Consider the following 113717-nt stretch of genomic DNA (forward strand, 5'->3'; position numbering starts at 1 on the left):
CGAGGCGGAATCGGGCAAAAGGCCTGATCGAGGCGGGGGTTGAGGATCTTAGGGCGCGCTTAAGGAAGGGATCGGGGCCGGTTAATGGTGGAGACCAGTCCGCGGGTGCGGCGTCTGCGCACCCGGTGTCCCCGGCGCTCGGGCGCCCGCCCGTCCAGTTGGATCCAGATCCGCACCTCGGTCCCGCCGAGCACCGACGCCCCGATCCGTACGTCCCCGCCCGTCGACTCCGCGAGCCGGCGCACGATGTCGAGGCCGAGCCCGGTCGACCCGGCGCTGCCGGAGCCGCGCCCGCGGGCCATCGCCGCCTCGGGGTCGGGTATGCCGGGTCCGGCGTCGGAGACGAGCACGATCACCGCGTCCTCGCCGTTGTGCACGTCGACCGCGAAGGCCGTGCCCTCGGGGGTGTGCCGGAAGACATTGCCCAGCAGGGCGTCCAGGGCGGCCGCGAGGTCCGCGCGGGCCACGGGGATGCGCACCGGCCGGTCGACGCCGGCCACCCGCACCTTGCGGCCCTCGTCCTCGGCCAGCGCCGACCAGAACGCCATCCGCTCGCGGACCACCTCGGCCGCGTCGCACCCGGCGCCCGGACCGGCCGCCGCGGTCTGCGGCTTGGCCTCCCTGGCCGTGCGGATGATCGTGTCCACCTCGTGCTCCAGCTGGGCGACGGCGGCCCGGGTCTGGTCGGCGGCCGGCCCGTCACCGAGCGAGGCCGCGTTCAGCCGCAGCACGGTCAGGGGCGTACGCAGCCGGTGGGAGAGGTCGGCCGCCAGCTCCCGCTCGTTGGCGAGGAGTTGGACGACCTGGTCGGCCATCGAGTTGAACGCGACGGCGGCGAGCCGCAGTTCGTTCGGCCCCTCCTCGGGCACGCGGGCGCCCAGCTTGCCCTCCCCCAGCTCGTGCGCGCCCTCGACCAGGCGCTGCGCGGGCCGCACCATGCGGACGCCGAGCCGGTCGGCGACCGCGACCGAGCCGACGATCAGTGCCACGCCCACGGCGGCGAGCACGGCCCAGGCGGTGGCGACGCCGTTGCTGACCTCGGACTCGGGGACGTACACCTCCACGACGGCGATCTCGCCGGAGCTCAGCGCGACCGGCTGGAGCAGGGTGGATCCGCCGGACACCTCGCTGGTCGAGGCGCGGCCGAGCCGCCGCACGGTCGCGATGTCGTCGGCGGCGGCGCGCTGCCGTCCGATGTCGACGGCCGCGGACCGGCCGGCCGCCGGTATGTGCACGGCCATCCCGGCCTCCGCGCCGGCCGAGGCCACCACGCGTTCGAGCTGGTCGCGGTCGGAGGTGATGGACAGCGCCGGGGCGACCGCGGCGGCCTGCCGCTCGGCGTTGGAGAAGGCGCGGTCGCGGGCCATCTCCTTGATGACGAGTCCGAGCGGCACGGCGAAGGCGAGCACGACCATCGTGGTGACCGCCAGCGACACCTTGACCAGGGCCCACCTCATCGCGGTGGCCCCGCCGCCGGGCCGGGCGGCTCCAGCTTCACGCCGACGCCGCGCAGGGTGTGCAGATAGCGCGGGCTCGCGGCGGTCTCGCCGAGCTTGCGGCGCAGCCACGACAGGTGCACGTCGATGGTCTGGTCGTCGCCGTAGGACTGCTGCCACACCTCGGCGAGCAGCTCCTTGCGCGGTACGACGACTCCGGGCCGGGCGGCGAGGAAGGCGAGCAGGTCGAACTCGCGGCGGGTGAGGTCCAGGCGCACGCCGTCCAACTCGGCCTGGCGGCGCAGCGGATCGACGGTCAGGCCGCCGACCCGGAGCACCGAGGAGGGCGCGGCCTCGCCGCCGCCGGAGCGGGAGCGGCGCAGGACGGCGGCCATCCGGGCGGAGAGGTGCTCGACGGAGAACGGCTTGGTCAGGTAGTCGTCCGCGCCGGCGTTCAGCAGGCGGACGATCTCCGCCTCGTCGTCGCGCGCGGTGGCGATGATCACCGGCACGTCCGTGATCCCGCGCAGCATCTTCAGGGCCTCGGACCCGTCCAGGTCGGGCAGACCGAGGTCGAGGACCACCACGTCGAAACGGAAATGGGCGACCTCGCGCAGCGCCTCAAGCGCGGTGCCGACACTGCGCACGGTGTGTGCGGCGTCGGTCAGATGCCGGATGAGGGCCGAGCGTACGAACTGGTCGTCCTCGACCACGAGCACACTTGCCATGCGCCGCACCGTACGCCATGCGGGCGAGCCCGGTCCGGGCCTGTGGACAACTCCGCCCCTGTGGACGACCGGGGGCGACCGGGCCGGCGGCCGGGGCCGCGACCGGGCGACACGTGTGGGACGCGTGAGGCAGTATGGCCCGCGATGCGCAGAGGACTCGTACACGTACTGGCTTGGTCGCTCGCCACGGGCGCGGCGGTCACGCTGTCGTGGTGGGGCGTGCACACGGTGATGGCGGGCACGGCGTACGACCCGCCGCGCGCCCTGCCCATCGCGGCGGCGGCCCCGGACCCGGCGACGCCGGAGCCGAGGCCGGTGGTCTCCTCGGCGAAGAGGGCCACGCCTTCCGGACCTTCTGGGAGTGCCTCACCGGAGCCGGAGGCACCCCGGACGCCTGCCCCCTCTCGCTCACCGTCGCCGAACCCGAGCCCCTCCGCCACCTCGTCCGGGCAGATCAGGGGTTACGACACCGAGGGCGGGCGAGTGGTCTTCGACCTCGGGAAGACCTCGGCGACGCTGGTGTCGGCCACGCCGGGGGCGGGGTGGTCGATGCAGGTGTGGAAGACGGAGTCGTGGATCCGGGTGGAGTTCAGCAGGGAGGCGGACCGGGTGTCGGTGTTCTGCACCTGGCACGACAGCGCGCCGCGGGTGGAGATCGGAACCTACTGACGGTCCCGTCAGCGGAACACCGACTGCGGCGGCGCCGGTGAGGCCACCGCCACCGCGTCCGTGACCGGGGCGGCGCCGCCGGTGAAGTCGGTGAGGGGGCGGCCGTGTTCCACCCGGCCGGGATGGGGGTCCGAGGCGGCGCGGCGGGTCAGTTCGGCAACGGGGAGCGGGTGGTCGGAGGCGACCAGGACCGCGTTGCCGAAGCGTTTGCCGCGCAGCACGGTCGGGTCGGCGACCAGCGCGAGTTCGCCGAAGCGGGCGGCGGCCGTGGCGATCTGGCCGCGCAGATGGGCCAGCGGCGGACCGTCGGCGAGGTTGGCGGCGTACCAGCCACCGGGGCGCAGGGCCCGGCGGACCTCGTCGAGGAACTCCGCCGAGGTCAGGTGGGCCGGGGTGCGGGCGCCGCTGAACACGTCGGCGATGACGAGGTCGGCCCAGCCGTCGGGCACCTTGGCGAGCCCTTCGCGCGCGTCCGCCGACCGCACCCGGATCCGGGCGTTGCGGTCCAACGGCAGCTCCCGGCGGACGAGCTGGACGAGGGCGGCGTCCCGCTCGACGACCTGCTGGGTGGAGCGGGGGCGGGTGGCGGCGACGTACCGGGCCAGGGTGAGCGCGCCGCCGCCGAGGTGCACGGCCTGCAACGGGCGGCCCGCCGGGGCGACGAGGTCGATCACATGCCCGAGGCGCCGCTGGTACTCGAAGGAGAGGTGGGCCGGATCGTCCAGGTCGACGTGCGACTGCGGCGCCCCGTCGACCAGCAGCGTCCAGGCCCGCTTGCGGTCCCGGTCGGGTATGAGTTCGGCAAGCCCGCCGTCGACGGCTTCGACGACGGCCGCGGGGGCGCCGCTGGAGCGCCGGGGGTTCTTGGACCTGCCCATCCCGCCATTATGCGGAGCGGGGGCTGATCACGCCCGTGCGGCCTGTCTCACTGACAGTTGTCCGCGGCCTCGATCAGCCGCGCCGCCTCCCCCAGGGCCCGGCGCAGCACCGCGGGGTCCGTCGCGAGGTCCGCCTCACCGGGCGGCAGCAGCCAGTCCGAGCCCTCGCCGCCCTCGCCGCCCTCCCCGCGCGGCTCGGGGAGCAGCCGCAGCCCTCGCCCGTCGGTCTCCGTGCAGGTGCTCCCCGGTACGTCCCAGGCGGCCGCGGTGCCGGCCGGCACCACGAACCCGAGCGTGTCGCAGCCGCCGTCGTGGAGCACCGGCCCCACCGCGTCGACGGCACCGCGCCGCAGGATGTCGACCGCCTCCAGCCCCTGCCGCGCCGGCACGGTCACCAGATCACAGGCGACGCCCGTACAGGGGGGTGCGCTGCACTCCGGTGTCGGCGGATGTCCGGCCGTCGTCAACGGCGTGAACGATGGACGAGGATCGATGCTTCTACTGGTCTCCATCCCGGCCTCCACCACGGAACCCCTCCTCGAACGAGCGGGTCGGGAGTCGGGCGGCTCCCGGTCCATGGAGTTCAACGCGTCGGCGCGTCAACGGCTACGGAAGAAGTCCGCCGCAAAGGATGGCAGTTCATGGCAGATCGCGGATGAGATATCCGGTTTGTAGCCAAACACTGCATGGCGGGCCGGACGCAGCAGGTACGTTCTTGCCCGCCGGACCCCGGGGTAACGAAGCGAACAAACCACTCAAGTGGTTCTACTCGTTTCGTTCAACTCGCCCCGGTTCCGGCATGGTTCGACGGTTCGCACGAGAGGACCCGGCCATGGCGTCGTCAGAGCTGACCTCGTCCCAGCCCTCCAGGCCACCGCGGCCCAACTTCGCGTTCCGGCAGTTGCGCGGACAGCGCTCGCCGGCCGAGTTCGCCGCGGCGGTGCGGCGGGCCGCGCGCGAGATCGGCGAGCGGGTGAGCTGCGATGCGCGCTACGTCGGCCGGGTCGAGGCGGGCGAGATCCGTTGCCCCAACTATGCGTACGAGCGGGTGTTCCTGCACATGTTCCCCGGCCGCACGCTCGCCGATCTCGGCTTCGCGCCCCGCTCGTCCGTACGCGGGCGCCGGGCGCGCACGGCCGAGGACGCGCCCGGCGCACACCTCACGAGCCCGGCGCGCGCCGCGAATGAGACACGGGGGGCGTACGCCCCGTATGACACACCGAACCCGCACGACCCGCACGACCCCGACACCACGCACGAGTACCCCGAGGAGAGCGACGTGCTGCGTCGCGCATTCATGACCGGCGGAGGCGCCACAGTGGCCGCCGCCTCGCTGAGCCCCTTCGGGCTCGTCGCCAGCGCCTCGGCCGCGGAGCCCGCCGGCCGGCGCGCCGGGACGGGCGAGGCGCAGGCCCTGGAGGACGCCGTCCGCAGGATCCGGCTGCTGGACGACCGGCACGGGGCCGACGGCCTCTATCAGCGTGCCGCGGCACCCCTGCGCGCCGCCTACGCGCTGCTCGACGCCGGAACCCTGCGCCGTTCGGCCGGGGAGCGGCTCCAGTCCGGCGCGGGCGAACTGGCCATCTCGGTCGGCTGGCTCGCGCACGACTCGGGCCGCTTCGACGACGCCCGGTCCCACTACGCGGAGGCGCTCGCGACGGCCCGGCTGGCCGGGGACCCGGCGCTGGAGGCGCACGCCTTCTGCAACACGTCGTTCCTCGCGCGGGACGCGGGCCGGCCGCGGGAGGCGGTACGCGCCGCGCAGGCCGCGCAGCGCGCCGCGCACGCCCTGGGGTCGGCCCGGCTGATGTCGCTCCTCGCGCTGCGCGAGGCGGGCGGCTGGGCGGGGCTCGCCGACCGCGCCGGCTGCACGCAGGCACTCATGCGCGCCCAAGTCCTCTACGGGCGCGGCCGCTCCGACGCCGACCCCGAGTGGATGAGCTTCTACGGTGAGGCCGAGCTGGAGGGCCTTGAGGCGCAGTGCTGGTCGACCCTGGGCGACTGGCGACGGGCGGCGCGGCACGCGGCGCGGGCGGCCCAACTGCAGGATCCGCACTTCACCCGGAACATCGCCCTGTACACCGCGGAACTCGCCGACGACCTCGCCCGCGGCGGCCACCCGGACGAGGCGGCAGCCGCCGGAATGCGCGTCCTGGACCTCCTCGGCGAAGTCCAGTCCTCCCGCATCCAGACCATGCTGGCCGGCACGGCCCGCGTCCTCCTCCCCCACCGCCGAGCAGCAGAGGTCTCCACATTCCTCCAACGCCACGCAAGCCTGCCCAGAGCAGTATGACCAACAGCACCTCGACACCCCCCCAGCCCACCCACCGCCCACCGGCCGTTACATCCAGCCCGTCCGACGTTTGAGGACGAGGCCGTTCAGGCCGATGGGGGTGCAGGGGCGGAGCCCCGCGGGGGGTCCAGGGGCGAAGCCCCGGTGGGGTGCAGGGGCGGAGCCCCGCGGGGGTCCAGGGGGCGGAGCCCCCTGGCGGGGTCGAAGGGGCAGCGCCCCTGGGGATGGGACGGGTAGGGGCGGCGGGGGCGAGGAAAAGCCTGCACGGGCCTCAGCCCACGAGGTGCCCCAGGTCGTTCCACGACTCGATCGCCGGCTCCCCGTAGGCCCACCCCAGCACGGACAGCGACGTCGGATTCAGCCGTATCCGCGCGGCGAAGTCCAACGGCAGCCCCAACCACCGCGCCCCGATCGACCGCAGAATGTGCCCGTGGGCAAAGACCAGAACGTCCCGGTCCGCCTCCCGCGCCCACGCCACCACCTCATCCGCCCGCGCAGTCACCGAGGCAAGGCTCTCCCCCTCGGGAACCCCGTCCCGCCAGATGAGCCAACCAGGTCGCCCGGCCTGTATTTCCGCCGGAGTCATCCCCTCGTACGCCCCGTAGTCCCACTCCATGAGCGTGTCCCAGACGTCCGCCCGCTCACCGAACCCGGCCAGCTCGCACGTCTCCCGCGCGCGCACCAGCGGACTGGTCCGCACCTCCACCCCGGGCAGCCCGTCCAGCGGTGACCGGTGCAAACGCTCGCCCAGCAGCTTCGCCCCCCGCCGCCCCTCCTCCAGCAGCGGCACATCGGTCCGCCCGGTGTGCTTGCCGGACAGCGACCACGCCGTCTGTCCGTGCCGGGCCAACAGAATGCGCGGTGCCATGGGATCGAGCGCCCTTCCAGGATGGTGCGAGACGAGGACTCGCAATATGCGAGGCGGAACCCACCCATCATCGCGCACCCTGTGTCGGGGCAACCTGTCGGGCGATCTCCGCGTCTATCAGGGCCGGGGGCGCCCTGCGCGGGCGCGCACGCACATCGTAAAGTGGCCCGTCCGGGCAACCGGCGCCGCGCGACAGGACGCGAACAGAAGGGGGAGGCGATCGGATGCCGCACGCCGAGACACCGGGCACAGGGTCGGCTCCACGACTCCGTCTGCGCTGGTGGACCGAACTGCCACTGATCGTTCTGGTGTACGCCTGCTACTCGGCGGGCCGCCTGCTCGCCCGGGGCGACGTCTCCTCGGCCGTGAACCACGGCCTGGAGATCCTGCGCATCGAGAAGATGCTCTACCTGAACGCCGAGCACCCGCTCAACCGGCTCTTCACCCGTGAGCCGTGGCTCGGTGTGCCGGCCGACTTCTGGTACGCCTCCCTGCACTACGTGGTCACGCCCGCCCTCCTGGTCTGGATCTTCAAGTGGCGTTCCGTGCACTACCGCGCGGCCCGCACCTGGCTGATGACGTCCACGTTCATCGGTCTGATCGGCTTCACCCTGCTGCCGACCTGCCCGCCCCGGCTGCTCTCCCCGGAGCACGGCTTCGTGGACACGATGGCCCACTACAGCTCGTACGGCTGGTGGGGCGGCGAGGCCAGCGCACCGCGCGGCCTGGGCGGCATGACGAACCAGTACGCGGCCATGCCCAGCCTGCACGTGGGCTGGGCCCTGTGGTGCGGGGTGATGCTGTGGCGCCACGGCGGCACGCGCACGGCGAAGACGGCGGGTGTCGTCTACCCCCTGGTGACCACGATCGTGGTGATGGGCACCGCCAACCACTACTTCCTCGACGCGGTCGCGGGCGCCGCCGTCATGGGCGTGGGCCTGCTGCTCGCGCCGTACGTGATGCGGGGCGCGGACCGGGCCAGGGCGCGTTTCGCGGGGCGCGTCCCGCTGATCGCGGCGCAGGCGTCCGAGGCCGCCGAGCCCACGCGCACCGGCGCTGCCACCCCCTCCCCCGCAGCCGCTCCCACCGCCTCTCCCGGCGCAGAGACCTCAATTGTCAGTGCCGGATGCCAGACTTCGGCGGGTGAGCGAATTCCATGGCAGCGCGAGTCACGGTTCGGACCCGAAGCCGAGCCGGACGCCTCTCCCACGGACGCGGGGGACGGCGCTCCGGCAGCGGCTCGCTGAGCTGCGCGGCCCCGACGTACCGGCCAAGGCACTCGACGCACGCGCCCTGGCCGCCCTCGCCGCGAACCCCGGCTGCAAGCGGCGCGCGATCCTCGACGGCGCCGGGGTGAACAAGACGGCGCTGGCGAGCGCGCTGGGCGCGCCGTCGGCCTTCGGGCAGTCGCAGTTCGCCCTCACGCGCGGGAACGCCTTCGAGGCGCGGGTCAAGGCGGACGGCGGCACGGAGTTGCTGCGGCTCGCGCACGAGAAGCTGGACCGCTCCGCCGAGCCGCCCGCCCACGCGCGCGTGCCGGAGCTGTCGGCGACCGGCCCCGAGGGCCGCGCGGCCCGTACGGCGCTGGAGCTGCGCGAGGCCGCCGCGGCGCCGGGCGCCTGGACGCTGCTGGACCACCCGATGCTCGCCCTGGACGTGGCCGGCTCGCCCGCGTTCCTGGAGCCGGACGCGGTGGTCGTGCACCCCGACGGCACCTGGACCGTGGTGGAGATCAAGTCCTTCCCGATGCTGGACGGCTCCGCCGACCCGGCGAAGGTGGGCGCGGCGGCGCGCCAGTCGGCGGTGTACGTACTGGCGCTCGAGCAGGTGGCGGCGCGTCTCGACCCGGCGCCGCGGGTGCGGCAGGACATCCTCCTCGTCTGCCCCAAGGACTTCTCCAACCTGCCCACCGCGTCGGCCGTCGACGTCCGCAAGCAGCGCGCGGTGACCGCCCGCCAGCTGACCCGGCTCACCCGTATCGAGGACATCGCCGACAGCCTGCCCGAGGGCACGTGCTTCTCCCCCGAGCTGCCCGCCGAGGAGCTGACGGCCGCCGTGGAGGCCGTGCCGGCGACGTACTCGCCCGAGTGCCTGACCACGTGCGAGCTGGCCTTCCACTGCCGTGACCGCTCCCGCACGGCCGGTGCGGTCACCACCTTGGGCCGTTCGGTCCGCGCCGAGCTGGGCGGCCTGACCACCGTCGAGGACGTGCTGGCCGCGGCCCGCGGGGAGGCCGGGGACCCGGGCGATCCGGCGGTGGCGGCGCTGCGCAGAGCGGCCCGGCTGCGGGCCGAGGCGCTCGGCGGGCGGGAGGCGGTCCCGTGTCGCTGATCACCACGCTCGCCCGCCTCGAAGCGGTCAGCACCGGCCGCGCCCAGCCGTCGGCGACCGTCAGGCACCGGCATCTGTCGCCGCGGCCCCTGGTCTTCGTGCCGCTCACCACCCACGGCGAGACGGGCGCCCCGCTCGGCGCGCTGGTGGGCACCGACCGGGACGCGCCACGCCTGCTCGTCGTACCGCAGCCGCGCGACCGCGATCTGAGGTTCACGTTCCTGGCCGAGCTGGCCGACGTCGTCCTGCCGTACATCGAGGCGTACGCGGACGTCGTGGAGGCGGCCGAGCGCACCGAGACGGATCCGGAGACGGGCAAGCGGGTCAAGGTCGAGGTGGACCTGTGCGCGGACGCGCCGCAGCTGATCGTGCCGAGCCGCACCGGCCTGGAGTTCGTCCGCCTGCTCGGCCGCTCCATGCGGTTCCGGCGCACGGCGGAGCAGGACCCGGACACCCCGCATCCCGCGCCGCCCCGGGTGCCGTTGCTCGGCCGGTGGCTGACCCACTACGGCGAGCGGGCCCGGGTACCCGGTTCGTCGCTGCTGCTGGCCATGACCGACGTCCTGTCCCGGCACTGGGCCACCGGACAGTCCAGCCTGGAGGACCAGCACCTCGGTGCGCTGCTGGCCTGGATCGACCCTCCCCCACCCTCGACTTCGCTCGAGCGGGGGGACCCCCATCGGGCGTGGACCGGCGCCGAGGCGGCGCTGCACGCGGAACTCGCGCGCGACGACCGCGGCCAGTTGCTGTGCCCGCCCGCCGGTCCGGCCACCGACCCGGCCTTCGACAACAAGCTGCTCGCCCCCGCCGTCGAGCGCTACGACCGTGCCCGCGGCGCGCTGGCCGCCGCCGAGGACGGCCTGGAGGCGGACGACCGGTTCGGAGCGCTGGCCGCCGCCGAGCAGGAGATCCGAACGCTCGTCGAGAACTGCGCCCGGCCGACCTGGGACGCGGTGTGGCAGGGGCTGGATCTGCTGCGGGACCTGCCGGACGGCGCGCACGTCGAGGAGCGGTGGACCCGCGACCGCTGGTCGTTCACCGCACACCGCGACCGGATCGTCGCCGGTGAGCCCCCGCAGCCACGCCGGGACGACGCGGTGACCGCCGCGAACAAGCTCGCCGCCCGTGAGCGCGAGCAGGCGCGTCTGGAGGCCCAGGAGGCGCTGGACGACCCGCTGGTGATGGCCGGGCGGCGGCTGTCCGGAGAGGCGTTCGCGGGCGAGGTCACGGACGTCGCCATGGCGTACAGCGAGGGGAAGCGTCCGAGCCCGCGCCCGCTGGTGACCGTACGGACGGACGACCGGCCGCACTTGGGCGAGCGTGCCAAGGTCTACCGCTCGCTGGGCGGGAAGCCGCAGGCCGCGGAGGTCGTCGGCCGCGAGGACGACGGCGCCGTCCTGGTCCTGCGGATCGTCGACAAGATGGGCCGCGGCAAGGAACCCGAGCCGGGGTCCGTCCCGGAGAAGGGCGACCGGGTCCTGTTCACGCTCTTCGAGCACGAACAGCGCGGCGGCGCGAAGCTGCCGGACCCGGAACAGACCCCGTGGACCCACGGCGGCCCACCCGGCGAGGCCACGGCGGAATCCCCGGACCCGCTGACGACGGAGGACGTGCTGTGAACGCCGTAGGCGACCGCGGAGGACATGCCGTGACCACCGTCTTCGATCCCGGGGCCGAGGCCGCGCGGGCTACCGAGGCGATCCTCGCCGACACGCTGCACGGCGCGCATCGCGGGGTCGTCGTCGATTCGCCGCCGGGGGCCGGCAAGTCCACGCTGGTGGTGCGGGCGGCGCTGGAGCTGGCCGACGCGGGGCGACCGCTGATGGTGGTCGCGCAGACCAACGCGCAGGTCGACGACCTGGTCCTGCGACTGGCCGAGAAGAACCCCGAGCTGCCGGTGGGGCGGCTGCACAGCAGTGACGCCGACCCGTACGACAAGGCGCTCGACGACCTGCCGAACGTACGGAAGTCGGCGAAGGCGGGGGAGCTGGCCGGCCTGGACGTGGTCATCTCCACCGCGGCCAAGTGGGCGCATGTGAAGGCCGACGAGCCGTGGCGGCACGCGATCGTGGACGAGGCGTACCAGATGCGCTCGGACTCGCTGCTGGCGGTGGCCGGGCTGTTCGAGCGGGCGCTGTTCGTGGGCGACCCGGGGCAGCTGGATCCGTTCGCGATCGTCGGCAGCGAGCAGTGGGCGGGGCTGTCGTACGACCCGTCGGCCTCGGCGGTGACGACGCTGCTCGCGCACAACCCCGAGCTGCCGCAGCACCGCCTGCCGGTGTCGTGGCGCCTGCCCGCCTCGGCGGCGCCGCTGGTCTCCGACGCGTTCTACCCGTTCACGCCCTTCCGCAGCGGCACCGGCCACGACGACCGCCGGCTGTCCTTCGCCGTGCCCTCGGACGGCTCGGGCCCCGACCGGGTGATCGACGAGGCCGCCGAGGCGGGCTGGGGCCTGCTGGAGCTCCCCGCCCGGCACACCCCGCGGACGGATCCGGAGGCGGTCAGGGCGGTGGCGACGGTCGTACGACGGCTGCTGGACCGGGGCGGCGCGGCGACATCGGAGCGCTCGCCCGACCCGACGCCGCTCACCGCCGACCGGATCGCCGTCGGCACGGCACATCGCGACCAGGCGGCCGCGGTCCGTACGGCGCTGGCGGAGCTGGGCGTCACGGACGTCACCGTAGACACGGCGAACCGGCTGCAGGGCCGGGAGTACGACGTGACGGTCGTCCTGCACCCGCTGTCCGGCCGCCCCGACGCCACCGCCTTCCACCTGGAGACGGGCCGCCTGTGCGTGCTCGCCTCCCGGCACCGCCACGCCTGCATCGTCATCTGCCGCGCCGGCGTCACCGACCTCCTCGACGACTACCCGTCCACGGAACCGGTCCAGCTGGGAACGGTGGTGAAGTTCCCCGACGGCTGGGAGGCCAACCACGCGGTACTGGCACGACTGACGGAACACCGAGTGCCGTGGCGGCCCTGATCCGTCCGCCGGACACCCGCCCGACAGACGGGCTGCCCGACGCCACTCCCTCGCCGGACGGAGTCCGGCACGCCGCCGGAGGCGGCCAACAGAAACAGCCCCGACGGCTGGGAGGCCAACCACGCGGTACCGGCACGACGGACGGAACACCGAGTGCCGTGGCGGCCCTGATCCGTCCGCCGGACACCCGCCCGACGGACGGGCTGCCCGACGCCATCCCTAGCCCGGGCACACGCCCCCTGACCTGCGCCCCGACGCCCCCTTGCGCGGGGGCGGGACAATGGACGGTGGCCCGGTCCGTTGGGGGGGTCATCCGTGACGTACGAGGAGGAGAAGACATGGCGGAGCCCACGCCGCGTCGGAACGAACCGCGGCTACGCCCCGCGCCCCTGCTCTTCGAGCCGGCCCAGGCCGCGGCCGACCCGGAGCATTTCTTCGATCTGGAGTCGATCGACGACCCCCGGCAGTTGCTGGCGCGGGCGACGGAGCTGACGCTGGCGTTCCGGGCGGCGACCGACCGGGCCGTGGAGTTCCAGGCCATCGCGGCCGCCCAGCTGGCCGATCCGCGCCGCTTCGACCGGCTGACGCCGACGGACATCGCCGCGCGGGCGGAGTGGACCGAGGACTACGCCAGGAAGATGGTCGAGTTCGGCAGGGACCTGCTGCGGGGCGCGGGCGAGAGCCAGGAGCGCGTCGACCCCGTGTGAGGACGGCGCCTCTGCGCCCCGGGGCCTGGCATATGCCAGGCGGGCAAGATACCTCCTCCCACCCGTCGCTGTCCCGATTTCCGGCAACCCTCAGAGACGGAGCGCTCACGGCCGGTACATCTGGTCGCCATGAGCAGCTGCCTCGACGCCTCGGGCGTCACCCCGGACGGAGCCGCCTGGCTGGCCTCGGCGAGTGCGTACCCCCGCGACACGCTGGCCCTCTGGGAGGAGCGGCCGGACGCCCCGGTCGTCCTGCCCTGCGGCTCGGTCTTCGACGTGGTGAGCGCACCCACGATCTTCGGCCGCCGGATGCTCGACCGGCTCTGGGACGAGGGGCCGGGCTCGGGCCCGGTGGCGGTGTTCCGGGGGCGGATGCTGCTGTTCGCCGCGCCGGGCACCGCCCAGCGGCTGCCCTCGCTGCAGCGCTGGGAGGAGTTCGGCCGCACCGGCGACATCCCACCGCTGCTGTGCCACGGCAACGGCGACGCGGTGACCGTACCGCCCCCGGCCCCCGCACCGGCCCCCACCCCGCTCGGCGCCCCCGCCGCGGCCCCGTCCGGCTCCCGCTGGCTCGTCGCCCCGGACACCCGGCACCCGTGGCTGCCCGGCCCGGAGATCCTGCTGTGGGCGGCCGTACGAGCGGCCCGCGCCGCCGTGCGGATATCGATTTTTCCTCCCGCCGATCAGGGTGCTAAGGTCTACGACGTCAGCAGGCGCCGCTAGCTCAGTTGGTTAGAGCAGCTGACTCTTAATCAGCGGGTCCGGGGTTCGAGTCCCTGGCGGCGCACAGACACGAAAGGCTCTCCGCAAGCGCGGGGGGCCTTTCACCGTTCAGGAAGCAACCCCCGACGCAGGAGCGGCTGGGGGTCCGGGGGTTACCCCCCGGGAAATGCAGCATCAGCGGGTCCGGGGTTCGAGTCCCTGGCGGCGCACAGACACGAAAGGCTCTCCGCAAGCGCGGGGGGCCTTTCACCGTTCAGGAAGCAACCCCCGACGCAGGGGCTGGGAGCTGCCGACTGCGGCCAAGACCAGTCACCCCGTAGCGATCCGCACCGTCCACGCCCCCGACGGTGTCCGGCCCTCCACATCCACCCGTACGCCCTCCCCCGGGACCGTGAAGCTCTCGCCGAGGGCGACCGGGGCGTCCGCGAGGGGCGGGTAGACCGACTGCTCCCAGCAGGCCTCGGTGTGGGGGTGGGCGTCGATCACCTGGACCGGGCCGCGGCCGGACTCGGCGGTGCTGCGGATGCGGTAGACGAGGATGCCCTGTCGGCAGGCGGCCGTGTCGTTGCCGACCGGGCCGCGTGCCTCGAAGGCGAGCGCGCTGTCGGGGCCGGTGCGTACCACCGCGAGCTTGGTGCCGCCGCCGAGGCCGAAGGCCGGCGCCCCGGCCGTCCCGCGCGCCGGAGCCTCCGGTCCCGCGCCGAGCGGCTCCAGGGTGATCCGGGCGCCGCCCCGCTGCCGGACGCACGCCACCTGGCGCGGCTGGAGCCAGCCGAGTTTCCACTTGTGCCAGCCGAACAGGTCCGGGGCCATCCCGAACTGGCTGCCCATCAGGTCCCAGTCGCCGACGTGGGTGTCCCAGTCGCCCCGGCCGTCCACCGGACGGTGGTAGAGGTCCGGCAGATCGAAGACGTGCCCCGTCTCGTGGGCGAGGACCAGCCGGTCCGGCGGATGATTCTCGAACACGGTGACGACCCGCCGGATGTCCGTGCCGTCGGCCCGCAGCGGGGTGTCCAGGTTGACGACCTTCGTGGCGTCGGAGTCCACGCCGGGCGCGTCCGGGTCCGCGACGAAGTACACGACGTCGTAGCGGGAGAAGTCGACCTGTCCGTCGGCCGCGGCGAGGGCGTCGCGCAGGTAGGCGGCCCGGTGCGGGGCGCTCCAGTCACGCTGTATGGCGTACGCCGTCGACGGCCGCGGCATGCGGATCCAGTCCGCGAGGGGATGCGGGCGCAGGGTGAACCTGCCGTAGGAGGCACGTTCGAAGAAGCGGGTGGTGGCCGGGAAGTGGTCGGCGGTCAGCTCGGCGGGGCTGGTCAGCGGGACCGAGTCGGGGAAGGACAGGAAGACCATCACGGCGTCCAGCGAGCGGACCGGGCGCGGATAGGCGGTGTTCCAGGTGTCGAGGCCCTCGGAGTGGTGGGCCTCGGTGCGCTTCAGGGCGCAGGGCTGCGACGAGAACGGCTCGGCGACCGAGGGGGCGGAGAGGAGGGAGGTCGCGGCGAGCGCCGACATGGTGGTGAACACGGCGGCGGTGGTGCGCAGTCGGGGCCACTCCCGCAACCGGTCCAGCCCTCTGGCGGCACCTCGGCCGAGTCCCTGGAAGGCCTCACGGGTGAGTCCCGTGAGCGGGAGCTGACGCGGCACGTGGACCTCCGGGAGCGGTTCGCGGGACACCGCAACCAGCCTGTGGTGGTTTGTCAGACAATGCCCTGTTTACCTGCACCGGACGAGTGAGGAGAGAGCCGAAAGGGCAAGGGACCGGTGGGACGACACCCCGAAATCGCTCACGGACCGTCACAAGCGGTCGGTGGTCCGCAAAACCGGTTCTCACGCGGGCAGAAACGATCTGCCAGAAGGGCGGTGCACTCCGGAACACTGGAGAGCGGCTGGAAGGGTCCGGGACCAGCCTCTATGATCGGCACACTTTCCTGACCCTTTGCTGTACTGTCCTGATCCCTTTCCTGCACGGCCCCGGCCCGGCGGCCACCCGGTCGGTCGGCCTCCCGACGAGACCCATCCGAAGAAGCGAGTGCACTGCGGGAGCGAGCGGTGAGCGGAACCTCCGAAGGGCCGGCGCCCGCGGCAGATCTCATCGGGCCGGCCGTCACAGAGAGTGATGTCGGGTCTCCTGCGCGGACCGGACCCGACGGCCGGCCGCTGCCGATGCCCTTCCGGTCCGCCTTCCACGCCGCCCCCCTCGCGATGGCCGTCGTCGACCGCGAGGGCCTGATCACCGGCGCCAACTCCGCCCTCGGCGAGCTGCTCGGCTCCACCGCGCAGGCGCTCGCCGGGACCGCCGCCGCCGATCTGGTCGACCTCACCTCGGACGCCCGGACCTGGCACGCGTACCGCGAGATGCTCCGCGGCCGGCAGGCCAGACTGCGCTGCACCCGGCGGCTCAAGCACCCCGAGGGGCACTCCCTGTGGGTGCAGGTCTCGATCGCGCCGCTCTGCGCCGACGATCGGGGCGGTGTCCTGCTGTCGGTCACCGACATCAGCGCCCGCCGTGAACTCCAGGCCCGGCTGCGGCACTTGCAGAACCACGACCCGGTGACCCGGCTGCCCAACCGCACCCTGTTCTTCGAACGCCTGTCGGCCGCGCTGGAGCCGGAGGCGTACGAACTGAGCGGCACCGGACGGATCGGGCTGTGCTATCTCGACCTCGACGGGTTCAAGGCGGTCAACGACACCCTCGGGCACCGGGTGGGCGACCGGCTGCTGTCCTCCGTGGCGGAGCGGCTGACGCGGTGCGCCGAGGAGGCCGGGTACGCGAGAGCGAGCGCACCGCTGGTGGCCAGGCTCGGCGGCGACGAGTTCGCGCTGCTGGTCGAGGACTCCACCGGGACCGAGCAGTTGGCGGATCTGGCCGAGTCGGTCCTGAAGGCGCTCCAGGCCCCCTTCGACATCTCCGGGCGCCGACTGTCGGTGTCGGCGTCGATCGGTGTCGTGGAGCGGCACGCGGCCGGGACGAGCCCCACCGCTCTGATGCAGGCGGCCGACACGACGCTGTACTGGGCGAAGGCCGACGGCAAGGACCGCTGGACGCTCTTCGACCCGGAGCGCAACGCGCACCGGATGACCCGGCAGGCCCTGGCCTCCACCCTCCGCCCGGCGATCGAGCGCGGGGAGTTCGTGCTGGAGTACCAGCCGCTGGTGGGGATGGCGGACGGCCGGGTGCGCGGGGTGGAGGCGCTGGTGCGCTGGAACCACCCCCAGTTCGGCACGCTGACGCCGAATCGGTTCATCGGACTGGCCGAGGAGGACGGCTCGATCGTGCCGCTCGGGCGGTGGGTGCTGGACGCCGCCTGCCGGCAGGCACGCCGCTGGCAGCTCGCGCACCCCGACGAGCCGCCGATCTTCGTCAGTGTGAATGTGGCGGTCCGTCAGGTCTGGGACTCCGACCTGGTGGCGGACGTGGCGAGGACCCTGGCGGAGACCGGGCTCGCTCCGCATCTGCTCCAGCTTGAGCTGACCGAGTCGGCGGTGATGGGCTCGGGGGGCCGCCCGCTCCAGGCCCTCCAGGCCCTCAGCGACATGGGCGTGCGCATCGCGATCGACGACTTCGGCACCGGCTACTCGAACCTGGCCTACCTCAGCCGCCTGCCGGTGTCCGTCCTGAAACTGGACGGCTCCTTCGTCAAGGGGTTCCAGTACGACGGTGAGGGCATCGCCCCCAACCCGGCCGACGAGGTCGTCGTGGAGGCGATGATCCAGCTCGCCCACCGGCTCGGGCTGACCGTCACCGCGGAGTGCGTGGAGACGTCGGCGCAGGCCGCGCGGCTGCGGCGGATCGGCTGCGACACCGGGCAGGGGTGGCTGTACTCCCGTCCGGTGCCGCCGGATCGTATCTCCGAGCTGCTGCGCTCACCGGGGGTTCAGGCGGCGGTCGGCAACCCGTAGGCGTCGGCGATGAGTTCGTACGAGCGGAGGCGTACGGATCCGGTGTGGGCGTTGCTCGTGATCATCAGCTCGTCGGCGCCCGTGCGCTTGTGGAGGTCGTCGAGGCCGGTGCGGACCTCGTCCGGGGTGCCGTGGACGACGTTGGCGTTCCAGGAGTCGACGAACTCCCGCTCCATCGGGGTGAAGGGGTACGCCTCCGCCTCCTCCGGGGTGGGGACGAGGCCGGGGCGGCCGGTGCGCAGGCGGACCATGCTGAGGGCGGCGGCCCGCACCTGACGGCGGGCCTCCTTCTCGTCGTCGGTGGCGAGGGCGGAGACGCCGATGACGGCGTACGGGGCGTCGAGGACGGCCGACGGGCGGAAGGACTCCCGGTAGAGGTCCAGGGCCGGGACGGTGTTCTGCGCGGAGAAGTGGTGCGCGAAGGCGAAGGGCAGGCCGAGGGTGCCGGCCAGGCGGGCGCTGAAGCCGGAGGAGCCGAGGAGCCAGACGGGCGGGCGGCGCGGGGACTGGACGCCGCCGGGGGAGGTGGCCTGGACGGGGCCCGGGACCGCGTGGATACGGCGGTAGGGGTGGCCGTCGGGGAAGTCGTCGTCGAGGAAGCGGATGAGTTCGGCGAGTTGCTGGGGGAAGTCGTCGGCGCCCTCGTTGAGGGTGTTCGTGCGGCGGAGGGCGGCGGCGGTGGCGCCGTCCGTGCCGGGGGCGCGGCCGAGGCCGAGGTCGATGCGGCCGGGGGCCATGGCTTCCAGGGTGCCGAACTGCTCCGCGATGACCAGGGGGGCGTGGTTGGGGAGCATGACGCCGCCGGAGCCCAGGCGGATGCGGGTGGTGTGGGCGGCGAGGTGGGCGAGGATCACGGCGGGGGAGGAGGAGGCTACGCCCGGCATGGAGTGGTGTTCGGCTACCCAGTAGCGGTGGAAGCCGCGGGATTCCGTGAGGCGGGCGAGGTCGACGCTGGTGCGGAGGGCCTGGGTGGCTGTGGTGCCGGAGCCTACGGTGACCAGGTCGAGTACGGAGAGGGGGGTGGGGGCGGTGCCGTGTGTGGTGCCCCGGATCTCGTCTGTCACCGGTTGCCTCCTGCGGGGTGTGCCGTGCGGTGTCCTGCCGGGGGCTTAACAGGAGGGTGGCTCCGGTTTATTCCGGGTGCGGGGTGGGAGGGGCGTTTTTTTCGCCCCCGCCGCCCCTACCCGTCCCGTCCCTGGGGGCTGCGCCCCCAGACCCCCGCTTCGGCCTGAACGGCCTCGTCCTCAAACGCCGGACGGGCTGGATGCACCGACCGGCGCCGACAAGGGACCCACGGCTGCCGCCCCCGCGGGTGGGTGGGGGTTCGGGACGGCCACCACCCCGTCCTCAATCGCCGGACGGGCTGGATGCACCGACCGGCGCCGACAACGGCACCCTGGGGCCGCGGCCTCGTGCTCAAACGCCGGACGGGCTGAGCGTCAGGGGCGCGGGGAACTGCGCGATCAGCCCCCACCGGCCCGCGGAATGCCGCCGTCAGGCCTGCACGATCGGTTCCCTCGTGAACAGCGCCCCCAGAGCGGGAGCGTTGACGCGGCGGTCTGCGAGGCGTAGGGCCTCCCAGACCGTGACCTGGTTGGCGGTGAGGACCGGCTTGGACAGTTCCTTCTCCAGGGCGGGGATCAGGGCCGCCGTGTGGAGGGCCGTGTCCGGGAGGAGGAGGGCCTGGGCGGCCTCGTGGTCCGCCTGCCTCGCCAGGGCGAAGACCTCCTCCTCGCCCCACCGCCCGACCTCCGCCGCCGTGATGATCCCGGAGCCGCGTACGCCGACCACCTCGACGCCGCCCGCCCGGAGGAAGTCCGCGAAGAGGTCGGCCACGTCGTCGGGGTAGGTCGCGCCGACGGCCACGCGGCGGGTGCCGATCTCGGCGGCCGCGTGGACGAAGGCGAAGGAGGTGGAGGAGGCGGGCATGCCGGCCGTACGGGCCAGCGTGCGCACCTGGTCCTGGGCGCCCTCCCAGCCGTGCACGAAGCTGCCGCTGGTGCAGGCCCAGACCACCGCCTCCGCGCCGGACAGGCGCAGCTCCTCCACGCCCGCCGCGAGCCGCTCCGGGGAGCCCATCTCGCGCAGGGCGTCCACCCGGTGGGCGTCCTCGCCGATGTCCGTGTGCACCAGGTCCACCCGGATGTCGCTGCCCAGTAGCTGCTCGATGCGTGGATAGTCGTCCTCGGCGGAGTGGCCCGGGTAGAGGAATCCGAGTGCGGTCATGTCGAGCCTTCCTGCTGCTGTTGCACGTCGGGGAGTACGGGGCGGCCGCCACGCGCCGCCGGATCGATCAGCGCCTGGTACGGCCCCACCGCCCGGGTACCCAGCCGGCGCAGCGCCGCCCACATCGTCACTTGGTTGGCGGAGAGCACCGGCATGCGCAGCTCCGCCTCCAGTTGCGGGATCACGTCGTACGTCGGCAGGTTGGTGCAGCTGATGAACAGGCAGTCCGTGCCGGCCCGTACCGCCCGGTGCGCCATGTCCACCACATCGCGGTAGGGCACCTTCCATATGTGCCGCGTCAGCCCCATGAAGGCACACCCCGTCACCCTGACGCCCGCCTGGGCGACGTACTCCTCCAGCGCCGCCGTCACCGACATCGTGTACGGGGTCACCAGCGCCACCCGGCGTGCGCCGAGGTCGGCCAGCGCCTGGAGCAGCGCGCCCGAGGTGGTGAGGGCGGGTACCGCGCCCGCCCGGGTCATCGCCTCGCACATCGCCCGCTCGCCCGCGACTCCGCCGACGAAGCTGCCCGAGGTGCAGGCGTAGGCGACGACCTCGGGGGCGATCGCGGTGAGGGTGCGGACGCCGTCCTCCAGCGTCTCGTGCTCGCTGACCAGCCGGGCCAGGTCCAGGCTGACCTCGACCGGGACGTACGGGGTGCGCGTCAGGTGCAGGGAGATCTCGTCGGGGACCCAGCGCCACAGCTCGCGGTCGAGGGCGAAGTCGAAAGGGGCGACGACTCCGATGCCGCGCTGTGGGCGCGGTCCGCCGAGGAAAGACACGTCCATCGCAGGCACCGCCCTCACGCAGAGATATGGGAACTGCGGACGGTGCAGGCGTCCGTGTTGACGAAGGTAGATTCGGGTGCGAGCGTGGTCAATCCGTGCATGTCAGACGCCCGGCCCCGGCCCGGAGGAACGGCTGTCGATGACCCTGCCCACCCTGCTCGTCCTGGACGCCGACCCCCTCCCCCGCCTCGGGCGTCTCACCGGTCGCGCCCGCATCGAGCACGCGGACGAGTCGACGCTGGCGCGCAGACTGCCGTACGCCGATGTCCTGCTCGTCTGGGACTTCACCTCCCACGCCGTCCGCCGCGCCTGGCCCGGGGAGGGGCCCCGGCCGCGCTGGGTGCACACCGCGAGCGCGGGTGTCGACCACCTCATGTGCCCCGAGCTGGCCGCCTCCGACACGGTCGTCACCAACGCCCGCGGTGTCTTCGACGAGCCCATCGCCGAGTACGTCGCCGCTCTCGTCCTGGCGATGGCCAAGGATCTGCCGCGGACCCTGGAGTTGCAGGGCGCCCGGACCTGGCAGCACCGCGAGTCGCAGCGGCTCGCCGGCACCCGGGCCTGCGTGGTCGGCGCCGGACCCATCGGGCGGGCGATCGTCCGCACGCTCAAGGCCCTCGGCGTCACCTGCGCGCTCGTCGGCCGCGTGCCGCGTACCGGCATCCACGGCCCCGACGACCTGGACCGGCTGATCGCCCGCGCCGACTGGGTGATCGCCGCCGCGCCGCTCACCGAGCAGACGCACGGCATGTTCGACGCCCGCCGGTTCGGCATGATGCAGCCCTCCGCGCGCTTCATCAACGTCGGCCGCGGGCAGCTCGTCGTGGAGGAGGCGCTCGTCCAGGCGCTGTCGCGGCGGTGGATCGCGGGGGCCGCGCTGGATGTGTTCGAGCGTGAACCCCTCGGCCCCGACAGCCCGTTGTGGGGGCTGCCGGGGCTGATCGTGTCCCCGCACATGAGCGGCGACACGGTCGGCTGGCGGGACGAGCTCGCCGTGCAGTTCGTGGACCTGTTCGGGCGGTGGGAGGCGGGCCGGACGCTGCCGAACGTGGTCGACAAGCAACGCGGGTATGTACCGGGACGCTGAACTCCCCACGGACCGGGACGCTGAACTCCCCACGGCTGGAGGATGGATGACCGACCTCACCGCACTGACCGCCGTACGACTCCTCGAGGGCTACCGCACGGGCGCGTTCAGTCCGGTGGACGCCACCCGCGCGGCGCTGGAGCGGGCCGAGCGGATCCAGCCGGAGGTGAACGCGTTCGTGCGGATCACCGCGGAGCGGGCGCTCGAACAGGCGGCGGCCTCGGCCGAGCGGTGGCGGCGCGGGGAGCCGGCCGGGCTGCTGGACGGGGTTCCGGTCACGGTGAAGGACATCCTGCTGATGCGCGGGGAGCCCACCCTCAAGGGCTCGAAAACCATCTCCGAGAAAGGCAGTTGGGACGAGGACGCGCCCTCCGTCGCCCGGCTGCGGGCGCACGGCGCCGTCTTCCTCGGCAAGACCACCACCCCGGAGTTCGGCTGGAAGGGCGTGACGGACTCGCCGCTGACCGGCGTCACCCGCCACCCGCACGATCCGACGCGCACCGCGGGCGGCTCCAGCGGCGGCGCCGCGGCGGCCGTGGCGCTCGGTGCGGGCCCGCTGGCCCTCGGCACGGACGGCGGCGGCAGTGTCCGCATCCCGGCGGCCTTCTGCGGCATCTTCGCGCTGAAGCCCACGTACGGCAGGGTGCCGCTGTATCCGGCGAGCGCGTTCGGGACGCTGGCGCACGTGGGCCCGATGACCCGGGACGCGGCCGACGCGGCGCTGCTGATGGACGTCATCGGGGTGCCCGACTCCCGCGACTGGTCGGCGCTCGGGCCGCCGCCGGGCTCCTTCGCGGCGGGGCTGTCCGGCGGGGTGCACGGCCTGCGGGTGGCGTACTCGCCCTCGCTGGGCGGCCAGGTGGCGGTGCGTCCGGCGGTGGCGTCCGCGGTGCGGCGGGCGGTGGAGCGGCTCGCGGGGCTCGGCGCGTACGTCGAGGAGACCGACCCCGACTTCGCCGACCCGGTGGAGGCCTTCCACACCCTGTGGTTCAGCGGGGCGGCCCGGGTCGTCCAGCATCTGGGGCCGCACCAGCGGGAGTTGCTCGACCCGGGCCTGCGGGAGATCTGCGGCCTGGGTGCCCGGTACAGCGCCCTCGACTACCTCGCCGCGGTCGACGTACGCATGGAACTCGGCCGCCGGATGGGCCGCTTCCACGACTCCTACGACCTGCTGGTCACCCCCACCCTGCCCCTCACTGCGTTCGAGGCGGGCGCCGAGGTGCCCAAGGGCTCGGGGCACCGGCGCTGGACGGGGTGGACGCCGTTCACGTACCCCTTCAACATGACGCAGCAGCCGGCCGCGACCGTCCCCGTCGGCCGGGACGGGGACGGTCTTCCGGTGGGCCTGCAGATCGTGGCCGCCCGGCACCGGGACGAGCTGGTGCTGCGGGCGGCCCACGCGCTCATGTCCGACGGAAGCTGAGCGTCTCCCCCGCGGCGCCCGAGCGCCACAGGTCGTTGCAGGCGTCCGCCATCTCCGTCAGGCCCTCGACGACCTGGCCCCAGACGATGCCGGGCACCCAGCCCACGTCGCCGTTGAGCAGGAGGTTGTTGCGCTCGTAGAACAGGGCCAGGTCGACCAGGGTGGTGCCGGCGCGGACCTCGCGGTCGTAGCCGTAGGCCTTGGTGCCCAGCTCCGCACCCGCGAAGGCGAAATAACAGAGATCTCCGGGGATCGGGGTAACTGTCGGATTTTCCAGGGGTGGCTCCGATTTCGCGAACGGCGGGAAGAGGGCGTAGATCTCGTTGCGGGCGTATTTGGCGTGGTAGACGTCGCCGCTCAGCGGGAGGGCGTTCCAGACGGCCGCGCAGGTGATCGGTGCGCGGTCGTCCAGGAGTTTCGCCGTGCAGTGGACGTCCCGTTTGAGCAGTGACACCTCGATGAACCGATCAGTCATGCAATCCAGGGTGCATACATCGCATGGTCCCGGGTAGCCGCGCCGCCATGGCTCCACCACTGGAACATGGCGCACACACATCCGGAACCACACGCCGATCGCTGCTCGCGGGGGTGGCGGCGCTCGGCGCGCTGGGCGCGGCCGGCTGCTCGCGGGTGGCCACCGCCTCCTCCGAGGACGGCGGTGACCTGCTGGAACGACTGCGGGCGGCAGGTGTCGTACGGCTCGGGATCGCGGGTGAGATCCCGTTCGGGTACATCAACACGGACGGCGAGCTGACCGGCGAGGCACCCGAACTGGCCAAAGTGATCTTCAAGCGGCTGGGGGTGGACCGGGTACAGCCGGTGCCGACGGAGTTCGGCTCGCTGATCCCCGGGCTGAATTCCCAGCAGTTCGATGTCGTGGCGGCCGGGATGTACGTCAATCCCGACCGCTGCGAGCAGGTCATCTTCGCCGATCCCGATTACCAGATGCTCGACTCGTTCATCGTCCGCAAGGGCAATCCGAAGGGCCTGCACAACTATCAGGACGTCGTCGAGAAGAAGGCGAAGTTCGCCACCGGAACCGGTTATGCCGAGATTCAGTACGCGGTCGAGGCCGGGTACCCGCGGGGCGACATCCTCATCGTTCCGGACCAGGTCGCGGGGCTGAACGCGGTCGAGGCCGGACGGGCCGACGTGTTCGCGGGGACGGCGATCACCACCCGTGAGGTGGTGAAGAAGTCGAACAAGGCCGAGGCGACGGAGCCCTTCAAGCCGATCGTCGGCGGCAAGCCGCATGTCGACGGCGGCGCCTTCGCGTTCCGGCCGACCGAGACGAAGCTGCGGGACGCCTTCAACGTCGAGCTGCACAAGCTGAAGAAGAGCGGCGAACTGCTGCGCATCCTCAAGCCGTTCGGATTCACGGAGGCGGAGATGACCGATCTGACCGCGAAGGAGCTGTGCGGCAGATGACTGCGGGACTCTGGGAACTCGTACTCAAGGGCGTCTGGGTCACCCTCCAGCTGCTCGTGTTCAGCGCGCTGCTGGCCGGCGCCGTCGCCTTCGTGGTCGGCATCGCCCGCACCCACCGGCTGTGGATCGTCCGCTTCCTCGCGGGCTTCTACACCGAGGTGTTCCGCGGGACCTCCGCGCTGGTGATGATCTTCTGGGTGTTCTTCGTGATGCCCACCGCCCTCGGCTGGCAGTTGGTGCCGATGTGGGCGGGCACGCTGGCGCTCGGCCTCACCTACGGCGCGTACGGCTCGGAGATCGTGCGCGGCGCGCTGACCGCGGTCGATCCGGCGCAGAAGGAGGGCGGCATCGCCCTCAGCTTCACGCCCTGGCAGCGGATGCGGCTGATCCTGCTGCCGCAGGCGGTGCCGGAGATGATCCCGCCGTTCTCCAACCTGCTGATCGAGCTGCTCAAGGGCACCGCACTGGTGTCGATCATGGGCATGGGCGACCTGGCGTTCAGCGGCAACCTGGTGCGCCTCGCGCTTCAGGAGAGCGCGGAGATCTACACGTACCTCCTGCTCATCTACTTCGTGATCGCCTTCCTGCTCACCCGGGTGATGCGGGGGCTTGAGAAGAAGCTGAAGGCGGGCGTCGGGAAGCGGCCGGAGAAGAAGGCCGTCATGCCCGAGCCGGTCGGAGGTGGTGTGAAGTGACGTGGGACTGGCAAGCCGTCGCCGACTTCATGCCGCAGTTCTGGGACGGGCTGTGGGTCACCCTGCAGGCCCTCGTCCTCGGATCGCTGATCTCCTTCGCGCTCGGCCTGGTGTGGGCGCTGCTGATGCGCGTGCCGACCCGGTGGGTGACCTGGCCGGTGGGCGCGGTCACCGAGTTCGTGCGCAACACCCCGCTGCTGGTGCAGCTGTTCTTCCTCTTCTACGTCCTGCCCGAGTGGGGCCTGACCTTCTCCGCGCTGACCACCGGCGTCTTCGCGATCGGGCTGCACTACTCGACGTACACGATGCAGGTCTACCGGGCCGGTATCGAGGCGGTGCCGGTCGGCCAGTGGGAGGCCGCCACGGCGTTGAACCTGCCGCTGCGGCGGACCTGGACCGCGGTGATCCTGCCGCAGGCGGTCCGCCGGGTGGTCCCCGCCCTCGGCAACTACGTGATCGCGATGCTCAAGGACACGCCGCTGCTGATGGCGATCACCGTGCTCGAGATGCTCGGCCAGGCGCGGCTGTTCTCCCAGGAGCACTTCCAGTACACCGAGCCCGTGACGGTGATCGGCGTGGCCTTCATCGTCATTTCCTATCTGGCCTCCCTTCTCCTGCGAGCCCTGGAGCGACGCCTTGTCCACTGACACCCAGCACAGTCCCGACATGAACCCTTCCGACAAGCGCCCGGGCGGTGAGCTGATCCGGCTGGAGCAGGTCACCAAGCGGTTCGGCGACCACACCGTCCTCGACCACCTCGACTTCTCCGTCGACGCCGGCAAGCACGTCACGCTCATCGGGCCGTCCGGATCGGGCAAGACCACGATCCTCCGGCTGCTGATGACGCTGACCAAGCCCGACGAGGGCACGATCACCGTCGACGGGGAGCGGCTGTTCCCGGCGCCGGAGAAGCAGGTGCGCGAGGTCCGCAAGAAGATCGGGATGGTGTTCCAGCAGTTCAACCTGTTCCCGAACATGACCGTCCTGAGAAACATCACCGAGGCCCCGGTGACCGTGCTCGGCATGTCGAAGGACGAGGCCGAGGAGCGGGCCCGGGGGCTGCTGGAGCTGGTGGGGCTGACCGACCAGGTCGACAAGCACCCGGCCCAGTTGTCCGGCGGGCAGCAGCAGCGGGTGGCGATCGCCCGGGCGCTGGCGATGCGGCCGCAGGTGCTGCTGCTGGACGAGGTGACCTCGGCGCTGGACCCGGAGCTGGTCGCGGGCGTGCTGGACGTGCTCAGGGACATCGCCCGGTCCACCGACATCACCATGCTCTGCGTGACCCACGAGATGAACTTCGCCCGGGACATCTCGGACCAGGTGCTGATGTTCGACTCCGGACGCGTCATCGAGGCCGGGGCGCCGGAGAAGATCTTCAGCGATCCCGAGCAGGACCGGACGCGGGAATTCCTCAGCGCGGTGCTCTGAGGGGTGCCCCGACTACGACATGTGAGGGAGCCAACACGGGAGGTCCAACGGCTGGGTCGTGACTCTGGCATATGCCAGAGTGTCAGCGCCGCTGTTGAGGGCGGCACAATCTCGTCAACAGCCGCTCGCTACAGGCCGTTTGCCGGTTATCGTGGAGGGGATTCGCTGACCGGATCACGGCACCGTTACTAGTGCGACTGAGCGAGCGCAGGGGGAAACCGTGGCGCTGAAGCACGAGCCGACCGCGCCGTACCACTCGGCCCAGGACGCCCTGCGCGTCCTGGAGACGGTGGCGCGGCACACCGCAGGAATCACCGACGTCGAACTCGCACGGCACACCGCCCTCAATCCGGAGCGCCTGACCACGCTGCTGAGGATGCTGCGCCGCGAGGGCTACGTCGAGCAGGTCACCGACGGCGCGTACGTGACGGGCGAGGCACTGACCCGCCTCGGCTCCGCGCACGACCGCGAGGACGCGCTGCGCGAGAAGCTCCAGCGCACCCTGGACCGGCTGCGCGACTCCGTCGGCGCGGCCGTCTACATCAGCCGGTACGTCGACGGCGAGGTGAAGGTCACGCAGTACGCCGACGGGCCGGACACCCCGGCGGTGAACGAGTGGGTGGACTTCCGCTTCTCCGCCCACGCCACGGCCGTGGGCAAGAGCCTGCTCACCCAGCTCGACCACAACGGCCGCCGGGACCATCTCTCCCGGCACAAGATGGCCCGCCTCACCTCGCGGACCATCACCAGCGACCGGCTGCTGCTGTCCCGACTGGAGTCCCAGCCGGCCACCGTGCCGGTCCTGGACCTCCAGGAGTACGCGGTGGGCACGGTCTGCGCGGCCGTCCCCATCACCGCGGGCTCCTCCGTCGGCTGCCTGGCCCTGTCCCTGCCGGTGGAACACGCGCATCGCCTCCGGCAGGCGGCGGACACGCTGAACCGGAACGCGGCGCCGGTGCTGTTGTCGCTGGCGATCTAGGTTGCTTTTCGTCCGCGGGCCGCGGGGGGCTGATCGCGCAGTGCCCCGCACCCCTCGGTACGTCCACCTGGCGTTGGTCGGAAGCACCCCGCCGGACCAGGTAGTATTTTCTCTGTCGCCAGCCGCGAAAGCGTCCTGGCGAGAGTCATGCGCCGCTAGCTCAGTTGGTTAGAGCAGCTGACTCTTAATCAGCGGGTCCGGGGTTCGAGTCCCTGGCGGCGCACAGAAGAAGGCCCCTCGCCAGTGCGGGGGGCCTTCGCCATGAAGAAGACGCCCCCCGACACCGCCGACGCGGCTGGGGGTCCGGGGGTTACCCCCCGGGAAATGCAGCATCAGCGGGTCCGGGGTTCGAGTCCCTGGCGGCGCACAGAAGAAGGCCCCTCGCCGACGCGGGGGGCCTTCGCCCATGAGAAAGCGTTCCTCGGGGAAACGAGGGGCCCTTCCGCGTCCTCCGAGGTCAACCGCCGGTAGGCCGGCTCGCCCGGCGGGCGCCACCACACCGGATCTGTGCAGTGCACGCCCTCGCGTCGCAGCAGGGCCCGGTGGATCTTGTTCGTCGCGGTGACCGGCATCCGCTCCAGCACCCGGACGAACCGGGGCGCCATCTTCGTACCGAGGTCGGGCTGGGCGGCCAGGAAGCGGGCGAAGGCCGCCGGCTCGAACGTACCCGCGATCGCCGCCATCACCTGGTCCCCGGTCACCGGATCCGGCACCGGATAGACGGCGACGGAGTCGACCCCCTCGTACCGGGCGAGGATGTTCTCGATCATCGCGGCGGCCAGGTTCTCCCCGTCCACGCGCAGCCGGTCGTCGGCCCGCCCGGCGAAGTAGAGGTAGCCGTCCGCGTCCCGGCAGAAGAGGTCGCCGGTCCAGTACGCCCCGTCCCGGCGCCGCTCGGCCTCCGCCTCGGGGTTGCGCCAGTAGCCCTCGAAGGGGTTCGGCCCCCGGTTCACCAGCTCCCCGATCGCCTCGTCCCCGTTCAGCAGCCGCCCGCCCGCGTCGAACACCGCCGGCGGCCGCTCCTCCCCCGTCTCCGGATCGAGTACGACGAGACCGGGCGCCGCCCGCCCCACCGCCCCGGCCGGTGTCCCCGGCGACCACTGCACGGCCGCGCCGCCCTCGGAGGACCCGTACCCCTCCACCAGCCGCACCCCGAACCGCCGTTCGAAGGCCGCCGCGTCCGCCGCCCCCGCCTCGGTGCCGAAGCCGACGCGCAGCGGGTTGTCCCGGTCGTCGGGACGCTCCTCGGTAGCCAGGACGTACTGGATCGCCCGGCCCACATAGGTGAAGTACGTCGCCCGGCAGGCCCGTACGTCCGCCAGGAACCCGGAGGCCGAGAACCGCCGCCGCAGCGCGACCCCCGCCCCGGCCGCGAGGGCGGGAGCCCAGTCGGCGATGACGGCGTTGCCGTGGAACATCGGCATGCAGACGTAGTGCACGTCGCCGGGCCGGACGTCGAACTGCCCGGCCAGCGCCCGTCCGGCGGCGGCCAGCCGCCCCTGGGTGCAGATCGCGGCCTTGGGGGCGCCGGTCGAGCCGGACGTGAAGTACAGCAGCAGCCGGTCGTGCGGGTCGGCCCGGGAGGCGTCCGGCCGGGCGTCGGCGTAGGGCGCGAGGAGGCTGTCGTACTCCTCGGAGCCGGTCAGCAGCAGGCGGACGCCGGGCAGATCGAGGCCGGTCAGCAGCGGGAGGTGGGCCGGTTCGGTGACCAGGATCCGGCACTCGGTGTGCAGGATGTCGCGGGCCAGTTCCGGGCCGCGTCGGGTGGGGTTGATCCCGGCCACGGCGGCACGGGCGAGGGCCGCCGCCCCCAGCCACAGCGGGTACTCCGGGGTGTTGTCGAGCAGGACCCCGACATGCGGCTCGGAGCCCGCCGGCAGCAGGTCGGCCAGCAGCGCCGCCCGGGCCGCGGCGCCCGCCGCCACCTGGTGATGGGTGAGGGTGCGCCCCTCGAACCACAGGCCCGCCCGGTGGTCACCCCAGCGGGCCTGTACGAGTTCCGCGACGGTCGTGGACTCCATGCGCCCGCAGGGTAATTGACGGACCGTCAGATGTGGAGGCCGCGACAGGAGGCAGTCGCTCCCGGCGCAGCCCATGCCGGCTACGGCATGAACTCCTCGCCCAGCTCGAACCCGAGGTGGACCACGACCATGAAGCCGACGCAGAAGGCGATGAAGACGCCGAGGAAGGCCAGCACGCAGCCCGACTCCGCGGCTAGCCTGCCCCGGGCCGGCGCGTGGGCCGTGGCCTGCTCGGGGCGGTCGGCCAGGTAGTGGACGGTGACGATGTCGCCCTCGACCGTGGTCGCCGGACCGTTCTGCTCCTCGAAGCGGACGGTGCGGCCCTCGCGCGTGGTGAACTCGTAGACGTGGTGCAGGGTCGTGCGCACCATGGTGTCGCCGCCCCCGCTGGCCGTCGTGTACATGCGCAGACAGCGCGCCTCGGCGGTGAGCCCGCTGCTCCAGGCCCGGCTGACCCGCCGGGAGCGGCGGATCATGCTCGCGGCGCCGAGCAGCGCGAAGGCGATCATCAGCGACGGCACGATGTAGAAGAAGACTTCCATGTGGTTCCCCCGAGTTCCGAACGCCGCCCCGGGCGCGCGTGGTGCAGGGAATGTACCCCCAGGGCGGGCCGGACTTGCTCAGGGAAGGCTCAGAACGTGACGTCCGAGCAGGCGTAGAAGGCGTTGCCCGTGTCGGCGATCGTCCACACCGCGAGGATCACGTGTCGTCCGCTGAGCCCGGACGGCAGCCTGCCGCTGTGCGAGAGCGTCGACGGCGGGCGCTGGCCGCCGTAGGGCACGGTCAGGAAGGGGGTGAGGTTGAGGTCGGAGCGGGCGAGGTTGTGGTTCTGGTTCCAGCCCGGCTTGGTGACGTAGTACTTGAAGTCGGTCGTGGCGTGCATGGCGGTGAACTGCCAGCGGAAGGTGTAGCTCTGGCCGCCGGTCACCCTGGTGGCCGGCCAGGTGCCGCCGGACGGGGTGCGGGGCGCGCTGAGCTGCCTGAACTGGCCCAGCCCCGCGTTGCATATCTGTCCGTCGGCCGGGCCGGAGCCCGGGAAGCCCTTCGGGCCCTCGACGCTCTGCGGTTCCCACTGGATCGGGCCGCAGTTGGTGACGGTGCCGTTCTGGCAGAGCTTCTGCCTGCTGATGGGGAGGTCGGTGTAGCCGTGGCCGCTGGCTCCACCGGAGGAGAGCACGAGGGCTCCGGTGGTGGCGAGTCCGACCACGGCGGCAGACAACTTGGTCTTTCTGCGCATGCTGCCGCTCCTGGAGAACGTGGGGAGGTTCAGTGAGCTGTGCAGGTAGGTCTAGACCAAGTCTGAGAGTAGGACTATGACTTGAACATGTCCATACCAATCACGACCCCGTTTCCCCGCGCCCCGCGCAGAACGCCACCGTCAGGTCCTTCACCAGCGCCTTGCGCTCGTAGTCGTCGAGCTCGACCAGCCCGCGCATGGTCAGCCGCGTCACCGTGTCCTCCACCGAGTCGACCACCGAGGTGAGCACGCTCGCCCGGTGCCGCGCGTCCAGCGCGGCGATCCGGCGGCGGTGCATCGCGGCGGCGACCTCGGGGGCGTACTCCACCCGCACCGGCCGTACCGAGAACACCTCAAGGCCCACCGGTGCCGTGTCCGCCGCCACCAGCCGGGTCAGCGTCTCCCCGGCCGCCTCCGCCGAGCCCTTCGCCCCGCCCGGCGGCTCCACCGGCACCCGGGCCAGCGCCGCCTCGACGCACTCGCGCAGATATGCCTCGTGGTCCTCGACGCCCAGCGTGGCCCGCGCGGTGTCCCGCACCCGCCACACCACCAGCACCACCACCCGCAGCGCGACCCCGCTGCCGTCGGCGGCCGCCAGCGGTTCACTGCGCCAGTGCCGCAGCCGTACGTCGACCCGGCGGCGCAGCAGCAGCGGGTTGACCCACATCAGGCCGGTCCGGCGGACCGTGCCCCGGTAGCGGCCGAACAGCCCGAGCACCCAGGCCCGGCCGGTCCGGCCGCGGGCCAGCCCGCCGAAGCCGACCAGACCGAGCGCCCCGGCCCCGGCATACGCCGCCCACTGCACGGGGCCCAGGCCCGCCGCCGCGGCCGACGGCAGCCCGAGCGCCTCCACCGCGAGCGGCGGCAGCACACCGGCCCACCACGAGGTGACCGCGCAACCGGCCGCCCCGCAGGCCCCGGCGAACACCCCGGCCGCCCCGGGCAGCACCCGCGCGGGCCGCTCCGCCAGCTCCGGGTCGACCTCCGGCACCGGGCGCGGCTTCGCCGCCGCCGGACGGCGCAGCCGCGGCGGCTCCCCCGTCCCCTCCCGACGCGCCACGACGGCGGGCCCGACCGGCACGGCCACCGGCACGGGGTCGTCCCGGAACAGCAGGTGGACGGGGATCTCGGTGGTCGCCTCGTTCTGAATGAGCCGGGCGGGCCGCGGGCCGTCCGACTCCGATGTCGGAGAAGACGGGAAAGAAGAGAGCCGGCCGGGCCGGGGACCTTCGGGTTCCGGGGTCGAAGAAGACGAAGAAGAAGTGGTCGTGCTCATGCGTGCCTCCAGCCTCCGCGCCAGATGCGTCACAACAGGGGATGCGAGGGCCGTTACGCGAACAGCCGCCGCCAGGTCTCCGGTCCCGGATAGCCGTCCGCCGCGCCGCCCCGCCACCCCTGGGCGCGTTGGAAGGCCTCGACGTTCCGGCGGTCCGCCTCGCCCCAGCGCGGTCCCGGACCGGTCGTGTAGTACTTGCCGAACCCTTTCTTCACGAGCTGCTTCCCGAGCAGCGTGACGTGGGCGTTGTTCGCCCCCGGCCGGAACTGCGCCCGCCCGGGAAATGCGGGCTTCGCCGGGGACGGCTCGGGCTTCGCTTGGGGCGGAGCCGGTTTCGCCGGGGACGGTGCCGGCGGTCCGGCCGCCCCCGCCCGGATGTCCTTGCCCCCGCCCGTGACCAGCAGCGCCCAGGTCTGCGGCCCCGGCAGCCCGTCGGCGTCCCGGCCCCTCCACCCCTGCGCCTGCTGGAAGGCCTGGGTGGCCCGGCGGTCCGCGTCCGACCAGCGAGGACCGGGGCCCACGGAGTAGTACCGGCCGGCCCCGCGTTCGACGAGCATGCGGCCCAGCCGGGTGACGTACTGGTTGTTGGCCCCGGGCCCGAAGCGGCCCCGGCCGGGATAGGCGTCCGCGTCCGGCTCGGCGGTGTCCGGCAGCGACCCCGCCGTACCGCCCGTACCACCCGCACCACCACCCGCGAGCCCCTTGTAGCGGTAGGCGACGTACTGGCCGGAATGGCTCCAGTAGGCGTAGGGGGTGGCCTGCTTGCGGGCGTACGGGCGGGTCGCCTCGTAGGCGATGTAGTAGGTGTGGGTGTAGTCGGTCCAGCCGCCGAAGATGGTGACGTGCGAGCCCTTCTGGGGGTCCGCCGGATTGTGGAAGAGCAGCATGTCGCCGGGTTGCAGCTCCTCCTTGGGGATACGGATTCCGTGCCGGCCGAGGCTGCCCGTCCATTCGTTCCCGGGCAGGTTCCAGGCCATCGAGACGAATCCCGAGCAGTCCTGCCGGTATCCGTCCGACCAGTACCGGGTCATGCTGTACGGCACTTTCGCCTCGACCCAGGTCTTGGCCCGCTTGATGATCTCCGCGCGGGTGGTCCCGGGCTGCTCGGCCGGCTCGGCCGCGGTGCCGCTCGGGCCGTGCAGCGGGGTCTTGCTCCCCTGTGGGGTCTCAGGCTCCTCACCTGCGGGAACGCTCGGCCGGCCGGGTGCCTGGGGAGCCGCGAGCGCCGGTACGGCGGGGGCGGCGCCGAGGGCCGCGGCGGCCGCCGCCACGATCACCGTCCGGTGGGCCGGCCCACCGCCCGCACGGCCGGCCGCGGAGGGCGACGGGGCGCGGTACCGGTGCACGCATCCGGGGCAGTCGCAGTCGCTCGCGGGATCGAATTCCTCGAATACCGGAGTCTCCATGCGATTCCCCTCACACTCAAGGTGGAAATATCCGCGCCTGTACACATTTGTCAGTTTCTCAACTGTCTTCCGCACGCGCATGTTGACGGTCCGAATGATGTACAGGGCCATTCCGGGGCCGGGCGGACCGGGCGGCAGCGGCCCGGCCTGGCGGTCCGGAGCACCCCTCCGGGTCGGGTAGAGTTCTCGGTGTCAGCAGGCGCCGCTAGCTCAGTTGGTTAGAGCAGCTGACTCTTAATCAGCGGGTCCGGGGTTCGAGTCCCTGGCGGCGCACCGACACCACAGCCCCTCGTCCGCACGAGGGGCTGTCGGCGTTCACCCGCCCAGTTGAACCGGGCCGGCGCGTGGACCGTATGGGAAAACATCAACAACAGCCACACGGGATCCCCACAAGCGCCACAATGAACGCGTATGACCGGTAAACACCGCGTTTCGCATCTTGCGATCATGCGGAACACCGTAGAACCCTGGTCCTTCAAGCCGCCGCGGATTCGCGGCAGTTGGGGGGCAAGGAGCCGGTTGTCCGATAGCGGGGAGAGGGGCCCCGTCAAGGAACGGATGCCGAGGGGGGCATCATGCAACCGGAAGGTCGCGTTTCCATGTCTATGAAGTGGAAGATGTGGTGACTGTGGCCCACCACTGATACGTCTGGTGAAGGTCGAGGGGGACCTAAGCAGACGAAGGAACCGACATACACGTGGTGACCTGCGTGTGGGGGGATGACTCATGACGTCGACGCCGACGGGCGCCCGGCAGAACTCCGACCCGTCACAGACCACTCAGCTCAGAGTGCCTACGCATCGGACCGGAGCGTTCAGACGCATCAAGAAGACGCTTCCGAAGTACGACTACGAGCACTACAGCCGGCTGGCCGGTCCCCTCACCCAGCCCGATCCGGGAAAGCCGTACCGGGTGCAGTACCGCTCCCTGATCTCGCAGGAGCCGCACCGCATCCGCGTCGCCCTGATGCTCGCCGCCGCGCCGCTGCTCTCGCTGGTGCTGCTGGCCTGGCTGCTCCAGCCCGAGCACTGGACCGAACGCGACTACGTCGAGTACGACTTCCTGCCGGCGCTCGACATCGTGATGCTCGTCTCGATCGGTCTGATCGAGTTCTTCCGCTGCATGAACGTGCTGTCCAACGCGCACGCCACCCTGGTCGCCCGCGACCCGATCCCGGTGGTGCCCGAGACCGGCACGAGAGTGGCGTTCCTGACCTCCTTCGTGCCCGGCAAGGAGCCGCTGGAGATGGTGACGAAGACCCTGGAGGCCGCGGTCAAGCTGCGCCACCGGGGCCTGCTGCACATCTGGCTGCTCGACGAGGGCGACGACCCGGAGGTCAAGGAGGTCTGCGCCCGGCTCGGCGTGCACCACTTCTCCCGCAAGGGCATCGCGAAGTGGAACCAGCCCACCGGCCCGCACCGCGCCAAGACCAAGCACGGCAACTACAACGCCTGGCTGGACGCCCACGGCGACGACTACGACTTCTTCGCCTCCGTCGACACCGACCACGTGCCGCTCCCCAACTACCTGGAGCGCATGCTCGGCTTCTTCCGCGACCCGAACGTCGGCTTCGTCATCGGCCCGCAGGTCTACGGCAACTACGACAACTTCGTCACCAAGGCCGCCGAGTCCCAGCAGTTCCTCTTCCACGCCCTGATCCAGCGCGCCGGCAACCGCTACGGCGCCCCGATGTTCGTGGGCACCTCCAACGCCGTACGGATCAAGGCGCTGAAGCAGATCGGCGGGCTGTACGACTCGATCACCGAGGACATGGCCACCGGCTTCGAGATCCACCGCCACAAGAACCCGGCGACGGGCAAGAAGTGGCGCTCGGTCTACACCCCGGACGTGCTCGCGGTCGGCGAGGGCCCGAGCGCCTGGACGGACTTCTTCACCCAGCAGATGCGCTGGTCGCGCGGGACGTACGAGACGATCCTCAAGCAGTACTGGAAGGGCTGGTACTCGCTGCCGCCGAGCAAGCTCTTCAACTACACGATGATGATCATCTTCTACCCGATGTCCGCCCTGAACTGGATCCTCGCGGCCCTGAGCTGCTGCCTGTTCCTGGGCCTCGGTGCCTCGGGTGTGAACATCGACCCCACCATCTGGCTGATGCTCTACGGCAACGCCTCCGCGCTCCAGATCGGCCTCTACGTCTGGAACCGCCGCCACAACGTCTCGCCGCACGAGCCGGAGGGCTCCGGCGGTGTGGCCGGCATGGTGATGTCCGCGCTGTCCGCGCCGCTGTACGCCAAGGCGCTGATCGACTCCGTGCTGCGCCGCAAGAGCAAGTTCGTCGTGACCCCCAAGGGCGACTCGGCCAGCCCTGACCGCTGGTTCGGGACCTTCCGCTACCACTGGTACTTCATCCTGATCTTCGGCGGGTCGATCGCGGCCGGCTTCGTCTACGGCAACTCCCACCCCGCGATGGTGATCTGGGCGACCTTCGCCATGCTGATCACCGCCACCCCGATCTTCGCCTGGCGGCACATGATGCGGCAGGCGAAGAAGAAGCCGCCGGCCGCCGAGCCGCCGGAGCCGGCCGCCCCGGCGCCGCACCAGGCGCAGCCGCAGCCGCTGCCGGCCCAGGCCGGCGCGCACCACAGTCCGCAGCACAAGCCGAGTTGGGCCGCCGCGCAGAGCACCGGCACCGACCAGACCATGCAGATCGCCCTTGGTGGACTTGGGGGACGTAAGGAATGAAAGACCAGGCCGGCCGCCGCCGTGTCCGTCGACTCGCGATAGGCACGGCGGTGGTGCTCGCGCTGGCCGGGATGAACGGGCCGTGGCTCTACCGCTTCGGGACCGAGAAATACCACCAGTACCAAATCAATAGACCCGAGTACAAAGCGGACAACGGTCACTGGGAGATCGTCGAGTTCCCCGAGGAGTACCGGCAGAACACCATCCACGCGGCGCTGCTGCGCACCGGCAAGGTGCTGCTCGTCGCGGGCTCGGGCAACAACCAGGACAACTTCGACGCGAAGCAGTTCGACACCCGGATCTGGGACCCGGTCAAGGGCACCATCAAGAAGGTACCGACCCCCAACGACCTGTTCTGCACGGGCCACACCCAGCTGGCGAACGGCAATCTGCTGATCGCGGGCGGCACCAAGCGGTACGAAAAGCTCAAGGGTGACGTCACCAAGGCCGGCGGCCTGATGATCGTCCACAACGAGAACCCGGACAAGCCGATCACGCTGCCCGCGGGCACCAGGTTCACCGGCAAGGAGAACGGCAAGACGTTCGTCTCCAAGGACCCGGTGCTGGTACCGCGCGCGAAGAAGGTCTTCGACCCGGCGACCGGCAAGTTCCTGCGCAACGACCCCGGCCTCGGCCGGATCTACGTCGAGGCGCAGAAGAGCGGTTCCAAGTACGAGACCGGCACCGAGGACAACTACCGGGTGCAGGGCCTCAAGGGCGCCGACGCGCGCAACACCTACGGCATCGCGCAGAAGCTCGCCCTCGACAAGAAGGACTTCCAGGGCATCCGGGACGCCTACGAGTTCGATCCGGTCGCCGAGAAGTACATCAAGGTCGACCCGATGAAGGAGGCCCGCTGGTACCCGACGCTCACCACCCTGGGCGACGGAAAGATCCTCAGCGTCTCCGGGCTCGACGACATCGGGCAGCTGGTGCCGGGCAAGAACGAGATCTACGACCCGAAGACCAAGAAGTGGAAGTACACCGAGAAGGTCCGGCAGTTCCCGACCTACCCGGCGCTGTTCCTGATGCAGAACGGCAAGATCTTCTACTCGGGGTCGAACGCGGGCTACGGGCCGGACGACGTGGGCCGTGACCCGGGCGTCTGGGACGTGGACAGCAACAAGTTCACCAAGGTGCCGGGGCTGAGCCACCCCGACCGGCTGGAGACCTCCGGGACCGTGCTGCTGCCCCCGGCGCAGGACGAGAAGTACATGGTCATCGGCGGTGGCGGCGTCGGCGAGTCCCGGCTGTCCAGCGAGAAGACCCGGATCATCGACCTGAAGGCGGACAACCCGAAGTTCGTGGACGGGCCGTCGATGGAGAAGGGCACGCGCTATCCGCAGGCCTCGGTGCTGCCGGACGACACCGTGCTGGTCTCGGGCGGCTCGGAGGACTACCGCGGCCGCGGCGACTCCAACATCCTCCAGGCGCGGATCTACGACACCGCGGACAACTCCTTCGACCGGGTCGCGGATCCGCTGGTCGGACGGAACTACCACTCCGGGTCGATCCTGCTGCCCGACGGCCGCGTGATGTTCTTCGGCTCGGACTCCCTGTTCAGCGACAAGGCGAACACCAAGCCGGGCAAGTTCGAGCAGCGCATCGAGATCTACACCCCGCCCTACCTCTACCAGGGGTCCCGGCCGTCCCTGTCCAAGGGGACGCAGACCATCGAGCGCGGCGAGTCCGGGACGTTCACCTCGCGGCACGCCTCCTCGATCAAGAAGGTGCGGCTGATCCGGCCGAGCGCGTCCACGCATGTGACGGACGTGGACCAGCGGTCCGTCGCACTGGACTTCGAGACGGACGGCGACAAGGTGACGGTGACCATGCCGGAGAACAAGAACCTTGTGCAGGCCGGGTGGTACATGCTGTTCGTCGTGGACGACCAGGGGGTGCCGTCGGAGGCGCAGTGGGTCCGGGTCCCCTAGCCGGACCCCCGGAACAGCACAGATCCCCGCGCCCCTTCCGGAGCGCGGGGATCTTTCACTGGATGCCTACTTGGAGGCCTTGGCCAGACCGAGCGCGTACTCGGCCCACCACTCCCCCGCCTTCGGGCCGCCCTTGCACTCGCCGTCCGACTCGCCCGGGCGCTTGACCCAGACGTAGGCGTCGACCAGCGGATCGGCGGTCTTCGTCGTCGGCGTCTCACCGAGCGCCCGCCCCGGCGGGTTGCACCAGCGCTCGCCCGGGTCGCCCTCCTCGTAGGGGCCGTTGCCGTTGCGGCTGGTGTCGATGACGAAGGGCTTGTTGCCGACCTTGGCGGAGAGGGACTTGCCGTACTTGATGGAGTCCTCGGTGGTGTAGAAGTTCGAGACGTTCACCGCGAAGCCGTCGGCCTGCTCGATGCCCGCCCACTGGAGCGGCTCGAAGATCTGGTCCGGGTGACCCCAGCCGGCGTTGCCCGCGTCGAGGTACACCTTGGTGTTCTTCAGGGACTTGAGCTTGGTGATCGCGCCCTTGAGGAGGTCGTAGCGCTCCTCGTGGAACTCCTCCGGGGTGCAGCCGTCCACCAGGTGCAGGACCGCGTCCGGCTCCAGGACGACCGTCGCCGAGCGGTCGCCGATGCCCTTGGCCACGCCGTCGATCCAGGACCGGTAGGCGTCGCCGTCGGCGGCGCCGCCCTGCGAGTACTGGCCGCAGTCGCGGTGCGGGATGTTGTAGAGGACCAGCAGGGCCGTGCGGCCCGCCTTGTCGGCGGCCTCGGTGACGCCGCGGGCATCGTCCTCCGGGCTCTCCGTGCCGATCCACTCCCCGGTCGGCTGCTCGGCGATCTTGCGTATCTGGTCGGCGGCCTCGTCCTTGCCCGCCTTCTCGTAGGCGGCCACCTGCCGGGCCGCGTTCCCTCCGGGGTTGACCCAGTACGGGTCTACCTCCTTGGGCTGTTGGGTGATGGCGGCGCCGGCGTCCTTCGGCCCGTCGCCCCCGTCGTCCGAGGAAGAGCATCCCGCGATCAGCAGCGCCGCCCCCAGCACCACCGCGGTAGCCCCCCTGCGGGCCCCCCTGTTGCCGTACATCCAACTCCCCCTCGGGTGTACCGTTCCAAGGCTCAATCCTGGCATACGCGTCACGGGGCACACGAGGTCGGCCGGGCCTTGTCCGAGAGCTGTTACAGCCCCGGAGGCCGGGGTAGGTGCGCCGGTACAGGGGGATGGCCTTACACGAAGGCGAGGGCCGGGCCATGCACCACACCGTGCGGGAGATCCATCTGGCGGAGGCGCTGGTGAAGGCCTCGGACACGCTCACCGACGGCTTCGACGCCGACGACTACTTACGACGCGTGTGCGACCTCTGCGTGGAGCTGCTGGCCGCACGGGCGGTCGGGATCATGCTGATCGACGAGGGCCGGACGGTGTCGCTGACCGGCAGCGGCGGCCGACGGGGCGCCGCGCTCGACCTGCTCAGGGCGCAGAGCGACGGCGGACCGTGCGAGGAGAGCTACGGCAGCGGCGAGGCCGTTCGGCCGGTCTCCATCCGGATCGCCCACGCCGGCTCGCGCTGGCCCGCCTTCACCGAACGGGCACTGCGGTACGACATCGCGGCGACCTTCGCGGTGCCGCTGCGCTGCCGGGAGCGGCTGCTCGGCGCGCTCAACGTGTTCGTGCCCACCCTGCCCGACGACTGCCCCGGCGCCCGGGAGGGAGAGCTGCGGCTGGCGCAGGCGCTGGCCGACGCCGCGGCCGTGGGGCTGCAGAACCATCAGGCGTACGCCCAGTACCGCACGCTGGCGGGCCAGTTGCAGCAGGCGCTGTCCAGCAGGGTGTGCATCGAGCAGGCCAAGGGGATGCTCGCCGAGCGCTGGCAGACCGGGGCCGATCAGGCGTTCGCGGTGCTGCGGCAGTACGCGCGACGGCACCGGCTGCCGCTGGACCAGGTGGCCCGGTCGGTCGTCGAACGGTCGGCGGACGACGCCGGGTTGCGGCGGGAGGCGGCGGGACGGCTCGGCAGGCGACCGTAGAACGGCCAACTACCTGTGCGGATGACGCAGCGCAACCATCCTGGGACCTGGCGTCAATTGCCCTCTAGGCCGCGGCGCTCATCCGTTCTAGAGTCGTCTCAGACGGCCCCAGCCCCCGGCCGGTCACTCCGACAGCGGCTTTCCAAAGCCTCCCGCGCCGGTCGCCGGGTTACTCCCGCAGCCCGAGCGCGCGCGGTTGAGGACCAGCCCGGTCGGCGGTTTCGGGGGGAGCGGGCCGTCGACCGGGCACGGTGGCCTCACCGCCCCGTACCGGTGAGGTACGCCGACACCACGACGTTCGCCGTGTAGCTGCGGCTCGCCCGGTCGAAGGTGCCGCCGCAGGTGATCAGCCGCAGTTCGGCCCGGCCGGGCTCGCGGGCGCCGTAGGCCTGCCGGGCGTCGAAGCGGTCCCGGGCCACGACCCGGACGTCGTCGACGGTGAACTCCGCGACCGTGCCGTCGGCGCGGACCACCCGGACCGGCCGGCCGGGCCTGAGCGCGCTGAGCCTGTAGAAGACGGCCGGCCTGGTCTCGGTGTCGACGTGCCCCACCAGCAGGGCGGGGCCGGCCGCGCCGGGTGCGGCGCCGGCCGCGTACCAGCCCACCACGCCGGGCTGGTCGAAGGGCGGCGGGTCGACCGCGCCCAGCCCGTCCAGGCCGCGGGCCACCACGGGCGCCTGTACGCCGAGGCCGGGAATGTCGATGCGCTGCGGCAGGGCCCGCCCCAGCGGGCGTGCGGCGGGCGGCAGTCGGACCTCGGGCGGTCGGCCCACCGCCGCCATGTCGCCGGTGGTCGGCGTCGATATGCCCTGCCGTACGTCGGTGACCTCGCGCCCCCACAGCCACAGCCCGAGCAGCAGCACCGCCCAGGCCGCGCCCGTCAGCAGCCGGCCGCTCACCGGGTCACTCCGTCCCACGGCTCCGGCGGGCGCTTCTGAGCGCCACGGCCGTCGCCGCGACCCCGGCGAGCACCAGGCCGACGACCGCGTGCGCCGTGCCGGGCCCGGTGGTGCGGGCGTCGGCCTCGGCCAGGTGGGCCGCGGTGCCGCCGCCGCCCGCGCTGACGGGGGCGACCGGTGAGGCGGGGGCGGAGGGCTCGGCGCCGACGGTGAGCGCGACCCGGCGCGCCGTACCGCCGCAGGTGACCTCCACGTCGTAGCTGCCGGCCTCGATCGAGCCGCGCACCCGGCTCTCGCCGACCAGCGTGCCGTCGGTCCCGGCGAGGGCGAGCCGCACCTCGGAGACGAACGCGGCCGAAACGGCGGTGGCCGTCCGCTCGGCGCAGCCGGTGACCCGCAGGGCGATGTCGGAGCCGGGGGCGGGGGACGGGGGGCTCACCGAGATACCGCCGGTGCCGGGGGCGGGGGACGCGGGGTTCACCGGGACACCGGCGGTGCCGGGGGCGGGGGACGCGGGGTTCACCGGGACACCGCCGGTACCGGGGGCGGAGGGCGCGGGGTTCACCGGGATGCCGCCTCCGTCCGCCGCGTACGCCGCCGGGGGGAGCAGAGCCGCGACCGCCGCGACTCCCGCACAGAGAGTGACCTTCAGTGAGCCCATCGTGAACCTCCAGTTACCTGGAGACTCCTCCCGCCCGCCGGACCCCGCATCCCCAGCGGGGCCCGACTGCTCCGAACGGGTCGTGTTCCGGTGCTCGCGGGTTTCAGATCCGTTCGACGAGGTCGGCGATGGAGTCCACCACCCGGGACGGCCGGTACGGGAAGTCCTCGACCTGCTCGGGCCGGGTCAGCCCGGTGAGCACCAGGAAGGTCTGCATCCCGGCCTCCATGCCGGCCAGCACGTCGGTGTCCATCCGGTCACCGATCATGGCGCTGCTCTCGGAGTGGGCCCCGATGGCGTTCAGACCGGTACGCATCATCAACGGGTTCGGCTTGCCCGCGAAGTACGGCTTCTTGCCGGTCGCCTTGGTGATGAGCGCGGCGACGGCACCGGTCGCGGGCAGCGGGCCCTCGGTGGAGGGGCCGGTCTCGTCGGGGTTGGTGCAGATGAACCGGGCACCGTCGTTGATCAGCCGTACGGCCTTCGTCATGGCCTCGAAGGAGTACGTGCGGGTCTCTCCGAGGACCACGTAGTCGGGCTCGTGGTCGGTGAGGACGTACCCGATGTCGTGCAGGGCGGTGGTCAGACCGGCCTCGCCGATGACGTACGCCGTGCCGCCGGGCCGCTGGTCGTCCAGGAACTGGGCGGTGGCCAGGGCCGAGGTCCAGATGGACTCGACGGGCACGTCCAGGCCCATGCGCCGCAGGCGGGCGTGCAGGTCGCGCGGGGTGTAGATGGAGTTGTTGGTGAGGACCAGGAACGGCTTGCCGGACTCGCGCAGCTTCTTCAGGAAGGCGTCGGCGCCGGGGATCGGCACGCCCTCGTGGATGAGCACTCCGTCCATGTCGGTGAGCCATGACTCGATGGGCTTGCGGTCTGCCATGTGCTGGTGACTCCTGCGTGCGTACGGGCTTGGGCGGGGGCGCCGGAACCACGGCGTACCGACGCCCCCAGCGTAATCAGGAAGCCGTCACATTGACCCCGCCGATCACGAGGTCGTGAAGTCACCGGGCACCGGGGGCGGCCCGGCGGCGCCTCCGTGCGAGCAGCAGCGCGCCGCCCGCGGTGAGCAGCAGGGCGCCGACGGCGGCGAGCGCGGCCGCGGGGGTACCGGTGCGGGCGAGTTCGTCGGCGGGCGGCAGGGGCGGGGCGGTGGGGTCGCCCGGGTCCGGGTCGGTGTCGATGTCGATGGTGAAGCGGTAGTCGTTGGACTGGCCGATCCAGTCGCCGTCGTCGTCGTGACGCTGTACGACGGCCGCGTTGGCTGTCACGCGGTTGGGTACGGCGTCGGAGGTGACCGCGAGCCGCAGCTTCACGGTGAGCGTCCTGCGGGGGCCGACGGTGAGGGCCTGCGTGAGGGCGCCTACGAGTTCGTCCGCGTCGGTGGTCTCGAAGCGGACGGGGAGGGGGATGCCGTCGCCCGCGTAGGACTCCAGCCGGGCCTGCGAGGGACGCAGCGCGCGGCGCTCGTCGACGAGGACGACGACGGGGTGCACGTTGCGGCAGGTCCGGTCGGTGGTGTTCGTCAGCTCCAGGTACCAGATCCCGTACCCGCCACCGGCCACGTAGGACTCCGGCCCGCCGTGCAGCCTGGTCGTCAGCGGGAACGCCCGGCCGTCGGGAGCGGCGCAGGTACTGGCGGGCCGGGCGATGTGCGGGGCTGCGGGCACGGCGGGCGCCGCCCGCTCTGCGGCGGGCGCGGCCGGTGGCGCGGCGAGGAGGGCGACGGCTGCGGCGAGGGGGAGGGACACGGACGCGGGCGGGCACAGTCGCATGAACACATGACCATGCCGGTCGCGGTGGCGGGCGGAGGCGAGGCGCACCGGCGGGGGCCGGGTTTCCGCCCGATCGGACGCGGCCCCGGTCGGCAGCGGACCTCGCGACCGCCCCTCCCCCAGCTACCGCCGCGCCGTCAGCACCGGCTGGTAGTACCCCGTGGACTCCGGCCCCTGCCAGGCGACGTCGGTGAACCCCGCCTCCGTCACCAGCCGGACCGCCTCGACGCGGGTCAGCGCCCAGTACGCCGTCCGGCGGCGCCGTACCGTCCAGCCGTCCCCGTCGGGCAGCAGCTGGAAGTGCTCCAGGTCGTAGCGCTCGCCGTCCTCGTGCCAGTGCCACAGCTGGAAGGTGATCGCCCGGCCCGTGGGGGTCCGCGTGACCTGCGGAGGGGCCGCGGTGGGACGGGTCCGGCGCGCCTCGTCGTAGTCCCGGAGGCTGATCAGCAGCAGCCCTCCGTCGCGCAGGACGCGCCGCATGCCCAGCAGGGCGGCCGTCACGTCCCGCTCGGACAGCAGGTGCGGCAGCGCGTTGTCGGCGGAGACGACGGCGTCGAAGGCGCCCGGCGCGAACGGCAGCCGGCGCATGTCCGCGGCCGCCACCGGAAGCCGCACGTCACGGGCCGCCGCCTCGGCCGCGGCGCGCGCGGCGGCCCGGGGGCTCAGGTCGCTGCCGACGACCCGGTGCCCGCGCCGGGCCAGCCCGATCGCCTGGGTGCCGATCCCGCAGGAGCAGTCCAGGACAGCGTGCGGCCCGGCTCCCAGAAGGGACGTCAGCAGCCCGTCCAGCACCACCCCTTGGCGTCTCGTGCTCGCGTCCCAGTCCGGGAAGATCAGGTGGTAGTCGGCGGCCAGGTCGTCGTAGAAGGACTGCACCGTCGTCGTAGAAGGAGTGCACCGGGGTGCGGGCATGCGCTCACCCTAGGACGCCTCGCCACGCCCGAACAGCGGTGCCAGCAGCAGTTGGGCCGCGCCCTCCGCCACCTCCCGCCCGCCGCCGGGAGCGATCCGTACCGGCACCGGCTCCTCGCCGACGCGGCGGGCGCGTTGTTCGAGGACGGCCGCGGTGCCCCGTAGGAAACAGTCGGGGTGGCCGGCGACCGTGCGGCCGCCCAGCAGCACCAGGTCGATGTCGAGCAGGGCTACGAGGTTGGCGGCGCCGGTGCCGAGGATGCGTGCCGCTTCCTCGAAGTCGCCGTGCCCGACGGCGGCCAGGCAGAGGGCCTCCACGCACCCGCGGTTGCCGCACTCGCACGGCGGCCCGTCCAGGTGGACGACCTGGTGCCCGAACTCCCCCGCGCCGGTCCGCGCCCCGCGGCGGACGACTCCGCCGAGCACCAGCCCGCCGCCGAGCCCCGAGCCGAAGTGCAGGTACGCGAAGGACTCCCCGGTGTCGCCCGCGACCGCCAGCCCCAGGGCCGCCGCGTTGGTGTCCTTGTCCACCACGACCGGCACCCCGGGTCCGAGTGCCCGCTCCAGCGTCGCCCGCAGGGGGAAGCCGTCCCACTCGGGGAAACCGGTGACCCGGTGCAGGACGCCGCGGGTGTGGTCCAGCGGGCCCGGCAGTCCCACGCCCACCCCGAGGAGCGTCCCCACGGCGCCCGCCCCGACCAGCGCGGTCACCTCCCGTACGACGCTGTCGACGACCGCCGCCTGCCCCGCCCCCAGGTCCAGCGGGGCTGCCCGTTCCGCCACCACCGCGCCGGTCAGGTCGACGAGCACCGCCCGCAGCGCGTCCCGGTCCAGATGCACGCCCACCGCGTGCCCGGCCTCCGGCACCAGCCGCAGCGCGGTGCGCGGCTTGCCGCCCGTGGAGGCCCGCCGGCCCGCCTCCGTCACCAGGCCCTCCGCCCGCAGCCGCGCGGTGATCTTGCTGACGGCCTGCGGGGTCAGCCCGATCCGCTCGGCCACTTCGAGCCGGCTGATCCCGTCCGCCCCGGCCGCCCGCAGCAGGTCGAGGACGAGCGCGGTGTTGTGGTTGCGCAAGGCCGGCAGGTTCACGCCCTGGGCCGCGCCGTTCGTACTGCTCACGCCACCATTCTCCCCGCCGCTTGCACTTTGGCAACAGCGTTGCGAAAGTAGGGTCCATGACTGGTACCCCCCTCCGTGTGGGCCTGATCGGCTACGGCCTCGCGGGCTCCGTCTTCCACGCCCCGCTGATCGCCGCCACCGAGGGCCTCGCCCTGGACACGGTGGTCACCTCCAACCCGGAGCGGCAAAAGCAGGCCCGCGCCGAGTTCCCGGACGTGCGGGTCGCCGCGACCCCCGACGAACTCTTCGAGCGGGCGGCCGACGACCTCGACCTGATCGTCGTCGCGTCCCCGAACAAGACCCACGTCCCGCTCGCCACCACCGCCCTCAAGGCGGGCCTCCCGGTCGTCGTCGACAAGCCGGTCGCGGGCACCGCGGCCGAGGCCCGCGAACTCGCCGCCCTGGCCGACGAACGCGGCGTCCTCCTCTCCGTCTTCCAGAACCGCCGCTGGGACAACGACTTCCTGACCCTGCGGAGGCTCGTCGCCGACGGCGAGCTGGGCGACGTCCTGCGCTTCGAGTCCCGCTTCGAACGCTGGCGCCCGCAGCTCAAGGGCGGCTGGCGGGAGTCCGGCGACCCCGCAGAGATCGGAGGTCTCCTCTACGACCTCGGCAGCCACGTCGTCGACCAGGCCCTCGCCCTCTTCGGCCCGGCCGCCTCCGTCTACGCCGAGACGGACGTCCGCCGCCCGGGCGCCGAGACGGACGACGACACCTTCATCGCCCTCACGCACACCGGCGGCGTCCGCTCCCACCTCTACGTCTCCGCCACCACCGCCCAGCTCGGCCCGCGCTTCCGCGTACTCGGCTCGCGGGCGGGCTACGTCAAGTACGGCCTCGATCCCCAGGAGGCCGCCCTGCGCGAGGGCACCCGCCCCGGCCCCGGCTGGGGCACGGAACCCGAGTCGCTGTGGGGCCGCGTGGGCGCCGGAGAGTCCCCGCTGACCGGCGGCGGACGCCCGGAACCGACCCTGCCCGGCGACTACCCCGCGTACTATGCGGCCGTGGCCAGGGCCATCACCTCCGGCGGCGCCAACCCGGTGACCGCCCTGGAGGCGGCCGCCGCCCTCGACGTACTGGAGGCGGCCCGCCGGTCGGCCCGCGACGGAGTGGTGGTGACGCTGTGACGCACGACAACGGAATCAGCCCGGAGGCCGCCCCGAGCCCGGCGGTGACGCCGTGACGCACGACAACAAGATCACGCCGAAGTTCACGCCGGAACTCACCCCCACCGTCGAGGAGCTGGAGGCGCAGGAACGGCGCCTGGTCTTCCGCCGGTTCACGTACGAAGACGCCTGGGCCCTCGGCTCCCTGCTGGTCGAGTCGGGCCGCGAGCGCCAGGCCCCGATCGCCGTCGACATCCACCGCGCCGGCCAGCAGCTCTTCCACGCCGCCCTGCCCGGCTCGACCCCCGACAACGACGCCTGGATCGCCCGCAAGCGCCGCGTCGTCGAACGCTACGGCGCCTCGTCCTACCTGGTGGGCGCCCGCTTCCGGGCCAAGGGCACGACATTCGAGGAGTCGTCCCGCCTGGACGCGGACACCTACGCGGCACACGGCGGTTCGTTCCCGATCACCGTCGAGGACGTGGGCGTCATCGGCGCGGTGACGGTGAGCGGTCTGCCGCAACTGGAGGACCACCGGATGGTGGTGGCGGCGGTCGAGGAGTTCCTGGAGAAGTTCCAGGGCCGGTAGCCGGGCGGACGGCCAGACCGGACGGCCAGAGCAGCCCCAGGTCGCGAGCGCGCTGCACGTGACCGTGGGCATCATCCTGCTGTGGCCGGCCGCCGCCCTCGGGTGGCGGCCTGTCACGGCTCCCCCAGCGGAGCGCCTACGCGTCCTTCAGTTCCTGCCGCTGCCGCCCCAGCCCCTCGATCTCCAACTCGACGACGTCCCCGGCCCGCAGGAACGGCTTCGGTTCGGGCGCGCCCAGCGCCACCCCGGCCGGCGTGCCGGTGTTGATGACGTCACCGGGGTACAGGGTCATGAACTGGCTGACGTACCGCACCACTTCCCCGACCGGGAAGATCTGCTCCGCCGTGGTCCCGTCCTGCTTCAGCTCGCCGTTGACCCACAGCTTCAGCGACAGGTCCTGCGGATCGGCGATCTCGTCGGCGGTCACCAGCCAGGGCCCCAGCGGGTTGAACGTCTCGCAGTTCTTCCCCTTGTCCCAGGTTCCGCCCCGCTCGATCTGGAACTCCCGCTCGGACACGTCGTGCGCTACGGCGTACCCGGCGACGTGCGAGAGCGCCGCCTCGGCCGACTCGACGTACCGGGCCGTGCGCCCGATGACGACCGCCAGCTCGACCTCCCAGTCGGTCTTCACCGACCCACGGGGCACGAGCACGGTGTCGTTCGGCCCTACGACCGTGTCGGCGGCCTTGAAGAACACGACCGGCTCGGCGGGCGGCTCGGCGCCTGTCTCGCGGGCGTGGTCGTGGTAGTTCAGCCCGATGCACACGATCTTGCCGATCCGGCCCAGCGGCGGCCCGATCCGCAGCCCGGTGGCGTCCAGCACCGGCAGCTCCGCGGCCGCCGCGCGGATCCGCGCGAGCGCCTCGTCGTCGGCGAGCAGCGCTCCGTCGATGTCCGGCACGACCCCCGACAGATCCTTCAGGACTCCCTCGGCGTCGAGCAGCGCGGGCGTCTCCGCTCCCGCCGTACCGACTCGCAGCAGCTTCATGGTCACAATCTCCCTCGATCGCGGGGCGCCCGCCGATGTGTGCAGCCATCGGAGAACTGGTCGATCCTCCAAGCTCCCCGTCCACTCCGCAATACCCGGTTCATGTACTGGACCGTAGCTACGGGTGCGGCACGGCAGGTTCAGGGATGGGGCACGGCCGACTCAGGGATAGAGCACAGCCGGTTCCGGGACAGGGCACGGCCGGTTCAGGGGCAGAGCACAGCCGCTCAGGGATAGAGCACAGCCCGTTCCACGGCGCTCCAGGTCGTACTGGTGACGACGTACAGCGCGGCCGCGAGCGGTACGACCGCCACCGTGACGAGCGTGAAGAAGGACATGTACGGCATGACCGCGGTGATCGCCCCGGCGCCCGGGGTGTCCATGGGCGCGGTGTCGGCCATGGTCGCCTTCGTGCGGCGGTAGTTGAAGAAGGCGACGACCGCGACGAGGGCGAAGAGCCCTCCGTACACGAGCCCGGCCGTGCCGCCCGCGTGCAGCGCGTCGGTCCCGCGGTCGCCGAGCGGTGCGGAGAGCAGTGTGTGGCCGAGCAGTTCGTTGGCCCGGCCGCCGATCTCCTCGGCGGAGAAGAGGTGGTAGAGCAGGAAGAACGCCGGGAGTTGCAGCATGCTCGGCAGGCAGCCCGACAGCGGCGACACCTTCTCCTCGGCGTGCAGCGCGAGCACCGCCCGCTGGAGCTTCTCGGGGTTCTTGCCGTGCCGCTTGCGCAGCTCGGCGATCCGGGGCTGGAGCGCGGCCCGGGCGCGGGCGCCGCGCGCGGCGGACCGGGACAGCGGGTGCACGAGCAGCCGTACGAACGCGGTGAACAGGACGATCGCGGCGGCGGCCGCGGAGTCGTGGAAGAGCGGCTGGAGCAGGTCGGCCAGGTGCTGGACCAGGTCGGCGAACAGGGTGAACACGGACATGGGTGAGCCCTCCGGGGGTCTCGTCGTGCCGGAAACGGAGATGGCGGCATGACGACGGCCCGCGCGGGGTCGGCTGGAGAGGCGTGCCCTACGCGACGGCCGTCGGGAGGGCGTGTCCGGGCGCTCGGGGACGGGTGCGTCCCCTGGCGTCGGGATCGCGTTGCGGCAGGAAGGCCGTACGCAGGTCCCGGTCGCGGATGGCCGTACGCACCCGGGTGGGCGGCACGGCGGGCGCGCAGCGTGCGGCGAGCAGCGCGCAGGCGGCGAGCGCGGACCCGGCCGCGGCGGTGGCGGCGAGGGCGACGGTGGCGGAGAGGCTGCCGGAGTCGAGGAGGAGAAGGTCCAGGAGCAGGACCAGCAGGGCGACGGCGAGACGCGAGTTGGACCAGGTCCTGGTCATCAACTGCCCCCCTCCTGTGGTCACCTGCCGATATTCCGTCACAGGCTTTATACCTCAACGCGCCCGCGTCGACAGCGGCGTCCCCCGAACCACCCTGGCGCCGGGGCGCGAAGTCACCGGTGTCCGAGGGTTCGTACGCCGGTTTTAGAAAGGGCTGTCGTAACTCTCGACAACTACTTCCGGCACCCCCGATGCTTCCTGGTGGCATGTACGGGACAGGTCGACGGACATGCCGATGGGGCAGGCCATCGGGAAGCATCGGGAAGCGGAGAAGTCATGATCCGACGCAGAACTCTGCTGGCGGCGACGGGCGGCGCGGTCCTCGGCAGCGCACTGGCGACGGGCACCGCCCACGCGGACGCCACGATCACCGTCGACCCGGGGACGCGGTACGGCACCTGGGAGGGCTGGGGCACCTCCCTGGCCTGGTGGGGCAATGTGTTCGGCAACCGGGACGACTTCGCCGACCTGTTCTTCACCACCAAGTCGGTCACGTACAACGGCACTTCGCTGCCCGGCCTGGGCCTGAACATCGCCCGCTACAACCTGGGCGCGTGCAGCTGGAACGCCGTGAACGGCGAGACCATGGTGAAGTCGCCCAACATCCCCGCCTTCAAGCAGATCGAGGGCTTCTGGCAGGACTGGAACAACGAGGACCCGACGTCCTCGGCCTGGAAGTGGACCGCGGACGCGGCACAGCGGGCGATGCTGGTGAAGGCCACGCAGCGGGGCGCGGTGAGCGAGCTGTTCGCCAACTCCCCCATGTGGTGGATGTGTTACAACCACAACCCCTCGGGCGCCGCGAACGGCGGCAACAACCTCCAGTCCTGGAACTACCGCCAGCACGCCTCGCACCTCGCGGCCGTCGCCCTGCGCGCACGCACGAACTGGGGCGTGAACTTCGCTACGGTCGACCCCTTCAACGAGCCCGCCTCCACCTGGTGGACCGCGACCGGCACCCAGGAGGGCTGCCACCTGGACCCGGCGGTACAGGCGGCCGTACTCCCGTACATGAGAAGCGAGTTGGACAAGCGCGGCCTGACCGGGGTCCGCATCTCGGCATCGGACGAGACGAACTACGACACGGCCCGCTCCACCTGGTCCTCCTTCAACTCCTCCACCAAGGCCCTGGTGTCCCAGGTCAACGTGCACGGCTACCAGGGCACCGGCGGCCGCCGCGACCTGCTCCACACGGACGTCGTGACGACCGCCGGCAAGAAGCTGTGGAACTCGGAGACGGGCGACGGCGACGGCACCGGCCTGAGCATGGCCCGCAACCTCTGCTACGACTTCCGCTGGCTGCACCCCACGGCCTGGTGCTACTGGCAGGTCATGGACCCGACGACGGGCTGGGCGATGATCGCGTACGACGCGACGACCCTGCAGCCGACGACGGTCCAGCCGAAGTACTACGTGATGGCCCAGTTCAGCCGCCACATCCGCCCCGGAATGACGATCCTGGACACGGGAGTCAGCTACGCGGCTGCGGCCTACGACGCAACCGCCCGCCGCCTGGTGATCGTGGCCGTGAACACCGCGACCACGGCCCAGACCCTGACCTTCGACCTCTCCCGCTTCACGACGGTGACGGGCGGCTCGGGCGGCCTGGTCCCGCGCTGGAACACCGTGACCGGCGGCGGCGACATGTACCGCTCGTACGCGAACACGTTCCTGAGCGGAAAGTCGGTGAGCGCGACGTTCGCGGCGGGAGCGGTACAAACACTGCAGGTGGACGGAGTGACGATCTAGGGCGCCACCGGGCCGCAGGGTAGGGCCTGGCCTGCGGATATCTCACCTTTGTCACCGCCGGGCAGTACGGTGTCGTGCATGCGCCCCGACACGCCTGCCGAGAACGTCGACCACACCGCCGAAGCGGCACGCCTGGAGCGGACCGCCGGCCTGTATCCCGAGGACGCCGAGGCCCTGCTCCTCCAGGCCGCGGCCCACCTGGAACTGGCCGGCGACCGCCCCGCCGCGTCCGCGCTCTACGACCGCCTGCTGTCGTCCCAGGCCGCCCTGGAGAACCCCCATCTGGTCCGCGCCCTGAAGGCGTCGAACCTCTGGGAGTACGGCCACGAGGCGGAGGCCCGCGCGATCATCGACGGCATCCGCGCGTCCGCCCCGCGCGACCCGGCCCCCTGGGTGATCGTCGCGGAGGCCCTGGAGTCGCACGACGAGCTGGAGGCGGCCCAGGAGACGTTCACCCAGGGCGTCCGCCTCCTCCTGACGGGCGTGACGGAACCCCCGTACTCCACCCACCCGCTCCTCTTCGGCCGCCACCGCGTGCGCCGCATGCTCGGCGCCCCCCACGACGAGTGGGACACCTTGGCGGACACGGCCCACCTGGCCCACGTCACCCCGACATCGGTCGTCTCCCTCGACGAACTCCACGACCCGAAGCGCGTCTGGTCCCTCGGCTCGGACAACCCGGCCGAACTGGAAGCGGAGATCTCCCGCCTGCGAGCAGAACTCGGCGCCTACCGAGAGGCCCTCTCCCGCCCCTTCCCGGTAGCCATCCTCCGCTGGCCGGCAAACGAACTGGCGGAACTGGTAGAGGCGTACCCGACCCTGGCGGCCGAGTACCCCTCCCACGAGGCACACCTGTCGACGATAGAAGCCTCCCTGCGCGAACTGGCCGCGTCCGGCACCCCCAACCTGGGCATCGTCACAGGCACGGTCCCTTCCTACGAGGCCTTCGCAGCCTCGGAGGGCGCCACCCCCGGCGACGCGTCCCTCCTCCCCCAGTACGCGACCACGCTGGCAGCCCGGGGCCGAGCCGTGGAATGGCCGCCACAGAGGGGGACGGCGTGCTGGTGCGGCTCGGACCGGCACTACGAGGACTGCCACGGCACGGACTGAACCAACCGTCGATACACAGCCGCGCCCCGGGCGGAAGGCTGCCGCATGCCTCACTCCCGATAGACAGGTGGGGTGTTGGTGTACACGTGCCCTGTAGGGGCGGTCCACGTCGAGGTGCCCGTGTGCGGATCCCGCGCAACCCGCCACCCCGGATGATGGGTCTTGAGCCGATGATGGCGTCGGCAGAGCGGCTGCAGATTGTCCGGCACCGTCTGACCGCCCCGCGCCGGATGCCGGTGGTCGAAGGGCCTGACATGGTCGAGATCGCAGCGGTGCGCGGGCATCCGGCAGCTGGGAAAGGCGCAGTACTGGTCGCGGGCGATGACCTGGCGCTCCGTCTCGGCGGTCGGCCGGTAGGTCGTCGGATCGGTCTTCACCAGAAGACCGATCTCCGGCTGCGTCAGCAGCCGCCGCCAGACAGTGCCCGGCGCGAACGCCACCTCGCGGGCCTGCCCGGCGGTGATCGGCCCGCACCCCTTCAGCTCGGCCGGCCCGTCGTCCGCGCCCAGCAGAATGTCGAAGGGGACGGTCACCTGAACCACTGCCGCAGCACGCCCCGACCGGCCACCCGCCTCTCCGGGCCGCCCGCTCGCTTCTCCCCCGTGCTGGAGCGGGCCGGGTCACGGGTCGGCCGCAGGCCGATCGCCGAAGGCGACGCGTGCCCCGTCACCTCCAGGCGCCGGCAGAATTGCCCTGTGCTGCCTCACGTCGTCCCGTCCTCCCCTTCCGTCTCCGCTCGGATGAGCAAGCAGGGCTCCCGAGACACGGAGCCGGAGGTAGCGGTGCGACGCCTCCTGCACGCTGCGGGCATGCGGTACCGAGTGAACGTCCCCGTACCGGGCATGCCGCGCCGCACGATCGACGTCGTCTTCCCCAAGGCCAAGATCGCGGTCTTCATGGACGGCTGCTTCTGGCACGGCTGCCCCGAGCACGCCACGCAGCCCAAGTCGAACGCGGAGTGGTGGCGTCAGAAGCTGGACCGCAACATGGCGCGGGACGTGGAAACCACCGAGCACCTCACGACAGCCGGGTGGGAAGTGCTGCGCTTCTGGGAGCATGAGGTGCCAGAAGTTGTGGCTCGGCGCGTCGCGGCAGCGGTCGAGCGGCGGCGAGCCCAACAGGTACGGGGGAGGATTCGTTGAGCAAGCTCACCTTTGTCGACGTGTGCTCGGGGGCGGGCGGACTCGCCCTGGGGCTGGAGCGGGCCGGCTTCGAGCCGAGGCTGCTGCTCGACGAGGACAACGACGCCGTCACGACTCTGCGGGCCAACCGACCGCGGTGGAACGTTCTGCACACCGACCTGATCGACTTCGATCCGGCCGAGCACCCGGTGAGCCACGACGTGGACCTCCTTGCCGCGAGTCCGCCGCGGGTGAAGTCGAATGCGACCGTGGGGCGGGCGGACTCAGGGATGGAGGAACGTCTCCTGGAGGCCACGGTCTATCTCGTCCATGCGATCAGGCCTCGGGCGGTGCTCATCGAGAACGTGCCCGGCCTCGCCCACTCGGACGAGCACCAACGGTTCCGTGACTTCGCCCGGGCCGAACTTGCCCATCTGGGATACGAGTTCACTTGGTTCGTCATGAACGCTGTCGACTTCGGCGTACCGCAGAATCGAAAGCAGGGCATCCTGGTAGCGGTCGAAAGGCAGCGGGCCGCGGCCTTCCGACCGCCGACACCCGCTGTGCAGGAACCGACGACCGTCGGTGCCGCACTGGAGTCCTCGATGGCCTCACGGGGTTGGCGGGACGCCGCTCGCTGGGCCGCCCAAGCCGACCAACCGGCTCCGACCCTCGTCGGCGGCTCGAAGAACCGAGGCGGCGCCGACCTCGGCCCGACCGGGGCGAAGCGGAAGTGGGCGACCATGGGCGTCAACGCTCACACAGTGGGCGACCAGGTTCCCGGCCCGGATTTCGTGTGGGACCCCGAGCTCGGCAGGGACAACATGGTGAAGATCACGGTCGAACAGGCCGCGCTGCTCCAGGGCTTCCCCGAATCGTGGGAAATCTCCGGGCGCAAGACCTCCCGGTACCGCCAGGTCGGACACGCGACACCACCGCCTGTCGGGGAGGCGCTGGGACGGGCCGTCGCCCAAGCACTGGTTGGTGATCCAGCGATCTTCGTTGCCGGCTACACTTCCGCCACATGACCAGCACGGCGCCCCACCAGTCCATCCTCGACAAGCCTTTTGTCCTGGATCTCTTCGCGGGACCTGGAGGACTGGACGTCGCCGGACACGCGCTCGACATCCCCAGCCTCGGCATCGAGTGGGACAAGAGCGCGTGCCTCACCCGCTACGCGGCCGGGCTGGACACTCTGCACGCCGATGTGAGTGCCGTGCGCAGGGATTCCTTCGAGTCGCTGCCGCCGGAGATCAACGTGCTCGCCGGCGGGCCTCCTTGCCAGACCTACTCAGTGGCCGGGCACGGCGCCGGACGCAAGAACCTGGAGAAGGTCAAGGGGTACATCGAGAGACTGACCGCGGGCGAGTCCGACGAGGCGATCGACGAGGAGCTGAAGAGTCTCAGCGACCCTCGCACCGCGCTGGTCCTCGAACCCCTCCGGTATGCCATTCAAGCGACCAGGAGCCCGAACCGGGAGAACCGGCCCTACGACGTCATCGTCCTGGAACAGGTTCCCGCGGTCGAAGAGCTCTGGCACCACTACGCCAAAGTGCTGCAGGAGACAGGGCTCCCCGACGGCACGAAGTACAAGGTCGTCGTGGGCGTCCTCGACACCGAGACCTACGGGGTGCCCCAGAAGCGATCCCGCGCCGTACTGATCGCCCGACGCAAAGGACTCGACGCGCCTTCGCTCCCCACTCCCACCCACCGTTCCTACGACGCGAAGGAATGGAACCGGAGGATCGACGGCGACGCCCCTTCGGACCAGGCCCGTCAGCCCACGCTCGACGAGGGAATGGCGTCGCCGGGGCCCACGGAGCGCCGCGAGACCGTGGACGACGGTCTGCGGCCCTGGAAGTCGATGGGTGACGTACTCGCCGACCCGGTGGGCGGGCATCCCGGTCGCGCGACCCCTTTCCTGGTCCGTTCGAACTACGGCAGCTCCGGAGTCTCGGGGAGGCGCGGAGTCCGCAGCGACCGGCAACCCGCGTTCACCGTCACAGGTCGTATCTCCCGCTTCGTGGTCTTCCACTACCTGAACGCGGACACCGTCTACGAGGGCCCACGGTTCAGCATGAACGAGGCGGGGATGCTGCAGAGCTTCCCGCCGGACTATCCGTGGTCCGGCAAGGCACAGGCCCAGCAGGTGGGCAATGCCGTACCTCCCCTGTTCGGGGCGCATCTGCTGAGCGCCGCGCTCGGTCTCCCCGCGCCGGATCCGAAGGTCTTGCGGGAGCCGTGGCGGCCGGCCTCGGAAGAGAAGCGGGCGAAACTGAGAAGCCACGGCTGCGGGGCCCCCGACGACTGCACCCCTCGATGCCCTCGGTCCGAGGACCAGGTACCGCCTCCGTCTTCCGAGCGCCCTCGTAAGAACAAGAAGGCGCCGGCGAAGTAGCCCCGCGAGCCGGGCGTCGGGTCAATCCGCGGTCGTCCTGCCTCTGACCGGCGCGGTCTCGAACAGCTCGGCGAAGTAGTCGGTGAGCGCGGCCACGGAAGCCTCCGAGACGGGCTCCTCGTCGGGCCCCTCGGGAAGCCCGTGGCGCGCCACCGGCGGCGCCGATCCCCCCTGCGCGATCGCGATCCAGTCCCGCAGACGAGAAGGGTCCCTGGGTTCGTCCTGTGCGAGGACGTCGTAGATCAGAGTCGCTCCGGCCGCGTTGATCGCGATGCCGAGGCCGTTGACCTCACGTCCTGTGGAGACCAATCCGCGCTTCACGAGCTGGACCAGGGCCTGGGCGGTGGGGCGGTGGTCGATCAGGTCGTTCCGCAGAATCGTGTGGATGAGGTCCTGGTTCCCGCAGGCGATCTCGACCGGTTCGTAGTCCGGCCCGTTTCGGAAGAGCTCTGCCGCCCACCACAGACGGGAAAAGCACTGACGGTCCGCGGGGCCTCGGAATCGCTCAGCGGCGATGCGCCTCACCGGCCTGTCCGCCGTCGGCTTCGACAGATGACGCCAAGCGACATAGTCGGGAGCGACCGCCAGGGCGATGTGGTTCCACAGACGCTTGTCCGCCGCCTCTCGCCGCGTCAGGCGCAGCGTGGCATGGAGGCGCGGTGCGAGCCACGCGTCGGCTCGGGTGCGGTCCTCCCGGAACTCGAACATGGCGTCTTCCACCAGGCTCCGGACCGGTTCGACGAACCACCTGGCGTCGTCCTCGGGAAGCGGATCGACGACCTTGGCAAGATCGATCCCCTCGTGCACCTGTTCGGCTCTGAGTAGCTCCTCCGTGAGAAACGTATCGGCATCCGAGGTGGCGAGCAGGGCCAGCCGTCCCGGTACGTGGTTCGGTGCGGGGATCACGTCTCACTCTCTCGGTTCATCTGTTCGAGACTGCGGATGGCATAGGCGAGCGCCTTGGTGGCATCCGCGCGGCGGGCCGCCGCGTAGTGGATGCGGGTCTGCAGCTCCGCCCAACCCGACTCGCCGGTGCGGCGGCGGTGCACCTGTCGCAGGGCTTCCTCGACGTGCACACCGGGGATCACGTCCGGGAGCATCTCCCGCAGCACCTCGCCCTGCCAGTCGGTCGGAAAGACCGGGCCGCCGCCGGGCTCCACCTCCAGATCACCGATGGCACCGTGGAACACCGCGGTCCAGACGTCTGTGGCCATCTGAGCGACCAGGAGATCGCGCACCCTGCTGTCGACACCCGACGCGTTGCTGTCCAGCAGCCCCATGATCCCTTCGACGTCGGTGTTCACGTAGACGGTGGGGATCCTGGCCGAGACGTCCACGATCCAGGGGACGTCGGAGCAAGCCCGCAGCATCTCCCGTGCGCTCTTCGTGAACGAGGCCCTCTGGACGTCCAGTCGGAGTCCGTTGACCGGCTCGTCGGAGACCGTGTCGACGGTCCAGCTCCGGTCGGTCTCGGCGATCGACCGTCCTGATACGCCGTCCACGGTCCCCACGGCGTGGACGGCGAGGGATGCCCGTCCCAGGTGGTCGTCACGGAGGACCTTCAGGGTGCCGGACCAGTCCAGGCCGCCCTCCGTGTCGCGCGCGAGGTCCACGGACGTACGCACGTTGGTCTCGCCGTCCGTCAGTACGGCGAGGACGCGGAGGTCGGACCAGGCCGCGTCCGGAGCGTTCGCCCCGGGAGGGAGCGTTGCCGAGAGGGCGATCGTGGCACTGACCCAGTCGGTGTGGCCCGCGACGCCCAGTGCGACCGACTGCTGCAGAGTGGAGTAGGCGGTGGTCTCCAGCGGATCGCGGGTGCCGTCGGGAAGGTCGAGGGCGACCGAGGTCACTCTGAGCGCGATCGGTCGGTTGAGCCTCTTGTACGGATAGAACTTCCTCACGTCTCACTCCCCCTTGCCGGCGCGGAGCTCGACAACGAGGCGCGTGAACATGGTTCTGACCGGGTGGCTGGTGACGTCGGTGGCCCCTCGGAACTTCGCCCGCCGGGCACCGGGCGTGAAACGCAGAACCCCGCCGTCCACCTCGCAACCCTCAAGTGCCACGAGTTCCGCCCACTTCAGCCGGGGGCGACCCCCGGACCGCACGTCCACCTCCGCGACGGGCACCATCGGAACGATCTCGTCGCCGCCGCGCGGAATGCTCACCTCGGCGTCGATCCGCCACTCCCCGTCGTCGCCGATCGTCGCGCGGAGGTCGACCAGCTCCGGAACGACCGGCCCGGTGGGCACCTTGGCCTTGGGCTTCTTCTTCACGGTCAATGCCTTGCGCAGGGCTTCACCGCCCTCGCGTCCGGCACGTTTCGGCTGCCGTGCGACAAGGTCCCTGACCGCCTTGTTGACCTCGAAGGTGAGGGTGTTGATCCGTCGGTACGCGGACGGCGACCAACGTAGAGTCAGCTCCTCCGTCTGTCCCCAGCGGTCGTGCTCGGGCGGTTCCGCGGCGCGCAGGAACTCCTCGGCGTCCTGCGCGAAGGGGGCGGACTCCCCCACAGCCTCCCCCACCAGGAGAACGGCCTGGAACGGGTTGGTGCCGAGCGGCAGGTTGGGAACCCCGGCTCTCCTGACGGTCATACGGTTGCCTCGTAGCGAGTGCACTCGGTTCCTCGGCCCGTCCTTCTTCTGATCGGCGTCGGTCAGGGCGTCGGTGACCAACAGGACCGCTTCGTGCGTCCCGAGGGTTCCTCGGGCGCCGCCGAGCAGAGGCAGCTTCAGCGGAACGTTTCGCGCCGCCACCTGCCCGGCCTCGGTGAGCCGATCCACTGTGGCGCCGTCGTAGTACGCCCGCAGGGCGCGGGTTCGGGAGGGTTGCTCGACCGATGGGTCCACCTGCACCTCCGGTACGACCACTTCGTCGCCGTTGCGCATGGCACGGACGTAGACCTCCAGCCGAGGCGGCCTACCGCCGCCACCGGTCATCGCGGCCCAGAAGTCACGCCCCAGGGCTTTGACCAGACGCCGGTGCATCCGGCGGATGTCCCGTGGGTCCTCACTGCCTTCTTCCTCCGCGTCCACGAACTCGTCGTCCGCATCGGACGCCTTCTCGTCGAGGCTGGCCACGTCGTGCGCGCCGACGATGAGGAAGGAGGTACCGGGTTCGTCGTTCTCCCGCGTCAGATGCAGGCGGGCCGCCGTCTCCTCGTCCGCCCACCAGGAGCGGGCGACTTCAGCACCCCTGGAATCAGGATCGGGCCGACCGAACCAGGCGGGTCCTGCGAACGCCCTGCCGTCGACCTCTCGCCACGGCAGTTCCAGACGGCCGACCAGTCGACGTTCCCTGCGCCCCTCGTGCGGCTCGGAGAGGGTGGAGTTGATCAGTACGAGCCCGAGGGCGCTGGTGGCCCACAGTGTCGCCTTGCCCAGGCCGTACGAACCACCGGCGCTGTGACCCGACTTGAGGCTCTCCAACTGCCGTCGGACCACGGCGGCGAACTTGCCGTCCGCGTAGTCGTCGCCGGTGAGCCCCGAAGCGTTGTAGTCGTCGACCCGCAACAGGACCAGACGGTCCCTCTCGTACATGTCGCGTACCCCGGCGTCCACGACCCGTCCGACCTTCTGGTTGCCTGCCGTCTCCGAGACAGCGGAGTAGTGCGGGAGAAGTTCGTCCCACAGAATCGCCTCGCGGAAGTCGGCCAGGGCTTTGCCGGTCAGCTCGTGCAAGGTGTAGCGGACCCGGACCGGGCGACCGTTGTCCAGCCGCTCGTCGAGACTGTTCTGGCATGTCTCGCGCGCGAGTACCTGCACGTCGGCGTCGAAGGCGAAGGCGGCGGCATTGCCCAGGTCACGACCGCCGTCGGGATAGCCGTGTCGGTGGTGCCAGAAGAGCGGGAGGCCGGCCTGGGTGTCCGTGGTGCGCATGTGCACCGTACCGATGTCGGTACCGAGCGCCTTGGCGATGTCCGTCATGACGGTCGGGCGGGGCGTCGACCGTCCTGTGATCCACGCGGAGACAGCCGCCCGGGTCAGCCCCAGCTCCTCGGCGAGTTCGGCCTGCGTCTTCCCTGCCAGCTTCAGCTGTCGGGACAGCCAGGGCCCGAACTCCTCACCTGTCTCCACGTGCCACCCGTTCTCTCCTTGGAGCCGCATGCGGATCGTGTGCCGCACACCAGGAGGCTAATTTGACAGAGGTCAGCGCGTCAACCGAAAGTTGATCGGGCTCGACACCCCGGACACCTTGAACACTTGTCCAACTTGCGCCAAATCACCCATTTTGCACGACTTCATACCCGGCGACCCGCGATCAATCGGAACGACCAACTCCGTTAGTTGGAACGAAAGTTCGGGGTTGCACGGCAGAGTGACTACCGCTAGCTTAAATAACGATGGCGAGTCTCATCTCGCTCGCGAACTCCGAAATCGGAGAGGACGGGCGACCGGGGAAGAAGTGTGTCCAAATTCAGCCCCGAGCCTTGCGCGAAAAAATTTTCTCGAAATCAGGTGACGCTCGAAAGATCCACCCGGTAGCGTGATCGCCGGAAAAACCAACTCACTACTACTTCATCTTTGCTCACGGGGGCACGTGCACCTGAAACCCCTGTGCGATCAGGGCATGTCGAACAGGGGTGGACCACTTCATGGATGAACAGGGCTACAGCGACCTCCTGCACTCGTCTCGGGAGCTGAGTTCGTTCTATTTGGAAATCGGTGCGGCCAAGAGCAAAGTTGAGGTCGTGAAGATCCTCTACGGATACAACCTGTCCGAAGAGGCCTTCGACGAAGGATTCCCCGACCTGTCCAAGGCCGTCCAGGATCTGCCGGACGACGACTCCACCACGGCCTGACCAGCCAGACGCAGCACGGATCCGGGATTCTTCAAGTACGAGAGCCGGCCCGTCACTCACACTTTCGTCGAACCTCGATAACCCAGGAGCGCAGAAGCAGTGCCGTCTTCGTCCTCTCCGGTGATCCAAACCGTTCTCGAACAGTCCTCCCGCGTCCTGCACACCTACGCCGTGGACCCCGGCCTCGTGGCCGAGCACGCCAATGGTGAGCGCCGTATCACTCAAGGCGGATATGGCGACCGTCAGCTTTTCGAGCTTGTCCAGAACGCGGCCGACGAAATCGCAGACGAGCCGGGCGGTCGAATTCACGTGGTCCTCACGGAGTCGCATCTTTACTGCGCGAACGAAGGGAACCCGGTCACCTCCGAGGGCGCCGAGACAATCCTTCGCATGAGTATGTCGAAGAAGCGCGGAGGCCAGATCGGGCGATTCGGCGTCGGCGTGAAATCGGTTCTCGTAGTGACCGACGCACCGGAATTCTTCAGCCGCACCGGAAGCTTCGGATTCGACCGCGCCTGGTCGTACGAGCAGATCAGTGCCGTCCCCGGTGTCGCGGAGCGGTACGGGCCGGCGTTCGATGCCCCCGTCCTGCGCATGGCCCGCCCCCTCGACGAGGCCTCGGAGCGCGCCGCCGACCCCGTCCTGAACGAACTGCTGGCATGGGCGACGACGGTCGTCCGCCTCCCCCTGCTGCCGAAGGCCGACGTCCGGCTGGGCAAGGACATGCACGGCGGCCGCGCCAAGGACCACGGCGAGCCCCGTGAGGAGTTCCCGGTCGGCTTCCAGCTCTTCTCGCCGCACGTCGCGAAGGTCGTACTGGAGGATCGGCGGCCCCGCCCGCCGGCCCGCCGTGTGCTCACCGCCCAGCGGAGCGGCGACCTGCACACCGTGGTCGAGGAGCGGACCGGCAAGGACACCGCGACCGCTCGGTGGCGCGTGTTCACCACCACCCACCAGCCCGGTCCGGCGGCGCGCGCGGACGCCGGCGAACTGCACGACCGGCTCTCGCTCGACCTCGCCTGGGCCGTCCCCACCTTGGAGAAGGATCCCGAGAGCGGTCTGTACGTCAGCTCACGAGCCCGTGGACGCGGCAAGTTCTGGTCCTTCTTCCCCACCAAGTACGAGATGTCCCTGAGCGGCGTCCTCAACGGCGCATGGAAGACGAACGAGGACCGTCAGAACCTCCTCGACTCCTCCCCGTTCAACCAGGAGATGATCCGGGTGGCGGCGCAGTTGGTGGTCGACTCGCTGACCGCCCTGGCCCCCTCCGAGGACCCCGGCGCCTACCTCCCGCTGCTGCCCGGCCGTGTGAAGGAGTCGATCAGTTGGGCCGACGAGTTCCTCACTCGGGAGATCTGGAGTCGGGCGGCGACCGCGCCGTCGCTGCCCGACCAGGACGGTGTCCTGCGCGTCCCGGCCGAGCTGCGGGTCCACCCACGCCCCGACAAGGACCTGAAAAGTCTGCTCCGTTGGCTGCGGATGTGGCACGAGTGTCCCGGCCGCCCTTCGAACTGGCTGCACCCGAGCGTCGAGGTCGACGGCTTGCGTTCCGGAAAGGTCGTGCACGTCCTGGAGGCGGCCGGGCACGAGCGAGCCGACGTCCGTGAGTGGCTGGAGGCCCTGGTCGGAAGCGGGACCGTCGAGGCGTCGAAGGCGGCTGTCCGCATCCTCGCGGACATGATCGAGGTCGGTTCTCCCCTCGCCGAGCAGGCCCGCAAGGCCCACATCGTGCTCACCGAGGAGCACGGGCTCGTCCCCCCCGTGCCCGGCAGGGTGTTCCGTCGCGTCGACCAGGGCGGCCTGCGCGAATCCACCGTGTACGTGGTCGACGAGCTCGCCCAGGACCCTTCACTGGCCCACGCGCTCAACGTCCTCGGCATCCAGGAGGCCCACGCCGAGGGTCGGTTCGTCAGCGTGCTCGACCAGGGGTTCGACCACTACACCCCGTCGGACTGGGAGCGGTTCTGGGAGTTGTTCCGCCAGGCCGGTGTACGTCGCATGGCCCAGCGGGTCCTGGACCGGGTCCCCGCTCCGGGCTCGACGCTCCGTGTGCGCACCGCCGGTGGACGATTCCGACCGATCGAGGACTGCATGCTGCCGGGCGCCGTGGTGAACGCCGAGCGCGACCCGAGCGTCGCCGTCGACATGGGGTTCCACTCCGACGACGTGTACTTCTTCTCCCAGGTCGGTCTGCGGGAACGACCGGTCGGCGGAGTGCGGCCCGCGGCAGGTGAGGAGTGGTTCGAGGAGTACCGGGAAGCCGTCCACGCCGCCTACCTGCGCAGTCTGGCCGCCGACACCCCGCGTCCCTCGTTGAACCGGACGAAGTTCGAGGGCGCTGCGATCGGCGGCCCGCTCCATGTCTTCCGCGCGCTGTCCGAGGAGTCACGCGCGGCCTTCCTGAAGGCGCTGCCCGACGACGCCGTGGTGGACAACTGGACCCTCCAGGTCGGCGCGCAGACCAGCACCCGACAGGCGGTGATCTCACCGATCCGCTGGATGCTCAAGAAGCACGGCACAGTCGCCACCTCCCAGGGGATCAAGCCCTTGACGGAGGCCGTCGGTCCGCAACTGGCCGACTACCGCGACGTGCTCCCGGTCGCCGACGTCTCACCCGAGAAGGCCCGCAAGCTGCGGCTCCCGACCACCGTCGACGAGGTTCCGGCCGACCGCTGGGACGCACTCCTCGAAGAGGTCTCCCGCAGCGAGGACGACTCCTTCGTCGGCGCCACCTACGTGATGCTGACGCGCTTCGGCGCGGACTTCCCCGAGGACTCCCTGACCCGCTGCCGGATCGGCGACGCGTGGAGCACCCGTCCCGACGACGAGATCACTGTCGCCGTCGGTGCCGCCGAGTACCGGGTGCTCCGTGCCGAGCAGCTCCCGGCGCTGCTCGTGCCGACCTCCGGGGACGCCGAGCTGATGGTCGAGAAGTGGGGCATGCTCCGCTACACCGACGTGATCAGCAAGGAGACCCGCGAAGTGCCGGAGGGCGACCCCGTGGCGCTGGTCGAGCTGTTCCCCGCTCTGCGGCAACGCCTGAACAGCGGGAACCGGAACAGCATGGTGCAGCGGTGCACCGAACTGGAGGAGGTCGTCCGCACGCCCAAGGGCACTCAGCCCTCTCCTCTGGACGCCGTGCGCCAGGACAGCACTGTCAAGATCCGTGTGCCTGTGGAGCCCGAGCCGATGCTGCGGCTGATCGACCGTGAGCTCGGCCTCGGCCTGGGCGCGGCCGGCTGCCGGGCGGTGCTGGAGCACCAGGACCGTATGGCCCGCGACAGTGCGCTGAAGGCAGCCCAGCAGGCGGTGCGCGAGGCCGAGGACGTGGTGGCCAAGGTCGAGCTGCTGATCGGAGCGGACGCTCTCCGGGCCGGGCTCCCGGAGGGGTTGATGGAGGCCGAGTTGCAGGCGACCGACGGTGTCGAGCCGTCCGGGCGTCGGATCGCGCAGATGGCGTTCAACGCGCACGGCGACGGCGTGCTGCAGCAGCATGCCCGGGACATCCAGGCCCGCTTCCCCAACGCACCGGTGGCGTACGGGGGTTCGCCGGCCGCTGTCGCCTTCGTCTCGGACCTGAGACTGCCCGTCGCGTTCGCGGGTTCGCGGACTCCGTCCCCGCCTCCGTTCGAGACCGTCGAGGGCCCCCGGGACTTCCCGAGCCTTCACGACTATCAGGAGGACCTGGTCCGAAACATCTCCACCATGCTCGACCGGCTGGCCCCCCAGCGCGGCATGCTGTCCCTGCCCACCGGCGCGGGCAAGACCCGGGTCACCGCCGAGGCCGTGATCCGCTGGGTCAAGCGGGTCGGCGATCTCAAGGGTCCGGTCCTGTGGATCGCGCAGACGGAGGAGCTGTGCGAACAGGCCGTGCAGAGCTGGAAGTTCGTCTGGAGCAAGGTAGGCGCGGAACGCCCCCTGGCCGTCAGCAGGCTGTGGAGCAGCAACGAGGTCGGTGATGTCGTCGACCACCCCCACCTGGTCGTCGCCACCGACGCCAAGCTGGAGCGGTGCCTGGGCATCGATCAGTACGCCTGGCTGCGACAGGCCGCGCTGGTGATCGTGGACGAGGCCCACACGGCCATCTCCAAGCGGTACACGGAGATCCTGGGCCGGTTGGGACTCACCCAGTACGAGACCGGTCGCCATCTGCTCGGGCTGACCGCCACCCCCTTCCGCAACACCAACGAGGACGAGACCCGTCGCCTGGTCAGTCGCTTCGGCAACAGACGACTCGACCAGGGCGTCTTCCCGTCGGGCGACCCGTACCGCGACCTTCAGGACTGGGGCATGCTCGCCCAGGTCGAGCACCGCACCCTGGAGGGCGGCCGGATCGAGCTGACCCGGGACGAGAGGACACATGCCGACCGCATGGCGATGCTGTCCCGTTCCGCCGAGCAGCGGCTCGCCGACGACCACGCCCGCAGCCGACGCATCGTGGACTCGGTGGCCGAACTGCCGGGCGACTGGCCGACGTTGCTGTTCGCCACCTCCGTCGACCACGCCAAGTACCTGGCGGCCATGCTCAACGACTGGGGTGTCCCGTCCGCCGCGGTGGACTCGACGACCAGTGCACAGGATCGCCGCACCCGCATCGAGAAGTTCCGAAACGGACGCATTCGCGTGCTCACCAACTACGGTGTGCTCACCCAGGGATTCGACGCCCCGGCCACCCGTGCCGTGGTCGTGGCCAGGCCGGTCTACAGCACCAACGTGTACCAGCAGATGATCGGCCGGGGACTTCGCGGACCACGGAACGGCGGCAAGGACAGCTGCCTGATCCTCAACGTCAGCGACAACATCGAGAACTTCGACACCCAGCTCGCCTTCACCCAGTTCGAGCACCTCTGGAGCCGTACGTGACCGACGCCTACCTCGACAGCCCTCCGCTCACCGACGAGCAGCGGGCCGTGGTCGAGCAGCCATGGGACGCGCGTGTCCTGGTCACCGCGGGCGCGGGAGCCGGAAAGACGCACACGTTGGTGCGCAGGCTCGACGCCCTGTGCGGTCACGGGGATCCCGACGAGGCGCTGGAGGCCGCCGAGATCCTGGTGCTCACCTTCTCCCGAGCGGCGGCCCGCGAGCTGCGTGAGCGCATCGCACGACACGGGGAGCGGGCCCGCCGCGTGCGTGCCCAGACGTTCGACGCCTGGGCGTACGGGGTGCTCGCGCAGGCGTACCCGGACGGCGAGTGGGGTGCGGTCGGCTTCGACGAGCGGATCGGCGCCGCGACCGATGCGGTCGAGAAGGGGGCGCTGGAGGCCGGCGACGGCGTACCGCCCGCTCATGTCGTGATCGACGAGGTACAGGATCTGTTGGGCACACGCCGGGAGCTGGTGGAGGCCCTGCTCGACCGCTACCAGGACAGTTGTGGCTTCACCGTCGTCGGCGACGCCGCCCAGTCCGTCTACGGCTTCCAGATCGGCGACCCCACGGAGCGCTCGGACGAGACCGGTCGGTTCTTCGACTGGCTGCGCTGTTCGTACCCGGACGACCTGGTGGAGCTGCACCTTACTGAGAACTTTCGGGCCACCACCGCCGAGGCTCGGATCGCGCTGACGCACGGTCCCCGTCTTCAGCGGGTCGGCGACGCGGACGAGGCGGCGGTCCTCTACACGGAACTTCGCGACCTCCTTCTGGATCCGGCGAACGGCATGGGCGACCTCACCGACCCGTTCGCTCTGGACGGCTTGCGGAATCTCACCGACACCTGTGCGATCCTCACCCGCGACAACCGGCAGGCACTGGTGGTCTCCGGCCTGCTCCACGAGCACGGCGTCGACCATCGGCTGCGGCGCCCCCTCGAAGAACGGCCTGTGCCGTACTGGGTGGCCGAGTTGTTGCGCCGTACCGAGGCGACCGGCCTGACCGAGGAACGGTTCGGCTCGCTGCTCGCGGAGATTCCTCTGCCGTACGAACCGAACGCGAGCGCCTTGTGGACGGTGTTGCGGCGGGCGACCCGGTCGACCGGACGCGGTGTGCTCGATCTGGGGCGGCTGCGGCGCCTGGTCGCCGACGGCAGGTTCCCCGACGAGGCCGCCGATCCCGAGACGACACGGGTCGTCGTCTCCACCGTGCACCGGGCCAAGGGGCTGGAGTTCGACCGGGTGATCGTTCTGACCCCGCCGACCGTCGCCGAACTCCGCAAGCAGTACAAGGACGAGCTGGACCTCCCCGCCGAGGCTCGCGCCCTGTACGTGGCGATGACGCGGGTCCGCCAGGATCTCTACCACGCGAGTCCCCCCGAACTCCCGATCGTGAAGAGAGCGGGCGGCCGGAAGAACGGCCGTCGGTATGTCGCTGGTTGGCGGTCGTACGACCGTCTCGGGATCGTCGTGGAGGCGGGCGACGTGTGCCGGGACAACCCGCCGGGCCACGAGACCGACGCGGTGGCGACGCAGACGTATCTCCTGGAGCATGTACGCCCCGGTGAGGAAGTCGTGCTGTGCAGGCGTCACGACCTGCCGATGGGTGAGTTCCAGAGCCCGCCGTACGCCCTGATGCACGACGGGCGGGAAATCGGTGAGGCGTCGGAGCGGTTCCGCCAGGACCTGTTCCAGGTGCAGAAGGTGAACCGGACGTGGGACCCGTGGTGGCCCGACGAGATTCACGGCCTGCGCGTCGACGTCCTGGAGACCGTGTCCGGCAGTAGCGCCGCCGGCGTCAACGCCGGCCTCGGCGACCGAGGTGTCTGGACCGTCCCGCGGATCACCGGCATCGGAAAGTACCGACGGGCTGACGACAACGAGGAGCGGAAGGCATGACGCAGGGAGCAGGTCGGCACTCCGAGCACTATCGGGTCCGGGACGAGGAGCTCCTGGTGGGGCTTCGCCGCGAGCTCCTGGGACCGGCCCCGGGCGCCGAGCCGGAGGACCGGGACGAGGTCCTGACCGAAGAGGCGCCGATCGACCGTTACCTGACCGGCGTCCTGTACCCGCGCGCGGCGAACGCGGCCGCGGAGGAGCAGCTCCGTGCGGACGACGACGAGCAGGACGGCTTGGACATCGCCCCGCAGCGGACCCGTGACAACGTCGAGGAGTCCGGCACCGCTCAGGAGGTGGGTGCCGCGGGCTCCCGGCGCCCTTCGTCGATGGGCCTCACCTTCGCGGTCGACCCTGCCATAAGCGAGGCGATCGTGATCTCGGCGCGTGCCGCCGTCTACGAGCCCACGGATGCCGACGGCAGGCCGATCTCCGCTCGGCGTGCCGAGGCTCGCACGGTCTCCGAGCAGCGGGAGCGGTGGCGGCGCAAGGAGCTGGCCCTTCCGGACACCACGGTCGACGTGACCACGCCCGATCCCGACAAGAAGGTCGAACTGGGGGGCGGAGCAGCGCTGCGCGTCAACGTCAGGCGCCACGACCCGACGTCCGGGACGGTCACGATCACGGTCACTCTGGTGAACACCCAACGCGTCGGCGAGCGGGAGCTCCAGGACGCGTTCTCCCTCTTCCAATGCGGTCTCACGGTCCGGGCCGCCAACGGCTCCACCGCGTTCGTCGATCGCCCCGCCCCGGCAGCCTCCCATGACGACGAGGTCGCGACCAGCCGCCTGTTGCACCGCCACGCCCCGACCTTCGCCGTCGGTCACGGCTGCGCCGCCGAGTGGGACTGGACGCCGCCGCCCATCGGCATGACCGACACCGTCTTCGCGGCTGTCGCCGAGGTGCGCAGCGCGTTCGTGCCGAGCGTGGAGGTGCTGCTCACCGACTCCAACCCGGAGATCGACAGCTCGGCTCTGTCCATGCTCGGCCTGGCGGAGCGCGACGACGCCGAGGTACTGGCCGCTCTGCGCGAACTCGCCATGGGGTACGAGCGATGGATCGACCGCAAGGAGATCGAGGCCGAGGCGCTGACCGGCACCACGCACGAGAAGCCGGCACGGCGCCAGGTGGCGGCGTGCCGTGAGGCGCTCGGTCGTATCCGCGAGGGCATCGACCTCCTCGCGTCCAAGCCCGACCTGATGCTGGCGTTCCGGCTCGTCAACCACGCCATGGCCGACCAGCGCGCCCGCAGCGCGTGGGTGAAGAACGGCCGTATCGGCTCCCCCGACCCGTCCGCCGGTCGATGGCGCCCCTTCCAGATCGCGTTCGTGCTGCTCTGCCTGGCCGGGATCGACGACCCCGAGCACCACGACCGGGGCGTCTCCGACCTGCTGTGGTTTCCCACCGGTGGTGGCAAGACGGAGGCGTACCTCGGTCTGATCGCGCTCACCTCGTTCCTGCGTCGCCTCCGCAGGAAGGAATGCGGAGGCGGTGTCACCGTGCTCATGCGCTACACGCTCCGGTTGCTCACCCTCCAGCAGTTCGAGCGGGCCGCGATCCTGATCTGCGCCATGGAACACATGCGGCGTGCCAGGCCCGAGTTGGGGCACGAAGCGTTCTCCATCGGCATGTGGGTGGGCCGCTCGGCGACTCCCAATACCCTGGCTGAGGCCGAAAGGAGACTCTCCGAGCTCCGGGGCGACCTCGACAGGCGTCTCGCCACCGAGAACCCCGTCCAGCTCCATGCCTGCCCCTGGTGCGGCACCCGCCTCGACGCCCGTGCCTACGAGGTCGACGTCGACGCCAAGCGCATGCACGTCCGCTGCCCCGGCAGCGACTGCGTCTTCGCCGACGGACTGCCGGTCCACCTGATCGACGAGGCCGTGTACGACGCCCGCCCCACACTGGTGATCGCCACCGTCGACAAGTTCGCCTCCATGCCATGGCGTCCCGCCACCGCGGCGCTCTTCAACCGCGACGACCCGGGCGACCGCACCCCGCCCCCGGAGCTGATCGTCCAGGACGAACTCCACCTGATCTCGGGCCCCTTGGGCACCCTCACCGGACTCTACGAGACCGCGGTGGACGCTCTCGCCGACCGCCCCAAGGTGATCGCTTCCACCGCGACCATCCGCCGCGCCGGCGACCAGGGCCGTCACCTCTTCGCCCGTGACGTCCGCCAGTTCCCGCCCGCGGGCCTGGACTCCCGAGACTCCTGGTTCGCCGTGGAGACTCCGCGCGAGGAGAAGGCGAGCCGCCGCTACGTCGGGCTTCTGGCCCCCGGCACGAGTCAGTCCACCCTGTTGATCCGTACGTACGCCACCTTGCTGCACCGGGCCGAGCAGGCCAGGACCGAGAACCACGAAGTGGCCGACGCGTACTGGAGTCTCGTCGGCTACTTCAACAGCCTCCGGCTGTTGTCCGCGGCCGAACTTCAGGTCCACGACGACGTGGTGGCGTACCTGGGAGTGCTCGCCGACCGTGAAGGCGTGACCGCCCGCTCCGTGGCCAACTACTCGGAGCTGACCAGTCGGATCGACGCCAGCGAGATCCCCACCCGTCTCAAGGGCATCGAGAAGAAGCTGCCCGACGAGGACACCGTGGACGTCCTCCTCGCCACCAACATGATCGCGGTCGGTGTCGACGTGGACCGGCTCGGGCTGATGGCTGTCATGGGTCAACCTCAGACCACGGCCGAGTACATCCAGGCCACCAGCCGTGTCGGCCGTGCCCACCCCGGACTGGTCGCCGTCATGCTCAACGCGACCCGGTCCCGCGACCGCTCCCACTACGAGAACTTCCTGCACTTCCATTCCGCGCTCTATCGCGAGGTCGAGTCCACCTCCGTCACCCCCTTCTCCGCCCGCGCCCGCGAGCGGGGCCTTCACGCGGTGATCGTCGCGCTGGCCCGCATCCTCGTCCCGGCCGCCCGCGACAATGACGCCGCGGGCCGGATCGAGTCGTACGAACATCTCCTCCGCGAGGAGGTCAGGCCGATCCTTCTGAACCGTGTCCAGGACGTCACTGATGAAGAGGTCGACGCGGTGGGCCGCGCCTTCGACGAGTTCGTCGACTGGTGGTGCGACGAGGCCGACACGCACGGCGGTCTTTTCTTCGAACCTGTCAGGGGCAGCCGCACCCCCTCGCTCCTGAAGTCGTACGACGACGAGTCCGAGGGCGCCGAGGCATGGCCCACCCTGTGGAGCCTGCGCGATGTCGATGCCGAGTCAGCCCTGTTCATGGAGGCAACCCGATGACCCCGCCCCCCGCACGTCGCCGCCGGACCCGCACGGACGGCGCCGCACCCGCCCGTAACCTGCCCCGGCGCGGCACGGTTCGTCGGGCTCAGGCGATCACCACGTACGGCGTCGGCTCGCTCGTCGCAGTGGACCAGGAGTCCTTCATCGTCTCCGGCCTCGACGGAGCCGACGAGTACTGGAGCAGCGACGAGTCCCCCCGGATCCACGAGCGGCGCCTCGCACGTCTGCTCGGTGTCCAGCATTTCCGGCTGCCTCCCGCGTCCGAGGACACCAGCAGGGACGGCATCCGGGTGCGTCGCTTCCCCCTCATGCACTCCTGCCCCGACTGCAACGACCTGCGTCGACACCGCGACTTCAATCCGCCCGCCGGCCGGAGCATCTGCGGCACATGTGAAGTCGACCTCGTGCCCTCCCGATTCGTGATCGCCTGCGAGGCCGGGCACCTCGACGACTTCCCGTACTGGCACTGGGTCCATCGAGCCGCCGGTGGTGGCGCCACGACCGCCGGGCAGTGCGGAGGAACGCTCAGGATGCGCACCTCCGGCCGCAGCTCCTCACTCCGCTCGATCCTCGTGTCCTGCACCTGCGGGGTGCCCGAAGTCTCCATGGAGGGTTCGTTCCGCAAGAGTGCGCTCAAGGATCTGGGGCTTCGTTGCCGCGGCACTCGCCCGTGGCTCGGCACGTCCGCCCCCGCCCAGGTCTGCGGCATGACACCGCGCACGCTCCAGCGCGGTTCCTCGGCCGTGTGGCAGCCGGTGCTGAAGTCGGCGCTCTCCATTCCGCCGTGGAGCGACGGCCGTGCCGATCCGCTGGCCGAGCACTGGGCGAGGCTTCGCGGTCTCAGCAGCCGGGAGGAGGTCGCAGCCGTCCTCAAGTTCCTCTTCGACGGCGAGAGCCCGGTCCCTCTCGACGAGGTCATGACGCTCCTCGACGCGGAACGCGAGGAGGACCCGAGCGGCGAGGACGAGCCCACCTTCGACCACCGCTACCGCGCACTGCGCAACAAGGAGTACGACCGACTCTGCGTGGGCAACGACGAACGCGCGCGCTCCAGGGACGAGCAGTTCATCTGCGAGACCCCACTGGGCGACACGAGCGTGCTCCACCCTCTCGGGGTCTCCGGACCGATGCTGGTGAAGAAGCTCCGCGAGGTGCGCGCGCTAAAGGCGTTCACCCGACTCGCCGACCCGGACGCGACGACCGAGCCCCATGAAGTCCCGCTCTCCGACTCCCCTCTGCAGTGGCTCCCCGCGATGGAGGTGCGGGGCGAGGGGGTCTTCCTCCGCCTGGACGAGGAACGACTCGGTGCCTGGGAGAGGGCCGCGGCCGTCGCCGCTCGGGTCGAGCGCATGCGTACGGCTCACCAGCGGGTGATGGAACAGCGTGCCGGGGATCCGAGTCGCGTGCCCCCTTCCCCGGCGACGCCCCGCATGGTGCTGCTGCACACGTTGGCTCATGTCCTCATCAACGAGTGGAGCCTGGAAGCCGGCTACCCGGCCGCTGCCCTGCGCGAGCGTCTGTACGCGGCCGACGACATGGCAGGCGTGCTCGTCTACACCGCCACGAGCGACTCGGCAGGCAGTCTCGGCGGACTCGTCGCCCAGGGCGAACCGGCCCTCCTCGACCGGACGATCCGCTCGGCCGTCCGTCGTGCCGAATGGTGCTCCTCCGACCCGCTCTGCGTGGAGTCCGAGGCGTCCGGCACCGGCGGAACCAACCTGGCCGCCTGCCACGCCTGCGTGATGCTTCCGGAGACGAGCTGCGAACACAACAACATCCTGCTCGACCGGGCCCTGCTAGTCGGCACACCGGAGAATCCGCAGGTCGGCTTCTTCGCGGGCGCGCTCGGCCGCTGACTTCCGGCCGACCGCAGAGAGCGCCCCGGGTCGGCGCATGCGCCGGCACGGGTGTTCCGGAGTGGTTCAACATCTACATCGGCCTGGAGCAGGACGCCGCGACGTTCCGCCAGTACCAGTGCGAGGTGATTCCCGGCCTCATGCAGACCGAGGCGTACGCCTGCGAACTCCACAAGACGGGCGCCCACCTGTCCGCCGAGGACATCGGCAGGGCCGTGCGCGTTCGCATGGAACGTCAGGCCATGCTGGCGCGGCCCGACGCCCCCGATGCCTGGTTCATCGTGAGCGAGGGCGCACTGCGTCACGTCGTGGGAGACCCGGGGGTGATGCGGGAGCAGCTCGAACGTGTCCTGGATGCCGGTGAGTTGGCCACCACGACCGTGCAGGTCCTGCCCTTCGACTCAGGGACCCGTCCGGTCACGGGTTCGTTCACGATGCTGGGCTTTCCCGCCCCGGAGGATCCGGACATCGTGTACCGGGACGGCATCACGGACGCCGTGTACCTGGAGGGCGAGCATCATGTCCGGGAGTACACCCGGGCGTTCGACGGACTGCGGGCAGCGGCCCTGAGCCCGCAGCGCTCGGTCCAGCTGATCAAGTCGGTCTTGAAGGAATACGCAAAGTGACCAGTGCAGAGCCCAGCGGCCTTCACGGCCCCACGTGGTTCACGTCCTCGTACAGCAACGGCGCCGGCGGCGAGTGCGTGGAGTGCGCGTACGTAACCGGCGGCACTCTGATACGCGACTCCAAATCCCCAGAGGGCCCGTCCCTCACCGTGGGCACCCAAGCCTGGCGGCGGTTCCTCGGTGCGCTGAGCCATGGCGGGCCGGAGCGCGTCCTGTGAACGAGCGTTGATGGCGGCGGATGCCGACATGCTGCGCTGATTGGCGGATTTGGGCCAGCCATCTGCCCGATTAGTGGGGGTTTCAGTGGCCCAGATCTGCCACTTGGCGCCCCAGCTATGTGGCCTCAGTCAGAAGGCGACGTGCATCGCGTGCGCCTGGGCGGCACTCCGCGGCGGCCGGGGCTGTGCGAGCACGCCCCGGCCGGTGTGTTGGGTCGGTCAGAGCTGGCCGGACTCGGCGATGGTGATCTTGGCCGAGGTGGCGCCGGTGCGGGAGCCGAGGGACTCGATCTTCTTCACCAGCTTCATGCTGTCCTCGTCGGCGACCTCGCCGAAGACGACGTGCTTGCCGTCGAGCCAGTCCGTCACGATCGTGGTGATGAAGAACTGCGAGCCGTTGGTGTTCGGGCCGGCGTTGGCCATGGAGAGCAGGCCCGGGCGGTCGTGCTTGAGCTGGAAGTTCTCGTCGGCGAACTTCTCGCCGTAGATGCTCTTGCCGCCGGTGCCGTTGCCGCGGGTGAAGTCGCCGCCCTGCAGCATGAAGTCCGGGATGACGCGGTGGAAGGAGGAGCCGGCGTAGCCGAAGCCCTTCTCGCCCGTGGCGAGCGCACGGAAGTTCTCGGCCGTCTTCGGGACGACGTCGTCGAAGAGGTTGAAGGTGATACGCCCGGCGGGCTCGTCGTTGATGGTGATGTCGAAGTAGACCTTGGTTGTCATACCCCCCATCCTGCACCCTCGGGTCGGGCGTCGCGTCCATGGGCTCCCCGGTGACGTCCGATCGGGGTCCGATCGGATTCGGATCAGGGTCCGACGGGGTCAGGAGTCGCGCCCGGCCTCCTTTCCTCGGAGGCTCCACAGGTCCATCCTCAGCGGCTCCACAGGTCCATCCTCTGCGGCTCCGCGGGTCCCCCTCAGAGGCTCCGCGGGGCTGCGGGTCCGTTCTCAGCGGGTCCACGGGTCCGCCTTCCGCGCCAGCTTCCCCGCCCTGCGGCGCACCGGCGGTGGGAGGTGGTGGAGGAGGGCCCGGGCCCTGCGGCGGAGGTGGGGGGAGGTCGTCGTACGGAGGAGGAAGCGGTGGTGGGGGGCTGTGTGGCCCGGGGCGCCGACGGCCAGGGCGAGCTGGGAGTCGCGGGGGGTTCCGGTCGGGACGATCAGGCGAGGGGGCGTGCCCGCCTTCACCATGGGGAGGCGGCCGGTGTCCGGGAGGGGTACGCGGGTGCGGCGGCCGATGCCGAGGAGCTGGGCGTCGGCCCAGATGAGGTGGGTGCCGGGGGACAGGGGGTGGCCCGCTGCCAGGGTTGAGGGGTCGATGACCGTCGTTCCCGAGGCGATGACGCGGATGCGGTCCTTGCCCGCGCGTTCCGTCCGGGGGGTCAGGTCCGCGTCCGGGTACCACCAGGCGCCCCGGGCCGGGTCGTGGGTGAGGAGTTCGCCGCGGGCGTAGGCGAGGGGGTCGGGGACCTCCCAGTGCTCGGCGCCCCGGATGCCGTGGAGGAGGTCGGGGTCGAGGAGGAGGCGGCCGGCGCGTTCGTGGAGGAGGAGGGGCTCGCCGTCGGGGCGGAGCAGGTCCACGGTCGTGGTGATGTGGAGTTTTCCCGACCTCCAGTGCAGGTCGTCGACCGTGAGGCGCGGTTTCACCGCCGCCACTCTCCTGGCCAGTTCGACGAGGGACTCCAGTCGGCCGTCCTCCAGGAGTGTCGCCCGCAGGCGGGGGATCGCGGCCATGCCCTCCCGTACGCCCGGCGGGAAGCAGTCGAGGGCGGTACGGCGGACGACGGTGAAGTAGCGGTCCAGGGCCTTGCCCTTGCGGCGCAGGACGCGCGGCTCGGTCACCGGGCGGAGGACCTCCACCCGGTAGGAGCGGCGCAGGAGACGGTCCTGGAGCGGGCCCGGGTCCGTGGCTTCCTTCACCGCGTCGACGACCGTGCGCAGATGGCCGTAGTACGTCTCGGGGGTCGTCGCCGAGGAACTGGAGTTGCCGCCGTCCTCGCGGCGGTTCCAGATGTAGCAGGGGGTGGAGAGGATCGAGACCGTCTTCGCCCGTACGTACGCCCGGGCCATGAAGGTCTGGTCCTCCAGGCGTACCCGGCCCTCGGGGAACGTGATGCCGTGGTCGAGGAGGAAGGCGCGGCGGAACATCTTGTGCGGGGTCAGGCTCTCGAAGAGCGGCGCGTCGGCGGCGGTGCAGCGCTCCACCGTGCGCTTGAAGACGTGGCTGGGGCCCTGCATGGTGCCGACGATCCGGCCGAGGACGATGTCGGAGTCGTTGCGGGCGGCGAGCCGGTGGAGGTTCTCCAGCGCGTCGGGGGTGAGTTCGTCGTCCTGGTCCACGAACTGCACGTACTCGCCGCGTGCCTCGCGGACGCCGACGTTGCGCGGCCTGCCGGGCCAGCCGGAGTTCTCCTGGTGGAAGACGCGGACGTGCGGGTGGCGGGCCGCGAGGCGGTCCAGGCGGGCGGGGCTGTCGTCGGTCGAGCCGTCGTCGACGTAGACGATCTCGTACGCGTCCCGGCCGATGGTCTGGGTGAGCAGGGAGGGGGAGCAACGGTCCAGGTAGGGGCCCGCGTTGTGGACGGGGACGATGACGCTGACCTTGAGCATGGCTGCTCCCGTGGTTCGCCTGGTTCACCCGAGGTTCATCGGCTGGTACGCGAGTGCCACGCTATGTCAGGTTTTGGGTGTCCGCAGGGTCGGTTCCGGGCGTGTTCCCGTCGCTCGCCTCGACGAAGTTCCTGATCTCCGTGTGCAGGCGGGCCGGCTGGTCGAGGTGGACGTCGTGCCCCGCCGCCGGGATCGTGCGCCGCTCGGTGCCGGGGCGGGCCATGGCCGCGAACTCCGGGTCCGGCAACCAGCCGTTCTCGCCCCGGACGACCAGGGCCGGGGCCGTCGTGCGCCGCCACTCCGGCCAGTGGTCGCGGGAGGTCGGGTGGCTGATCATCGCCACCATCACGTCCCGGTCGACCCGCGGCCACCAGCCGTCCGCCCGCTCCTCCAGGCCCCTCGCCCAGGCCTCGTGGCCGAGGAAGTCCCGTGCCTCGTCGAACGACGCGAACGGCTTGGGCCAGCTGTCCAGCCAGGCGCCGATCCGGGCGGGGGTGTCCGCGGCGACGCGTTCCGGGCCCGCCTCTACGAGGACCAGGGCGCCGACCAGGTCCGGGCGGGCCGCGGCCACGAGCAGCGCCGTGTGCCCGCCGAGCGACTGACCGACCAGGGTTACGGCGGGCAGGGCCAGGTGCTCGATCAGGGCTACGGCGTCCTCGACGCAGGCCTCACGGGTCACCGTCGGCGGGCGGCGTGTGCTGGCACCGTGGCCTCGGGCGTCGTACGTCACCACGCGGTGGCCGTCGGCGAGCAGGCGGGCCGTCAGGTCGTCCCACTCGCCCTGGTGACCGGCGAGGCCGTGCAGGAGGAGGAACGGGCGGGTGGGTGGGGAAGCGGGTGGGGTGGCCGGTGGGGAGCCGGATGGTGAAGCGGGCGGGGTGGCCGGTGCGTGGTCGCGGTAGGCGATGCGGGTGCCGTCGGGGGTGGTGAGGTGCTGGGGGCGGAGCGGTGTCAACTGGGGCTCTCCTCCGGGGCGGTGAGGTGGGGGGCGGGGCGCGTGAGCCGGGGCTTCGAGTGATCGTCGAGCGTGGCGATTAGCCTCGTTCACATCCGTCGCACGGGGAGTCGGTCACACGAGGACTCCGTCACACGAGGACTCCGTCACACGGGCAGTCCGTCACACGGGCAGTCCGTCACACGGGCAGTCAGTCACACGGATAGTCAGTCACACGGGTAGAAGGGATCGAACATGGCGAAGGTTCCCGGCGCGGTGATCGCCGCGGGTGGGCTCATCGGTGGGTACGGCGTGGCCCGGTTCACCAAGAAGCGGCAGCTCGGCGGTGTTGTGCTGGCCGCCGCCGGAGCGGCCGCCGCTCGGCAGTGGCGTGCGCGGGCCGGCGGGCCGGCCGCGGGCGCGCTGACCGCGGGGTACATCGCCGCCTTCGCCGGTTCCCACCCGCTGGCCAAGAAGGTGGGCGCCTGGCCTGCGGTGGTCGGCGTGGCGGGGGCCGTGGCCGTGGCGTCCTGGGCGGTGGCGGACCGGCGGGGCTGAGCCGACGGACGCGGGCGGTACGGCGGCCGGCCTCTCCGCCGCCGTATGACCTCGTAACCCCCTCCCTCCAACGGCCTTCAGCCGGTCACCGTGATCAAGTCCACTGACGGGCCCGCTTGTTCGCGCCGATGCCGATGCGGATTCTTGAGGTGCACGGATGTATGACCAGGGGGAGGGGAAGCCGGTGCTGGCCGAGTCGGTGTTCCACACGGACGCCCTTGCGCGGAGCGACCGATTCGACTTCTGGCGGGAGTGCTTCGCGCGTACCGTGGCGCCCTCGGAGATCACCAGCCCGCGCGCGGACGACTTCTGGGCCCGTCAGCGGCTGGTGCACCTGGAGGACGCGTGGCTGTGGCCGGTGAGTCTGTGTGCGTCGCGGTACCGGCGGACGCCGAGGCTGATCCGGCAGTCCGACCCCGAGCTGCTCCACATGTCGCTGATCCTGCCGGGCAGCGGGGCGGTCCACGTCGATCACAACGGCCACCGCAGCGTCAACGTGCCCTACGACATCTACTTCCTCGACACCTCCCGCCCCTACGACGTCAGCTCGGACGGCGACTCGCCCCTCGTGGGCATGGGCGTGGAGATTCCCAGGTCCCGCCTCCAGCTGCCCGACGCGGGGGCGCTGAGCGGCTTGCTCGGCCGACGGCTGTCCGGTCGGCGGGGTTTCGGCGCGCTGCTGACCCAGTTCCTGGTGCAGTTGTCCGACGAGACGGGTGCCTACGAACTGTCCGACGCGCCGCGGCTGAACGGCGTGCTGCTCGATCTGGTGGCCGGGCTGGTCTCCCGCGAGCTGGAAGCCGAGGCGGCGCTGCCGCCGGAGACCCGCACCCGTAATCTCGTCCTGACGATCCGGTCGTTCATCCTGCGCAACTTCCGTGACCCGCGGCTGACTCCGCAGACCGTCGCCGCGGCGCACCATCTGTCCACGCGGCACCTGCACCGTCTGTTCCAGCCGGAGGGCGTCACCGTGGCCGCCCTCATCCGGCACCGGCGCCTCGAACAGGCCCGCCGCGAGCTGGCCGACCCCGCGCTGCTCGACCTGCCGGTCCAGGCGATCGCGGCCCGCTGCGGCTTCACGGCGTCGGCCCACTTCAGCCGGGCCTTCCGGGGCGCCTACGGCGTCTCCCCCAGCGAGTACCGGCAGGCCGAGTACCAGCAGCAGGCCGAGTACCAGCAGCAGGCCGAGTACCGGCAGCAGGCCGGGCTCAGCACAGTTCGCGGTACGGGGCGTCGGGGACGTACGTCTGCCACTCCTGCCGGGTGATGTCGCGGCCCACGCGTCGGCACACCGCCTCGGCCAGCTTCTCCGGCGCGAGGTCGAGGGCGTGGCGCCGGCCGCCGGTGACGGTCCGCAGGGTCGTGCCGTCGAAGGAGAGGGCCTCGATCCGGTGCCCGGTGAAGGTCAGGGGTTCTCCGAGCGGCAACTTGGCCTCGGTGTCCCAGAGTTGGACGGCGTCGTCGTTCACGGCGACGGCGAGCAGGCTCGCGTCGTCGGAGAAGGCCATCGCGCCGAGCCGCTCCCCGAACCTGGCGGCGCCCGGCACCAGACCGCTGGGGATCAGCGCCGCCCGGTCGCGCACGGCACCGTCCCACAGCTCCACCCACCCGGACGCCTTGAGTACGGCCGTGAACCGCCCGTCGGGTGAGTAGGCGAGGTCGGTGTTCGGGCTCGGCCCCAGCACGTCGTCGCGCACGTCACCGGTGGCCAGGTCGACCTCCACGCCCGTGGTGGTGAGCAGCCGCCGGCTGTCCCGGCTGAACGTGCCGTGCCCGCATCCGCCGCCGTCGAGTTGACGGATCCTCTTGCGCCGCCCGAGGTCCCAGATCTCCAGGGAGCAGCCCTGGGAGGCCCCCAGGAACACGTCCCTGGTCATCGACAGATGGCGGCCGTCCGGGGAAACGGCCAGGTGGAGGACGTGATGGTGGGCACGCACGGGTATCCGGTGAATGTCCTTTCCGCGCCTGACGTCCCGCACGATGACCTGGCGTTCCTGGTTCTCCGGTCCGCGCGTGTAGCCCTTGCTGTAGGAGTACGCCAGGACCCGGCCCTCGTCGTCGACGGCGCTGAAACGGTCGGTGTCCGGATCCGCCCCGTCGATGGTCCGCTGGGTGACCGGGGACCCTATGCGCTCACCGGTGCGCAGGTCGACCACGTGCAGGGGCGGATGCTCCACCGCCTCGGGCCGGAGCACCGCGAAGCGTCCGTCGGCCGAGATCGCGGCGGTGACGGGGTCGTCACCCCGGCGGTCGAGGGCTCCCGCGAGGTCGATCTCGTAGAACTGTCCGGTGCTGTCGGCGACGTACCGCAGCCGTTGGGTCTCCTCGTCGAGTGCGACGCGTGGGGGACGTCCGGAGCCGTCCTTCTCCGTCCTGCCGGTGGGGAGGGCCACTTCGAACAGCGGTGCGTCGGTCCGGGTGCGGTCCCAGACCTCGACCACGTCGAGGTCCGGGGACCAGCCGACGAGGAACCGGCCGCCCGAGCTGAACCGCAGAGTGGAACCCTCGTGGTGGAGCTGCCCCGTCTTCTTGCGGCGGGCGAGGTCGTACACGTGGGAGGAATCGCCGCTCTCGACGGCCAGATACCGGCCGTCCGGGCTGAACCGGAACCGGCACCCGTCGAGGCGGTCGATGACGTCGGCCTCGATGACGACCGGTTGCGTCAGGCTGCGCACGGCCCCGACGACCAGGGTGTCCCCGCGGCATTCGGCGACGTACTCGCCGTCCGGCGAGACCGCGTGCCGACTGGCCTGCGCCTTCCAGGAGACGACCTCGCGCCCGGAACGGTCGAACAGCGTGAGCGACTCTCCCCTGTTCCACCCCTTGGACATCAGCACGTGCCCCTGGTTCGAGATACCCGACCAACTGCGGTAGCCGGGCAGGGTCATCGGCGGAGCGGCGGGGGCGCCGTCCTCGACGTTGACGGGTCGGACGGACTTGTCCTTGCCGCTCAGGAGCACGAGTCGGCCGTCCGGGCTGAACTCGGGCAGCTGACTGTCCGTCCCCAGCTCGAAGTCCTCGGACGACAACGTCATCAGCGGCTTCTTCGCACCCGCACGCCCGTTGGCCAGGTCCCAGGTCCGAACGGCCTGCGTCGAGTACGTGATCAGGCGCCGCCCGTCCGGGGAGAGGGCGCTTCCGCGCTGCTGTCCGTCGTTCAGTGCGGGCAGGTCGATCACCGCGAGTTCGGGCTGGACCGCCGCCGCGGTGAGCGCCGCCCGCGCCTCGGGCACCCCGGCGATCCGCCAGGAGGCGAGGCCGAGCAGTTGCGCGGTCTCCGGCTCCGTACCGGCGAGGCTCTCCGCCGCCTGCGCCACCGCTCGGGCCGTGGCCTGGGCCCTGCGCCGCTCGGCCTCGCGGTTCTGCGTCCAGGCCACGCCGCCCGCCAGCAGGGCGAGCACCGTCGTACCGGCGAGGCCCGCGAGGAGTTGGCGGCGACGCCGGGTGGTGCGGGCGGCGGCGGTGCGGCCGGCGGCGAGGAAGCGCTGTTCCAGCGGGTTGGGCCGCAGGTGGTACGGGGCTGTGGGCAGCCAGTCGAGGCCGTCGCGCAGCTCGGTGCCGCGCAGCAGGTCCTCCGGCCGCTCACCGTGCGCCCGCCACAAGCGGGCGGCCGCGCCGAGCCGTTGGAGGCGGGCGATGCCCGGCCGGTCGGCGTCGGTCCAGGCGCGCAGCCGCCGCCAGGCGGGCAGCAGGGCGGCGCTGGCCGGCCGAACCGAACCGTCGGCATCGGTGAGCAGCACCCCGGCCGCGGCGAGCCCCTGGACGGCGGCGGTGACGGCGTTCCGCTCGCTCTCGGGGCGGTCCGCCAGCAGTTCGGCCGGTTCGGCGGTGCGTACGGAGTCCTGGGAACCGTCGGTCACGGAGCCCGGCACGGTCAGCCGGAGCAGCAGTTCGTGGGCGGCGAGCTGGGCGGCGGGGGCGAGGGCGGTGAAAGCGGCCTCGGCGCGTTCACCCAGCGGCGCCTCGGCGAAGGCGGCCTCGGGATGCTTGCCCGGCGGTGCCTCCGTGAGGGCGGCCTCGGGGCGCTTGCCCGGCGGTGCCTCTACGGCGGTGTGGCCCGCGCCCACCCCGAGGGCTCCGTCGCTGTCGGCAGCGGCGGGGTCCGCGGCCTTGCGCGCGCCCGCCTCCATCAGCGCCGCGCGGGGATCCGTGGACGGCACCGGAGCTCCCACCAGCCCCAGCAGCAGGTCGTTCGCGGTGGGGCGGTGCTGCGGCTCCTTGGCGAGGGCGGCGGCCATGAGCGGCCGGATCTCGGGCGGCAGGGCGGCGAGATCGGGGTCGACGGTGGCCGTGCGGTGGGCCACCTCGGCGATGTTCTCACCGCGGAACGGCTCGGTCGCGGTCGCCGCGTACAGCACGACCGCGGCCCAGGCGAACACGTCGGAGGCCTCGGTGGCCCGTTGCCCGGAGAGCACTTCGGGGGCCATGTAGCCGAACGTGCCCATGATCGCGCCGGTGGCGGTCAGGGACATGTCGGGGGCGCGGGCGATGCCGAAGTCGATGATCCGCGGTCCGTCGGGGCCGAGCAGCACGTTCCCGGGCTTGAGGTCGCGGTGCACGACTCCCGCCTGGTGGATCGCGGCCAGGGCGGTCGCCGCGCCCGTGGCCAGCCGCAGCAGCGCGTCCTGGTCCAGCGGTCCCTTCGCGCCGACCTCGGCGGCCAGCGTCGGCCCCGGCACGTACTCGCTCACCAGGTACGGGACGTCCCCGTCGATACCGGCGTGCACGATCCGGGCCGTACAGAACGCGGCCACCCGCTGCGCCGCCTCCGCCTCCCGGGCGAACCGGTCCCGGAGGAAGTCCCCGGCCTCCCGGTGCAGGCTCTTGAGCGCGTACCGGGCACCGGACGCGTCGTACGCCTCGTACACCACACCCTGCCCACCGGCACCGAGCCTGGCCGCGAGCCAGTACCCGCCGATGCGCTCGGGATCATCCCGAGTCAGAGGCGAACCCACGCTGATTGTCTCCCCGTTCGATCGTTCGGCGAGGTCGCGCGGCGGCGGGCGGCCGGGCCGGTGACGTGACCTCTGGTGTCCATCGACGTCCGCTGATGTCCATCGATGCCTGTGAGGCCGATGACCTCTGCTGCCCATGAGTCTGCGAAGCGCCCCCGGCCCTTGTCCTTGACGATCGGCGACAGCGTGTTGACGATGCGCGCCGCAGTCGGGGGCGGGGCGGGCCGCAGCGTCGGCGCAGCGAGTCTCCGGGGGCTGCGCCGCCCTGGGCAAGGGGTACGGGGCAATGCTGCCGATCTTGGGAGGCTCTAGCCTCTGACCTGCGCAGACGTGGGCCGGGACGGGACGCCGCGGGACGGATGGGACGGCTGTCCGCGGGTCCGTACGAAGATCGGCACGGTGATTATCATGCGCGTGGTGTGACCTGACGTGCACGACGTACGCAACAGGGGGGACCTGTCGATGGCTCAGTGGAAAGCTCTGCCGGACGCTCTCGACGAGCAGGGGCGGCGGTTCGTGACCGAGCTGCGCCGGCTCAAGAGCGACAGCGGTCTCAGCCTCGCCGCCCTTGCGGCCCGGACGAGTTGCAGCCGGTCGTCGTGGGAGCGGTATCTCAACGGCACTCACCTGGCGCCGGTTGTTGTGGTGGGGGAGCTGGCCCAGCTCGGCGGGGGCGACGTGGAGCGGGCGCTTGCTCTGCGGGCGCTGGCGGCGGAGAGCTGGTCGGCGGGCGGCGGGGCCGGCCGTGCCGCTACGACGGGGGCGGCGCCCGACTGCGGGGGCGCCGAGCCAGCCGGGGGCGTCGAGTCCGGCGGGGAGGCCAGCTCCGGCGGGGACACCAAGTCCGGCGGGGACACCGAGCCAGCCGGGAGCGCCGCGTCCGACAGGCGTGCCGAGTCCGGCGGGAGCGCCGAGTCCGATGAGCCCGTGGACGCGTCGGTCCCGCCGTGGTGGCGGCGCCGTGCGGTCGTCGCCGCGGCCGGCGTCGTTACGACGGGGGTGCTGGTCGCCGCGGTCGTAGCGTTCCTGGGCTCTCCCTGGACGGGCGAGGCCGGGGAACAGGGCGACCGCCTCTCCCAGAAGGCCGCGTTCGTCTTCGAACCGGGCCGGACCCACGCCTGTGACGTCCGCCGCGCGGAGAACCGGCTGCAGGCCGGGCACAGCGACACGCACGACGCCCTGCTCCAGCAGATCTCCACGAGTTGGGACGTGGTCGAGGCGCAGTGCCTCCTGGAACACCGCGGTTACTCGCCGGGCGTGGTCGACGGTGCCTACGGCGCGGACACGGAGAAGGCCGTCAAGCGTTTCCAGGAGGCGTCCGGTCTGGTCGCGGACGGGATCATGGGCCCCCACACCTGGGAGGCCCTGCGCCGGTGACGTACCGCAACGGGCCGGAACACAGTCTCCTCGTACGGGAGTTGACCGCGTTACGCAGACGCACCGGGTTGAGCCTGGACGGCCTCGCCCGGCGTACCACGGCGAGCAGGTCCTCCTGGCACCGCTACCTGAACGGGGCCGTTCTGCCTCCGCGCGCCCTCGTCCAGGAGCTGTGTGCGCTCGCGGACGAGCCGCCCGCGCGGCTGCTGGCCCTGTGGGACCTCGCGGCAGAGGCCGGGCGCCGCAGCCCGGCGACACCCCCACCGCCCAAGGCACCCGAGGCACCCAAGGCACCCGAAACACCCGAGGCCGATCACCCTCGCCCCGCACCGTCCCCGTCGGCCAAGACCGGCCCGCGGGAGACCCCGTCATCACCATCGGCCAAGACCGACCAACGGGAGACCCCGCCACCCCCGTCGGCCAAAGCCGACCCGAGGGAGACCCCACCGCCCGCAAAGCCCGGCCGCCGCCTCGGACCCCGTCGCCACGGCCCCCGCCGCCTCGGCCCCCGCCGCCTCCTGCCCGCCGCCGCGCTGGTCGGCAGCCTGGCGCTGACGGCCGTACTCACGGGCGTCGGCCTCCTGCACGACTCCGGCTCCCAGGCCCGGCCCGACCCCGAGCCCCTGCGCCCCGGCTGCGTCGGCACCGGCTGCACCGGCCGTTCCTCCCAGCCCCAGGCGTGCACCATCGCGGGCTCGGGCACCCACTCCGTCGCCGAACGGCGCCCGGCCCGGGGCCCGTCCATGGACATCCGGTACAGCCCTTTCTGCAAGGCGAGTTGGGCACGGATCTGGTTCGGGCGGATCGGTGACCGCGTCGAGATCAGCGCTCCGGGCCAGGGCACGCACCGGGCCGAGATCAGGGACAGGTTCGACGCCGAGGGCTACCTCTCCACCCCCATGGTCGGCGGCGGCCCCGAGGGCATGACGGCCTGCCTGATCGTCACCGCAACCGCCGAACGCCACTGCCTCACGACCTGACGTGCGCAAGGGCGGGCGGGCCCGCGCACCCGGGCCCGCCCCGTGACTGCCGCGCTCCGCCGCGTCCGTCAGCCGAACATGCCCGGCTCGTAGTCGCCGGCCGGCTGCCGGACGAGGACGTTCACGCGGTTGTAGGCGTTGATGAGGGCGATGAGCCCCACCAGCGCGGCGAGTTGGTCCTCGTCGTAGTGCTTGGCGGCGTTCTCCCAGGCCTCGTCGCTGACGCCGCCGGCCGCGTCCGCGATACGGGTGCCCTGCTCGGTCAGTTCCAGGGCGGCGCGCTCGGCCTCGGTGAAGACCTTGGCCTCGCGCCAGGCGGCGACCAGGTGCAGGCGCTGCACGGTCTCCCCCGCGGCTGCAGCCTCTTTGGTGTGCATGTCGGTGCAGAAGCCGCAGCCGTTGATCTGGCTGGCGCGGATCTTGACCAGTTCCTGGGTGGCGGCCGGAAGGGTGGAGTCCGCGACCACCTTGCCCGCGGAGTTGATGTGCTTCAGGGCCTTCATGGCGGTCTCGTTGCCGAAGAGGTTCAGGCGGGCTTCCATGGTGAGCTCCTCTGCCGTCGTAGGTGGTTACACCCATCCGACGGAGCGGCGCGCCAGGGTGTGACACACCGCGAACGTGACCTGGGTCTCACTCGGGCTAGGCCCCCAGTGCCTTGGACACCGTGTAGATCACCAGCCCGGCGAGTGAGCCGACCACCGTGCCGTTGATGCGGATGAACTGCAGGTCACGGCCGATGTTCGCCTCGATCTTGCGGGTCGTGTGCTCGGCGTCCCAGCTCGCCACGGTGTCCGTGATCAGGGAGGTGATCTCCCTGCGGTAGGTGGTGACGACGTAGACCGCGGCGCCCTCCACCCAGCTGTCGACCTTGCTCTGGATCTTGGGGTCGACGGCCATCCGGGCGCCCAGCGACAGCAGCGAGGCCCGCACGCGCAGTCGCAGTTCGCTGCGCTCGTCCTCCGCCGCCGAGACGATCATGGATCGTACGGCGGTCCAGGCGGAGGCGATCAGGTCCTGCACCTCGCCGCGGCCGAGGACCTCGCCCTTGAGCCGCTCCACGCGCGCGCGGGTGTCGGTGTCGGACTGGAGGTCGGAGGCGAAGTCGGTGAGGAAGCGGTCCAGGGCGCCGCGGGCCGGGTGGGAGGGCATGTCGCGCATCTCGGTGACGAAGCGCAGCAGCTCCCGGTAGACGCGCTCGCCGACCCGCTTGTCGACGAACCGGGGGGTCCAGCCGGGCGCCCCGCCCTGGACGGCGTCCATGACCTGTTCGTCGTGGAGGACGAGCCAGTCGTGCGCGCGGGTGACGACGAGGTCGACGACCCTCTTGTGGCCGCCGTCGGCCACCACCTTCTCCAGCATCTTGCCGATGCCGGGCCCGATCTCCTGGGCGTCGGCCCGCCGGGTGATCGCCTCGCCGACCACCGCCTGCACGTCGGAGTCGCGCAGGACGGTCAGCGCGCCGCGCAGGGCTGCCGACAGTTCCGCCGTGACCCGGTCGGCGTGCTCGGGTTCGGCCAGCCAGGCGCCGAGCCGGCTGCCGATGCCGACGGCGTGCAGCCGCTGCCGTACGACGTCCTCGGAGAGGAAGTTCTCGCCGACGAACTCGCCGAGCGAGACCCCCAGCTGGTCCTTCTTGGTGGGGATGATCGCGGTGTGCGGGATGGGGATGCCGAGGGGGTGGCGGAAGAGGGCGGTGACGGCGAACCAGTCGGCGAGCGCGCCGACCATGCCGGCCTCGGCGGCCGCGGCGACGTAGCCCGCCCAGGCGCCGGCGCCCTCGTTGGACGCCCATTTGGCGAGGACGTACACCAGGGCCACGAAGAGCAGCAGGCCGGTCGCGGTGAGCTTCATCCGGCGTACGCCGCGCTGTTTCTCCTCGTCGGCGGCGCTGAAGGTCGTCATCGCACGGACGGCCGACGCCGGGACGCCGGCAGGATTGGCCGCCGCGCCCTGCCGGGAATACTCCCCCGCACCCGAAGAACCTGTTTCGCCCGTTTTTGATCGGTCCATTCGCTCCACCCGTTCACGACCCTCGTACCTCATTGTCCCTTCCTGACCGACTCCTGGAACGAAACGAGAGTTCCCGACGTCTCACCGGGCGGGGGAGCACACTGGGGAACTCCACGGCCCAATGGGGGGTCTGTTCAAGGCCCCCTGCCTCATGACGCATCATGAGATGATCACACCGGAGCCTCGGGCTCCCGTCGCCCGAGGAGAACGCACCGCATGACCAGGCGCAACGCCGGGGGTGTGGGGGTGTCCCCCACAAAACACCGCGCCCTGCTTGCCGCTGTCGTCGCCCTGATCGTGGCCCTGTCCGCCGGCATCTACATCGGGGTCGCCTCCGGCGGCGGCACCGCCGGCACGGGCACCCTGGCCAGGGGAAGCGCCCCGCACAACTCCGCGGCCCCCGTCTCCACCGGCACCTGGGTGACCACCTGGTCCGCCTCGCCGTCCGGTGCCGAGCCGGGCACCGAGACGGGGGGCATGGCGGGCCGCTCGGTGCGCAACGTCGTCCACACCAGTGTCGGCGGTACGAGTGCCCGCGTCACCCTGTCCAATCACTACGGCCAGTCCCCGCTGACCGTCACGCACGCCACGCTCGCGGTCGCCGCCGGCAGCGACACCGCCGCCGCGATCACCGAGACCATGCGGCGGCTCACCTTCGGCGGCGCCACCACGGTCGTCGTCCCGCCCGGCGGACAGGTGCTGAGCGACGCCGTCCCCGTCACGGTCCCGCCGGACGCCGACGTCCTGGTCACCACGTACTCCCCCACCGCGTCCGGCCCGGTCACCTACCACCGGCACGCCCGCCAGATCTCCTACGTAGCCCAGGGCGACCGCGCCGAGGACGCGACCGGGGCCGCGTACACCGAGGAGACCACCTACTGGCGGTACCTGACGGCGCTGGACGTGCTGAGCAACGAGGCCGACGGCACGGTCGTCGTCCTCGGCGACTCGCTCACCGACGGGATCACCTCGACGCAGAACGCCAACCGGCGCTGGACGGACGTCCTGTCCGAGCGGCTGCGCTCGGCGTTGGAGTCCGGTGCCGACCTGCCCCGCTACAGCGTCGTCAACCAGGGCATCAGCGGGAACCAGGTCCTCGCGGACGGGCTGGGGCGGCCCGCGGACAACGAGAGCGGGCTCGGGCGCTTCTCGCGGGACGTGCTGGACCGTACCAACGTCAAGGTCGTGGTGATCGACCTCGGCGTCAACGACATCCTGCGCAACCGGCGGCTCGCCGATCCCGACGCGGTTCTGGGCGGGCTGCGCACGATGGTGCGGCAGGCGCATGCGCGGGGGCTGAAGGTCGTCGGGGCGACACTGATGCCGTTCCAGGGGCACCGGGGGTACACCGACGCCCGCGAGGGCGTCCGCCAGGCGATCAACTCCGAGATCCGCGCGGGGCGCGTCTTCGACGCGGTCGTCGACTTCGACAAGGCGCTCCGCGATCCGTACAACCCGCGCAGGCTCCGCCCCGACTACGACTCGGGCGACCACCTCCACCCCAGCGACAGGGGCTACGAGGCCATGGCGAAGACATTCACCTTGACGAACCTCCACGGCTCGGCCCCGGCCAAGCTGTAGGCCCCGCCCTGGGGGCTCCGCCCCCAGACCCCGTGCACCTCTCGACCCACCGAGTCGGGTGGTGGGTGGGCAAAGGCCCGGGGGTCCAGGGGGCGGAGCCCCCTGGGCGGGGTCGAAGGGGCGGCAACCCCTGCAGGACGGGACGGGTAGGGGCGGCGGGGGCGAGAGACAGGCACCGCACCCCCCGAACGGCGCCAGCTCAGCCCCCGCTCACGACTCCCCCAGCTCCTTGCGGGACGCCCTCCGCTCCAGCTTCTCCCGCCGCCGCTCCTCCTTCAGACGTTGGCGCTCCTCACGGGTGAGCTTGCGCGCGACATCGACACCGCCCCAGAAGGCGAAGCCGGTGATGACGACCCGGGGAGCCCCAGGATCACCGGGAACGCCCTCCTCCCGCTGGTCGAAACCCCCCATGATCCCGACACCGCGGACAACAACCTCGACACCGGGCGGAACGATCACACTCACCCCACCCATGATCGCAACGCAGTTGATCACGACCTCCCGGTCGACGAAGTTCGCCTCACGCAGATCGATCTCCCCGCCGCCCATGATCGCGACGCAGTCGAACCGCCGGGGCACGGTCCACCGCCCCTTGCGCTGGAACCCCGACATGACGGCCACACCCCACGTCGAGGAAGGCTCACCGCCGGTGATCCGCCCGGCCCAACTCCCGGCCCCCTCCGGCTCCTTGAGCATGTTCACCGTAGGAGCGGCCGGCAGGTCCCGGGTGATCGGCGCCAGCTCGCCGTACGTCCGCGCCTTGTACGTCGCATCCAGCCGCTCCCCGAACTCCTCCATATCGAGCCGCCCCTCGGCGAGGGCCTCCCGCAGGATCTCGGCGACTCGCTCACGATCGGCGTCGGAGGCCCGGAGTTCCGGGGCGGGTGGCCTGGGGGGCGTCCCCCCGGAAGACGAAGACACAGCGTCGGTCATACGTTCAGCCTACGATTTCCCGCCGCCCGGCACTATGCGGTGGCCTTCTCCGCATACATACGCGCGATCACCGCCTCGATGTCCGGCTCCCGCACCGACAGATCCACCAGCGGATACTCCGCCGCGACCCGCGCCACCAACCCCGCCGCCGACTCACCGGAGGGGAACGCCAGCCACTGCCGCGGCCCCTCCACCCTCACCACCCGCGCGGGCGCGGCCTCGATCGGCGGCAGCTCGCGCTCCAGGTCCACCACCAGGACCCGCTCGCTGCCACCCCGCTCGTGCAGCCCGGCCAGCGAACCGTCGTACACCAGCCGCCCGTGGTCGATGACCATCACCCGCGAGCACACCTGCTCGATGTCCTGGAGGTCGTGCGTGGTCAGCAGCACCGTCGTACCGCGCTCGGCGTTCAACTCCCGCAGGAATCCACGGACCTTCGCCTTGGAGATCACGTCCAGTCCGATCGTCGGCTCGTCCAGGTACAGCACCTCCGGATCGTGCAGCAGGGCCGCCGCGATGTCCCCGCGCATCCGCTGCCCCAGCGAGAGCTGCCGCACCGGAACGTCCAACAGGTCGCCCAGCTCCAGCAGTTCCACGCACCGGTCGAGGTTCTCCCGGTAACGGCCGTCCGGGATCCGGTACATGCGGTGCATCAGCCGGTAGGAGTCGATCAGCGGCAGGTCCCACCAGAGCGTGGTGCGCTGCCCGAACACCACCCCGATCCGGTGCACGAGCCTCCTCCGCTCGCGCGAGGGATCGATACCGGCGACCCGCAACCGGCCGCCGCTCGGCGTCAGGATCCCCGTCAGCATCTTGATCGTCGTCGACTTCCCGGCACCGTTCGGCCCGATGTAGCCGACCATCTCGCCGCGCGCCACGGCGAAGGAGATCGAGTCCACCGCCCGCACCTGCCGCCGCTCCCGCCTCAGCAGGCCCGTCCGCCTGCGCACGTCGAAGACCTTCTCGACACCGTCCACCTCGATGAACGCCCGCTCCACCACGCTCAACTCCCCGTACTCCGATACGACCCCAGCGCCGACCGCCACACCCACCCGGCCAGCGCACAACACCCCACCGCCACCAACGGCGACGCGAAGGCCGTCCACTCCGGCAGACCCAGCGGATACGGCCGCCCCAACACATGAGAAGCGGGCACCCAGTTGATGAAAGCGAACGGCAGCACGTACGTCACCCCGCGCACCAGATCCTTCCCGAACACCGTCGGCGGATACTGCAACAACGTCGTACCGCCGTACGTGAACGCGCTCTGCACCTCGGCCGCGTCCTGCGCGAGGATCTGGAAGGCCGCGCCCGCCACGAACACCGCGCTGAAGATCACCGACCCGCTGACCACGGCCACCGCCACCAGCAGCGCCTTCGTCACGCTCCAGTCGACGTCGACCGAGACCAGCGCCCAGACCAGCACCGCCGCCCCCTGCACGATCCGGCCCAGGCGGCGCGGCGCGAAACGGTCCGCGGCGATCTGCGCGAGCACCGGCGCGGGCCGCACGAACAGCGTGTCGAACGAACCGTCGCGAATCCGCGCGCCGACGGCGTCCGTCGAGCCGAGCACCAGGTGGGCGATGCCGAACGCGGTCACCGACAGGCCGTAGAGGAAGGCCACCTCGGGCAGCGACCAGCCGGCCAACGAGTCGACCTGCGAGAACATCAGCAGGATCGCGAGGAAGTCCATGCCGGTCATCAGCAGATTGCCCACCAGCGTGACGACGAACGACGTGCGGTAGGCCAGCGCCGACCTCAGCCACATCGCGACGATCAGACCGTAGGCCCGCACCCCGACCCGCGGCCAGGACGTCTCAGCCACCCTGCACCACCACCCGCCGCGTCGCCGCCGACTGCAGCAACCGCCCCGCCGCCAGCAGCACCACCGCCCACATCGCCTGGAAGGCGAACGCCTCCAGCGGATCGACCTCCCCCATCAGCACATCCGCCGGTATCTGGAGCTGCGCCGCCCACGGCAGCATCCGCACGACCTCGCCGAACGTCCCCGGGAAGACGTTCAGCGGCAGCACGATGCCCGAGAAGAACACCCCCGCGATCATCACCGCCTGGGAGACGCCCGCGCCGTCCAGCAGCCAGAACACGCTCAGCGCCGCCAGATAGCGAATCCCGAAACTCACCAGCATCGCCAGCACCAGCGCCACCAGGAGCGCCGCCCAGGAGACCACCCCCGAGGGCAACGCCATCGGGAAGACCAACGCTCCGAACGCGAACGGAATCATCCCCCGGCCCAGCAACTGGAACAGCGACCGCCCCAAGTCGGTTGCCAGCCACCACAGTTGAAGATCGGCCGGCCGGTACAGATCCACCGCGATCTCACCCGAACGGATGCGCTCCATCAGATCCTGCTCGACGCCCCCGCCCTGAAGGGCCAGCGTCACGTACAGGGCCTGCCCCAGCCACACATAGGTGACGGCCTGCGCCTGGTCGTACCCCCCGAGATGGGGCCTCTCGTCCCACAACGCCAGATAGGTGTAGACGAGGATCACACCGAAGACCGTGTTGGTGAACACTCCGGCGGCCGTCGCCACCCGGTACGTCGCGTACCGTCGAAATCCCCCCGCCGCGACGGCCGCGTACAACCGCCCCGCGCCCATGCCCTCCGCCCTCCTCACCCGCGCCGGACACCGAAGCGCAGGAGCCTAGTGCGCGAACACTCGGACCCGCCACGCATTTTCCCGGCCGAGCGGCCGAACAGGCGCGTGCCGGAATCCGGGAACGGAACGCTTGGTGCGAGAGTCTTCAACAGGGGGCGCAGAACGCGTACGAGGTCGTACGGGAACGTACGACGCGAAACAGGAGTCCGTGCACGACATGAGCGACGAGCCACAGCCGCAGCAGCCGACCGAGGGCTGGGCACCGGGAACCCAGGAGGAAGGGAGTGCCAAGAAGGCCAAGCGGCCCAAGCGCACCGGATGGCGCCGGCTGATCCCGACCTGGCGGATGGTGCTCGGCACCTGCGTCGTCGGCGTCCTGCTCGTGATCGGCCTGTTCTTCCTCGGCTACTCCCTCGTCAAGATCCCGCCGGCCAACGCGCTCGCCACCAAGCAGAGCAACGTCTACCTCTACGCCGACGGCTCCCAGCTGGCCCGCGACGGCGAGGTCAACCGGGAGAACGTCGACCTCTCGCAGATCTCCAAGGACGCCCGGAACGCCGTACTCGCCGCCGAGGACCGCGACTTCTACAGCGAATCCGCCGTCGACCCCAAGGCGATGCTGCGCGCCGCCTGGAACACCGCCACCGGCAAGGGCAAGCAGTCCGGCTCCACGATCACCCAGCAGTACGTCAAGAACTACTACCTCGCCCAGGAACAGACCCTCACCCGCAAGATGAAGGAGTTCTTCATCTCCATCAAGCTCGACCGCGAGGTGACCAAGGACGACATCCTGGAGGGCTACCTCAACACCAGCTACTTCGGCCGCAACGCCTACGGCATCCAGGCCGCCGCCCAGGCCTACTACGGCGTCGACGCCACCAAGCTCACCGCCGGCCAGGGCGCCTACCTGGCCGCACTGCTCAACGCGCCCAGCGAGTACGACGTCGTCGCCCATCCGGAGAACAAGGCCGCCGCCCAGGCCCGCTGGAACTACGTCCTGGACGGCATGGTCAAGGAGAACTGGCTCGGCGAGGCGGAGCGCGCGAAGCTGAAGTTCCCCATGCCGAAGGAGGCGACGATCTCCACCGGCATGTCCGGGCAGCGCGGATACATCGTGCAGATCGTGAAGGACTACCTCGTCACCAACAAGATCGTCGACAAGGAACAGCTCGACGCCGGCGGCTACCGCATCACCACCACCCTGCACAAGGACAAGCAGGACGCCTTCGTCGACGCCGTCAACGACAAGCTGATGGACAAGCTCGACCCCAAGGCGCGCAAGGTCGACTCCTACGTCCGCGCGGGCGGCGCCGCCGTCGACCCCAAGACCGGCAAGGTCGTCGCGATGTACAACGGCATCGACTACGTCAAGCAGTACACCCCCAACGCCGCCCGCCGCGACTTCCAGGTCGGCTCCACCTTCAAGCCGTTCGTCTTCACCTCCGCCGTCGAGAACGGCTCCACCACCCAGGACGGCCGCACCATCACCCCGAACACGATCTACGACGGCACCAACAAGCGCCCCGTCCAGGGCTGGACCGGCGGGGTGTACGACCCCGAGAACGAGGACCAGGTCTCCTACGGCGACATCACCGTCCGCGAGGCCACCGACAAGTCCGTGAACTCGGTGTACGCACAGATGGCGGTCGACGTCGGCCCCGAAAAGATCAAGCAGACGGCGATCGACCTCGGCCTGCCCACCGACACCCCCGACCTGGAGCCCTACCCGTCGATCTCGCTCGGCGTCGCCACCGCCAGCGTCCTCGACATGGCCGAGGCCTACGCCACGCTCGCCAACCACGGCAAGCACGGCACGTACACGATGGTCGAGAGGATCACCAAGGACGGCGCCGACGTCGTAGACATGCCCAAGCGCAAGACCTCGCAGGTCATCAGCCGCGAGGCCGCCGACACCACGACCTCCGTCCTGCGCAGCGTCGTCGACAACGGCACCGCCACCGCCGCCCAGGCCGCGGGCCGACCGGCGGCCGGCAAGACCGGCACCGCCGAGGAGGACCGGGCCGCCTGGTTCGCCGGCTACACCCCCGAACTCGCCACCGTCGTCGCCGTCATGGGCCAGGACCCGGTCACCGCCGAGCACAAGTCCCTCTACAACGTCATGGGCCTGCCACGCATCAACGGCGGCGGGGCACCCGCCGAGATCTGGGCCCAGTTCACCCAGGAAGCGCTCAAGGGCAAGCCCGTCACCGACTTCGACCTCCAGCTCCAGGAGGGCGCCGACGTCGTCCAGCCGCCGCCCGTCGAGCCCTCCGCCGACCCCACCGGCGGCCAGGACGACGACGACACGACGACCGGCGGCGACGACACCGGCGGCAGCACCGGAGGCACGACCACCGAAGGCACCACCGGCGACACGACCACCACGGGCGGCACGACGACCGGCGGCACCACCGGCGACCCCACCACCGGCGGCACCACCACGGACGGCGGCACGACCGACGGCGGCACCACGACCGGCGGCACCACCGGCGACACCACCAACGGCGGCGGGACCACGGGAGACACCACCACCGGCGGTGGCACCACGGGCGGCGGCACCACCGGCGGCCTCACAGGGGGCCCCCTGTCCACCTCCCGCAGGGAATGACCCTCAGTGCCCGCCGGTCGCCTTGAGCCCCACCACGGCGACCAGCAGCAGACACACGAAGAAGATCCGGGCGGCGGTGACCGGCTCACCGAACAGCACCATGCCGAGCACCGCCGCACCGGCCGCCCCGATGCCCACCCACACGCCGTAGGCGGTACCGATCGGCAGGGAACGGGCGGCGTAGGACAGCAGCACCATGCTGGCGACGATCCCGGCGCCGGTGAAAAGGCTGGGCACCAGACGGGTGAACCCGTCGGTGTACTTCATCCCGATCGACCAGCCCACTTCCAGCAGACCGGCGACGACGAGCAGAACCCAGGCCATGGAGAGCACCTCCGAGAGACGGACGGAACGGACGGTGCGTCGTCTTTGCGTTTCCGTCCCGGTACGGCGCGTCTCGTCGGGCTCCCCGCAAAGGTAGCAAAGAAGCACGCAAAAGGGCTGGTGACCATGGTCACCAGCCCTTCTCCACCGCGCTTCTACAGATACAACCCCGTGGTGTCCTCGGACCCCTCGAAACGGTCCGCGGCCACGGCATGCAGATCCCGCTCACGCATGAGCACGTAAGCGGTACCCCGCACCTCCACCTCGGCCCGGTCCTCCGGGTCGTACAGAACCCGGTCACCCGGCTCCACGGTGCGTACGTTCTGCCCCACCGCGACGACCTCGGCCCAGGCCAGCCGACGGCCGACCGCCGCGGTGGCCGGAATCAGAATGCCGCCACCGGAACGCCGCTCGCCCTCACTGGTGTCCTGCCGCACGAGCACTCGGTCGTGCAGCATCCGAATGGGCAGCTTGTCGTCGTGGGTACTGTGCTCGTTTCTGTTGGCGCTCACCCTGTGAAACCTACCTGCCCTCACCGCGTCCGTACGCCGCCGGGTCAGCGCTTACGACGCCGGGAGCCGAGCGCGAGCAGCCCCACCACCCCCACCACGAGCAGCGCGGCGGGCACGACCCGCTCCAGCCTGGGCGCGCCCTCCTCGTCGACGAACTGCGCCCTGACGTCACTGACGACCCGGTTGGCCTGCACATAGGCCCGCCCCAGGGTGTGGTCGACGTTGGAGACGACCTTGGCCTTGACGTCTCCGACGATGGTCTTCGGGTGCACACGGACCCCGATCTCGTCGAGCGTCTCGGCGAGCACCGCGCGGCGGCGCCTGATGTCCGCCTCGATCTGCGCCGGGGTTCTGGTGTCCGAGGTTTCCGCCACCGTACGGCCTCCGAATTCATCTGATGCCTGTTCCGGACAGTCTGTCAGCTCCACCCGCGACCGCACTGTCAGGACCCCCGGTTACGCTAGCCCGATGAGCGAGCGACTCCAGCCCGGGGACACCGCCCCCGCCTTCACCCTCCCCGACGCCGATGGCAACGAGGTCTCCCTGTCGGACCGCAAGGGCCGCAAGGTCATCGTCTACTTCTACCCGGCGGCCCTGACCCCGGGCTGCACCAAGCAGGCCTGCGACTTCACCGACAACCTCGACCTGCTGGCCGGGGCCGGCTACGACGTCATCGGCATCAGCCCGGACGCTCCGGAGAAGCTGGCGAAGTTCCGCGACAAGGAGTCCCTGAAGGTCACCCTCCTCGCCGACCCCGAGAAGACGGTCACCGAGGCCTACGGCGCCTACGGCGAGAAGAAGAACTACGGCAAGACCTACATGGGCGTCATCCGTTCCACGATCGTCGTGGACGAGGAGGGCAAGGTCGAACGGGCCCTCTACAACGTCCGCGCGACGGGCCACGTAGCCAAGATCATCAAGGACCTGGGCATCTGACCCGCCCCTCCCCCTCTTTCCCCCGAACGGCTCGCACCGAGATCCCCCGGTACGAGCCGTTCCGCATTCCGCACGTGACTGTCCGACAGTCGGTTCGCCACTCCGCGCGAGGCCACGAACGGGCGGCCGGGAACGGAGGGGGCTCGATGGGGGCCGGCACATACACCAGGGAGCGGCTGGAAGAGGCGGCTCGGGGGACGCGGACTGCGGACTCGGCCCCGAGTGGCTCGGCAAGCCCGTGACGCTGGAGGTGGATCACATCAACGGGGACTGGAGCGACGACCGGCGGGAGAACCTTCGGTTGTTGTGTCCCAACTGCCATGCGATCAGCAGCACCTGGTGCAGGGGAGGCGGCGGGCGGCGAGCGGGTACCAGTAAGCTGTACGTGGGGCCGTAGCCCAATTTGGCAGGAGGCACCACTTTTAGGTAGTGGACAGTGCGAGTTCGAGTCTCGTCGGCCCCACTTTCAGGGCGCGGCTCCCCTCGGGGCCGCGCCCCTCGTCGTTGTCAGCCCAACAGTTCGCGCACCGCCGGTACCAACGCCCGGAAGGCCTTGCCCCGGTGGCTGATCGCGTTCTTCTCCTGCGGGGTCAGTTCGGCGCAGGTGCGGGCGTCGCCGTCCGGCTGGAGGATCGGGTCGTAGCCGAAGCCGTTCGTGCCGGTGGGGGCGTGGCGCAGGACTCCGCGCAACTGCCCCTCGACCACGCGTTCCCGGCCGTCCGGCAGGGCCAGGGCCGCCGCGCAGGCGAAGTGGGCGCCTCGGTGGGGGGCGTCGATGTCGGAGAGTTGGGCGAGGAGCAGTTCCAGGTTGGCCTTGTCGTCGCCGTGTTTGCCTGCCCAGCGGGCCGAGAAGATGCCCGGGGCGCCGTTGAGGACGTCGACGCACAACCCCGAGTCGTCGGCGACCGCCGGCAGTCCCGTGGCCTGCGCCAGGGCGTGGGCCTTGAGGAGGGCGTTCTCGGCGAACGTCACTCCGGTTTCCTTGACGTCGGGGATGTCCGGGTAGGCGTCCGCGCCGACGAGGTCGTGGGGCAGGCCCGCGTCGGCGAGGATGGCCTTGAGTTCGGTGATCTTCCCGGCGTTGCGGGTGGCGAGGATCAGGCGGGTCATGCCCCCAGTATCAGGGAGTGCAGACCTTGGTCAGTTCGCCGGCCGCGCTGGTGACCGGGGAGAGGTCGGGGGTCTCGTCGCCGTTCTTGATGGCGGTGCGGACGTTGTCGACGGCTTCGGCGAGGTCGTCGACGGCCTTGTTGACGTCGGCGTTGTCGGTCTTGTCGCTGACCTCGTCGAGGTTCTTGTCGATGGCGTCGAGGGACTCGTCGACCTGGGTGGGGTCGTTGGCCGCGTTCTCGACGGCCTGCTGGAGGTCGGTGACGCTGTCGGCGACGGCTTCGGCGGTCTGGACGCAGTCCAGGGCCTTGCTCACGGCGTCGCAGCCGGTGGTCAGTCCGGCGGTCAGCCCCACGGCCACGACTGTGGCGGCAATGGCGATACGGCTCCGGCGGCGTCGGCTCGCGCCCATGCTGGTGTCCCTCCCGTGCTCAGGCCGCGCCTTGTGGCCGGCCCCCCGTACCTCTAGTGACGCGGAAGCGATCGACGAGGTTGCCCGCGTCGACCGCGTCCTTTTGGTGCGCCCTTTACTTTTCGAGGACGGTATCAAGTGCCGCGCGCTGGAGGGCGGCCAATTCCGTGCAGCCGGAAACGGCGAGGTCGAGGAGGGCGTTGAGTTCGTCGCGGGCGAACGGTTCGGCTTCGGCGGTGCCTTGGACCTCGACGAAGCGGCCGTCGCCGGTGCAGACGACGTTCATGTCGGTGTCGGCGCGTACGTCTTCCTCGTAGCAGAGGTCGAGGAGGGGGACCGCGCCGACGATGCCGACGGAGACGGCGGAGACGGTGCCGGTGAGGGGCTGGCGGCCGGCCTTGATGAGCTTCTTGCCCTGGGCCCAGGAGATCGCGTCGGCGAGGGCGACGTAGGCGCCGGTGATGGCTGCCGTGCGGGTGCCGCCGTCGGCCTGCAGCACGTCGCAGTCGAGGACGACGGTGTTCTCGCCGAGTGCCTTGAAGTCGATGACGGCGCGCAGGGAGCGTCCGATGAGGCGGCTGATTTCGTGGGTGCGGCCGCCGATCTTGCCTCTGACGGATTCGCGGTCGCCGCGGGTGTTGGTGGCGCGGGGCAGCATGGAGTACTCGGCGGTGACCCAGCCTTCGCCGCTGCCCTTGCGCCAGCGGGGGACGCCTTCGGTGACGGAGGCGGTGCAGAAGACCTTGGTGTCGCCGAAGGAGACGAGGACGGAGCCTTCGGCGTGCTTGCTCCAGCCGCGTTCGAGGGTGACCGGGCGGAGTTGTTCGGGGGTGCGGCCGTCGATTCGAGACATGCGGCCGAGCCTATCCGTACCTGCGGAAGGGGCCGCTCCCTCGGTGGGAAGAGTCCCTCAGCAGCGGTAGCCCGGAATGCTGCCCGGGCTTAAGCCTGCCTTGCCTCTGGCCGTCCTCCGGGTCGCCCCGGCTTCCTCGGCGCTCTCGCCGGATGAGATGGATCGCTCTGAAGTTGCAGGTCACGGGAGTGGTGTGGCCCGGTCGTGGGGGTGCTCGTGCCGGGTTGGTGGCGTGATCGGCAGCAGGTGAGCCGTCCGGCCATGGACGGACCGGGGCCGGCAGTCGGGCAAGGAACTCGCGGAAACGGAAGCCGAGGTGGCCCGCCCTGCAGCGCCACCATTGGCGGCCGAGCACGCCGGAGGGGCGCTGGAGCGGATCGCAGCCGCGTTCGTCGCGCAGCTCGCCGGAAAGGACCGCACACGCGTGTCCCACCTCACACCCGAGGCCGGGCAACCCTGCCACCTCTGAAGTGCTCTCCTTGCAGGTGAATATCCTTAAACGGCGGCCTGGCCTGCTCATACTCCTGGCCGTGGTTGCGGTGGCGGCCGCGACCGTGGCCATGGTCATCCAGGCGTACAAGATGGAGACGCTCTCCCCGCGCGAGGAGCGCGACCGGGTCGCGCCTGAAACAGGCGTCCCGTCGGGGCAGGTGGATTGCCGAGAGGTCAAGTGCATCGCACTCACCTTCGATGGCAACCCGGGCGAACCCACCGACCGGCTGATGGACCTCCTGAAGCAGTACAAGGCGCCGTCGACGTTCTTTCTTGAGGGCAGGCGCATCAACGAGTTCCCAGATGTGGTGCGGCGGATCGCCGAGGACGGCCACGAGATCGGGAACCACACCTGGACGCACGCGGTGCTGACCGATGTCTCCGATGCGCAGATCCGCGACGAGCTGCGCCGTACGACGCGGGCCGTCGTCGACCTCACCGGCAGCGAGCCGACGCTGATGCGACCGCCCCAGGGCCGCACCGACGACCGTGTCTCCGAGGTCGCGAAAGGTCTGGGGATGGCGCAGGTGCTGTGGACGGTGACCGCGAAGGACTACGAGACGAGCGACACCGCTCTGATCACCGAGCGCGTGCTCGACGGCGCCGACCGCGACGGGATCATCCTGCTCCACCCGCTCCGCAAGGGCACCGTGCCAGCCATGCCTTCCATCCTGGAGGCGCTCGACAAGCAGGGCTACACCTTCGTGACCGTCTCCCAGCTGCTCGCTCCGGCCAAGGCCGAGCCCGGCAAGATCTACAAGTGACCGACACGCGAAGCGTCCGCGTCTCCTCAGCCCGCCACGACCACGTCACCAGGCATCCATGCGAGCCCGGCCTCGGCTCTGTCGGCCTCGACGACGACCCCGACGATGCTCCGGTCGCCATCACCGGTCGCAGGGCGACCCGCTGCCACCGCCTCACCCGATGCCGCGACGCCCCTGCGCCCGGAGGGTTGCAAGGGCGGTGGGCGGGGCGGTCGTCGGCGTGCGCTGATGCCGTGTGCTTCGAGTAGTGTCCTGATCTTCAGCAGGGTGCGGTGCATGGCGGTGCGGCTGCTGCTGAACGTACGGTGGGCCACTGGTCGACGGTGCTCACCCTGGACGTGTACGCGGTGCCGTTCCCCGAGGGACTCCGCGCCGTGGCCGGCAAGCTGGACGACTCCCCCGACTCTGGCCCTGGCGTCGTCGCCCGACGCAAGAAGCCACCGCAGGTGTGTGCCTGCGGTGGCTTCTTGCGCGGGGGTGTCGTAGCGGTGATGCCGTACGGACCGCTAGTTGATCACCGGTCTCACATCATGTCTTCGATTTCCGCCGCGATGGGGTCGGCGTCGGTGCCGATGACGACCTGGATGGCGGTGCCCATCTTGACGACGCCGTGGGCACCGGCGGCCTTCAGGGCCGCCTCGTCGACGAGGGAGGCGTCGCTGACTTCGGTGCGCAGGCGGGTGATGCAGCCTTCGACCTCTTCGATGTTGTCGATGCCGCCGAGCCCGGCAACGATCTTCTCAGCCTTGCTGGCCATGTTGTTTCTCCCTGATCCGAACCGCTTTGTCGCAGTAACCCACAGTTGGCCCATCTTCGCGAGCGATCGTGCCGCTGGTGGCCAAGGATGACGTCACAGCAACGAAATCGTCCGAGACTGGTCTACACCACCTGACAGGCGGTCGCCAAACCATGAGTGCCGAGAACGCCGACACCGCGGTCAGCCCTGCGCGGGCCCGGTGGAACAACGCCTTCCAGGGCCTGCAGAAGATGGGCCGCAGTCTCCAACTCCCCATCGCGGTACTGCCGGCCGCCGGTATTCTCAACCGGCTCGGCCAACCGGACGTGTTCGGCGCGGACGGGCTCGGCTGGGACAACGTCTCGAAGGTGATGGCGGGCGCGGGCGGCGCGCTCCTGGACAGTTCGCTGGGTCTGCCGCTGCTGTTCTGCGTCGGTGTCGCGATCGGCATGGCGAAGAAGGCGGACGGGTCGACGGCGCTGGCGGCGGTGGCGGGGTTTCTCGTCTACTACAACGTGCTCCACCAGTTCCCGGAGGACTGCGCGGAGGGGTCGGAGGCGATCAACACCGGCTGCCAGGCGACGGACGGGGCGGTGACGGCCTTCACGTACCAGAACCCCGGTGTCTTCGGCGGCATCGTCATGGGCCTGCTGGCGGCCTTCTTCTGGGCGCGCTACCACCGCACCAAGCTGGTGGACTGGCTCGGCTTCTTCAACGGCCGCCGTCTGGTGCCGATCATCATGGCGTTCGTGGCGATCGCCTTCGCCGCGCTGTGCCTGTGGATCTGGCCGCCGATCGGTGACGGGTTGGAGAGCTTCAGCGACTGGCTGAGCGACGCGGGTGCCTGGGGTGCGGGTGTCTTCGGTGTCGCCAACCGTGCGCTGCTGGTGATCGGTCTGCACCAGTTCCTGAACGTGCCCATCTGGTTCCAGTTCGGCAGCTACACCAAGCCGGACGGTGAGGTCGTCCACGGCGACATCAACATGTTCCTGGCGGGCGACCCGGACGCGGGTCAGTTCACCTCGGGCTTCTTCCCGATCATGATGTTCGCGCTGCCGGCGGCGGCCCTGGCGATCACGCACTGCGCGAAGCCGCACCGCCGCAAGGAGGTGGGCGGTCTGATGCTGTCGGTGGCGCTGACGTCGTTCGTGACGGGCATCACGGAGCCGATCGAGTACTCGTTCCTGTTCATCGCGCCGCTGCTGTACGTGGTGCACGCGGTGCTGACGGGTGTGTCGATGGCGGTGACGTGGGCTCTCGGTGTGCACGACGGCTTCAGCTTCTCGGCCGGCCTGATCGACTACATCATCAACTGGAACCTGGCGACCAGGCCGTGGGCGATCATCCCGATCGGCCTCGTCTTCGCGGCCGTGTACTACGTGATCTTCCGATTCGCGATCACGAAGTTCGATCTGAAGACTCCGGGCAGGGAGCCCGAGGAGGAACACGAGGACGTCACCAAGGCCTGAGCTCTCAGACCCCGTCGAGCGGTTACAGAACCCGCGGTTCCGGTCACGGAATCGCGGGTTCCTTACGTGGCCTTCATCGTGCTACAACAGGTCTACACCACTGAGTGGTGTAGACCACCACCCGATGGAGGAAGTCTATGAGCACCGCCACCGCATCGGCGGCCCCCACGAAGAAGTGGGGATCCGGTCTGTTCCAGGGCCTGCAGAAGGTCGGCCGCAGCCTCCAGCTGCCCATCGCCGTGCTGCCCGCGGCGGGCATCCTGCTCCGCCTCGGCCAGGACGACGTCTTCGGCAAGGACGGTCTCGGCTGGGGCAAGGTCGCGACCGTCTTCGCCACCGCCGGTGACGCCGTCTTCGCGAACCTGCCGCTGCTGTTCTGTGTCGGCATCGCCATCGGCTTCGCCAAGAAGGCCGACGGCTCGACGGCCCTCGCCGCGCTCGTCGGCTTCCTCGTCTACAAGAACGTCCTGACCGCCTTCCCGATCACGGAAGCGAAGATCACCAAGGGCGAGGACATCGCCGCCACCTACAACGACCCGAAGGTCTTCGGCGGCATCATCATGGGCCTGATAGCCGCCGTCGTGTGGCAGCGGTTCCACCGCACCAAGCTCCCCGACTGGCTGGGCTTCTTCAACGGCCGTCGCCTGGTCCCGATCCTGATGGCCTTCATCGGCACCGCCGTGGGCGTCTTCTTCGGCCTGGTGTGGGAGCCCATCGGTGAGGTGATCACCAACTTCGGCGAGTGGATGACCGGCCTCGGCGCCGTCGGCGCGGGCATCTTCGGCGCGATCAACCGCGCGCTGCTCCCGGTCGGCATGCACCAGTTCGTCAACACGGTGGCCTGGCAGGAGATCGGTTCGTTCAAGGACTCCGCCGGCGCCGTCTGGCACGGCGACCTGCCGCGCTTCTTCCACGGCGACCCGACCGCCGGCCAGTTCATGACGGGCTTCTTCCCGATCATGATGTTCGCTCTCCCGGCCGCCGCCCTGGCGATCACGCACACGGCCCGCCCCGAGCGCCGCAAGGCAGTCGGCGGCATGATGATCTCGCTCGCGCTGACCTCGTTCGTCACCGGCATCACCGAGCCGATCGAGTTCGCGTTCATGTTCATCGCCCCGCTGCTGTACGTCATCCACGCGGTGCTGACCGCCGTCTCGATGGCCGTCACCTGGAGCCTGGGCGTCCACCACGGCTTCAGCTTCTCGGCCGGTGCGATCGACTACTTCCTGAACTGGAACCTCGCCACCAAGCCCTGGATGATCATCCCGATCGGCCTGGTGTTCGCCGTGATCTACTACGTCACCTTCCGCTTCGCCATCGTCCGGTTCAACATCGCCACCCCGGGCCGCGAGCCCGAGGAGGAGGTCGAGGACCTCACCAAGGCGTGAGGCACCTCCCGAACCGCCCCTGAACGACGGCGAGGCCCCCCGGATCCGCTCCGGGGGGCCTCGCCGTATCGCGGCAGGTCTCAGATCTCGTACGACGTTCTCGGCGCCGCCAGTTCCACCGGGCCGTCGTAGGCCTCGCGGGCGTCGGCGAGGTTGACCCGGGGGTCGGTCCACGGCGGGATGTGGGTGAGGACCAGGCGGCGGGCGCCCGCGCGGGCCGCTGTTTCGCCGGCCTCGCGGCCGTTGAGGTGGAGGTCGGGGATGTCCTCCTTGCCGTGGGTGAACGCCGCCTCGCACAGGAACAGGTCGGCGTCCCGGGCGAGTTCGTCCAGGGCGGGGGTGACGCCGGTGTCCCCGGAGTACGTCAGCACCCGGCCGCCGTGCTCGACACGGATGCCGTAGGCCTCCACCGGGTGGGCCACCCGCTCGGTGTGCACCGTGAACGGGCCGATCTCGAAGGTGGAGGGCTTGACCGTGTGGAAGTCGAAGACCTCGCTCATGGAGGAGGCGGTGGGGGTGTCGGCGTAGGCCGTGGTGAGGCGGTGCTCCGTGCCCTCGGGTCCGTAGACCGGGAGGGGGGCGCAGCGGCCGCCGTCGTGCCGGTAGTAGCGCGCGACGAAGTACGCGCACATGTCGATGCAGTGGTCGGCGTGCAGATGGCTCAGGAAGATCGCGTCGAGGTCGTAGAGACCGCAGTGGCGCTGCAGCTCGCCCAGGGCACCGTTGCCCATGTCGAGAAGCAGCCGGAAGCCGTCGGCCTCGACGAGGTAGCTCGAGCAGGCCGATTCCGCGGACGGGAACGACCCCGAGCAGCCGACGACGGTGAGCTTCATGAAGCAGAAACCTCCGCTGGCGGGATGTGAAGACGGGGGTCGTGCGGTGCGTCGAGCGTAAGGCGCGAAACCTCCGGTCGCTCCTCCGCCAAGGGCTGTTGTGGGCGAACTCACCTGCACTGTCACCGGTTCGGCTGGAGACGGGGCGTGTGAGGCTTGCGGGAAGGCGCGCACATCCGGGTTCGCGCCGGTAACGTCGTCCGTATGGACACGTCCTGGTGGCTGGCGCTCGCGGCGGTGGTGCTGCTGGCGCTGGTCGCCGCGCTCGTCGACGGCTGGGGGCGGGCGCCCGTGCTGCGCGGGCCGCGGACGCGGGTGGCGGTGCGGCCCCGGCCCACGGAGATCTGGTGGGCGAGTGTGCCGTTCGAGGACGGGCCGGGTGCGAAGGACCGGCCGTGTCTGGTGCTCGCGGTGCACGGGAAGCGGGTGCGGGTCGCGAAGATCACGAGCCGGTTCCACGAGGAGCGGTCGGGGGTGATTCCGCTGCCGCCGGGCTCGGTGGGGGACGCGCAGGGCCGGGCCAGCTTCCTGGAGACGGACGAGCTGCGCGACGTACCGGTGTGGGACTTCCGGCGGAAGGTGGGGGTGGTGGACCCGGTCCTGTGGGACCAGGTCCGTCACCTGGCGACGTAGCCCGTCCGGCCTGCCCTCCGGCCGGTCCGGCCCGTCACGCCCAGAGCTGGCCCTGCAGCGTCTCGATGGCCTCTTCCGTCGTGGCCGCCGTGTAGACGCCCGTGGAGAGGTACTTCCAGCCGCCGTCGGCGACGACGAAGGCGATGTCGGCGGACTCCCCCGCCTTGACGGCCTTCTTGCCGACGCCGATGGCGGCGTGCAGTGCGGCACCCGTGGAGACGCCCGCGAAGATGCCCTCCTGCTGGAGGAGCTCGCGGGTGCGGGTGACGGCGTCGGCGGAGCCGACGGAGAAGCGGGTGGTGAGGACGGAGGCGTCGTAGAGCTCGGGTACGAAGCCCTCGTCGAGGTTCCTGAGCCCGTACACGAGGTCGTCGTAGCGCGGTTCGGCGGCGACGATCTTGACGTCCGGCTTGTGCTCGCGCAGGTAGCGGCCGACGCCCATGAGGGTGCCGGTGGTGCCGAGGCCGGCGACGAAGTGAGTGATGGAGGGCAGGTCCGTGAGGATCTCGGGGCCGGTCGTGGCGTAGTGGGCGCCGGCGTTGTCCGGGTTGCCGTACTGGTAGAGCATCACCCAGTCGGGGTGCTCGGCGGCGAGTTCCTTGGCGACGCGTACGGCGGTGTTGGAGCCGCCCGCTGCCGGGGAGGAGATGATCTCGGCGCCCCACATGGCGAGCAGGTCCCGGCGTTCCTGCGAGGTGTTCTCCGGCATCACGCACACGATGCGGTAGCCCTTGAGCTTGGCCGCCATGGCGAGGGAGATGCCGGTGTTGCCGGAGGTGGGCTCCAGGATGGTGCAGCCCGGGGTGAGCCGGCCGTCCTTCTCCGCCTGCTCGATCATGTGCAGGGCCGGGCGGTCCTTGACCGAGCCGGTGGGGTTGCGGTCCTCCAGCTTGGCCCAGATGCGGACGTCGGCGGAGGGCGACAGCCGCGGCAGGCACACCAGGGGGGTGTTGCCCACCGCGGCGAGCGGGGAGTCGTAACGCATCGGTGATCAGGCCATGCCGCCGGCCACGGCCGGCAGGATCGTGACGTTGTCGCCGTCGGAGAGCTTGGTGTTGATGCCGTCGAGGAAGCGGACGTCCTCGTCGTTGAGGTAGACGTTGACGAAGCGGCGCAGCTGCTCACCGTCCACGATGCGGGCGTGGATGCCCGCATGCCGGGTCTCCAGGTCGGTGAACAGGTCGGCGAGGGTCTCCCCGGAGCCCTCCACCGCCTTCTGGCCGTCGGTGTACTGGCGGAGGATGGTCGGGATGCGGACCTCGATGGCCATGGCTCAGGGCTCCTGTCGGAAGGTGTTCGGGTCGGTGGGCGCGCGGCAGCGCAGTACAGCAGGTCGTGCGTGTGAGAGGCGCCGCGGCCCACGGCCGTACGGCGGCAGGGCAGCGTCAACAGATGGCGCTGGCGAGCCTGCACAGGTCGACGTGCAGCCGCGCCACGAGCAGCATGCCCGGCGTCTTTTCGCTCACGTCGTGGAAAACCATGGGGTCATCGTATCGATTCCCGGCCCGCCACCCAGAGTGTGATCTCGCATTACGGACGTTTTCTGACCGATATGCGAGACGTGACCCGGAAAGCGCCTAGTAGGCCTCGACGACGGAGACCTCTTCCTCCGTCACCTCGCCGTCGACGATCCGGAAGGAGCGGAACTGGAACTCGCCCAGGCCGTCGGTGTCGGCGGTGGAGACGAGGACGTAGTGCGCGCCGGGCTCGTTGGCGTAGGAGATGTCGGTGCGGGAGGGGTAGGCCTCGGTCGCGGTGTGGGAGTGGTAGATCACCACCGGCTCCTCGTCGCGGTCGTCCATGTCCCGGTACAGCTTGAGCAGATCGCCGGAGTCGAACTCGTAGAAGGTGGGCGACATCGCCGCGTTCAGCATGGGGATGAAGCGCTCGGGGCGGTCGGAGCCGGCCGGGCCCGCGACGACGCCGCACGCCTCGTCGGGGTGGTCCTTGCGCGCGTGCGCGACGATCTGGTCGACGAGGGCCTGGGTGATGGTCAGCATGCCCGTCAGGATAAGCAGAAGGGCGACCCTGTACCGAGGGGTGGTACGGGGTAGCCCACATGCCGGACGGAGGCCCGGCTGAGACGCGCGCGGCGGGCGCCGGGGCGCAGGGCGAGAGCGCCGGGACACAGGGCGAGGGCCCGTCCGCACCGGTGACGGTGCGGACGGGCCCTCGGGTGTGTGCCGGGAAGGCGTCGGCGGTCAGAGGGACTTGACCGTCGTCGGCTCCTCGTCCGCGGAGCCGACCGCCTCGCGGGCCTTACGGGCCCGGACGTAGTCGAGGAAGCTGTTCAGCTCCCGCTTGACGATCGGGGCCAGCAGGTACAGGCCGATGATGTTGAACACCGACAGCAGGAACAGCGCCGAGTCGCCCAGGTCGATCAGCGAGCCGAGGGACATCAGGGAGCCCAGGACGACGAACGCGCTCCAGACGGCCTTGAAGACGGTCTCACTGGTCTTGCTGCGGCCGAAGAGGTACGTCCAGGCCTTGAGGCCGTAGTAGCCCCAGGTCAGGATCGTGGAGAAGGCGAACAGCAGCACCGCGACGGTCAGCAGCTTCGGGAACCAGGGCAGTACGGTACCGAAGGCGTCCGAGGTGATGACGACACCGACGACCTCGCCGCTCTCGCGGGCCTCGCCCCAGCTGGCCGGGTTGGCGATGATGATCGTCAGGGCGGTCATGGTGCAGATCACGACGGTGTCGATGAACGGCTCCAGCAGGGCCACCAGGCCCTCGCTCGCGGGCTTGTTGGTCTTGACCGCGGCGTGGGCGATCGGGGCGGAGCCGAGACCGGCCTCGTTGGAGAACGCGGCCCGCTTGAAGCCCTGGATCAGGGCACCGATCACACCGCCGACGACACCCTCGGCCTGGAACGCGCCCCTGATGATCTCCTGGATCGCGTCCGGCACCGCGGAGACGTTGGAGAGGATGACGACCAGGCAGGCCAGGAGGTACATGACGGCCATCGCCGGGACCAGCTTGCTGGTGACCGAGGCGATGGAGCGAATGCCGCCGAGCAGCACCAGGCCGACCAGCGCGGAGACCACCAGGCCGAAGAGGACGGCGCCGGCGGAGGAGGACAGGAAGCCGTCCTCGCCGCCGAAGGTGGAGGAGATCTGCGCGTAGCTCTGGTTGGTCTGGTACAGGTTGCCGCCGAACAGACCGAAGAAGAGGATCATCACCGAGGCGGCGATGGCCAGCACCTTGCCGAACTTGGCGCCGGCGGAGCCGAAGCGCTCGGCCAGGCCCTTGGGCAGGTAGTACATCGGACCGCCGGAGACGGTGCCGTCCTCGTGCACCTCGCGGTACTTCACACCGAGGGTGACCTCGACGAACTTGCTGGCCATGCCGAGCAGGCCGCACATGATCATCCAGAAGGTGGCGCCCGGTCCGCCGATGGAGACGGCGACCGCGACACCGGCGATGTTGCCGAGGCCGACGGTGCCGGAGACGGCGGCCGTCAGCGCCTGGAAGTGGCTGACCTCGCCGGCGGAGTCCTTCTCGTCGTACTTGCCGCGCACCACGTCGAGGGCCAGTTTGAACTTGCGCAGCTGGACGAACCCGAACCAGCCGGTGAAGACCAGGCCCGCGATCACGAGCCAGGCGACGATGAGCGGAAGATCCGTTCCGTTGACCTTTACGGAGTAGAAGACGTAGTGAGCGACCTTCTCGGATACGGGTTCGAAGAACCCACTGACGGCATCGTCAATGGATGTGGTGATGGAGTCGAGTGACATCGAGCTACCTCGGTGGCGCAGGGGACGTGCTGGCGGCGCAGCAGAGCGGGGTTTGCGGGTTGAGCGAACGCCGTTGTCCGATCGGCGACAGGGGGAAGGGCGGTCCGCGGACCCGGACCGTCTTCTGCGTGTCGTGCTGTGTGGTGCGCACCGGCGTTGGCCGGCTCTTCCCGATTGCGACGAGGGGTGGTGCCGCAAACGAGTTGCCAGTTCTTATCACGCCGTTTACGTGAGGTTGGGTGACGCATGTCACACATCACCACCCCCGCGACCGAAACCGCAGGGGCGGTGACTGGATCGTTATGCGGATTTGAGCGTCCGCTGAGCGAACGCGAAATCGCTCATATCAGGGCATCAGGGTCGCGACGAGGGTCTCCTGGAGCCCGCCGAGCCACAGATAGGCCATGACCATAGGCTTGCGCGGGTCCTCGTCGGGGAGCCGGTAGAGCAGGTCGGTGTCGTCCTCGTCGACGATGTCGAGGCGGGAGCCGATCGCCAGCCGCAGGTCGTTGAGGGAGCTGAGCCACTGGCGGGACTCCTCGGGCGCCAGCTTCAGTACGGCACCGCCGTCGCCGGTCGAGCTGAGCGCGTCCAGGGAGCGGATCACCGCGAGGGCGTTCTCGCGCTTGCCGGCACGCAGGTCGTTCTCCGTATAACGGCGGAACTCCGCGGAGTGGGCGCGCTGCTCCTCGGCCTCCTCGGGGCCCGGGGTGCCCTCGGGGTCGCTGTAGGCGTCCGGGAAGAGCCGGCGGAGCACCGGGTCGGCGGGCGGCTCGCTGGGGCCGTCGGCGAAGAGTTCGGCGAGCGGGTCGTCGGGGGCGTCCTCGGCGGGGCCGGGGCCGATGAGCTCCAGGAGCTGCACGGCCAGCGACCGGATGATGGAGATCTCGACGTCGTCGAGCGCGACGGCCGCGCCGCCGCCGGGGAGCGGTTCGAAGTGTCCTGGCATCGGGGAGAGTCGCTACTTCCGGTCCTGCTGGAGGGTGGCCCACAGACCGTAGCCGTGCATGGCCTGCACGTCGCGTTCCATCTCCTCGCGGGTTCCGCTGGAGACGACCGCCCGGCCCTTGTGGTGGACGTCGAGCATGAGCTTGGTGGCCTTGTCCTTGGAGTAGCCGAAGTACGTCTGGAAGACGTACGTCACATAGCTCATGAGGTTGACCGGGTCGTTGTGGACGATCGTGACCCAGGGGACGTCGGGCTCGGGGACGGCGAAGACCTCCTCCGCCGACTCGGTGCGTTCGATCTCTACGGGAGCGGGTGACGTCACACAGCCCATGCTGCCACGGCCCCCATAAATCGTCACACTGACGCGAACTGCGCTAGCATCTTGTCCTATGAACACAGCGGACCTTGGGCTGCCGGACGAAGACGCGCGCGAAGCGCTTCCTCGGAAGGGCGGCGGCGGGCGACGGGTGGGCGTCCCTTCGACGGCGCTCTTCACGGACCAGTACGAGCTCACCATGCTGCAGGCCGCGCTGAAGGCGGGCACGGCCGGACGGCGCAGTGTGTTCGAGGTCTTCACCCGGCGGCTGCCCGAGGGGCGTCGCTACGGGGTGGTCGCGGGCACCGGTCGGGTGCTGGACGCCGTCGAGAACTTCCGCTTCGACGCGGACGTCATCGGCTTCCTGCGCGAGCGCGACATCGTCGACGAGGCGACCCTGGACTGGCTCGCCTCCTACCGCTTCGGCGGGGACATCTGGGGCTACCCCGAGGGCGAGGTGTACTTCCCCGGTTCCCCGATCCTGCGGGTGGAGGGCTCCTTCGCCGAGTGCGTGCTGCTGGAGACCGTGATCCTGTCGATCCTCAACCACGACTCGGCGATCGCCGCGGCCGCCTCCCGGATGTCCTCGGCGGCCGGTGACCGGCCGCTGGTCGAGATGGGCGCCCGCCGCACCCACGAGCTGGCCGCGGTGGCCGCCGCCCGCGCCGCCTACGTCGGCGGCTTCGCGACCACCTCCGACCTGGCGGCCGGCTTCCGCTACGGCATCCCGACCGTGGGCACGTCCGCGCACGCCTTCACCCTGCTCCACGACCGCGAGCGGGACGCCTTCCGGGCCCAGGTGGACTCGCTCGGCCGGGGCACGACCCTGCTGGTGGACACCTATGACGTCGCCGAGGCCGTGCGTACGGCCGTGGAGGTCGCCGGGCCCGAGCTGGGCGCGGTGCGCATCGACTCCGGCGACCTGCTGCTGGTCGCGCACCGGGTGCGCCAGCAGTTGGACGAGCTGGGTGCGCGCAACACGCGGATCATCGTGACCTCGGACCTGGACGAGTACGCCATCGCCTCGCTGGCGGCGGCGCCGGTGGACGCGTACGGCGTCGGCACCCAGCTGGTGACCGGTTCCGGGCACCCGACCTGCTCGATGGTCTACAAGCTGGTGGCCCGCGCCGAGTCCGCCGACCCCGGGGCCCCGCTGGTGCCGGTGGCGAAGAAGTCCTCCGGCGGCAAGACGTCCGTCGGGGGCCGCAAGTGGGCCGCGCGCCGGCTCGACGCGTACGGGGTCGCCGAGGCCGAGGTGGTCGGCACCGGCGCGGTCCCGGACGGGCTGGCCGAGCGGCAGTTGCTGGTGGAGCTGGTCAAGGGCGGCGAGGTGGTGGCCCACGAGCCGCTGGACGTCGTACGCGACCGGCACATCGCGGCCCGCGCGGGTCTGCCGCTGTCCGCGACGCAGCTCTCGCGCGGGGAACCCGTCATTCCGACGGAGTACGTCCACGGGCGCTCGGGTAGCTAAAGCAGGTGCGCCGCCCCGCAACGCCCCCGCAGTCCAAAGATCCGTAGCCCCAATTTCCCCCACTTCCCCAGCCGAAGGGCACCGACCATGCGCCGCGCCTTGATCGTCGTAGACGTGCAGAACGACTTCTGCGAGGGGGGCAGTCTCGCGGTGGCCGGTGGCGCCGACGTCGCCGCCGCCATCACCGAGCTGGTCGGACAGGCCGCCGGTACCGGGTACCAGCACGTGGTGGCCACCCGCGACCACCACATCGCCCCCGGCGGCCACTTCGCCGACAACCCCGACTTCGTCCACTCCTGGCCCGCGCACTGCGTGGCCGGCACGGAGGGCGTCGGCTTCCACCCCAACTTCGCCCCCGCCGTCGCCTCCGGCGCCATCGACGCCGTGTTCGACAAGGGGGCGTACGCGGCGGCCTACAGCGGCTTCGAGGGCGTCGACGAGAACGGCGTGTCCCTCGCCGACTGGCTGCGTGCCAGGCAGGTGTCCGAGGTCGACGTGGTCGGCATCGCCACGGACCACTGCGTACGGGCCACCGCCGTCGACTCGGCGCGCGAGGGCTTCCGTACGCAGGTGCTGCTCGACCTGACCGCCGGGGTCGCCGCGGAGACCACCGAGCGGGCGCTGGAGGAGATGCGCGGGGCGGGCGTGGAGCTGACGGGCAAGCCGGTCGTGGCCTGACCCGTCAGGCCGGAGCCGGGGGCCGCCTCAGCAGGGCCCTGATCGGGTGCCACAGTTCCTGGGCGAGTTCCGGGCCGCCGACCAGGACACCGTTGTCAGGGGCCGTGCGCCAGATGAGGCCGTCGGGGTGGTGGAGGACCGCGGTGATCTCGTCCGGGGTGGGCGGTGCGGCGTTGCCGCGCAGGTAGACCGCCCGCATGCCCAGGTTGCGGAGCCTGGTCAGGGCTCGTGCCCGGTTCTGGGCGTGGACGAGGACACGGACCGAGCCCGTGCCGTCGGCGGTGGGTCTGGGCAGGTTCAGCGCCACCACCACGCTGCCGGTCGGCAGCTTGCAGAAACCTCCTGCGGCCATGCGGTCACACCCCCGTGTGCGTCGGTGTCAATAAGAGAGCCACAGGACGCACCTAAACACGATCGGCGGCAACCCGCCAGAGGGTTGCCGCCGATACGCTTCTGACCTGCGGGAATGTTGCTTACTTCGCCGCGGGACCGACCTTGATCTTCATCCAGGAGCCGTTCCAGGCCTCGCTGACGATCTTGATCTTCGTGTTGGTGTCAGTGATCCGGACACCCGCGGTCGGGGTCGCCGCGTCGTAGTAGGTGTGCTTGTGGTCGTTGAAGACCGACACACCGCGCGACGACGGGATCCGCGTCACCGCGTCCGCGTTGTGCAGCGTGATGCCGTCCGTGCGGTACCGGCTGAACGGCGAGTCGTAGGACTGGATGCGGTTGCGCATCAGCGTGCCGTCGGACCACTTCATCGGCGTGGGGTGCGAGTCGACGGGCAGCAGCAGGCCGACACCCGGGTGCTGGCTGGTGTTGTTGTCCGCCTGGGAGGTGTCCCACTTCCAGATCAGCAGGCCGTTCTGGTACGGGAAGTGCTCCACCCAGCTCGGACGGGTGCCCGAGAAGCCGAAGTTGTACGGGCCGACCTTCAGCGTCTTGTCGTACGACACGTACTGACGGTTCTCGGCGATGTAGTACTGCGCGTACTCGTTGGTGAAGGACGCCCCGATGCGGGAGAAGCCCTTCGCCGTCCAGGCCGCGTCCGCGGTCTCGGCGTTGTCCGTGAACAGCGCGGCGCCGTCGGCGGTGACCGTGATGGAGTCGGCCGCGAAGCCGTTCTGGGCCACGCCGCCGTCGGTGGCGTAGCGGAAGCGCAGGTCGATCTTCTGGCCCGCGTAGGCGTCCAGGGAGTACGCCAGCTTCTTGTAGCCGTCGACCGTGCCGCTCAGGGCCGGCTTGTTGCTGCCGTCCCGCGCGATCGGCTGACCGTCCACCGTGCCGTCCACGGCGGTCCAGTTGGCGCCGCCGTCGGTCGAGACCTCGGTGTAGAGGTAGTCGTAGTCCTTCTCGATGTCGTACCAGCCGTCGAGCGTCAGCGTCGCCGACGACTTTCCGGTCAGGTCGACCGACCGGGTCAGGGTGTTGCGCAGGTCGTCACCGCGACCGCTCCACCACTGCATCGCACCCTCGGCCGGGGGGACGATCTCGGTCGTGACCT

General features: G+C 70.9%; 100 protein-coding genes, 4 tRNA genes, 2 pseudogenes and 1 riboswitch (1 of these 107 running past the window's edge). Of the genes and pseudogenes, 50 read left to right on the forward strand and 56 right to left on the reverse strand.

Annotated elements, in window-relative coordinates:
- Nucleotides 1-59: 59 nt before the first annotated feature.
- Complete coding sequence (locus tag ICC28_RS24375) at nt 60-1457, reverse strand: sensor histidine kinase (protein WP_188290833.1); 1398 nt, start codon at nt 1455-1457, stop codon at nt 60-62.
- Nucleotides 1454-2164, reverse strand: a complete 711-nt coding sequence (locus ICC28_RS24380) for a response regulator transcription factor (protein ID WP_188290834.1) — start codon at nt 2162-2164, stop codon at nt 1454-1456. The genes ICC28_RS24375 and ICC28_RS24380 overlap by 4 nt, the downstream gene beginning before the upstream one ends.
- A gap of 144 nt (nt 2165-2308) precedes the next feature.
- Here ICC28_RS24380 and ICC28_RS24385 point away from each other — a divergent pair, with 144 nt between their 5' ends.
- A complete protein-coding gene (locus tag ICC28_RS24385; protein WP_188290835.1) occupies nt 2309-2833 on the forward strand; it encodes a hypothetical protein in 525 nt (174 codons plus the stop codon).
- Between the two features lie 8 nt (nt 2834-2841).
- Here ICC28_RS24385 and ICC28_RS24390 read toward each other — a convergent pair whose 3' ends face one another.
- Together ICC28_RS24390 and ICC28_RS24395 are read right to left on the reverse strand one after the other, a co-directional pair.
- On the reverse strand, nt 2842-3711 hold the full coding sequence (locus tag ICC28_RS24390) for a spermidine synthase (RefSeq protein ID WP_188290836.1): 870 nt from the start codon (nt 3709-3711) through the stop codon (nt 2842-2844).
- Nucleotides 3712-3758: 47 nt separating this feature from the next.
- Complete coding sequence (locus tag ICC28_RS24395; protein ID WP_188290837.1) at nt 3759-4238, reverse strand: hypothetical protein; 480 nt, start codon at nt 4236-4238, stop codon at nt 3759-3761.
- Between the two features lie 305 nt (nt 4239-4543).
- On the opposite strand from ICC28_RS24395, the gene ICC28_RS24400 reads away from it, so the two are divergent.
- Nucleotides 4544-6004 (forward strand): hypothetical protein, encoded by a 1461-nt coding sequence (locus tag ICC28_RS24400; protein ID WP_188290838.1) that lies wholly within the window; start codon nt 4544-4546, stop codon nt 6002-6004.
- A gap of 271 nt (nt 6005-6275) precedes the next feature.
- On the opposite strand, the gene ICC28_RS24405 is transcribed toward ICC28_RS24400, so the two are convergent.
- A complete protein-coding gene (locus ICC28_RS24405) occupies nt 6276-6872 on the reverse strand; it encodes a histidine phosphatase family protein (protein WP_188290839.1) in 597 nt (198 codons plus the stop codon).
- 224 nt (nt 6873-7096) lie between these two features.
- Between ICC28_RS24405 and ICC28_RS24410 the strand changes: the two genes are divergently transcribed.
- The 7 genes from ICC28_RS24410 to ICC28_RS24440 all read left to right on the forward strand — a co-directional run bounded on the left by ICC28_RS24410 (nt 7097) and on the right by ICC28_RS24440 (nt 13680).
- Entirely contained in the window at nt 7097-8119 is a 1023-nt protein-coding gene (locus ICC28_RS24410) for a phosphatase PAP2 family protein (protein WP_188290840.1), read from the forward strand.
- Nucleotides 8016-9203 (forward strand): hypothetical protein, encoded by a 1188-nt coding sequence (locus ICC28_RS24415; RefSeq protein WP_411158624.1) that lies wholly within the window; start codon nt 8016-8018, stop codon nt 9201-9203. The genes ICC28_RS24410 and ICC28_RS24415 overlap by 104 nt, the downstream gene beginning before the upstream one ends.
- On the forward strand, nt 9194-10822 hold the full coding sequence (locus tag ICC28_RS24420) for a hypothetical protein (protein WP_188290841.1): 1629 nt from the start codon (nt 9194-9196) through the stop codon (nt 10820-10822). The genes ICC28_RS24415 and ICC28_RS24420 overlap by 10 nt, the downstream gene beginning before the upstream one ends.
- 29 nt (nt 10823-10851) lie before the next feature.
- Complete coding sequence (locus ICC28_RS24425; protein WP_188290842.1) at nt 10852-12186, forward strand: AAA domain-containing protein; 1335 nt, start codon at nt 10852-10854, stop codon at nt 12184-12186.
- Nucleotides 12187-12524: 338 nt separating this feature from the next.
- Nucleotides 12525-12893 (forward strand): hypothetical protein, encoded by a 369-nt coding sequence (locus ICC28_RS24430; protein WP_188290843.1) that lies wholly within the window; start codon nt 12525-12527, stop codon nt 12891-12893.
- Nucleotides 12894-13022: 129 nt separating this feature from the next.
- Complete coding sequence (locus ICC28_RS24435; RefSeq protein WP_188290844.1) at nt 13023-13616, forward strand: bifunctional DNA primase/polymerase; 594 nt, start codon at nt 13023-13025, stop codon at nt 13614-13616.
- Nucleotides 13607-13680: transfer RNA gene (locus ICC28_RS24440), tRNA-Lys, on the forward strand. The genes ICC28_RS24435 and ICC28_RS24440 overlap by 10 nt, the downstream gene beginning before the upstream one ends.
- A gap of 245 nt (nt 13681-13925) precedes the next feature.
- Here ICC28_RS24440 and ICC28_RS24445 read toward each other — a convergent pair.
- The gene (locus ICC28_RS24445) at nt 13926-15293 is read right to left on the reverse strand and encodes a M6 family metalloprotease domain-containing protein (RefSeq protein ID WP_188290845.1); all 1368 of its coding nucleotides are present in this window, start codon (nt 15291-15293) and stop codon (nt 13926-13928) included.
- 375 nt (nt 15294-15668) lie between these two features.
- Here ICC28_RS24445 and ICC28_RS24450 point away from each other — a divergent pair, with 375 nt between their 5' ends.
- Nucleotides 15669-17519, forward strand: coding sequence for a putative bifunctional diguanylate cyclase/phosphodiesterase (locus ICC28_RS24450; protein WP_188290846.1), 1851 nt, complete (start codon nt 15669-15671; stop codon nt 17517-17519).
- Here the strand turns inward: ICC28_RS24450 and ICC28_RS24455 are convergent.
- From ICC28_RS24455 to ICC28_RS24465, 3 genes are all read right to left on the reverse strand, one after another.
- Nucleotides 17495-18583: an LLM class flavin-dependent oxidoreductase gene (locus ICC28_RS24455; protein WP_188290847.1), complete on the reverse strand. Its 1089-nt coding sequence runs from the start codon at nt 18581-18583 to the stop codon at nt 17495-17497. The two genes, ICC28_RS24450 and ICC28_RS24455, sit on opposite strands and share 25 nt — an antisense overlap.
- A gap of 430 nt (nt 18584-19013) precedes the next feature.
- Nucleotides 19014-19745, reverse strand: a complete 732-nt coding sequence (locus ICC28_RS24460; protein ID WP_188290848.1) for an aspartate/glutamate racemase family protein — start codon at nt 19743-19745, stop codon at nt 19014-19016.
- Complete coding sequence (locus ICC28_RS24465) at nt 19742-20533, reverse strand: aspartate/glutamate racemase family protein (RefSeq protein ID WP_188290849.1); 792 nt, start codon at nt 20531-20533, stop codon at nt 19742-19744. The genes ICC28_RS24460 and ICC28_RS24465 overlap by 4 nt, the downstream gene beginning before the upstream one ends.
- A 139-nt stretch (nt 20534-20672) precedes the next feature.
- On the opposite strand from ICC28_RS24465, the gene ICC28_RS24470 reads away from it, so the two are divergent.
- Together ICC28_RS24470 and ICC28_RS24475 are read left to right on the forward strand one after the other, a co-directional pair.
- A complete protein-coding gene (locus ICC28_RS24470; protein ID WP_188290850.1) occupies nt 20673-21620 on the forward strand; it encodes a D-2-hydroxyacid dehydrogenase in 948 nt (315 codons plus the stop codon).
- Between the two features lie 46 nt (nt 21621-21666).
- Complete coding sequence (locus ICC28_RS24475; RefSeq protein WP_188290851.1) at nt 21667-23043, forward strand: amidase; 1377 nt, start codon at nt 21667-21669, stop codon at nt 23041-23043.
- Here the strand turns inward: ICC28_RS24475 and ICC28_RS24480 are convergent.
- Nucleotides 23024-23518 (reverse strand): DUF3830 family protein, encoded by a 495-nt coding sequence (locus ICC28_RS24480; protein ID WP_188290852.1) that lies wholly within the window; start codon nt 23516-23518, stop codon nt 23024-23026. The two genes, ICC28_RS24475 and ICC28_RS24480, sit on opposite strands and share 20 nt — an antisense overlap.
- 47 nt (nt 23519-23565) lie before the next feature.
- Between ICC28_RS24480 and ehuB the strand changes: the two genes are divergently transcribed.
- The 6 genes from ehuB to ICC28_RS24510 all read left to right on the forward strand — a co-directional run bounded on the left by ehuB (nt 23566) and on the right by ICC28_RS24510 (nt 27796).
- A complete protein-coding gene (gene ehuB / locus ICC28_RS24485) occupies nt 23566-24471 on the forward strand; it encodes an ectoine/hydroxyectoine ABC transporter substrate-binding protein EhuB (protein WP_188290853.1) in 906 nt (301 codons plus the stop codon).
- On the forward strand, nt 24468-25166 hold the full coding sequence (gene ehuC / locus ICC28_RS24490) for an ectoine/hydroxyectoine ABC transporter permease subunit EhuC (RefSeq protein WP_188290854.1): 699 nt from the start codon (nt 24468-24470) through the stop codon (nt 25164-25166). Before ehuB ends, ehuC begins: the two co-directional genes overlap by 4 nt.
- The gene (gene ehuD / locus ICC28_RS24495; RefSeq protein WP_188290855.1) at nt 25163-25813 is read left to right on the forward strand and encodes an ectoine/hydroxyectoine ABC transporter permease subunit EhuD; all 651 of its coding nucleotides are present in this window, start codon (nt 25163-25165) and stop codon (nt 25811-25813) included. Before ehuC ends, ehuD begins: the two co-directional genes overlap by 4 nt.
- A gap of 19 nt (nt 25814-25832) precedes the next feature.
- Nucleotides 25833-26594, forward strand: a complete 762-nt coding sequence (gene ehuA / locus ICC28_RS24500) for an ectoine/hydroxyectoine ABC transporter ATP-binding protein EhuA (RefSeq protein ID WP_223189373.1) — start codon at nt 25833-25835, stop codon at nt 26592-26594.
- A gap of 220 nt (nt 26595-26814) precedes the next feature.
- Nucleotides 26815-27573: an IclR family transcriptional regulator gene (locus ICC28_RS24505; protein ID WP_188290857.1), complete on the forward strand. Its 759-nt coding sequence runs from the start codon at nt 26815-26817 to the stop codon at nt 27571-27573.
- Between the two features lie 149 nt (nt 27574-27722).
- Nucleotides 27723-27796 (forward strand) — tRNA-Lys (locus ICC28_RS24510).
- Between the two features lie 109 nt (nt 27797-27905).
- Here ICC28_RS24510 and ICC28_RS24515 read toward each other — a convergent pair.
- From ICC28_RS24515 to ICC28_RS24535, 5 genes are all read right to left on the reverse strand, one after another.
- Nucleotides 27906-29594: an AMP-binding protein gene (locus ICC28_RS24515; protein ID WP_188290858.1), complete on the reverse strand. Its 1689-nt coding sequence runs from the start codon at nt 29592-29594 to the stop codon at nt 27906-27908.
- A gap of 80 nt (nt 29595-29674) precedes the next feature.
- Nucleotides 29675-30136 (reverse strand): DUF3592 domain-containing protein, encoded by a 462-nt coding sequence (locus tag ICC28_RS24520; protein WP_188290859.1) that lies wholly within the window; start codon nt 30134-30136, stop codon nt 29675-29677.
- A gap of 89 nt (nt 30137-30225) precedes the next feature.
- Nucleotides 30226-30831, reverse strand: coding sequence for a lytic polysaccharide monooxygenase (locus ICC28_RS24525; protein WP_188290860.1), 606 nt, complete (start codon nt 30829-30831; stop codon nt 30226-30228).
- Nucleotides 30832-30931: 100 nt separating this feature from the next.
- Nucleotides 30932-32107, reverse strand: a complete 1176-nt coding sequence (locus tag ICC28_RS24530; RefSeq protein WP_188290861.1) for an SPFH domain-containing protein — start codon at nt 32105-32107, stop codon at nt 30932-30934.
- 53 nt (nt 32108-32160) lie between these two features.
- Nucleotides 32161-33513, reverse strand: a complete 1353-nt coding sequence (locus tag ICC28_RS24535; protein WP_188290862.1) for a peptidoglycan-binding protein — start codon at nt 33511-33513, stop codon at nt 32161-32163.
- 199 nt (nt 33514-33712) lie between these two features.
- Between ICC28_RS24535 and ICC28_RS24540 the strand changes: the two genes are divergently transcribed.
- From ICC28_RS24540 to ICC28_RS24550, 3 genes are all read left to right on the forward strand, one after another.
- Nucleotides 33713-33786, forward strand: a tRNA-Lys gene (locus tag ICC28_RS24540).
- A 453-nt stretch (nt 33787-34239) separates the two neighbouring features.
- On the forward strand, nt 34240-36216 hold the full coding sequence (locus ICC28_RS24545) for a glycosyltransferase family 2 protein (protein WP_188290863.1): 1977 nt from the start codon (nt 34240-34242) through the stop codon (nt 36214-36216).
- Complete coding sequence (locus tag ICC28_RS24550; protein WP_188290864.1) at nt 36213-38150, forward strand: kelch motif-containing protein; 1938 nt, start codon at nt 36213-36215, stop codon at nt 38148-38150. Before ICC28_RS24545 ends, ICC28_RS24550 begins: the two co-directional genes overlap by 4 nt.
- 66 nt (nt 38151-38216) lie before the next feature.
- On the opposite strand, the gene ICC28_RS24555 is transcribed toward ICC28_RS24550, so the two are convergent.
- Entirely contained in the window at nt 38217-39236 is a 1020-nt protein-coding gene (locus ICC28_RS24555; RefSeq protein WP_188290865.1) for a glycoside hydrolase family 6 protein, read from the reverse strand.
- A gap of 134 nt (nt 39237-39370) precedes the next feature.
- Between ICC28_RS24555 and ICC28_RS24560 the strand changes: the two genes are divergently transcribed.
- On the forward strand, nt 39371-40177 hold the full coding sequence (locus ICC28_RS24560) for a GAF and ANTAR domain-containing protein (RefSeq protein ID WP_317454091.1): 807 nt from the start codon (nt 39371-39373) through the stop codon (nt 40175-40177).
- A gap of 257 nt (nt 40178-40434) precedes the next feature.
- On the opposite strand, the gene ICC28_RS24565 is transcribed toward ICC28_RS24560, so the two are convergent.
- The 6 genes from ICC28_RS24565 to ICC28_RS24590 form a co-directional block, all read right to left on the reverse strand.
- Nucleotides 40435-41076 (reverse strand): class F sortase, encoded by a 642-nt coding sequence (locus ICC28_RS24565; protein ID WP_317454092.1) that lies wholly within the window; start codon nt 41074-41076, stop codon nt 40435-40437.
- Between the two features lie 4 nt (nt 41077-41080).
- Nucleotides 41081-41737 carry a hypothetical protein gene (locus ICC28_RS24570; RefSeq protein ID WP_188290867.1) on the reverse strand — a complete coding sequence of 219 codons (657 nt, stop codon included), beginning with the start codon at nt 41735-41737 and terminating at the stop codon, nt 41081-41083.
- 103 nt (nt 41738-41840) lie between these two features.
- A complete protein-coding gene (locus ICC28_RS24575; RefSeq protein WP_188290868.1) occupies nt 41841-42620 on the reverse strand; it encodes an HAD-IIA family hydrolase in 780 nt (259 codons plus the stop codon).
- A gap of 121 nt (nt 42621-42741) precedes the next feature.
- Nucleotides 42742-43512, reverse strand: coding sequence for an LPXTG cell wall anchor domain-containing protein (locus tag ICC28_RS24580; protein WP_188290869.1), 771 nt, complete (start codon nt 43510-43512; stop codon nt 42742-42744).
- Between the two features lie 123 nt (nt 43513-43635).
- On the reverse strand, nt 43636-44424 hold the full coding sequence (locus ICC28_RS24585; RefSeq protein WP_188290870.1) for a class I SAM-dependent methyltransferase: 789 nt from the start codon (nt 44422-44424) through the stop codon (nt 43636-43638).
- A 9-nt stretch (nt 44425-44433) separates the two neighbouring features.
- Complete coding sequence (locus tag ICC28_RS24590; RefSeq protein ID WP_188290871.1) at nt 44434-45543, reverse strand: ROK family protein; 1110 nt, start codon at nt 45541-45543, stop codon at nt 44434-44436.
- Between the two features lie 56 nt (nt 45544-45599).
- Between ICC28_RS24590 and ICC28_RS24595 the strand changes: the two genes are divergently transcribed.
- Both ICC28_RS24595 and ICC28_RS24600 read left to right on the forward strand, forming a co-directional pair.
- Nucleotides 45600-46670, forward strand: a complete 1071-nt coding sequence (locus ICC28_RS24595) for a Gfo/Idh/MocA family oxidoreductase (protein WP_188290872.1) — start codon at nt 45600-45602, stop codon at nt 46668-46670.
- A gap of 52 nt (nt 46671-46722) precedes the next feature.
- Entirely contained in the window at nt 46723-47238 is a 516-nt protein-coding gene (locus ICC28_RS24600) for a heme-degrading domain-containing protein (protein ID WP_188290873.1), read from the forward strand.
- Nucleotides 47239-47374: 136 nt separating this feature from the next.
- On the opposite strand, the gene ICC28_RS24605 is transcribed toward ICC28_RS24600, so the two are convergent.
- The 3 genes from ICC28_RS24605 to ICC28_RS24615 form a co-directional block, all read right to left on the reverse strand.
- Complete coding sequence (locus ICC28_RS24605) at nt 47375-48226, reverse strand: fumarylacetoacetate hydrolase family protein (protein WP_188290874.1); 852 nt, start codon at nt 48224-48226, stop codon at nt 47375-47377.
- 227 nt (nt 48227-48453) lie between these two features.
- Nucleotides 48454-49149, reverse strand: a complete 696-nt coding sequence (locus ICC28_RS24610; RefSeq protein ID WP_188290875.1) for a YidC/Oxa1 family membrane protein insertase — start codon at nt 49147-49149, stop codon at nt 48454-48456.
- Between the two features lie 88 nt (nt 49150-49237).
- The gene (locus ICC28_RS24615) at nt 49238-49549 is read right to left on the reverse strand and encodes a DUF6412 domain-containing protein (protein ID WP_188290876.1); all 312 of its coding nucleotides are present in this window, start codon (nt 49547-49549) and stop codon (nt 49238-49240) included.
- 276 nt (nt 49550-49825) lie between these two features.
- On the opposite strand from ICC28_RS24615, the gene ICC28_RS24620 reads away from it, so the two are divergent.
- Nucleotides 49826-51298 carry a glycoside hydrolase gene (locus tag ICC28_RS24620; protein WP_188290877.1) on the forward strand — a complete coding sequence of 491 codons (1473 nt, stop codon included), beginning with the start codon at nt 49826-49828 and terminating at the stop codon, nt 51296-51298.
- Between the two features lie 78 nt (nt 51299-51376).
- Complete coding sequence (locus ICC28_RS24625) at nt 51377-52408, forward strand: SEC-C domain-containing protein (protein WP_188290878.1); 1032 nt, start codon at nt 51377-51379, stop codon at nt 52406-52408.
- Nucleotides 52409-52458: 50 nt separating this feature from the next.
- On the opposite strand, the gene ICC28_RS24630 is transcribed toward ICC28_RS24625, so the two are convergent.
- Nucleotides 52459-52941 carry an HNH endonuclease signature motif containing protein gene (locus ICC28_RS24630; protein ID WP_317454093.1) on the reverse strand — a complete coding sequence of 161 codons (483 nt, stop codon included), beginning with the start codon at nt 52939-52941 and terminating at the stop codon, nt 52459-52461.
- 207 nt (nt 52942-53148) lie between these two features.
- On the opposite strand from ICC28_RS24630, the gene ICC28_RS24635 reads away from it, so the two are divergent.
- The 3 genes from ICC28_RS24635 to ICC28_RS24645 are packed head-to-tail and all read left to right on the forward strand — an operon-like array spanning nt 53149 to nt 55927.
- Complete coding sequence (locus ICC28_RS24635) at nt 53149-53550, forward strand: very short patch repair endonuclease (RefSeq protein WP_188290880.1); 402 nt, start codon at nt 53149-53151, stop codon at nt 53548-53550.
- Nucleotides 53547-54557 (forward strand): DNA cytosine methyltransferase, encoded by a 1011-nt coding sequence (locus ICC28_RS24640; protein WP_188290881.1) that lies wholly within the window; start codon nt 53547-53549, stop codon nt 54555-54557. The genes ICC28_RS24635 and ICC28_RS24640 overlap by 4 nt, the downstream gene beginning before the upstream one ends.
- A complete protein-coding gene (locus ICC28_RS24645; RefSeq protein ID WP_188290882.1) occupies nt 54554-55927 on the forward strand; it encodes a DNA cytosine methyltransferase in 1374 nt (457 codons plus the stop codon). The genes ICC28_RS24640 and ICC28_RS24645 overlap by 4 nt, the downstream gene beginning before the upstream one ends.
- Nucleotides 55928-55948: 21 nt before the next feature.
- Here ICC28_RS24645 and ICC28_RS24650 read toward each other — a convergent pair whose 3' ends face one another.
- The 3 genes from ICC28_RS24650 to ICC28_RS24660 are packed head-to-tail and all read right to left on the reverse strand — an operon-like array spanning nt 55949 to nt 60030.
- Nucleotides 55949-56833: a DUF6339 family protein gene (locus ICC28_RS24650; protein ID WP_188290883.1), complete on the reverse strand. Its 885-nt coding sequence runs from the start codon at nt 56831-56833 to the stop codon at nt 55949-55951.
- Entirely contained in the window at nt 56830-57828 is a 999-nt protein-coding gene (locus ICC28_RS24655) for a hypothetical protein (protein WP_317454094.1), read from the reverse strand. Before ICC28_RS24655 ends, ICC28_RS24650 begins: the two co-directional genes overlap by 4 nt.
- Before the next feature lie 3 nt (nt 57829-57831).
- Nucleotides 57832-60030, reverse strand: coding sequence for a helix-turn-helix domain-containing protein (locus tag ICC28_RS24660; protein WP_223189406.1), 2199 nt, complete (start codon nt 60028-60030; stop codon nt 57832-57834).
- A gap of 794 nt (nt 60031-60824) precedes the next feature.
- Here ICC28_RS24660 and ICC28_RS24665 point away from each other — a divergent pair.
- The 6 genes and pseudogenes from ICC28_RS24665 to ICC28_RS24690 all read left to right on the forward strand — a co-directional run bounded on the left by ICC28_RS24665 (nt 60825) and on the right by ICC28_RS24690 (nt 73446).
- Nucleotides 60825-65588 (forward strand): DEAD/DEAH box helicase, encoded by a 4764-nt coding sequence (locus tag ICC28_RS24665; RefSeq protein ID WP_188290885.1) that lies wholly within the window; start codon nt 60825-60827, stop codon nt 65586-65588.
- A complete protein-coding gene (locus ICC28_RS24670; RefSeq protein ID WP_188290886.1) occupies nt 65585-67489 on the forward strand; it encodes a UvrD-helicase domain-containing protein in 1905 nt (634 codons plus the stop codon). Before ICC28_RS24665 ends, ICC28_RS24670 begins: the two co-directional genes overlap by 4 nt.
- Complete coding sequence (locus ICC28_RS24675) at nt 67486-70743, forward strand: helicase-related protein (RefSeq protein ID WP_188290887.1); 3258 nt, start codon at nt 67486-67488, stop codon at nt 70741-70743. Before ICC28_RS24670 ends, ICC28_RS24675 begins: the two co-directional genes overlap by 4 nt.
- Nucleotides 70740-72602, forward strand: a complete 1863-nt coding sequence (drmB, locus tag ICC28_RS24680; protein ID WP_188290888.1) for a DUF1998 domain-containing protein — start codon at nt 70740-70742, stop codon at nt 72600-72602. Before ICC28_RS24675 ends, drmB begins: the two co-directional genes overlap by 4 nt.
- A gap of 44 nt (nt 72603-72646) precedes the next feature.
- A pseudogene (locus ICC28_RS24685) lies at nt 72647-73228 on the forward strand (DUF5753 domain-containing protein); the annotation flags it as partial.
- Nucleotides 73225-73446 carry a DUF397 domain-containing protein gene (locus tag ICC28_RS24690; RefSeq protein ID WP_188290889.1) on the forward strand — a complete coding sequence of 74 codons (222 nt, stop codon included), beginning with the start codon at nt 73225-73227 and terminating at the stop codon, nt 73444-73446. The pseudogene ICC28_RS24685 and the gene ICC28_RS24690, both read left to right, overlap by 4 nt.
- Nucleotides 73447-73665: 219 nt before the next feature.
- Here ICC28_RS24690 and ICC28_RS24695 read toward each other — a convergent pair whose 3' ends face one another.
- From ICC28_RS24695 to ICC28_RS24705, 3 genes are all read right to left on the reverse strand, one after another.
- Nucleotides 73666-74163, reverse strand: coding sequence for a peptidylprolyl isomerase (locus ICC28_RS24695; RefSeq protein WP_188290890.1), 498 nt, complete (start codon nt 74161-74163; stop codon nt 73666-73668).
- A gap of 225 nt (nt 74164-74388) precedes the next feature.
- Nucleotides 74389-76047, reverse strand: coding sequence for a glycosyltransferase (locus tag ICC28_RS24700; RefSeq protein ID WP_188290891.1), 1659 nt, complete (start codon nt 76045-76047; stop codon nt 74389-74391).
- A 61-nt stretch (nt 76048-76108) separates the two neighbouring features.
- Nucleotides 76109-77002 (reverse strand): alpha/beta fold hydrolase, encoded by an 894-nt coding sequence (locus ICC28_RS24705; RefSeq protein WP_188290892.1) that lies wholly within the window; start codon nt 77000-77002, stop codon nt 76109-76111.
- Nucleotides 77003-77236: 234 nt separating this feature from the next.
- Here ICC28_RS24705 and ICC28_RS24710 point away from each other — a divergent pair, with 234 nt between their 5' ends.
- Together ICC28_RS24710 and ICC28_RS24715 are read left to right on the forward strand one after the other, a co-directional pair.
- Entirely contained in the window at nt 77237-77539 is a 303-nt protein-coding gene (locus ICC28_RS24710) for a hypothetical protein (protein WP_188290893.1), read from the forward strand.
- A gap of 184 nt (nt 77540-77723) precedes the next feature.
- Nucleotides 77724-78806 carry a helix-turn-helix domain-containing protein gene (locus ICC28_RS24715; protein ID WP_188291003.1) on the forward strand — a complete coding sequence of 361 codons (1083 nt, stop codon included), beginning with the start codon at nt 77724-77726 and terminating at the stop codon, nt 78804-78806.
- Here the strand turns inward: ICC28_RS24715 and ICC28_RS24720 are convergent.
- Entirely contained in the window at nt 78748-82494 is a 3747-nt protein-coding gene (locus tag ICC28_RS24720; RefSeq protein WP_188290894.1) for a protein kinase domain-containing protein, read from the reverse strand. The two genes, ICC28_RS24715 and ICC28_RS24720, sit on opposite strands and share 59 nt — an antisense overlap.
- Nucleotides 82495-82956: 462 nt before the next feature.
- Here ICC28_RS24720 and ICC28_RS41320 point away from each other — a divergent pair, with 462 nt between their 5' ends.
- Nucleotides 82957-83871 (forward strand): peptidoglycan-binding protein, encoded by a 915-nt coding sequence (locus ICC28_RS41320; protein WP_317454095.1) that lies wholly within the window; start codon nt 82957-82959, stop codon nt 83869-83871.
- The gene (locus ICC28_RS24730; RefSeq protein ID WP_317454096.1) at nt 83868-84851 is read left to right on the forward strand and encodes an XRE family transcriptional regulator; all 984 of its coding nucleotides are present in this window, start codon (nt 83868-83870) and stop codon (nt 84849-84851) included. The genes ICC28_RS41320 and ICC28_RS24730 overlap by 4 nt, the downstream gene beginning before the upstream one ends.
- A 68-nt stretch (nt 84852-84919) precedes the next feature.
- On the opposite strand, the gene ICC28_RS24735 is transcribed toward ICC28_RS24730, so the two are convergent.
- Nucleotides 84920-85393: a carboxymuconolactone decarboxylase family protein gene (locus ICC28_RS24735; RefSeq protein ID WP_188290896.1), complete on the reverse strand. Its 474-nt coding sequence runs from the start codon at nt 85391-85393 to the stop codon at nt 84920-84922.
- 97 nt (nt 85394-85490) lie between these two features.
- Nucleotides 85491-86894, reverse strand: a complete 1404-nt coding sequence (locus ICC28_RS24740; RefSeq protein WP_188290897.1) for a DUF445 domain-containing protein — start codon at nt 86892-86894, stop codon at nt 85491-85493.
- A gap of 183 nt (nt 86895-87077) precedes the next feature.
- Here ICC28_RS24740 and ICC28_RS24745 point away from each other — a divergent pair, with 183 nt between their 5' ends.
- A complete protein-coding gene (locus tag ICC28_RS24745) occupies nt 87078-88442 on the forward strand; it encodes an SGNH/GDSL hydrolase family protein (protein WP_188290898.1) in 1365 nt (454 codons plus the stop codon).
- Nucleotides 88443-88652: 210 nt separating this feature from the next.
- On the opposite strand, the gene ICC28_RS24750 is transcribed toward ICC28_RS24745, so the two are convergent.
- From ICC28_RS24750 to ICC28_RS24765, 4 genes are read right to left on the reverse strand one after another with little or no spacing between them, the layout of a single operon-like run.
- Entirely contained in the window at nt 88653-89375 is a 723-nt protein-coding gene (locus ICC28_RS24750) for a DUF1707 domain-containing protein (protein WP_188290899.1), read from the reverse strand.
- 32 nt (nt 89376-89407) lie between these two features.
- Nucleotides 89408-90376 carry an ATP-binding cassette domain-containing protein gene (locus tag ICC28_RS24755; protein ID WP_188290900.1) on the reverse strand — a complete coding sequence of 323 codons (969 nt, stop codon included), beginning with the start codon at nt 90374-90376 and terminating at the stop codon, nt 89408-89410.
- A 2-nt stretch (nt 90377-90378) separates the two neighbouring features.
- Entirely contained in the window at nt 90379-91143 is a 765-nt protein-coding gene (locus tag ICC28_RS24760; RefSeq protein ID WP_188291004.1) for an ABC transporter permease, read from the reverse strand.
- Nucleotides 91144-91192: 49 nt separating this feature from the next.
- A complete protein-coding gene (locus ICC28_RS24765; protein WP_188290901.1) occupies nt 91193-91993 on the reverse strand; it encodes an ABC transporter permease in 801 nt (266 codons plus the stop codon).
- A gap of 217 nt (nt 91994-92210) precedes the next feature.
- Between ICC28_RS24765 and ICC28_RS24770 the strand changes: the two genes are divergently transcribed.
- A complete protein-coding gene (locus ICC28_RS24770; RefSeq protein WP_188290902.1) occupies nt 92211-94601 on the forward strand; it encodes a transglycosylase domain-containing protein in 2391 nt (796 codons plus the stop codon).
- Nucleotides 94602-94604: 3 nt separating this feature from the next.
- On the opposite strand, the gene ICC28_RS24775 is transcribed toward ICC28_RS24770, so the two are convergent.
- The 3 genes from ICC28_RS24775 to ICC28_RS24785 all read right to left on the reverse strand — a co-directional run bounded on the left by ICC28_RS24775 (nt 94605) and on the right by ICC28_RS24785 (nt 95811).
- On the reverse strand, nt 94605-94925 hold the full coding sequence (locus tag ICC28_RS24775) for a DMT family transporter (RefSeq protein ID WP_188290903.1): 321 nt from the start codon (nt 94923-94925) through the stop codon (nt 94605-94607).
- 33 nt (nt 94926-94958) lie between these two features.
- Nucleotides 94959-95024: riboswitch (guanidine-III (ykkC-III) riboswitch) on the reverse strand.
- A gap of 56 nt (nt 95025-95080) precedes the next feature.
- Nucleotides 95081-95437, reverse strand: coding sequence for a GroES family chaperonin (locus ICC28_RS24780; RefSeq protein WP_188290904.1), 357 nt, complete (start codon nt 95435-95437; stop codon nt 95081-95083).
- Nucleotides 95438-95481: 44 nt separating this feature from the next.
- On the reverse strand, nt 95482-95811 hold the full coding sequence (locus ICC28_RS24785) for a DUF3618 domain-containing protein (RefSeq protein ID WP_188290905.1): 330 nt from the start codon (nt 95809-95811) through the stop codon (nt 95482-95484).
- 94 nt (nt 95812-95905) lie between these two features.
- On the opposite strand from ICC28_RS24785, the gene bcp reads away from it, so the two are divergent.
- The 3 genes and pseudogenes from bcp (at nt 95906) to ICC28_RS24800 (ending at nt 96836) form a co-directional block, all read left to right on the forward strand.
- Complete coding sequence (gene bcp / locus ICC28_RS24790) at nt 95906-96373, forward strand: thioredoxin-dependent thiol peroxidase (protein WP_188290906.1); 468 nt, start codon at nt 95906-95908, stop codon at nt 96371-96373.
- Between the two features lie 199 nt (nt 96374-96572).
- Nucleotides 96573-96770, forward strand: a pseudogene (locus ICC28_RS24795) (HNH endonuclease); the annotation flags it as partial.
- Nucleotides 96761-96836: transfer RNA gene (locus ICC28_RS24800), tRNA-Leu, on the forward strand. The pseudogene ICC28_RS24795 and the gene ICC28_RS24800, both read left to right, overlap by 10 nt.
- Nucleotides 96837-96880: 44 nt before the next feature.
- On the opposite strand, the gene rdgB is transcribed toward ICC28_RS24800, so the two are convergent.
- The 3 genes from rdgB to rph form a co-directional block, all read right to left on the reverse strand.
- Nucleotides 96881-97483, reverse strand: a complete 603-nt coding sequence (gene rdgB, locus ICC28_RS24805; RefSeq protein ID WP_188290907.1) for an RdgB/HAM1 family non-canonical purine NTP pyrophosphatase — start codon at nt 97481-97483, stop codon at nt 96881-96883.
- Nucleotides 97484-97493: 10 nt separating this feature from the next.
- Nucleotides 97494-97895, reverse strand: a complete 402-nt coding sequence (locus ICC28_RS24810) for a hypothetical protein (RefSeq protein WP_188290908.1) — start codon at nt 97893-97895, stop codon at nt 97494-97496.
- A 115-nt stretch (nt 97896-98010) separates the two neighbouring features.
- The gene (rph, locus tag ICC28_RS24815; protein WP_188290909.1) at nt 98011-98748 is read right to left on the reverse strand and encodes a ribonuclease PH; all 738 of its coding nucleotides are present in this window, start codon (nt 98746-98748) and stop codon (nt 98011-98013) included.
- 485 nt (nt 98749-99233) lie between these two features.
- On the opposite strand from rph, the gene ICC28_RS24820 reads away from it, so the two are divergent.
- Entirely contained in the window at nt 99234-100004 is a 771-nt protein-coding gene (locus ICC28_RS24820) for a polysaccharide deacetylase family protein (protein ID WP_188291005.1), read from the forward strand.
- Nucleotides 100005-100527: 523 nt separating this feature from the next.
- Here the strand turns inward: ICC28_RS24820 and ICC28_RS24825 are convergent.
- The gene (locus tag ICC28_RS24825; protein WP_093720813.1) at nt 100528-100761 is read right to left on the reverse strand and encodes a glucose PTS transporter subunit EIIB; all 234 of its coding nucleotides are present in this window, start codon (nt 100759-100761) and stop codon (nt 100528-100530) included.
- 152 nt (nt 100762-100913) lie between these two features.
- Here ICC28_RS24825 and ICC28_RS24830 point away from each other — a divergent pair, with 152 nt between their 5' ends.
- Both ICC28_RS24830 and ICC28_RS24835 read left to right on the forward strand, forming a co-directional pair.
- Nucleotides 100914-102209 (forward strand): PTS transporter subunit EIIC, encoded by a 1296-nt coding sequence (locus tag ICC28_RS24830; RefSeq protein WP_188290910.1) that lies wholly within the window; start codon nt 100914-100916, stop codon nt 102207-102209.
- 137 nt (nt 102210-102346) lie between these two features.
- Nucleotides 102347-103597: a PTS transporter subunit EIIC gene (locus ICC28_RS24835; RefSeq protein ID WP_188290911.1), complete on the forward strand. Its 1251-nt coding sequence runs from the start codon at nt 102347-102349 to the stop codon at nt 103595-103597.
- Nucleotides 103598-103677: 80 nt separating this feature from the next.
- Here the strand turns inward: ICC28_RS24835 and ICC28_RS24840 are convergent, their stop codons facing one another.
- On the reverse strand, nt 103678-104430 hold the full coding sequence (locus ICC28_RS24840) for an MBL fold metallo-hydrolase (protein ID WP_188290912.1): 753 nt from the start codon (nt 104428-104430) through the stop codon (nt 103678-103680).
- Between the two features lie 204 nt (nt 104431-104634).
- Here ICC28_RS24840 and ICC28_RS24845 point away from each other — a divergent pair, with 204 nt between their 5' ends.
- Nucleotides 104635-105063 (forward strand): type II toxin-antitoxin system PemK/MazF family toxin, encoded by a 429-nt coding sequence (locus ICC28_RS24845; protein WP_188290913.1) that lies wholly within the window; start codon nt 104635-104637, stop codon nt 105061-105063.
- Nucleotides 105064-105097: 34 nt separating this feature from the next.
- Here ICC28_RS24845 and ICC28_RS24850 read toward each other — a convergent pair whose 3' ends face one another.
- The 7 genes from ICC28_RS24850 to clpS all read right to left on the reverse strand — a co-directional run bounded on the left by ICC28_RS24850 (nt 105098) and on the right by clpS (nt 110079).
- Nucleotides 105098-106048, reverse strand: a complete 951-nt coding sequence (locus ICC28_RS24850; RefSeq protein WP_188290914.1) for a PLP-dependent cysteine synthase family protein — start codon at nt 106046-106048, stop codon at nt 105098-105100.
- 6 nt (nt 106049-106054) lie between these two features.
- Complete coding sequence (locus ICC28_RS24855; protein WP_188290915.1) at nt 106055-106333, reverse strand: MoaD/ThiS family protein; 279 nt, start codon at nt 106331-106333, stop codon at nt 106055-106057.
- A 115-nt stretch (nt 106334-106448) separates the two neighbouring features.
- Nucleotides 106449-106544 (reverse strand): putative leader peptide, encoded by a 96-nt coding sequence (locus tag ICC28_RS41325; RefSeq protein ID WP_316959376.1) that lies wholly within the window; start codon nt 106542-106544, stop codon nt 106449-106451.
- Between the two features lie 96 nt (nt 106545-106640).
- Nucleotides 106641-107063, reverse strand: a complete 423-nt coding sequence (locus ICC28_RS24860) for a Mov34/MPN/PAD-1 family protein (protein WP_188290916.1) — start codon at nt 107061-107063, stop codon at nt 106641-106643.
- A gap of 201 nt (nt 107064-107264) precedes the next feature.
- Nucleotides 107265-108800: an alanine/glycine:cation symporter family protein gene (locus ICC28_RS24865; RefSeq protein WP_188290917.1), complete on the reverse strand. Its 1536-nt coding sequence runs from the start codon at nt 108798-108800 to the stop codon at nt 107265-107267.
- Nucleotides 108801-109146: 346 nt separating this feature from the next.
- A complete protein-coding gene (locus tag ICC28_RS24870) occupies nt 109147-109749 on the reverse strand; it encodes a DUF2017 domain-containing protein (RefSeq protein WP_188290918.1) in 603 nt (200 codons plus the stop codon).
- Nucleotides 109750-109761: 12 nt separating this feature from the next.
- Nucleotides 109762-110079 carry an ATP-dependent Clp protease adapter ClpS gene (gene clpS, locus ICC28_RS24875; RefSeq protein WP_188290919.1) on the reverse strand — a complete coding sequence of 106 codons (318 nt, stop codon included), beginning with the start codon at nt 110077-110079 and terminating at the stop codon, nt 109762-109764.
- A 58-nt stretch (nt 110080-110137) separates the two neighbouring features.
- Between clpS and ICC28_RS24880 the strand changes: the two genes are divergently transcribed.
- Both ICC28_RS24880 and ICC28_RS24885 read left to right on the forward strand, forming a co-directional pair.
- Entirely contained in the window at nt 110138-111535 is a 1398-nt protein-coding gene (locus ICC28_RS24880) for a nicotinate phosphoribosyltransferase (RefSeq protein WP_223189381.1), read from the forward strand.
- 87 nt (nt 111536-111622) lie between these two features.
- Nucleotides 111623-112213 carry an isochorismatase family protein gene (locus ICC28_RS24885; protein ID WP_188290920.1) on the forward strand — a complete coding sequence of 197 codons (591 nt, stop codon included), beginning with the start codon at nt 111623-111625 and terminating at the stop codon, nt 112211-112213.
- Between the two features lie 4 nt (nt 112214-112217).
- On the opposite strand, the gene ICC28_RS24890 is transcribed toward ICC28_RS24885, so the two are convergent.
- Together ICC28_RS24890 and ICC28_RS24895 are read right to left on the reverse strand one after the other, a co-directional pair.
- On the reverse strand, nt 112218-112565 hold the full coding sequence (locus tag ICC28_RS24890) for a hypothetical protein (protein WP_188290921.1): 348 nt from the start codon (nt 112563-112565) through the stop codon (nt 112218-112220).
- A 121-nt stretch (nt 112566-112686) separates the two neighbouring features.
- Nucleotides 112687-113717 carry the 3' portion of an immune inhibitor A domain-containing protein gene (locus tag ICC28_RS24895; RefSeq protein ID WP_188290922.1) on the reverse strand. Its footprint extends 1321 nt past the window's final position, so 1031 of the gene's 2352 nt are visible here — the last part of the coding sequence; its start codon lies beyond the right edge, outside the window; the stop codon is at nt 112687-112689.

It is taken from the genome of Streptomyces sp. TRM68416, from assembly GCF_014596915.1.
GTDB lineage: Bacteria > Actinomycetota > Actinomycetes > Streptomycetales > Streptomycetaceae > Streptomyces.

What these genes read in the sequence shown, in the direction of transcription:
- ICC28_RS24375 (WP_188290833.1), bottom strand. Translation starts at nt 1,457, where the DNA reads ATGAGGTGGGCCCTGGTCAAGGTGTCGCTGGCGGTCACCACGATGGTC.
- ICC28_RS24380 (WP_188290834.1), bottom strand. Translation starts at nt 2,164, where the DNA reads ATGGCAAGTGTGCTCGTGGTCGAGGACGACCAGTTCGTACGCTCGGCC.
- ICC28_RS24385 (WP_188290835.1), top strand. Translation starts at nt 2,309, where the DNA reads ATGCGCAGAGGACTCGTACACGTACTGGCTTGGTCGCTCGCCACGGGC.
- ICC28_RS24390 (WP_188290836.1), bottom strand. Translation starts at nt 3,711, where the DNA reads ATGGGCAGGTCCAAGAACCCCCGGCGCTCCAGCGGCGCCCCCGCGGCC.
- ICC28_RS24400 (WP_188290838.1), top strand. Translation starts at nt 4,544, where the DNA reads ATGGCGTCGTCAGAGCTGACCTCGTCCCAGCCCTCCAGGCCACCGCGG.
- ICC28_RS24405 (WP_188290839.1), bottom strand. Translation starts at nt 6,872, where the DNA reads ATGGCACCGCGCATTCTGTTGGCCCGGCACGGACAGACGGCGTGGTCG.
- ICC28_RS24410 (WP_188290840.1), top strand. Translation starts at nt 7,097, where the DNA reads ATGCCGCACGCCGAGACACCGGGCACAGGGTCGGCTCCACGACTCCGT.
- ICC28_RS24430 (WP_188290843.1), top strand. Translation starts at nt 12,525, where the DNA reads ATGGCGGAGCCCACGCCGCGTCGGAACGAACCGCGGCTACGCCCCGCG.
- ICC28_RS24435 (WP_188290844.1), top strand. Translation starts at nt 13,023, where the DNA reads ATGAGCAGCTGCCTCGACGCCTCGGGCGTCACCCCGGACGGAGCCGCC.
- ICC28_RS24460 (WP_188290848.1), bottom strand. Translation starts at nt 19,745, where the DNA reads ATGACCGCACTCGGATTCCTCTACCCGGGCCACTCCGCCGAGGACGAC.
- ICC28_RS24465 (WP_188290849.1), bottom strand. Translation starts at nt 20,533, where the DNA reads ATGGACGTGTCTTTCCTCGGCGGACCGCGCCCACAGCGCGGCATCGGA.
- ICC28_RS24470 (WP_188290850.1), top strand. Translation starts at nt 20,673, where the DNA reads ATGACCCTGCCCACCCTGCTCGTCCTGGACGCCGACCCCCTCCCCCGC.
- ICC28_RS24475 (WP_188290851.1), top strand. Translation starts at nt 21,667, where the DNA reads ATGACCGACCTCACCGCACTGACCGCCGTACGACTCCTCGAGGGCTAC.
- ICC28_RS24480 (WP_188290852.1), bottom strand. Translation starts at nt 23,518, where the DNA reads ATGACTGATCGGTTCATCGAGGTGTCACTGCTCAAACGGGACGTCCAC.
- ehuB (WP_188290853.1), top strand. Translation starts at nt 23,566, where the DNA reads ATGGCTCCACCACTGGAACATGGCGCACACACATCCGGAACCACACGC.
- ehuC (WP_188290854.1), top strand. Translation starts at nt 24,468, where the DNA reads ATGACTGCGGGACTCTGGGAACTCGTACTCAAGGGCGTCTGGGTCACC.
- ehuA (WP_223189373.1), top strand. Translation starts at nt 25,833, where the DNA reads ATGAACCCTTCCGACAAGCGCCCGGGCGGTGAGCTGATCCGGCTGGAG.
- ICC28_RS24515 (WP_188290858.1), bottom strand. Translation starts at nt 29,594, where the DNA reads ATGGAGTCCACGACCGTCGCGGAACTCGTACAGGCCCGCTGGGGTGAC.
- ICC28_RS24520 (WP_188290859.1), bottom strand. Translation starts at nt 30,136, where the DNA reads ATGGAAGTCTTCTTCTACATCGTGCCGTCGCTGATGATCGCCTTCGCG.
- ICC28_RS24525 (WP_188290860.1), bottom strand. Translation starts at nt 30,831, where the DNA reads ATGCGCAGAAAGACCAAGTTGTCTGCCGCCGTGGTCGGACTCGCCACC.
- ICC28_RS24530 (WP_188290861.1), bottom strand. Translation starts at nt 32,107, where the DNA reads ATGAGCACGACCACTTCTTCTTCGTCTTCTTCGACCCCGGAACCCGAA.
- ICC28_RS24535 (WP_188290862.1), bottom strand. Translation starts at nt 33,513, where the DNA reads ATGGAGACTCCGGTATTCGAGGAATTCGATCCCGCGAGCGACTGCGAC.
- ICC28_RS24545 (WP_188290863.1), top strand. Translation starts at nt 34,240, where the DNA reads ATGACGTCGACGCCGACGGGCGCCCGGCAGAACTCCGACCCGTCACAG.
- ICC28_RS24550 (WP_188290864.1), top strand. Translation starts at nt 36,213, where the DNA reads ATGAAAGACCAGGCCGGCCGCCGCCGTGTCCGTCGACTCGCGATAGGC.
- ICC28_RS24555 (WP_188290865.1), bottom strand. Translation starts at nt 39,236, where the DNA reads ATGTACGGCAACAGGGGGGCCCGCAGGGGGGCTACCGCGGTGGTGCTG.
- ICC28_RS24560 (WP_317454091.1), top strand. Translation starts at nt 39,371, where the DNA reads ATGGCCTTACACGAAGGCGAGGGCCGGGCCATGCACCACACCGTGCGG.
- ICC28_RS24570 (WP_188290867.1), bottom strand. Translation starts at nt 41,737, where the DNA reads ATGGGCTCACTGAAGGTCACTCTCTGTGCGGGAGTCGCGGCGGTCGCG.
- ICC28_RS24575 (WP_188290868.1), bottom strand. Translation starts at nt 42,620, where the DNA reads ATGGCAGACCGCAAGCCCATCGAGTCATGGCTCACCGACATGGACGGA.
- ICC28_RS24580 (WP_188290869.1), bottom strand. Translation starts at nt 43,512, where the DNA reads ATGCGACTGTGCCCGCCCGCGTCCGTGTCCCTCCCCCTCGCCGCAGCC.
- ICC28_RS24585 (WP_188290870.1), bottom strand. Translation starts at nt 44,424, where the DNA reads ATGCCCGCACCCCGGTGCACTCCTTCTACGACGACGGTGCAGTCCTTC.
- ICC28_RS24595 (WP_188290872.1), top strand. Translation starts at nt 45,600, where the DNA reads ATGACTGGTACCCCCCTCCGTGTGGGCCTGATCGGCTACGGCCTCGCG.
- ICC28_RS24605 (WP_188290874.1), bottom strand. Translation starts at nt 48,226, where the DNA reads ATGAAGCTGCTGCGAGTCGGTACGGCGGGAGCGGAGACGCCCGCGCTG.
- ICC28_RS24610 (WP_188290875.1), bottom strand. Translation starts at nt 49,149, where the DNA reads ATGTCCGTGTTCACCCTGTTCGCCGACCTGGTCCAGCACCTGGCCGAC.
- ICC28_RS24615 (WP_188290876.1), bottom strand. Translation starts at nt 49,549, where the DNA reads ATGACCAGGACCTGGTCCAACTCGCGTCTCGCCGTCGCCCTGCTGGTC.
- ICC28_RS24620 (WP_188290877.1), top strand. Translation starts at nt 49,826, where the DNA reads ATGATCCGACGCAGAACTCTGCTGGCGGCGACGGGCGGCGCGGTCCTC.
- ICC28_RS24625 (WP_188290878.1), top strand. Translation starts at nt 51,377, where the DNA reads ATGCGCCCCGACACGCCTGCCGAGAACGTCGACCACACCGCCGAAGCG.
- ICC28_RS24635 (WP_188290880.1), top strand. Translation starts at nt 53,149, where the DNA reads ATGAGCAAGCAGGGCTCCCGAGACACGGAGCCGGAGGTAGCGGTGCGA.
- ICC28_RS24645 (WP_188290882.1), top strand. Translation starts at nt 54,554, where the DNA reads ATGACCAGCACGGCGCCCCACCAGTCCATCCTCGACAAGCCTTTTGTC.
- ICC28_RS24660 (WP_223189406.1), bottom strand. Translation starts at nt 60,030, where the DNA reads ATGCGGCTCCAAGGAGAGAACGGGTGGCACGTGGAGACAGGTGAGGAG.
- ICC28_RS24675 (WP_188290887.1), top strand. Translation starts at nt 67,486, where the DNA reads ATGACGCAGGGAGCAGGTCGGCACTCCGAGCACTATCGGGTCCGGGAC.
- drmB (WP_188290888.1), top strand. Translation starts at nt 70,740, where the DNA reads ATGACCCCGCCCCCCGCACGTCGCCGCCGGACCCGCACGGACGGCGCC.
- ICC28_RS24695 (WP_188290890.1), bottom strand. Translation starts at nt 74,163, where the DNA reads ATGACAACCAAGGTCTACTTCGACATCACCATCAACGACGAGCCCGCC.
- ICC28_RS24700 (WP_188290891.1), bottom strand. Translation starts at nt 76,047, where the DNA reads ATGCTCAAGGTCAGCGTCATCGTCCCCGTCCACAACGCGGGCCCCTAC.
- ICC28_RS24710 (WP_188290893.1), top strand. Translation starts at nt 77,237, where the DNA reads ATGGCGAAGGTTCCCGGCGCGGTGATCGCCGCGGGTGGGCTCATCGGT.
- ICC28_RS41320 (WP_317454095.1), top strand. Translation starts at nt 82,957, where the DNA reads ATGGCTCAGTGGAAAGCTCTGCCGGACGCTCTCGACGAGCAGGGGCGG.
- ICC28_RS24735 (WP_188290896.1), bottom strand. Translation starts at nt 85,393, where the DNA reads ATGGAAGCCCGCCTGAACCTCTTCGGCAACGAGACCGCCATGAAGGCC.
- ICC28_RS24740 (WP_188290897.1), bottom strand. Translation starts at nt 86,894, where the DNA reads ATGAGGTACGAGGGTCGTGAACGGGTGGAGCGAATGGACCGATCAAAA.
- ICC28_RS24745 (WP_188290898.1), top strand. Translation starts at nt 87,078, where the DNA reads ATGACCAGGCGCAACGCCGGGGGTGTGGGGGTGTCCCCCACAAAACAC.
- ICC28_RS24750 (WP_188290899.1), bottom strand. Translation starts at nt 89,375, where the DNA reads ATGACCGACGCTGTGTCTTCGTCTTCCGGGGGGACGCCCCCCAGGCCA.
- ICC28_RS24760 (WP_188291004.1), bottom strand. Translation starts at nt 91,143, where the DNA reads ATGTGGCTGAGGTCGGCGCTGGCCTACCGCACGTCGTTCGTCGTCACG.
- ICC28_RS24765 (WP_188290901.1), bottom strand. Translation starts at nt 91,993, where the DNA reads ATGGGCGCGGGGCGGTTGTACGCGGCCGTCGCGGCGGGGGGATTTCGA.
- ICC28_RS24770 (WP_188290902.1), top strand. Translation starts at nt 92,211, where the DNA reads ATGAGCGACGAGCCACAGCCGCAGCAGCCGACCGAGGGCTGGGCACCG.
- ICC28_RS24775 (WP_188290903.1), bottom strand. Translation starts at nt 94,925, where the DNA reads ATGGCCTGGGTTCTGCTCGTCGTCGCCGGTCTGCTGGAAGTGGGCTGG.
- bcp (WP_188290906.1), top strand. Translation starts at nt 95,906, where the DNA reads ATGAGCGAGCGACTCCAGCCCGGGGACACCGCCCCCGCCTTCACCCTC.
- rdgB (WP_188290907.1), bottom strand. Translation starts at nt 97,483, where the DNA reads ATGACCCGCCTGATCCTCGCCACCCGCAACGCCGGGAAGATCACCGAA.
- ICC28_RS24810 (WP_188290908.1), bottom strand. Translation starts at nt 97,895, where the DNA reads ATGGGCGCGAGCCGACGCCGCCGGAGCCGTATCGCCATTGCCGCCACA.
- rph (WP_188290909.1), bottom strand. Translation starts at nt 98,748, where the DNA reads ATGTCTCGAATCGACGGCCGCACCCCCGAACAACTCCGCCCGGTCACC.
- ICC28_RS24825 (WP_093720813.1), bottom strand. Translation starts at nt 100,761, where the DNA reads ATGGCCAGCAAGGCTGAGAAGATCGTTGCCGGGCTCGGCGGCATCGAC.
- ICC28_RS24830 (WP_188290910.1), top strand. Translation starts at nt 100,914, where the DNA reads ATGAGTGCCGAGAACGCCGACACCGCGGTCAGCCCTGCGCGGGCCCGG.
- ICC28_RS24835 (WP_188290911.1), top strand. Translation starts at nt 102,347, where the DNA reads ATGAGCACCGCCACCGCATCGGCGGCCCCCACGAAGAAGTGGGGATCC.
- ICC28_RS24840 (WP_188290912.1), bottom strand. Translation starts at nt 104,430, where the DNA reads ATGAAGCTCACCGTCGTCGGCTGCTCGGGGTCGTTCCCGTCCGCGGAA.
- ICC28_RS24845 (WP_188290913.1), top strand. Translation starts at nt 104,635, where the DNA reads ATGGACACGTCCTGGTGGCTGGCGCTCGCGGCGGTGGTGCTGCTGGCG.
- ICC28_RS24850 (WP_188290914.1), bottom strand. Translation starts at nt 106,048, where the DNA reads ATGCGTTACGACTCCCCGCTCGCCGCGGTGGGCAACACCCCCCTGGTG.
- ICC28_RS24855 (WP_188290915.1), bottom strand. Translation starts at nt 106,333, where the DNA reads ATGGCCATCGAGGTCCGCATCCCGACCATCCTCCGCCAGTACACCGAC.
- ICC28_RS41325 (WP_316959376.1), bottom strand. Translation starts at nt 106,544, where the DNA reads ATGGTTTTCCACGACGTGAGCGAAAAGACGCCGGGCATGCTGCTCGTG.
- ICC28_RS24860 (WP_188290916.1), bottom strand. Translation starts at nt 107,063, where the DNA reads ATGCTGACCATCACCCAGGCCCTCGTCGACCAGATCGTCGCGCACGCG.
- ICC28_RS24865 (WP_188290917.1), bottom strand. Translation starts at nt 108,800, where the DNA reads ATGTCACTCGACTCCATCACCACATCCATTGACGATGCCGTCAGTGGG.
- ICC28_RS24870 (WP_188290918.1), bottom strand. Translation starts at nt 109,749, where the DNA reads ATGCCAGGACACTTCGAACCGCTCCCCGGCGGCGGCGCGGCCGTCGCG.
- clpS (WP_188290919.1), bottom strand. Translation starts at nt 110,079, where the DNA reads ATGGGCTGTGTGACGTCACCCGCTCCCGTAGAGATCGAACGCACCGAG.
- ICC28_RS24880 (WP_223189381.1), top strand. Translation starts at nt 110,138, where the DNA reads ATGAACACAGCGGACCTTGGGCTGCCGGACGAAGACGCGCGCGAAGCG.
- ICC28_RS24885 (WP_188290920.1), top strand. Translation starts at nt 111,623, where the DNA reads ATGCGCCGCGCCTTGATCGTCGTAGACGTGCAGAACGACTTCTGCGAG.
- ICC28_RS24890 (WP_188290921.1), bottom strand. Translation starts at nt 112,565, where the DNA reads ATGGCCGCAGGAGGTTTCTGCAAGCTGCCGACCGGCAGCGTGGTGGTG.